This is a genomic window from Marcopretia estuarina LEGE 06307 (assembly GCF_056633115.1).
Window position 1 is genome coordinate 276230 of the sequence record NZ_JBSJOY010000003.1, and the last position, 111025, is coordinate 387254.

At 66.3% G+C, this 111025-nt stretch carries 114 protein-coding genes, 4 tRNA genes and 1 pseudogene (1 of these 119 only partly in view); 71 read left to right on the plus strand and 48 right to left on the minus strand.

The window, feature by feature from the left end; translation table 11 throughout:
- Both ACWJI3_RS08955 and ACWJI3_RS08960 read left to right on the plus strand, forming a co-directional pair.
- A protein-coding gene (locus tag ACWJI3_RS08955; RefSeq protein ID WP_480203485.1) for a glycosyltransferase family 2 protein crosses the window boundary here: on the plus strand, window positions 1-583 show its 3' portion. Its footprint begins 491 nt before the window's first position; only the last 583 of its 1074 coding nucleotides appear in the window; its start codon lies off the left edge, out of view; its stop codon occupies window positions 581-583.
- Entirely contained in the window at window positions 553-1080 is a 528-nt protein-coding gene (locus ACWJI3_RS08960; RefSeq protein WP_094510196.1) for a glycosyl-4,4'-diaponeurosporenoate acyltransferase CrtO family protein, read from the plus strand. The genes ACWJI3_RS08955 and ACWJI3_RS08960 overlap by 31 nt, the downstream gene beginning before the upstream one ends.
- A gap of 462 nt (window positions 1081-1542) precedes the next feature.
- Here the strand turns inward: ACWJI3_RS08960 and ACWJI3_RS08965 are convergent, their stop codons facing one another.
- The gene (locus ACWJI3_RS08965) at window positions 1543-2265 is read right to left on the minus strand and encodes a SpoIIAA family protein (RefSeq protein ID WP_480203486.1); all 723 of its coding nucleotides are present in this window, start codon (window positions 2263-2265) and stop codon (window positions 1543-1545) included.
- Window positions 2266-2531: 266 nt separating this feature from the next.
- Window positions 2532-2942, minus strand: coding sequence for a VOC family protein (locus ACWJI3_RS08970; protein WP_480203487.1), 411 nt, complete (start codon window positions 2940-2942; stop codon window positions 2532-2534).
- Between the two features lie 103 nt (window positions 2943-3045).
- Here ACWJI3_RS08970 and ACWJI3_RS08975 point away from each other — a divergent pair, with 103 nt between their 5' ends.
- From ACWJI3_RS08975 to ACWJI3_RS08985, 3 genes are all read left to right on the plus strand, one after another.
- Window positions 3046-3699: a class I SAM-dependent methyltransferase gene (locus tag ACWJI3_RS08975; protein WP_480203488.1), complete on the plus strand. Its 654-nt coding sequence runs from the start codon at window positions 3046-3048 to the stop codon at window positions 3697-3699.
- 16 nt (window positions 3700-3715) lie between these two features.
- The gene (locus ACWJI3_RS08980) at window positions 3716-4183 is read left to right on the plus strand and encodes a DUF1643 domain-containing protein (protein ID WP_480203489.1); all 468 of its coding nucleotides are present in this window, start codon (window positions 3716-3718) and stop codon (window positions 4181-4183) included.
- 89 nt (window positions 4184-4272) lie between these two features.
- Window positions 4273-4357, plus strand: a tRNA-Ser gene (locus ACWJI3_RS08985).
- 49 nt (window positions 4358-4406) lie between these two features.
- Here ACWJI3_RS08985 and ACWJI3_RS08990 read toward each other — a convergent pair.
- Window positions 4407-4631, minus strand: coding sequence for a hypothetical protein (locus tag ACWJI3_RS08990; RefSeq protein ID WP_094510193.1), 225 nt, complete (start codon window positions 4629-4631; stop codon window positions 4407-4409).
- A 248-nt stretch (window positions 4632-4879) separates the two neighbouring features.
- Here ACWJI3_RS08990 and ACWJI3_RS08995 point away from each other — a divergent pair, with 248 nt between their 5' ends.
- The 3 genes from ACWJI3_RS08995 to ACWJI3_RS09005 all read left to right on the plus strand — a co-directional run bounded on the left by ACWJI3_RS08995 (window position 4880) and on the right by ACWJI3_RS09005 (window position 7574).
- Window positions 4880-5839, plus strand: coding sequence for an orange carotenoid-binding protein (locus tag ACWJI3_RS08995; RefSeq protein ID WP_094510192.1), 960 nt, complete (start codon window positions 4880-4882; stop codon window positions 5837-5839).
- Between the two features lie 441 nt (window positions 5840-6280).
- Entirely contained in the window at window positions 6281-7144 is an 864-nt protein-coding gene (locus ACWJI3_RS09000) for a fatty acid desaturase (protein WP_480203490.1), read from the plus strand.
- Window positions 7145-7253: 109 nt separating this feature from the next.
- Window positions 7254-7574 carry a hypothetical protein gene (locus tag ACWJI3_RS09005; RefSeq protein ID WP_255099888.1) on the plus strand — a complete coding sequence of 107 codons (321 nt, stop codon included), beginning with the start codon at window positions 7254-7256 and terminating at the stop codon, window positions 7572-7574.
- A 40-nt stretch (window positions 7575-7614) separates the two neighbouring features.
- Here ACWJI3_RS09005 and ACWJI3_RS09010 read toward each other — a convergent pair whose 3' ends face one another.
- From ACWJI3_RS09010 to hisF, 9 genes are all read right to left on the minus strand, one after another.
- Window positions 7615-7929: a YciI family protein gene (locus ACWJI3_RS09010; protein ID WP_480203491.1), complete on the minus strand. Its 315-nt coding sequence runs from the start codon at window positions 7927-7929 to the stop codon at window positions 7615-7617.
- 1 nt (window position 7930) lies between these two features.
- Window positions 7931-10204, minus strand: a complete 2274-nt coding sequence (locus ACWJI3_RS09015) for an EAL domain-containing protein (RefSeq protein ID WP_480203492.1) — start codon at window positions 10202-10204, stop codon at window positions 7931-7933.
- A 405-nt stretch (window positions 10205-10609) separates the two neighbouring features.
- Window positions 10610-10694: transfer RNA gene (locus tag ACWJI3_RS09020), tRNA-Ser, on the minus strand.
- Between the two features lie 129 nt (window positions 10695-10823).
- Window positions 10824-12908, minus strand: coding sequence for a ComEC/Rec2 family competence protein (locus ACWJI3_RS09025; protein ID WP_480203589.1), 2085 nt, complete (start codon window positions 12906-12908; stop codon window positions 10824-10826).
- 66 nt (window positions 12909-12974) lie between these two features.
- Entirely contained in the window at window positions 12975-13157 is a 183-nt protein-coding gene (locus ACWJI3_RS09030; protein WP_480203493.1) for a hypothetical protein, read from the minus strand.
- Between the two features lie 3 nt (window positions 13158-13160).
- Window positions 13161-14075 carry a glycine--tRNA ligase subunit alpha gene (gene glyQ / locus ACWJI3_RS09035; RefSeq protein WP_094510417.1) on the minus strand — a complete coding sequence of 305 codons (915 nt, stop codon included), beginning with the start codon at window positions 14073-14075 and terminating at the stop codon, window positions 13161-13163.
- A gap of 89 nt (window positions 14076-14164) precedes the next feature.
- Complete coding sequence (gene ubiE, locus ACWJI3_RS09040) at window positions 14165-14878, minus strand: bifunctional demethylmenaquinone methyltransferase/2-methoxy-6-polyprenyl-1,4-benzoquinol methylase UbiE (RefSeq protein ID WP_094510186.1); 714 nt, start codon at window positions 14876-14878, stop codon at window positions 14165-14167.
- Between the two features lie 24 nt (window positions 14879-14902).
- Window positions 14903-15268, minus strand: a complete 366-nt coding sequence (locus ACWJI3_RS09045; protein ID WP_255140447.1) for a hypothetical protein — start codon at window positions 15266-15268, stop codon at window positions 14903-14905.
- Between the two features lie 71 nt (window positions 15269-15339).
- Entirely contained in the window at window positions 15340-16146 is an 807-nt protein-coding gene (hisF, locus tag ACWJI3_RS09050) for an imidazole glycerol phosphate synthase subunit HisF (protein ID WP_255140449.1), read from the minus strand.
- Window positions 16147-16258: 112 nt separating this feature from the next.
- Here hisF and petP point away from each other — a divergent pair, with 112 nt between their 5' ends.
- From petP to ACWJI3_RS09065, 3 genes are all read left to right on the plus strand, one after another.
- Complete coding sequence (petP, locus tag ACWJI3_RS09055; RefSeq protein ID WP_255099897.1) at window positions 16259-16471, plus strand: cytochrome b6f subunit PetP; 213 nt, start codon at window positions 16259-16261, stop codon at window positions 16469-16471.
- A gap of 94 nt (window positions 16472-16565) precedes the next feature.
- Window positions 16566-17492: a chlorophyll synthase ChlG gene (gene chlG / locus ACWJI3_RS09060; protein ID WP_233132732.1), complete on the plus strand. Its 927-nt coding sequence runs from the start codon at window positions 16566-16568 to the stop codon at window positions 17490-17492.
- A complete protein-coding gene (locus ACWJI3_RS09065; RefSeq protein ID WP_255140450.1) occupies window positions 17489-19636 on the plus strand; it encodes a transglycosylase domain-containing protein in 2148 nt (715 codons plus the stop codon). Before chlG ends, ACWJI3_RS09065 begins: the two co-directional genes overlap by 4 nt.
- On the opposite strand, the gene ACWJI3_RS09070 is transcribed toward ACWJI3_RS09065, so the two are convergent.
- Together ACWJI3_RS09070 and ACWJI3_RS09075 are read right to left on the minus strand one after the other, a co-directional pair.
- Window positions 19633-20970: a 16S rRNA (cytosine(967)-C(5))-methyltransferase gene (locus ACWJI3_RS09070; protein WP_480203494.1), complete on the minus strand. Its 1338-nt coding sequence runs from the start codon at window positions 20968-20970 to the stop codon at window positions 19633-19635. The two genes, ACWJI3_RS09065 and ACWJI3_RS09070, sit on opposite strands and share 4 nt — an antisense overlap.
- Window positions 20967-21296 carry an MGMT family protein gene (locus ACWJI3_RS09075; protein ID WP_094510180.1) on the minus strand — a complete coding sequence of 110 codons (330 nt, stop codon included), beginning with the start codon at window positions 21294-21296 and terminating at the stop codon, window positions 20967-20969. The genes ACWJI3_RS09070 and ACWJI3_RS09075 overlap by 4 nt, the downstream gene beginning before the upstream one ends.
- A gap of 167 nt (window positions 21297-21463) precedes the next feature.
- Between ACWJI3_RS09075 and ACWJI3_RS09080 the strand changes: the two genes are divergently transcribed.
- Window positions 21464-22603 (plus strand): S1C family serine protease, encoded by a 1140-nt coding sequence (locus ACWJI3_RS09080; RefSeq protein ID WP_480203495.1) that lies wholly within the window; start codon window positions 21464-21466, stop codon window positions 22601-22603.
- A gap of 32 nt (window positions 22604-22635) precedes the next feature.
- Window positions 22636-22830 carry a hypothetical protein gene (locus ACWJI3_RS09085; protein WP_480203496.1) on the plus strand — a complete coding sequence of 65 codons (195 nt, stop codon included), beginning with the start codon at window positions 22636-22638 and terminating at the stop codon, window positions 22828-22830.
- 148 nt (window positions 22831-22978) lie between these two features.
- On the opposite strand, the gene ACWJI3_RS09090 is transcribed toward ACWJI3_RS09085, so the two are convergent.
- Window positions 22979-23404 (minus strand): type IV pilin protein, encoded by a 426-nt coding sequence (locus ACWJI3_RS09090; protein ID WP_480203497.1) that lies wholly within the window; start codon window positions 23402-23404, stop codon window positions 22979-22981.
- 254 nt (window positions 23405-23658) lie between these two features.
- On the opposite strand from ACWJI3_RS09090, the gene trmH reads away from it, so the two are divergent.
- Entirely contained in the window at window positions 23659-24348 is a 690-nt protein-coding gene (gene trmH / locus ACWJI3_RS09095; protein ID WP_480203498.1) for a tRNA (guanosine(18)-2'-O)-methyltransferase TrmH, read from the plus strand.
- Window positions 24349-24384: 36 nt separating this feature from the next.
- On the opposite strand, the gene ACWJI3_RS09100 is transcribed toward trmH, so the two are convergent.
- Complete coding sequence (locus ACWJI3_RS09100; protein ID WP_480203499.1) at window positions 24385-24642, minus strand: hypothetical protein; 258 nt, start codon at window positions 24640-24642, stop codon at window positions 24385-24387.
- An 82-nt stretch (window positions 24643-24724) separates the two neighbouring features.
- Window positions 24725-24982 (minus strand): annotated as a pseudogene (locus tag ACWJI3_RS09105) (DUF5672 family protein); the annotation flags it as partial.
- 496 nt (window positions 24983-25478) lie between these two features.
- Between ACWJI3_RS09105 and ACWJI3_RS09110 the strand changes: the two are divergent.
- Window positions 25479-25796 carry a hypothetical protein gene (locus tag ACWJI3_RS09110; RefSeq protein WP_480203500.1) on the plus strand — a complete coding sequence of 106 codons (318 nt, stop codon included), beginning with the start codon at window positions 25479-25481 and terminating at the stop codon, window positions 25794-25796.
- A gap of 1051 nt (window positions 25797-26847) precedes the next feature.
- A complete protein-coding gene (locus tag ACWJI3_RS09115; protein WP_480203501.1) occupies window positions 26848-29028 on the plus strand; it encodes a tetratricopeptide repeat protein in 2181 nt (726 codons plus the stop codon).
- 220 nt (window positions 29029-29248) lie between these two features.
- Here ACWJI3_RS09115 and ACWJI3_RS09120 read toward each other — a convergent pair whose 3' ends face one another.
- Both ACWJI3_RS09120 and ACWJI3_RS09125 read right to left on the minus strand, forming a co-directional pair.
- Window positions 29249-29686, minus strand: a complete 438-nt coding sequence (locus tag ACWJI3_RS09120; RefSeq protein WP_480203502.1) for a type IV pilin protein — start codon at window positions 29684-29686, stop codon at window positions 29249-29251.
- A 255-nt stretch (window positions 29687-29941) separates the two neighbouring features.
- On the minus strand, window positions 29942-30730 hold the full coding sequence (locus ACWJI3_RS09125; RefSeq protein ID WP_480203590.1) for an ABC transporter permease: 789 nt from the start codon (window positions 30728-30730) through the stop codon (window positions 29942-29944).
- A gap of 290 nt (window positions 30731-31020) precedes the next feature.
- Between ACWJI3_RS09125 and ACWJI3_RS09130 the strand changes: the two genes are divergently transcribed.
- Complete coding sequence (locus ACWJI3_RS09130) at window positions 31021-31755, plus strand: response regulator transcription factor (RefSeq protein ID WP_480203503.1); 735 nt, start codon at window positions 31021-31023, stop codon at window positions 31753-31755.
- On the opposite strand, the gene ACWJI3_RS09135 is transcribed toward ACWJI3_RS09130, so the two are convergent.
- Window positions 31718-33187 (minus strand): sensor histidine kinase, encoded by a 1470-nt coding sequence (locus tag ACWJI3_RS09135; protein ID WP_480203504.1) that lies wholly within the window; start codon window positions 33185-33187, stop codon window positions 31718-31720. The genes ACWJI3_RS09130 and ACWJI3_RS09135 overlap by 38 nt on opposite strands.
- A gap of 328 nt (window positions 33188-33515) precedes the next feature.
- Between ACWJI3_RS09135 and ACWJI3_RS09140 the strand changes: the two genes are divergently transcribed.
- Complete coding sequence (locus tag ACWJI3_RS09140; RefSeq protein ID WP_480203505.1) at window positions 33516-34100, plus strand: hypothetical protein; 585 nt, start codon at window positions 33516-33518, stop codon at window positions 34098-34100.
- Between the two features lie 58 nt (window positions 34101-34158).
- On the opposite strand, the gene ACWJI3_RS09145 is transcribed toward ACWJI3_RS09140, so the two are convergent.
- From ACWJI3_RS09145 to ACWJI3_RS09165, 5 genes are read right to left on the minus strand one after another with little or no spacing between them, the layout of a single operon-like run.
- On the minus strand, window positions 34159-34593 hold the full coding sequence (locus tag ACWJI3_RS09145; RefSeq protein WP_480203506.1) for a PilZ domain-containing protein: 435 nt from the start codon (window positions 34591-34593) through the stop codon (window positions 34159-34161).
- A 37-nt stretch (window positions 34594-34630) separates the two neighbouring features.
- Window positions 34631-35323: a hypothetical protein gene (locus ACWJI3_RS09150; protein WP_480203507.1), complete on the minus strand. Its 693-nt coding sequence runs from the start codon at window positions 35321-35323 to the stop codon at window positions 34631-34633.
- A gap of 5 nt (window positions 35324-35328) precedes the next feature.
- Window positions 35329-35850 carry a GspH/FimT family protein gene (locus tag ACWJI3_RS09155; protein WP_480203508.1) on the minus strand — a complete coding sequence of 174 codons (522 nt, stop codon included), beginning with the start codon at window positions 35848-35850 and terminating at the stop codon, window positions 35329-35331.
- Entirely contained in the window at window positions 35847-36284 is a 438-nt protein-coding gene (locus ACWJI3_RS09160) for a hypothetical protein (protein WP_480203509.1), read from the minus strand. Before ACWJI3_RS09160 ends, ACWJI3_RS09155 begins: the two co-directional genes overlap by 4 nt.
- Complete coding sequence (locus ACWJI3_RS09165; RefSeq protein ID WP_480203510.1) at window positions 36281-36721, minus strand: hypothetical protein; 441 nt, start codon at window positions 36719-36721, stop codon at window positions 36281-36283. Before ACWJI3_RS09165 ends, ACWJI3_RS09160 begins: the two co-directional genes overlap by 4 nt.
- 349 nt (window positions 36722-37070) lie before the next feature.
- Here ACWJI3_RS09165 and ACWJI3_RS09170 point away from each other — a divergent pair, with 349 nt between their 5' ends.
- Complete coding sequence (locus tag ACWJI3_RS09170; protein WP_480203511.1) at window positions 37071-37307, plus strand: hypothetical protein; 237 nt, start codon at window positions 37071-37073, stop codon at window positions 37305-37307.
- Between the two features lies 1 nt (window position 37308).
- On the opposite strand, the gene lepA is transcribed toward ACWJI3_RS09170, so the two are convergent.
- On the minus strand, window positions 37309-39117 hold the full coding sequence (gene lepA / locus ACWJI3_RS09175) for a translation elongation factor 4 (RefSeq protein WP_480203512.1): 1809 nt from the start codon (window positions 39115-39117) through the stop codon (window positions 37309-37311).
- A 141-nt stretch (window positions 39118-39258) separates the two neighbouring features.
- Between lepA and ACWJI3_RS09180 the strand changes: the two genes are divergently transcribed.
- The 12 genes from ACWJI3_RS09180 to ACWJI3_RS09235 all read left to right on the plus strand — a co-directional run bounded on the left by ACWJI3_RS09180 (window position 39259) and on the right by ACWJI3_RS09235 (window position 52654).
- A complete protein-coding gene (locus ACWJI3_RS09180; protein WP_094510160.1) occupies window positions 39259-39540 on the plus strand; it encodes a NifU family protein in 282 nt (93 codons plus the stop codon).
- Between the two features lie 48 nt (window positions 39541-39588).
- Entirely contained in the window at window positions 39589-40881 is a 1293-nt protein-coding gene (gene serS, locus ACWJI3_RS09185; protein ID WP_480203513.1) for a serine--tRNA ligase, read from the plus strand.
- A gap of 202 nt (window positions 40882-41083) precedes the next feature.
- On the plus strand, window positions 41084-43891 hold the full coding sequence (locus tag ACWJI3_RS09190) for a type 2 periplasmic-binding domain-containing protein (protein ID WP_480203514.1): 2808 nt from the start codon (window positions 41084-41086) through the stop codon (window positions 43889-43891).
- Between the two features lies 1 nt (window position 43892).
- A complete protein-coding gene (locus ACWJI3_RS09195) occupies window positions 43893-44501 on the plus strand; it encodes a type IV pilus modification PilV family protein (protein WP_480203515.1) in 609 nt (202 codons plus the stop codon).
- 20 nt (window positions 44502-44521) lie between these two features.
- Window positions 44522-45073 carry a prepilin-type N-terminal cleavage/methylation domain-containing protein gene (locus tag ACWJI3_RS09200; protein ID WP_480203591.1) on the plus strand — a complete coding sequence of 184 codons (552 nt, stop codon included), beginning with the start codon at window positions 44522-44524 and terminating at the stop codon, window positions 45071-45073.
- A gap of 1327 nt (window positions 45074-46400) precedes the next feature.
- On the plus strand, window positions 46401-46685 hold the full coding sequence (locus ACWJI3_RS09205; RefSeq protein ID WP_480203516.1) for a hypothetical protein: 285 nt from the start codon (window positions 46401-46403) through the stop codon (window positions 46683-46685).
- Window positions 46686-46979: 294 nt separating this feature from the next.
- Window positions 46980-48068 (plus strand): RIP metalloprotease RseP, encoded by a 1089-nt coding sequence (gene rseP / locus ACWJI3_RS09210; RefSeq protein ID WP_255140486.1) that lies wholly within the window; start codon window positions 46980-46982, stop codon window positions 48066-48068.
- A 1-nt stretch (window position 48069) separates the two neighbouring features.
- Window positions 48070-48753 carry an endonuclease III gene (nth, locus tag ACWJI3_RS09215; RefSeq protein WP_255140488.1) on the plus strand — a complete coding sequence of 228 codons (684 nt, stop codon included), beginning with the start codon at window positions 48070-48072 and terminating at the stop codon, window positions 48751-48753.
- Window positions 48754-48787: 34 nt separating this feature from the next.
- On the plus strand, window positions 48788-49090 hold the full coding sequence (gene rpsN / locus ACWJI3_RS09220) for a 30S ribosomal protein S14 (RefSeq protein ID WP_480203517.1): 303 nt from the start codon (window positions 48788-48790) through the stop codon (window positions 49088-49090).
- A gap of 102 nt (window positions 49091-49192) precedes the next feature.
- Entirely contained in the window at window positions 49193-51313 is a 2121-nt protein-coding gene (locus tag ACWJI3_RS09225) for a polyribonucleotide nucleotidyltransferase (RefSeq protein WP_480203518.1), read from the plus strand.
- 51 nt (window positions 51314-51364) lie between these two features.
- Window positions 51365-52342 carry a 16S rRNA (cytidine(1402)-2'-O)-methyltransferase gene (gene rsmI, locus ACWJI3_RS09230; RefSeq protein WP_480203519.1) on the plus strand — a complete coding sequence of 326 codons (978 nt, stop codon included), beginning with the start codon at window positions 51365-51367 and terminating at the stop codon, window positions 52340-52342.
- Between the two features lie 69 nt (window positions 52343-52411).
- On the plus strand, window positions 52412-52654 hold the full coding sequence (locus tag ACWJI3_RS09235; RefSeq protein WP_480203592.1) for a hypothetical protein: 243 nt from the start codon (window positions 52412-52414) through the stop codon (window positions 52652-52654).
- On the opposite strand, the gene ACWJI3_RS09240 is transcribed toward ACWJI3_RS09235, so the two are convergent.
- Window positions 52633-53586 carry a hypothetical protein gene (locus tag ACWJI3_RS09240; protein WP_480203520.1) on the minus strand — a complete coding sequence of 318 codons (954 nt, stop codon included), beginning with the start codon at window positions 53584-53586 and terminating at the stop codon, window positions 52633-52635. The genes ACWJI3_RS09235 and ACWJI3_RS09240 overlap by 22 nt on opposite strands.
- Window positions 53587-53626: 40 nt before the next feature.
- Here ACWJI3_RS09240 and ACWJI3_RS09245 point away from each other — a divergent pair.
- Window positions 53627-53700 (plus strand) — tRNA-Arg (locus ACWJI3_RS09245).
- Between the two features lie 59 nt (window positions 53701-53759).
- Here ACWJI3_RS09245 and ACWJI3_RS09250 read toward each other — a convergent pair.
- The gene (locus tag ACWJI3_RS09250; protein ID WP_480203521.1) at window positions 53760-54515 is read right to left on the minus strand and encodes an acyl-CoA desaturase; all 756 of its coding nucleotides are present in this window, start codon (window positions 54513-54515) and stop codon (window positions 53760-53762) included.
- A 244-nt stretch (window positions 54516-54759) separates the two neighbouring features.
- Between ACWJI3_RS09250 and ACWJI3_RS09255 the strand changes: the two genes are divergently transcribed.
- From ACWJI3_RS09255 to ACWJI3_RS09285, 7 genes are read left to right on the plus strand one after another with little or no spacing between them, the layout of a single operon-like run.
- Window positions 54760-55284 carry an NAD(P)H-dependent oxidoreductase subunit E gene (locus ACWJI3_RS09255; protein WP_480203522.1) on the plus strand — a complete coding sequence of 175 codons (525 nt, stop codon included), beginning with the start codon at window positions 54760-54762 and terminating at the stop codon, window positions 55282-55284.
- A complete protein-coding gene (locus ACWJI3_RS09260; RefSeq protein WP_480203523.1) occupies window positions 55281-56930 on the plus strand; it encodes a NuoF family protein in 1650 nt (549 codons plus the stop codon). The genes ACWJI3_RS09255 and ACWJI3_RS09260 overlap by 4 nt, the downstream gene beginning before the upstream one ends.
- Window positions 56927-57640, plus strand: a complete 714-nt coding sequence (gene hoxU, locus ACWJI3_RS09265; RefSeq protein ID WP_480203524.1) for a bidirectional hydrogenase complex protein HoxU — start codon at window positions 56927-56929, stop codon at window positions 57638-57640. Before ACWJI3_RS09260 ends, hoxU begins: the two co-directional genes overlap by 4 nt.
- A complete protein-coding gene (locus ACWJI3_RS09270) occupies window positions 57637-58182 on the plus strand; it encodes an NADH-quinone oxidoreductase subunit B family protein (protein WP_480203525.1) in 546 nt (181 codons plus the stop codon). Before hoxU ends, ACWJI3_RS09270 begins: the two co-directional genes overlap by 4 nt.
- Window positions 58183-58185: 3 nt before the next feature.
- Window positions 58186-59700, plus strand: a complete 1515-nt coding sequence (locus ACWJI3_RS09275; protein WP_480203526.1) for a Ni/Fe hydrogenase subunit alpha — start codon at window positions 58186-58188, stop codon at window positions 59698-59700.
- Entirely contained in the window at window positions 59697-60188 is a 492-nt protein-coding gene (locus tag ACWJI3_RS09280; protein ID WP_480203527.1) for a hydrogenase maturation protease, read from the plus strand. Before ACWJI3_RS09275 ends, ACWJI3_RS09280 begins: the two co-directional genes overlap by 4 nt.
- Window positions 60181-60423, plus strand: coding sequence for a hydrogenase maturation nickel metallochaperone HypA (locus tag ACWJI3_RS09285; protein WP_094510120.1), 243 nt, complete (start codon window positions 60181-60183; stop codon window positions 60421-60423). The genes ACWJI3_RS09280 and ACWJI3_RS09285 overlap by 8 nt, the downstream gene beginning before the upstream one ends.
- 4 nt (window positions 60424-60427) lie before the next feature.
- On the opposite strand, the gene ACWJI3_RS09290 is transcribed toward ACWJI3_RS09285, so the two are convergent.
- Window positions 60428-60586, minus strand: coding sequence for a hypothetical protein (locus tag ACWJI3_RS09290; RefSeq protein ID WP_480203528.1), 159 nt, complete (start codon window positions 60584-60586; stop codon window positions 60428-60430).
- A 704-nt stretch (window positions 60587-61290) separates the two neighbouring features.
- Between ACWJI3_RS09290 and ACWJI3_RS09295 the strand changes: the two genes are divergently transcribed.
- The 9 genes from ACWJI3_RS09295 (at window position 61291) to hypE (ending at window position 72708) form a co-directional block, all read left to right on the plus strand.
- Window positions 61291-62298 carry a sodium-dependent bicarbonate transport family permease gene (locus tag ACWJI3_RS09295; RefSeq protein ID WP_480203529.1) on the plus strand — a complete coding sequence of 336 codons (1008 nt, stop codon included), beginning with the start codon at window positions 61291-61293 and terminating at the stop codon, window positions 62296-62298.
- 52 nt (window positions 62299-62350) lie between these two features.
- A complete protein-coding gene (locus tag ACWJI3_RS09300; protein ID WP_255099955.1) occupies window positions 62351-62665 on the plus strand; it encodes a P-II family nitrogen regulator in 315 nt (104 codons plus the stop codon).
- 344 nt (window positions 62666-63009) lie between these two features.
- Window positions 63010-63219 carry a hypothetical protein gene (locus ACWJI3_RS09305; RefSeq protein WP_480203530.1) on the plus strand — a complete coding sequence of 70 codons (210 nt, stop codon included), beginning with the start codon at window positions 63010-63012 and terminating at the stop codon, window positions 63217-63219.
- A gap of 90 nt (window positions 63220-63309) precedes the next feature.
- On the plus strand, window positions 63310-64032 hold the full coding sequence (gene hypB / locus ACWJI3_RS09310; protein WP_480203531.1) for a hydrogenase nickel incorporation protein HypB: 723 nt from the start codon (window positions 63310-63312) through the stop codon (window positions 64030-64032).
- Complete coding sequence (hypF, locus tag ACWJI3_RS09315) at window positions 64029-66548, plus strand: carbamoyltransferase HypF (RefSeq protein WP_480203532.1); 2520 nt, start codon at window positions 64029-64031, stop codon at window positions 66546-66548. Before hypB ends, hypF begins: the two co-directional genes overlap by 4 nt.
- 48 nt (window positions 66549-66596) lie before the next feature.
- Entirely contained in the window at window positions 66597-66836 is a 240-nt protein-coding gene (locus ACWJI3_RS09320) for a HypC/HybG/HupF family hydrogenase formation chaperone (protein ID WP_480203533.1), read from the plus strand.
- Window positions 66833-70453, plus strand: a complete 3621-nt coding sequence (gene nifJ / locus ACWJI3_RS09325) for a pyruvate:ferredoxin (flavodoxin) oxidoreductase (RefSeq protein WP_480203534.1) — start codon at window positions 66833-66835, stop codon at window positions 70451-70453. Before ACWJI3_RS09320 ends, nifJ begins: the two co-directional genes overlap by 4 nt.
- Entirely contained in the window at window positions 70450-71622 is a 1173-nt protein-coding gene (hypD, locus tag ACWJI3_RS09330) for a hydrogenase formation protein HypD (protein WP_480203535.1), read from the plus strand. Before nifJ ends, hypD begins: the two co-directional genes overlap by 4 nt.
- 3 nt (window positions 71623-71625) lie before the next feature.
- Window positions 71626-72708 (plus strand): hydrogenase expression/formation protein HypE, encoded by a 1083-nt coding sequence (gene hypE / locus ACWJI3_RS09335; RefSeq protein WP_480203536.1) that lies wholly within the window; start codon window positions 71626-71628, stop codon window positions 72706-72708.
- Between the two features lie 83 nt (window positions 72709-72791).
- Here the strand turns inward: hypE and ACWJI3_RS09340 are convergent, their stop codons facing one another.
- From ACWJI3_RS09340 to ACWJI3_RS09360, 5 genes are all read right to left on the minus strand, one after another.
- Entirely contained in the window at window positions 72792-73073 is a 282-nt protein-coding gene (locus ACWJI3_RS09340; RefSeq protein ID WP_480203537.1) for a hypothetical protein, read from the minus strand.
- Between the two features lie 149 nt (window positions 73074-73222).
- Window positions 73223-73480 carry a hypothetical protein gene (locus ACWJI3_RS09345; RefSeq protein WP_480203538.1) on the minus strand — a complete coding sequence of 86 codons (258 nt, stop codon included), beginning with the start codon at window positions 73478-73480 and terminating at the stop codon, window positions 73223-73225.
- A 64-nt stretch (window positions 73481-73544) separates the two neighbouring features.
- Window positions 73545-74513, minus strand: coding sequence for a tRNA glutamyl-Q(34) synthetase GluQRS (gluQRS, locus tag ACWJI3_RS09350; RefSeq protein WP_480203593.1), 969 nt, complete (start codon window positions 74511-74513; stop codon window positions 73545-73547).
- On the minus strand, window positions 74513-74788 hold the full coding sequence (locus tag ACWJI3_RS09355) for an HU family DNA-binding protein (protein WP_094510083.1): 276 nt from the start codon (window positions 74786-74788) through the stop codon (window positions 74513-74515). The genes gluQRS and ACWJI3_RS09355 overlap by 1 nt, the downstream gene beginning before the upstream one ends.
- A gap of 228 nt (window positions 74789-75016) precedes the next feature.
- Window positions 75017-75661, minus strand: coding sequence for an MBL fold metallo-hydrolase (locus ACWJI3_RS09360; protein WP_480203539.1), 645 nt, complete (start codon window positions 75659-75661; stop codon window positions 75017-75019).
- A gap of 53 nt (window positions 75662-75714) precedes the next feature.
- On the opposite strand from ACWJI3_RS09360, the gene ACWJI3_RS09365 reads away from it, so the two are divergent.
- Both ACWJI3_RS09365 and ACWJI3_RS09370 read left to right on the plus strand, forming a co-directional pair.
- Window positions 75715-77790 carry a glycogen debranching protein gene (locus ACWJI3_RS09365; protein ID WP_480203540.1) on the plus strand — a complete coding sequence of 692 codons (2076 nt, stop codon included), beginning with the start codon at window positions 75715-75717 and terminating at the stop codon, window positions 77788-77790.
- A 16-nt stretch (window positions 77791-77806) separates the two neighbouring features.
- Window positions 77807-78007 carry a hypothetical protein gene (locus ACWJI3_RS09370; protein ID WP_480203541.1) on the plus strand — a complete coding sequence of 67 codons (201 nt, stop codon included), beginning with the start codon at window positions 77807-77809 and terminating at the stop codon, window positions 78005-78007.
- 69 nt (window positions 78008-78076) lie between these two features.
- Here ACWJI3_RS09370 and ACWJI3_RS09375 read toward each other — a convergent pair whose 3' ends face one another.
- Window positions 78077-79267 carry an FAD/NAD(P)-binding protein gene (locus tag ACWJI3_RS09375; protein ID WP_480203542.1) on the minus strand — a complete coding sequence of 397 codons (1191 nt, stop codon included), beginning with the start codon at window positions 79265-79267 and terminating at the stop codon, window positions 78077-78079.
- A 91-nt stretch (window positions 79268-79358) separates the two neighbouring features.
- Between ACWJI3_RS09375 and ACWJI3_RS09380 the strand changes: the two genes are divergently transcribed.
- Complete coding sequence (locus ACWJI3_RS09380; RefSeq protein WP_480203543.1) at window positions 79359-80342, plus strand: CobW family GTP-binding protein; 984 nt, start codon at window positions 79359-79361, stop codon at window positions 80340-80342.
- A 13-nt stretch (window positions 80343-80355) separates the two neighbouring features.
- Window positions 80356-81456: a WD40 repeat domain-containing protein gene (locus ACWJI3_RS09385; RefSeq protein WP_480203544.1), complete on the plus strand. Its 1101-nt coding sequence runs from the start codon at window positions 80356-80358 to the stop codon at window positions 81454-81456.
- 47 nt (window positions 81457-81503) lie between these two features.
- On the opposite strand, the gene yidD is transcribed toward ACWJI3_RS09385, so the two are convergent.
- The 3 genes from yidD to ACWJI3_RS09400 are packed head-to-tail and all read right to left on the minus strand — an operon-like array spanning window position 81504 to window position 83858.
- Window positions 81504-81770, minus strand: a complete 267-nt coding sequence (yidD, locus tag ACWJI3_RS09390) for a membrane protein insertion efficiency factor YidD (RefSeq protein ID WP_480203545.1) — start codon at window positions 81768-81770, stop codon at window positions 81504-81506.
- The gene (gene cysS, locus ACWJI3_RS09395; protein WP_480203546.1) at window positions 81763-83214 is read right to left on the minus strand and encodes a cysteine--tRNA ligase; all 1452 of its coding nucleotides are present in this window, start codon (window positions 83212-83214) and stop codon (window positions 81763-81765) included. The genes yidD and cysS overlap by 8 nt, the downstream gene beginning before the upstream one ends.
- On the minus strand, window positions 83214-83858 hold the full coding sequence (locus tag ACWJI3_RS09400; RefSeq protein ID WP_255140522.1) for an SgcJ/EcaC family oxidoreductase: 645 nt from the start codon (window positions 83856-83858) through the stop codon (window positions 83214-83216). The genes cysS and ACWJI3_RS09400 overlap by 1 nt, the downstream gene beginning before the upstream one ends.
- 239 nt (window positions 83859-84097) lie before the next feature.
- Here ACWJI3_RS09400 and ACWJI3_RS09405 point away from each other — a divergent pair, with 239 nt between their 5' ends.
- The 3 genes from ACWJI3_RS09405 to ACWJI3_RS09415 all read left to right on the plus strand — a co-directional run bounded on the left by ACWJI3_RS09405 (window position 84098) and on the right by ACWJI3_RS09415 (window position 86097).
- Window positions 84098-84310, plus strand: coding sequence for a hypothetical protein (locus ACWJI3_RS09405; protein ID WP_480203547.1), 213 nt, complete (start codon window positions 84098-84100; stop codon window positions 84308-84310).
- A gap of 5 nt (window positions 84311-84315) precedes the next feature.
- Entirely contained in the window at window positions 84316-84936 is a 621-nt protein-coding gene (hisI, locus tag ACWJI3_RS09410; RefSeq protein WP_480203548.1) for a phosphoribosyl-AMP cyclohydrolase, read from the plus strand.
- A gap of 117 nt (window positions 84937-85053) precedes the next feature.
- Window positions 85054-86097, plus strand: coding sequence for a formamidase (locus tag ACWJI3_RS09415; protein ID WP_480203549.1), 1044 nt, complete (start codon window positions 85054-85056; stop codon window positions 86095-86097).
- A 204-nt stretch (window positions 86098-86301) separates the two neighbouring features.
- On the opposite strand, the gene ACWJI3_RS09420 is transcribed toward ACWJI3_RS09415, so the two are convergent.
- From ACWJI3_RS09420 to ACWJI3_RS09440, 5 genes are read right to left on the minus strand one after another with little or no spacing between them, the layout of a single operon-like run.
- Window positions 86302-87201 carry an alpha/beta hydrolase gene (locus tag ACWJI3_RS09420; RefSeq protein WP_480203550.1) on the minus strand — a complete coding sequence of 300 codons (900 nt, stop codon included), beginning with the start codon at window positions 87199-87201 and terminating at the stop codon, window positions 86302-86304.
- Window positions 87198-87905, minus strand: coding sequence for a phosphoesterase (locus ACWJI3_RS09425; RefSeq protein WP_480203551.1), 708 nt, complete (start codon window positions 87903-87905; stop codon window positions 87198-87200). Before ACWJI3_RS09425 ends, ACWJI3_RS09420 begins: the two co-directional genes overlap by 4 nt.
- Complete coding sequence (locus ACWJI3_RS09430; RefSeq protein ID WP_480203552.1) at window positions 87905-88774, minus strand: metallophosphoesterase family protein; 870 nt, start codon at window positions 88772-88774, stop codon at window positions 87905-87907. Before ACWJI3_RS09430 ends, ACWJI3_RS09425 begins: the two co-directional genes overlap by 1 nt.
- Before the next feature lie 28 nt (window positions 88775-88802).
- The gene (locus tag ACWJI3_RS09435) at window positions 88803-89603 is read right to left on the minus strand and encodes an ATPase (protein WP_480203553.1); all 801 of its coding nucleotides are present in this window, start codon (window positions 89601-89603) and stop codon (window positions 88803-88805) included.
- Window positions 89600-90679, minus strand: coding sequence for a CobW family GTP-binding protein (locus ACWJI3_RS09440; protein WP_480203554.1), 1080 nt, complete (start codon window positions 90677-90679; stop codon window positions 89600-89602). Before ACWJI3_RS09440 ends, ACWJI3_RS09435 begins: the two co-directional genes overlap by 4 nt.
- 126 nt (window positions 90680-90805) lie before the next feature.
- Between ACWJI3_RS09440 and ACWJI3_RS09445 the strand changes: the two genes are divergently transcribed.
- Window positions 90806-91558 carry a polysaccharide deacetylase family protein gene (locus ACWJI3_RS09445; RefSeq protein ID WP_480203555.1) on the plus strand — a complete coding sequence of 251 codons (753 nt, stop codon included), beginning with the start codon at window positions 90806-90808 and terminating at the stop codon, window positions 91556-91558.
- Here the strand turns inward: ACWJI3_RS09445 and ACWJI3_RS09450 are convergent.
- Window positions 91513-92241: an esterase/lipase family protein gene (locus ACWJI3_RS09450; RefSeq protein ID WP_480203594.1), complete on the minus strand. Its 729-nt coding sequence runs from the start codon at window positions 92239-92241 to the stop codon at window positions 91513-91515. The genes ACWJI3_RS09445 and ACWJI3_RS09450 overlap by 46 nt on opposite strands.
- 376 nt (window positions 92242-92617) lie before the next feature.
- On the opposite strand from ACWJI3_RS09450, the gene ACWJI3_RS09455 reads away from it, so the two are divergent.
- From ACWJI3_RS09455 to ACWJI3_RS09485, 7 genes are all read left to right on the plus strand, one after another.
- Window positions 92618-93010 carry a sll1863 family stress response protein gene (locus ACWJI3_RS09455; RefSeq protein WP_480203556.1) on the plus strand — a complete coding sequence of 131 codons (393 nt, stop codon included), beginning with the start codon at window positions 92618-92620 and terminating at the stop codon, window positions 93008-93010.
- Window positions 93011-93074: 64 nt separating this feature from the next.
- Window positions 93075-93875 carry a fructokinase gene (locus tag ACWJI3_RS09460; RefSeq protein WP_480203557.1) on the plus strand — a complete coding sequence of 267 codons (801 nt, stop codon included), beginning with the start codon at window positions 93075-93077 and terminating at the stop codon, window positions 93873-93875.
- Window positions 93876-93992: 117 nt separating this feature from the next.
- Complete coding sequence (gene cax / locus ACWJI3_RS09465) at window positions 93993-95060, plus strand: calcium/proton exchanger (RefSeq protein ID WP_480203558.1); 1068 nt, start codon at window positions 93993-93995, stop codon at window positions 95058-95060.
- Window positions 95061-95064: 4 nt separating this feature from the next.
- Window positions 95065-96258 (plus strand): pentapeptide repeat-containing protein, encoded by a 1194-nt coding sequence (locus ACWJI3_RS09470; protein WP_480203559.1) that lies wholly within the window; start codon window positions 95065-95067, stop codon window positions 96256-96258.
- Window positions 96259-96517: 259 nt separating this feature from the next.
- Window positions 96518-96766: a hypothetical protein gene (locus tag ACWJI3_RS09475; protein ID WP_480203560.1), complete on the plus strand. Its 249-nt coding sequence runs from the start codon at window positions 96518-96520 to the stop codon at window positions 96764-96766.
- A gap of 600 nt (window positions 96767-97366) precedes the next feature.
- The gene (locus ACWJI3_RS09480; RefSeq protein WP_480203561.1) at window positions 97367-97744 is read left to right on the plus strand and encodes a hypothetical protein; all 378 of its coding nucleotides are present in this window, start codon (window positions 97367-97369) and stop codon (window positions 97742-97744) included.
- A 346-nt stretch (window positions 97745-98090) separates the two neighbouring features.
- Window positions 98091-98387 carry a hypothetical protein gene (locus tag ACWJI3_RS09485; protein ID WP_255140537.1) on the plus strand — a complete coding sequence of 99 codons (297 nt, stop codon included), beginning with the start codon at window positions 98091-98093 and terminating at the stop codon, window positions 98385-98387.
- Between the two features lie 6 nt (window positions 98388-98393).
- Here ACWJI3_RS09485 and ACWJI3_RS09490 read toward each other — a convergent pair whose 3' ends face one another.
- A complete protein-coding gene (locus ACWJI3_RS09490) occupies window positions 98394-98609 on the minus strand; it encodes a chlorophyll a/b-binding protein (RefSeq protein WP_094510060.1) in 216 nt (71 codons plus the stop codon).
- 133 nt (window positions 98610-98742) lie between these two features.
- On the opposite strand from ACWJI3_RS09490, the gene ACWJI3_RS09495 reads away from it, so the two are divergent.
- The 3 genes from ACWJI3_RS09495 to ACWJI3_RS09505 are packed head-to-tail and all read left to right on the plus strand — an operon-like array spanning window position 98743 to window position 104813.
- Window positions 98743-99705 carry an ABC transporter substrate-binding protein gene (locus tag ACWJI3_RS09495; protein WP_480203562.1) on the plus strand — a complete coding sequence of 321 codons (963 nt, stop codon included), beginning with the start codon at window positions 98743-98745 and terminating at the stop codon, window positions 99703-99705.
- On the plus strand, window positions 99702-103607 hold the full coding sequence (locus ACWJI3_RS09500) for a response regulator (protein WP_480203563.1): 3906 nt from the start codon (window positions 99702-99704) through the stop codon (window positions 103605-103607). Before ACWJI3_RS09495 ends, ACWJI3_RS09500 begins: the two co-directional genes overlap by 4 nt.
- 3 nt (window positions 103608-103610) lie before the next feature.
- Complete coding sequence (locus tag ACWJI3_RS09505; RefSeq protein WP_480203564.1) at window positions 103611-104813, plus strand: HD-GYP domain-containing protein; 1203 nt, start codon at window positions 103611-103613, stop codon at window positions 104811-104813.
- A gap of 46 nt (window positions 104814-104859) precedes the next feature.
- Here ACWJI3_RS09505 and ACWJI3_RS09510 read toward each other — a convergent pair.
- Window positions 104860-104930: transfer RNA gene (locus ACWJI3_RS09510), tRNA-Gly, on the minus strand.
- Window positions 104931-105077: 147 nt separating this feature from the next.
- On the opposite strand from ACWJI3_RS09510, the gene ACWJI3_RS09515 reads away from it, so the two are divergent.
- The 5 genes from ACWJI3_RS09515 to plsY are packed head-to-tail and all read left to right on the plus strand — an operon-like array spanning window position 105078 to window position 109288.
- Entirely contained in the window at window positions 105078-106469 is a 1392-nt protein-coding gene (locus ACWJI3_RS09515; protein WP_094510053.1) for an MFS transporter, read from the plus strand.
- A complete protein-coding gene (locus tag ACWJI3_RS09520) occupies window positions 106466-107215 on the plus strand; it encodes an MlaE family ABC transporter permease (protein ID WP_094510051.1) in 750 nt (249 codons plus the stop codon). The genes ACWJI3_RS09515 and ACWJI3_RS09520 overlap by 4 nt, the downstream gene beginning before the upstream one ends.
- Before the next feature lie 17 nt (window positions 107216-107232).
- Window positions 107233-107673, plus strand: a complete 441-nt coding sequence (locus ACWJI3_RS09525; protein ID WP_480203565.1) for a DUF3119 family protein — start codon at window positions 107233-107235, stop codon at window positions 107671-107673.
- Window positions 107670-108638, plus strand: coding sequence for a DUF3086 domain-containing protein (locus ACWJI3_RS09530; RefSeq protein ID WP_480203566.1), 969 nt, complete (start codon window positions 107670-107672; stop codon window positions 108636-108638). Before ACWJI3_RS09525 ends, ACWJI3_RS09530 begins: the two co-directional genes overlap by 4 nt.
- A complete protein-coding gene (plsY, locus tag ACWJI3_RS09535; RefSeq protein WP_255140542.1) occupies window positions 108635-109288 on the plus strand; it encodes a glycerol-3-phosphate 1-O-acyltransferase PlsY in 654 nt (217 codons plus the stop codon). Before ACWJI3_RS09530 ends, plsY begins: the two co-directional genes overlap by 4 nt.
- Window positions 109289-109329: 41 nt before the next feature.
- On the opposite strand, the gene ACWJI3_RS09540 is transcribed toward plsY, so the two are convergent.
- Both ACWJI3_RS09540 and ACWJI3_RS09545 read right to left on the minus strand, forming a co-directional pair.
- Window positions 109330-110328, minus strand: coding sequence for a pyrroline-5-carboxylate reductase family protein (locus ACWJI3_RS09540; protein ID WP_255140543.1), 999 nt, complete (start codon window positions 110326-110328; stop codon window positions 109330-109332).
- A gap of 41 nt (window positions 110329-110369) precedes the next feature.
- Window positions 110370-110942, minus strand: a complete 573-nt coding sequence (locus ACWJI3_RS09545; protein ID WP_094510042.1) for a cell division protein SepF — start codon at window positions 110940-110942, stop codon at window positions 110370-110372.
- Between the last annotated feature and the right edge of the window lie 83 nt (window positions 110943-111025).

The following is a 111025-nucleotide window of genomic DNA, read 5'->3' on the forward strand; positions in this document are numbered from 1 at the left end:
GGGGTTGATGGCGGTGCCGATGGGGCCGGGGTGCGGGGTGGCGTTCGGTCCGGCGATGGCCACCAGCCGGGCCGACTACGACCGGGTCGGCGGCCATGAGGCGGTGGCAGGCAAGGTGGTCGAAGACTGGTTCATGGGCCATCTCTACGAAAAGGCCGGGCTGCCGGTGAGCGCCTACATCGGCGATGGGCTGATCGAATACCGCATGTACCCCGGCGGCCTCCACGACATGGTGGTGGGCTTCGCCAAGAACTTCGCCACCGCCGCCGGTGAGGTGCGCTGGCTGTGGATGCTGGCGGTGTTGCTGTGGCTGTCCGGTCTGTTCTGGGCGGCCTGGTGCCTGCCGGCGGCCTTGCTGGGCTGGCCGATGGTGGGGGATGCCTCCCTGGCACCCAACCTGGTGCTCTACCTGGCGTTCGCCCTGCAGCTGCTGGTGATCACCCGGCGGGTGGGTGATTTCGGCTGGATCTGCCTGATCTTTCCGCTGCCGGTGCTGTTCTTCCTGGCGGTGTTCCTTTTGGCCATTCTGAATCTTGAGCGCGGCACGATCGAATGGAAAGGCAGGCGTTTTCCAACGCGCTAGCGGCCCTCGCCTGTGCGTTGGGCTGGTTGCTGTGGTCGCTGCTGATCGGCTGGCTCGCTCAGCGGCTGCCGCTGGCGGCCCTTGAGCGGGACACCTGGCTCACCGCTCGGCGACCCTGGCCGGAAACGACCCAGGGCTACGAGCGCCGGCTGGGAATCCGGCGCTGGAAATCCCTGCTGCCCGATGCCGGCGACGCCTTGCCGGGTGGAGTGCGCAAAAACACCCTGGTACGGCGGGATGCCGCCACCCTGCAACGGCTGGTGGCGGAAACCCGGCGCGCCGAGCTGGTGCACCTGGCGCTCTGGCCCTTCTGGCTGCTCACGGCCCTGTGGTTGCCGCCGCTGGGTGCGTGGATCAGCCTCGGCTTCGCCACCCTGTTCAACCTGCCCTGCCTGTGGCTGCAGCGCTACAACCGCCTGAGGCTGGAGCCCGTGCTGCGGTCCCTGCGGCGGCAGCACACAGCGGACGGCTGCAGGGGCAACGGCGAGGAAGCCTGAAGTGGCACTGGCCTGGGGTGGTGCACAGCCATGAGAAAGCCCGATGGCAAGGCCACCGGGCTTCGCTCCTCTGGGGTGTGACGATCAGGCCAGGGTCAAGGACAGGCGTGATCTCAACACGGGTGAGTGAGATGAACCAAGGGCGAATCAATCGATTCGCAAAAGATGAAGTTGTGGGACGGAGTTGCTGCCGCTGGCACCTGGGGCCATGGTGATCAACGGAATGGCTTCATCCATACCCATGGGCACCTGAAACGATGCATTGGGTGGCTGCAAAGAGCAACCATAAAGCCACAATGTCCTGCGAGACTGTTGGAGCAGGGTCCGAAACGTCAGCGCACTCCTGATTGATGTTCAGGGGGAGTATCTGCCAAATGGTGCCTCCGAATCCCAACAAATGAATCATGGAACGGTGGGCCGAAACCGTCCATCGCTCTGTACATCTGTTCATGCTTGCGCCGGTCACTGCCGGATCCACACCTCCGCCAAGGCGGCATCCGTGGAAGCGAAGAAGCGGGTTTCGGCGGTGATGAAGCGGGAGGTGGCCTTTTCGGCCAGCTTCTGCCACACCTTGTTGCCCACCAGGGCCACACGCCGGATCGCCCGGTGATGGTCGCGGATCAGCCCCAGGTGGCGGCTCAGCGCCGCCAGCCCAGCCCAGCCGTCAAAGGCGCTCAACTCGAGCAGCAGCCGCACGCCGTCGAGGCCGGCGAAAGCCGCCGCGATCTCCTCCTCAGCGTGGGCGTAGGCACCGGCATCCAGCGAGCCGATCAACCGCACCGTCACCACATCGGCGTCACGGGACACCTGAATGAGGCCGAGGGCCTCGCTCAGCCAGCGGCGCGCCTCCTCAGACTCGGCATTGCCGAACACCCGCACGGGGTAGGGCAGGGCCACGGCGATGGCCGGCAGGCCGTGCCGCATCCAGGCCACATCGGTGACCACAGCCAGCCGCTCAAAGCCGTCCCAGTGCCGCAATCCCTCTTTGGTGTCTTCCCAGGCGGCCCCCAGGCTGAAGCCTTGAAAATCGTCTCCGAGGCAGGCCAGCGCCTTGATGCGGTCGTGCTCCTCCAGTGCTCGATCCAACGCCGGAGTGAGCACAAGATTGTAATCATCGGCCGTGATCTTTCCTCTGAACTGAAAACCAAGTGTGCCTTCCGGCAGATCATCGATGGTTTCAATCATGGGGCCTACAGCCAGGAAGATCCATGGCAACCGTAGCCATCGCTCAGCAAACGGCCCACGCACCGAGCCGCAACACACGCCTGCAGCGAAAGCGCTGCAGATTGCAACAACCAAGGGAAGGCGCTGCTCAAGCGGGGATGGCGCTGCTGAGTGATGGCGCACGCGCTTGGGAAGCGCATTTGGTACAACAGCGCCGTGGCCAATCAGGGCACGTTGCAGGAACGGACGTGCTGATTCTCTGTTGCTTCAGAGGCTGAAGATCGAGCTCAGCATGTGCCTCCTTGCACCAGCAGCAGAAACGGGTTGCCCTCTGGATCGACCATCCAGGCTTCCGCTCCGAACGGCTCCAGCCGCGCCGGCTCCAGTTCAGCGGCCCCCCGGGCCAGCAGCTGCAGCCGCCAGTCGTGCAGCACCTGCAGGGCTGGCTGTGCTCCGGCCGCCCGTGTCGCGCAGATCCCCAGCCGGCCGTGCTGCCGCGGCCTGGGCCGCCGTGACGACGGGGCGTAGATCTCCAGCCGGCCGCCGGAGGGCAGCGGCAGGCACCAGTGCCGCGCGCTCAGCCCCGGCTGGGGTGTGCTGTCGAGCAACAGCCCATAGAAACCGGCGAGCTGCTTGGGATCGTCAGCCGCCAGCACCAGCGAATTCTCGATCGGGCCCGCTTGGGAACTGGAAGTCACCGGATTGTGAGCAACACACCGCCGCCAGGATGGCGTGGCCGCTCGCGGCAGGAAGGCGCCGCTGCCAGGCTGCGCCAGCCATTCACAGCAGGCGGACATCGCCATGGTTCAGCAGGTGTTGAGCGCAGCCCAGCGGGCGAAGCTCGATGGCTCCGACGACGCCTTGTTCTATGCGGAGCCCCGTTTCGTTCAGCATCTCGATGCCAGCTTCCGCAGCAGGCTCACGGCGCTCTACCGCGAGCGCATTCCCCCTTGCGCGGTGGTGCTGGATCTGATGAGCAGCTGGGTGAGCCACCTGCCCGAAGGCCTCACCTACGACGAGGTGATCGGCCATGGCCTCAATGCCCGGGAGCTGGAAGCGAATCCCCGGCTGGATCGTCACTGGGTGCAGAACCTCAACCGCGACCAGGTGCTGCCCCTGGCCGATGCCAGCGTGGATGCGGTGCTGATCGTGGCCGGTTGGCAATATCTGCAGCAGCCGGAAGCGATTGCCGCCGAGTTGCTGCGGGTGATGCGTCCGGCCGGGCAGGTGATCGTGGCCTTCTCGAACCGGATGTTCTTCCAGAAGGCCCCCCAGGTGTGGACCGACGGCAGCGACCGGGACCACCTGGAGATCGTGGCCCGGGTGCTGGCCGCCCAGAGCTGGACGGTGGAAGCGGTGATCGCCGAAGACACCCCTGCCCAGGGGCCGCTGGGCTGGCTGGGCGGCAAGGGAGATCCCTTTTTTGCGGTGATCGGCCGCAAGGCCAGCCTCTGAAGGGCGGCCGGCGGTGATGCAGCGCTGGGCCGTGTTCAGTCCGTGCCGGAGCTACCGGTATGCGCTCGGGCGCCGCTGGTCGGCCGCGCCGGTGGTGCTCATCGTGGGCCTCAACCCCAGCAGCGCCGATGGTCACAGCGACGATCCCACGGTGCGGCGCTGTGTGGCCTTCGCGCGCAGCTGGGGCTATGGGGGGCTAAGGCTTGGCAACCTGTTCGCCTTTCGCGCCACCGATCCCCGCAGCATGCTGACGGCCACCGATCCGGTGGGTCCCGCCAACGACCGCTGGCTGCAGCAGCAAGCCGAAGGCGCCGCTCTGGTGGTGGCGGCCTGGGGCGTGAAGGGCCGCTTTGCCAGTCGTGATCAGGCTGTCCGCAGCCTGCTGCCGGCGTTGCACTGCCTCCGGCTCAGCCGCCAGGGCTGCCCCATGCATCCGCTCTATCTGCCCGCCCAGCTGCGGCCACTGCCCTGGCCAGGCCGTTGAGTGGTGCAAGGCAGGTGGTGGACTCAACCGGCCGGCGGGGCGGGGGCAGGGCGGGCATGAGAAAATCTGACCACCCCCGCGGGGCACCTGGAGAGGTGGTCGAGTGGTTGATGGCTCTGGTCTTGAAAACCAGCGAGGCGAAAGCCTCCGTGGGTTCGAATCCCACCCTCTCCGTTTCCAAAAGCTCCTGGCCTGGCGCCGGTCCCCGCCGGTCGTGCCCGGCTCAGCGCCGCCGGCCCGTGGCCATCACGCCCAGCCCCGCCAGGCTGAGCAGCCCGCCAGCGGCCAGAAAGGCGAGCGTCTGCAGAAGCAGCAACAGCACGCCGAGGGCAGAAAAGAAACGGATCTGGATGCGCGCCTTGATCAACAGGGTGAGCAACAGCAGCACCGTGGCCTTGAGGCTCAGCACGGCAGCACCCCTGAGCGGGCAGAAGGGGTTGGGAAGCATCGCCGAACCACGGATTGTTCCAACTCTGGACGAACCCAGCCCACAAACGCGAGCGCAGATCTGCCCAGCGGTGGAGCCTGGGGGTGCGAAGCGGCGTGTCGCGCGCGGGGCCACAGGCGTCGCCAACACGGAGCAGGCCTCAGGCGCGGCGTCGGCTCACACCCCTTGCGCCGCAGCTGTTTGGGAGGAAAAAGGGAGAGCGAGGAAGACTGTTACGATAGTCACAATCCCTGCAGCGAAGGATTCCCATGGCCATCACGCTTGAAGACGCTCGCGGCATTTTTCCAACAACGCTTTCAGCGGATGTCGTGCCAGCCACGATTGCGCGCTTCAACCAACTGAGCGCTGAAGATCAGCTCGCTCTGATCTGGTACGCCTATCTGGAAATGGGAAAAACAATCACCATTGCGGCTCCCGGCGCCGCTCGGATGCAGTTCGCCGAGCCCACCCTCAACCAGATCCGTCAACTCAGCTTCCAGGATCAGTCGCAGGTGATGTGCGATCTGGCCAACCGCGTGGATACTCCGATCTCCCGCACCTATTCGATCTGGTCGCCGAACATCAAGCTTGGCTTCTGGTATCGCCTCGGCGAATGGATGGAGCAGGGCACCGTGGCCCCGATTCCCCAGGGGTATCAGCTGTCGGCGAACGCCGCCGCCATCCTCAATGCCATCAAGGGTCTGGAAGGCGGTCAGCAGATCACCGTGCTGCGCAACGCCGTGGTCGATATGGGCTTCGACCCGAACAAGATCGAAGATGCCGAGCGGATCGCCGAGCCGGTGGTGCCCCCCACCGAGCCCGCCCAGCGCAGCGAAGTGAGCATCAAGGGAGTGAGCAACACCACCGTGCTCTCCTACATGAACCTGCTCAATGCCAACGATTTCGACGCGTTGATTGAGCTGTTCCTTCCCGACGGTGCTCTTCAGCCCCCCTTCCAAAGGCCCATCGTGGGCAAGGCAGCTGTGCTGCGCTTCTTCAAGGAAGATTGCCAGAACCTCAAGCTGCTGCCTGAGCAAGGCGTCACTGAGCCCGCTGCCGATGGTTACACCCAGATCAAGGTGACGGGTCGGGTGCAGACCCCCTGGTTCGGCGCCGGCGTGGGTATGAACGTGGCCTGGCGCTTCCTGATCGATCCTCAGGGGAAAATCTTCTTCGTGGCGATCGATCTGCTGGCCTCCCCCAAAGAGCTGCTCAATTTCATCCGCTGAGCCCGTCGCGGAGCACTCCGCCTGATACCACCGAACAGCCTCCTGGGCCCTGCCCGGAGGCTGTTCATCGGTGCATCGGTCCTTGATCAGGCCAGAAACAGCCTCGGTCCACGCTGCCAAGCCTGCGCTCTCTGAAATGCCCCTGGCTACACCACGGGGGCTGAAGCTTTCAGGCCGGTGCCTTTCCAAGGTGGCCATCACCGCCGCCATGGAACTGCCTCCAAGCAGAGGGGTGGTGGTACAAACGCACGTGCCGTGTTGAACGCGCTGCAGCTTCCATCCGGAAGCACCTGAGAGCAGCTGCTGCTCCAAAGCGGCCGCCGCACCAACGGACAGGCCAACCGGCTTGTCACATCACACCATCAAGCCTCATCGCAACGGCGCGCTGGCCTCACAACAACCAGCGAGGATCCTCAAGTGCGCTTGTTTCGGCCGATCGTCATGGGAACCGATGCCTCGGTTTCGGTCCCGCCGTCCATGGGCGCCGAGCAGCGGTCGTGGGTGGGGCTCGCCCTGGCGGCACTGATCGTGGTCGCCTGGCTGGCCAGCCTCTTGCTGCTGCTGCAGGTAGATCTCACTGCCCTGCTGGCCACGGGCCGCCACACTCCAGCCCAGGAGCTGGCACACTGGCGCCTGCCGCACACCTGGATCGCGGCGGCTGGGGTGGGCACCGAGATTCTGGTGCGCACCTTTCTGCAGACCGGGCTGTTCATCGTCGCCCACGACGCCATGCACGGCAGCCTGATACCGGCGCGCCCACGCTTGAACCACCGCCTGGGCCGTTTGGCGCTGACGCTCTACGCCTGCCTTCCCTACGGCGACTGCCTCAGGAAGCACCGCCAGCATCACCAGGCTCCCGGGAGCCCAGGCGATCCCGACTTCCACGACGGTATCCGTTCCCATCCTGTCAGTTGGTACCTGCACTTCATGCGGGGATACCTTTCAATGCCCCAGATTGTCAGCCTGGCGGCTGCCTGGATCTGTACTGCAGCAGTGATGCCATCAGCAGCTCCAGCAATTCAACTCAATATCGTTGTGTTCTGGGTCGTGCCATTGGTGCTCAGTTCCGTGCAGTTGTTTGTGTTCGGCACCTATCTTCCTCACCGCCACGGCCAGGCGGGTGATGGTCTCACTCACAGGGTGGAAAGCCTGCAGCTGCCTGCATTGATCTCCCTGGTGAGTTGTTATCACTTCGGCTTTCACTGGGAGCATCATCAACATCCAGAGGCTGCCTGGTACGAGCTGCCTCGCCTGCATCGCAGATACTGGTCGCACAACGGTCACCCACGGCTACAGGGTGAGTAATTTTACCTAGCACCTACGAGCAAAGTAGCCTCCGCCGAGTGCCTCTCAGTCGGATTTTTGATGTGTTAGGGTCTCAATAACACAAAGTCAATTCTGAAGAAAGGTGGAAGTGAGCCACTCCGGCTGGACGCCCGAGGAAAAAGAAGCAGCCCAGAAAGCAGTGGAGTTGGCCTATCAACGCGAAGTGGCTGCGTTGATCGCCACTCTCCAGAATCGCGTGGAGCAGGCAGCCAGTCCCAACGACGTGTGGAGCTTGCATGATTTTCTGAGTGCTAAACGTCACGAGATGGATGGCAAGTTTGACCTCAGAGATTCCTCCCTTATCTTCATGTTTGCCACCCTCGTGAAAGATGGGCTTCTCCATGTGGGTGAACTTGAAGGCATCGAGAAAGAAAAGCTCGTGAAGATCTCCGCCTTGGCCCGATTCTGAGCCCCTATGGCGACAGAGCCTGGCCTGGTTCCGGCAGCGGTCAGCTGAATCCGGGATCCCCGGCGGCCCCCAGAGCTCCAGCCACCACATGCCACTCGTGCAGGATCCAGCTCACGCTGCCGGCCTGAATGAGTGGATCGCTTCGCACGATGGCTTCCGCTTCCTCCCAGCTACCCGCCTGGAACAGCAACATGCCTCCTGCCCCAGGTTGGCCTTTGCACTCCTGCCAATAGCCGGTGCTGGGGCAGTGGCCACGGACCTTCAGTTCCCGCACCCAGGCGAGATGCGCCTGAAGGTGCTGGTCGAAATGGCGGCGATCCACCGTGCCCTCTTCCAGCTTCACAAACCAGCGCATGTCAACTCTGTGGTGGTGAGGCGAACAGGTAGCCCTGAAAATGGGTGACACCTTTCTGCCGCCAGTGGCTGAGCTGGCTCTGCGTTTCGATTCCTTCCATGATCACGCGGGTGGGATAGCCCACCTCAAAACTCAGCAGAAACTCCACCATGGCATTCACGCGCCGGTCGCAGGTGAGCCGGGCATAGTGCAGGTCCACCTTGATGAAGTCGGCCGGGTAGCGGAACAGATAGGAGAGGGCGGCATAGCCACAACCGAAGTCGTCGATCGCCACCCGCACCCCCAAGCGGCGGAGGCGGCAGAAGAAATCCAGCCACACAGACTCCTCACCCAACAACGCCGTTTCCGTGATTTCCATCACGATGGTCTGACGGACTGGGGCAGGGGCGGCCTCAAGGATGTCGAGGATTCCGTTGCGGTGCAGCTCCGATTGGATAGTGAGCGCAGAAAGGTTGGTAGCGATCAGCGGCAAAGGCTGAGCCTCCGGCCCTGACATACGCACCAGCCCCACCTCACCACGCTGCCGAGATTCAACGGGCAACTGGCACTCTCCCGTCAGGGGCACATCCTTGACAGCTTCAGCGCTGAAGGAGAGGGCCTTGCGCAACATGGAGCGATCGATCAGATGAATGGCCGACGTTCGCTCCAGCGAACGAATCAAATCCTGGAGCGGCACATCGGGGTGCTGATTCCTGGAGGGCGAGAAAAGCATTTCGCGATAGGCAATGCGCTGCTGATTGCCATCAAAAAGAATCACATTCTCCAACCTGTAATGGTGGTCAATGAAACTCTCTGCCAACTGCACAACTTTAAAATCCTGGCTGCTCTGGTATCGCAGCAAAGCGGGCTGCTCAGCAGCATCCGCATCCAGGAAAGCTGGCGGAAAGTGATGCTTCATCTGTCGATTCATGGAAATGAGATCCAGAATCTGTTCTGCGATGCGATCAGGCTTCAGCCACGTCAGGTTGGAATTCACATCCGCCCGGATGACCGCGTGGACGTTGTCGGTCGCCCGATCGATGATGGCCTGCACCTGCGCCACCAGCTCCTCCCGGGTGGCTGCCAGGTGGCGGTCCAGCGCTTCCGGCAGCGGCACCACCGCCACCAGGGCGAGCTCCTGGCTCCTGCACAGCAGCGCTGCCGGAAATGCGACGCTGAACCCTTCTTCCAGCAGCACCAGGGTGCGGTTCAGTGCCTCCAGACCGCTGGGCACAGAGCCGTCGAAGGCGCGAATCAGAGGGGAGAGCACCACCAGCAGGGGCAGGGGGTGGGCTTTCACCAGCGCGGGCAGCAGGGGCAGGGCATCGGCAAGATCCGAGCTGGGCTGCAGGGCGTGCGGCAGGCCCTTCGGCCGCGCGACACGGAAGGCACGCGGGGCTGTGAGCAGCCCCCGCCGCGTGCCGTGGGAGCTGCGGCGCAGGGATCTCAGACGCAACAGACCCACCACACCGAGCCCGAGGCAGAGGGTGAACCAGGGGACGAGCACATCCAGCCCATAGCCCACCAGCAACTGCCTCCAGGGGACGGTCTGTTGGAGGCGCCACGGCGCGGAGGACGGCTCAAGATCGCTGATCGGAAACACTGGGGCAGAGGAGATACGCAGCCCCTCAACCCCGGAGCCCAGCAGTGGCACCGCGTCGACCGCGACGGAAAGGTTGTCGCGGATCTTGCCGAAGGCGCCGCGAAGGTTCGGGTCGTCATCGTTGACCATCACCTGTCCGAAGTGGAAGAACCAGCCCTTTGGCGAGTTCTGCGCGCCTTGATCGAGCACACCCGCAACTGCTCCGATCGCAAACACGTGAGCATCCAGACAGATCCAGCCATAGGCGGTGGCAGGCTCAAAGCGACGGAGCGCGATCACCCTGCTGAGCTTCTGGGCAACGCACCGCTGCAACTCCTGACGGGCCGCCGGACCCATGGCCTCTCCCCTGGGGCCTGACAACGAATCGAACAGGATCCGGCCATCCGCATCGGCGATCAGCATGTTCTGGCCGCCTTGGAGAATCTCTGAACCGGCCAGCCTTTCCTTCAGGGCATCCGCCGGACCACCAGCAACAGCGGCGTTGATCTGATCGTTTCGGCCCCATTCCTTGGCCATGAGCTTGTGCCATTGCACGCGCAACTGCAACAGATTGCTTTCCGCATGCCAACTGCGTTGCGCCTGCTGTGCCTGGCCATCCATGAAAAGGATGGTGGACACCACCAACACACAGGCGCCGGTGGCAACAAGCCCGAAGGCATCGGTAGTGATCGTGCGCGAATCCTCAACGGACAATCCCGACCAGCCCTTGCTGATGCTGCCCAGGACATTGCCCAGAACGGTGTGCGCTCTGCTCAGGCTTCGAGGCACAGAGAGGAACAAGCGCTCCGCTGTGTGATGGGTTCAATTGTGCCCGAGAAACGTCCCAAAGCAAGCCAGAAGCCGTGGTTCTCCTGAATGAGAAAAAGCTAAACGCGGCACGCAAGCCTGCAGGCTTTCAGGTGCGAGGACGTTCAGGCAGAGGTGCACGTTCTGGGTGCCTCATCACCATGCAGCAGCAGGGAAGATCAGGATTCGACCATGAGGCGAGACAACGCCATCGTGCCATGCACAAGTGAGAATCATTAGTCCCGCGCGCTACGCATTGACCCCGCTTGATGCCGCCGGGGAGGCATGGCAACCCTGAGCCGAGGGATAGAACGGAGAGGGTGGGATTCGAACCCACGGAAGGTTTCCCTTCAAACGATTTCGAGTCGTTCGCTTTCGACCACTCAGCCACCTCTCCAGGTGGTTCCAGGGAACCGATGGCCCTCCCCATGCCAACGAAGGCGCCGGAAGAGGCAGGGATCCAGGGAATGCAGAGCTGCCACTCCGGTGGGAGCCGCGGTCTGCATCGACCCAGCTTACGAAGCGGTCAGCCGGCAGCCCCAGCGAGGAAACCACTGGAACCGCTGGCCCTCCAGCCCGCCGGTGGGGACGGCCAGGCACCGCTCACCCAGCGCCTGGCTGTCCCCACCACCTCCAGGGCCTGTCGTTCAGCGTGCTGTGGCGCAAACCCAAGCCAGAGGCCGGCCAGATGAGGCGGCAGCGCTGGATGGCCCTCCGCCAACTGCTGCTGCCAGGCCCACACCGATTGGCGGTCGGGCAGCAGCAACCAGGGGTGGCGGCCCACCGTGAGCACATGGGCGGCGCTGCTGGCGGTGAGCGGCGCCAGACGCAACCCGCGGCTCTCCAGCCGCTGCCCGGGTTGCAGCGAGGTACTGCCGTCCCCGGCATCCAGCACCAGGGCACTCAGCCCCCGCCAGCAATCCCGATCCGCTGTGGCCACCGGATCCAGCAGCTGGATCCAGTCGAAGCGCTGCACCCCCAGGCCCACCGCCAGCCGGGCGGCGCTGGCGCAGCTCATCCCATCGGCGCGGCTGCTGAGCAGGGCGGCCCGGCCCTGATGGCGCGCGATCAGCAGATCGCCGCCCCATTGGTGCACCACCAGCAGCTGATCCCCCGCCAGCGCCGCCAGGTGCACGCCCATGGTGAGCGCCATGGCGCCCAGGCCCAGCGGGCGGGCCCAGCCCCGCAGCCGCCGCCCCAGTGCTGGCACCAACCAGGGCAGCAGCCCCAGCGTGAACAGGGCCACCAGCAGCGGCTGGGACCGTCCCACCTGCCACTGCGCCATCGGCAGGGCGGCGAAGGCCTGGGCCAGCCAGAGCAGCAGGGCCGTGAGCTGCCCGAGGGGCCAGGCGAACAGCGGCAGCAGCGGCGGCACCGTGACGGCCACCACGGCCGCCGCCATCGACCCGAGCGTGAGCGGGGTGAGCAGCGGCGCCACCGCCAGGTTGGCGGGCACGGCCCAGAGCGGCACCGTGCCGAAATGCAGCAGCTGCAGCGGCAGGGTCCAGAGCGAGGCGGCCAGTGGTACTGCCACCCCTGCAGCGGCCCAGCCCGGCAGGCGATGAGCCAGGGCCTGCTCCAGATCCCGGGCCGTGAGCATCAGGCCGGCGCAGGCGGCCACCGACAGCTGGAAGCCGATATCGAGCAACCAGCCGGGCTGGGCCAGCAGCATCAGCAGCACCGAGGCCAACAGGACACCCAGCGGGCGGCTGCGCTGGCCGCTCTCCAGCACGGCAAAGGCCACGGCCCCCATCAGCACCGCCCGCACCACCGAGGGCTGGGGGCCGGCCAGCAGCAGGAACAGCAGCATGGCGCCGGCCGCCAGCAGGCAACGGGGCAGGCGCGGCAGCCGCCGGCCCACGGCCATCACCGCGCCCAGCAGCACCGTGAGGTGAAAGCCGGAGGCTGCCAGCGCATGCGAAAGCCCCGCCACGCGGAACGACTCCCGCACCGCGGCCGGTAAGGGCACCACGGCGCTGCCCAGCACCAGGGCGGCCTGCACCCCACCCCGTTCCGGGCCGTCCTGCTTCAACAGCGCGGCGGCCATGCGCCGACGCAGATCCGCGGCCGGGGTGGCCGGACGGGCGAGCACCCGCACCGCATCGGGGCTGGCCGCCACCGTGAGCCGGCTCCACACTCCCTGCCGGGCAAGGCGCTCAGCGCCACTGCCCAGCAGGGGGTGGGCCGGTGGGGCGGGGCGGCTGAGCACCCCACGGACGCTCACCCGCCAGCCTTCCTGCAAGGGCAGGCAGGAGGGCAGACGCAGCTCGGTGTTCCCGCCGGCGCTGGCCAGCATGACGCTGCAGCCGCCCCCCTCTCCCCTGGCGCGGGGGTCGGCCAGCAGGCGTCCGCTCAGTTCGGCCGGACGTGACAGCTCAGTCCCCAGCAGCCGCACCGGATCGGCCGGGCCTGGCTGGGGCAGACGCAGCTGCACCCAGAGCATCAGCAGGGGCAGCAGCGCCAGCACCAGCAGCCGGGTGTGCAGCGCGGCGCCCTGCCGCGCCAGCCACCACCAGGCCACCGCGGCCAGAGGGATCGCGCCCAGCCAGCCGTGCGACCAGAAGCCGAGCGCCAGTGCCGCCAGGGCCACGCTCACCACCACGAAGGGCATGCGGGCCACTCCTGATCACCTGTGTGCGCTCAGGGTTCCCCGCTTTGGCCTGGTTGCGGCGGGGCTTCAGAAGCTGGGCAGCCGCTGGATCAGATCGCAGACCTGCTCACTCGGCATCGTCTGGCCCAGCAGGGGCGCCACCAGGGCGGCCACCGGCCGCAGCCGGCAGGGCCAGATCGCCCGTTCGGTGAGCCGGCCGGCCTGGAAGCTGCCGGCCAGCAGCACCACCACCAGCAACGTGCGCTGCAAGGCTCAGCGCGAGGCGGTGCCAGCCGCCGCGGGCAGGGGCGGCGCCGCCGATCCGGCCAGCAAGGGGAAGCCCAGAGCCTCCCGTTCCTCCAGCCAGGCCTGGGCCACCTGGCGAGCCAGGTGGCGGATGCGGCCGATCGTGGCAGTGCGTTCCGTGACCGAGATCACGCCGCGGGCCTCCAGCAGGTTGAAGGTGTGGCTGCACTTGAGCACGAAGTCGAGGGCTGGGGCCGGCAGTTTGCGGGCCACCAGATCCGTGGCTTCAGCCTCGTAGAGCGCGAACAGCTGCTGCAGCCGCTCGGGGTTGGAGGCCTCGAAGTTGTAAGCGCACTGGCCCTTCTCGAACGGCAGCCAGATCTCGCCGTAGGAGCGCTGCTCGTTCCAGCGCAGCTCCCAGATGCTCTCCACATCCTGGAGATACATGGCGAGCCGCTCAAGGCCGTAGGTGATCTCGATCGAGACCGGCCGGCAATCGAGGCCGCCGCACTGCTGGAAGTAGGTGAACTGGGTCACCTCCATGCCGTCGAGCCACACCTCCCAGCCCACGCCCCAGGCGCCGAGGGTGGGCGATTCCCAGTTGTCCTCCACGAAGCGGATGTCGTGGTCAGCGGCGCGGATGCCGAGCGCTTCGAGCGAAGCCAGATAGGTTTCCTGGATGCCGTCCGGTGACGGCTTGATCAGCACCTGGTACTGGAAGTAGTGCTGGGCCCGGTTGGGGTTGTCACCGTAGCGGCCGTCGGTGGGGCGGCGGCAGGGCTCGGGGTAGGCCACGGCCCAGGGCTCCGGCCCGATCGCCCGCAGCACCGTGTGGGGGCTCATCGTGCCGGCGCCCTTCTCGGTGTCATAGGGCTGCAGCAGCAGACATCCCTGCGCCGCCCAGAACTGGTTCAGGGTGGAGATGATGTCCTGAAAAAGCATGGCCGGGTTCTGGGGTGCGGGGCGAAGCGTGAAGAGGCGCGGGCAGAGCACCGGCCACCGATCCTGTCAGAAGGCAGCCGTGCGCTGCCTCACGCCACCAGCTGCAGCAGGCCCATCAGGCCGCCCATCAGCGGCCGGTGGCGCACCTGCGTGAAGCCGGCGCGGCGGGCCATTGCCTCCTGATCCGCCGCCCTGGGGAACTGCTCCAGGCTGGCCTCCAGATAGGCGTACTGCTCGGGCAGGCCGAAGCGGCGGGCCGCAGGAACCACCAGGCGGCGGAGGTAGAGCTGCTGGAAGCTGGCGGCGGCGGCACCGGCCGGGGTGGCGGGATCGGGGCGGTTGAAATCCAGCACGGCAGCGCGGCCACCGGGCCGCAGCAGCCGCCGCAGCTCCTGCAGGCCCGGCCCTGGGGCGTTGAGGTTGCGCAGGCCGTAGGCCATCACCGCCCCGTCGAAGCGGCCGCTGGCCAGGCCAGTGGCGAGGGCATCGCCCTGCTGCCAGCACACGGGCAACCAAGGCTGGCGGGCGCTGCGCCGCTGGGCGATCGCCAGAGGCGTGGCGGCCGCATCGAGGCCGAGCACGCGGCCTCCGGGCCGCAGCTTTGCGGCCAGCAGCAGGGCAAGGTCGCCGGTGCCGCAGCAGAGATCGATCAGCTGTTGGCCCGGAGCCGGCTCCAGCCAGCGCACGGCCTGACGCTTCCAGACGCGATGCAGGCCAAGGCTGAGCAGGTCGTTGAGCTGGTCGTAGCGGGGGGCGATGCTGTCAAAGAGCTCACGCACCGCCTGGGGATCACCGGGCTTCAAAGCGAACCGCGCTGTGTTGGCTGCTCAGGAGGATGGCAGGGGGGCGCAGAAGCGGGCATCCACCAGGCACTCCAGGGAGTCGTCGAAGGGCAGGGCCACGGCGTTGAGGCTGATGCCGGCATCGGCCTCGCTGCGCGCCACTCCGGCAGCGGGGAAACGCTCAGGGCTGGTGAGGGTGATCACCATCACCGTGGCCAGACCAACGGCAGCGGAGCACACCATGCAGCCGGCGAGCATCAACGAAAATTCTCGGCGTGCGTTGGCCGCCTCCATCAGCTGAAGCGCCCAGGCCACGAGGCCGACCACGGCCAGCACCATCACCAGGCAGATCACGGTGGTGAAGGGAGACAGAACGACCGGCACGGCGAAACGCAAACGGGTGACCGGCAAGCGAAGAGGAATCTCCTTAATGTAACGACCCTTTACAGCGCCCCGAGCCCGGTTTTCGCTTCCGGCTCCGGCTAAGCCTCCATCAGTCCGTCCAGCGGCGGAGCGGGCGGGCGCAGCACGAGCCCCCGGCCAAGCAGATCGGCCTTGATCGCCTCCACCGTGAGCACGCCGTCGTGCAGGAGGGAGGCCAGCAGGGCTGCCGCCGCCTTGCCCTCGCTCAGCGCCGCGGCGATGTGGTCGATGCAGCCGGCACCACCGGAGGCGATCACCGGCACCTCCACCGCCTCCACCACCGCACGGGTGAGTGCCAGGTCGTAGCCCGCCTGGGTGCCGTCACCGTCCATGGAGGTGAGCAGGATCTCGCCGGCGCCCAGCGCCACCACCTGGCGGGCCCAGGCCACGGCGTCGAGCCCGGTGTTCTCGCGTCCCCCCTTCACGTACACATCCCAGGCGGGCGTGGCCCCTTCCGGCAGCTGGCGGCGGCGCGCGTCGATCGCCACCACGATGCACTGGGAGCCGAAGCGGCGGGCGCCCGCGGTCACCAGCTCGGGCGTGCGCACGGCCGAAGAGTTGAGGCTCACCTTGTCGGCGCCGGCACGCAGCAGTTCGGTGATGCCCTCCACGGAGCCGATGCCGCCGCCGACGGTGAAGGGAATGGTCACCGCCTCAGCGGTGTGGCGCACCAGGTCCACCAGGGTGGTGCGCCCCTGGTGGCTGGCGGCGATGTCGAGGAAGACCAGCTCGTCGGCGCCGGCGGCGTCGTAACGGCAGGCGAGCTCCACCGGGTCGCCGGCATCCCGCAGGCCCACGAAGTTCACCCCCTTCACCACCCGGCCATCGGCCACGTCGAGGCAGGGAATGATGCGTTTGGCGACCATGGCGGGCGGCGGCGCAGGGCCGTCAGGGAGCGGGGGGTGATGGCTCCAGTTTCAGCCCGCCGCGTGCTGCGAGGGCGCTGGTAATGTTTCAGGGCTTTTTTGGCCCGGCTTCATGTCGCAGAACGCCATCACGATCGGCTCGAAAGTGCGGATTCAGCGGGTGCGTGACCGCATCCCTGCCGAGATGGTGGGCCTGCTGCAGAGCGATGCCTCGGGCGTGGTCAAAGAGTTCAAGATGACGGATGGCAGCGGCATCGGCGTGGTGGTGGAGCTGAGCAACGGCAGCACCGGCTGGTTCTTCGACGACGAAATCACCCCGGCCTGAGCGTCCCCTTCGCCTCTCTCACTTGAGCGACACCCCCGATCCCAACGCCAGCAAGGCCGCCGAGGCGTCCGGCAGCGCCCGCCAGCTGCTTGGCATGAAGGGTGCGAGTGGCACCAGCAGCCTCTGGAAGCTGCGGCTGCAGCTGATGAAGCCGGTCACCTGGATCCCACTGATCTGGGGGGTGATCTGCGGCGCGGCGGCGTCGGGCCGTTTTGAATGGACTCTGCCGAACGTGCTGGCCTCCTTCGCCTGCATGCTGATGAGCGGCCCCCTGCTGGCCGGCTACACCCAGACCATCAACGACTACTACGACCGCGAGATCGACGCGATCAACGAGCCCTACCGGCCGATCCCGTCGGGTGCCATTTCGCTGCCGCAGGTTAAAACGCAGATCTGGGTGTTGCTGCTGGCGGGGCTGGCGGTGGCCTGGGGCCTTGATCGCTGGGCCGGTCACACCACCCCGGTGCTGCTGCTGCTGGCGCTGGGCGGCTCCTTCGTGAGCTTTATCTATTCCGCTCCGCCGCTCAAGCTCAAGCAGAACGGCTGGCTTGGCAACTACGCCCTCGGCGCCAGCTACATCGCCCTGCCCTGGTGGGCCGGTCAGGCCCTGTTCGGCCAGCTCACCTGGCCCACCGCCCTGCTCACCCTGGCCTACAGCCTCGCGGGCCTCGGCATCGCGGTGGTGAATGATTTCAAAAGCGTGGAAGGCGACCGCACCCTGGGCCTGCAATCCCTGCCGGTGGTGTTCGGGATCGAGCGGGCCAGCTGGATCAGTGCCGCGATGATCGATCTCTTCCAACTGGCGATGGTTGGCGTGCTGATCGCCATCGGCCAGCATTTTGCGGCCGTGCTGCTCGTGCTGCTGATCGTGCCGCAGATCACCTTCCAGGACATCTGGCTGCTGCGCGATCCAGTGGCCTTCGATGTGAAGTATCAGGCCAGCGCCCAGCCCTTTCTGGTGCTCGGCATGCTGGTCACCGCCCTTGCGATCGGGCACAGCCCGCTGACGGTGGGAATGTGAGGCGCCGCCAGCGCCAGCTTCTGGTCACGGCGCTGCTTGCTGCCGGTGCCGGCGGGGTTGTGGCCGTGGGTCAGGTGTTCGTGGTGCGCACCCTCGACAAGACCCTGCCTGATGTCAGCCGCATCAGCACCTTCAACCGGCCTGGCACCGTCACGATCCTTTCGGCCGATGGCCAGGTGCTGCAGAAGCTGGGCCCGGCCACGCGCGAAAAGCTGGTGGGCGGCCAGATGCCCGAGCTGGTGCAGCAGGCCTTCATCGCCGCCGAAGACCGCCGCTTCTATGAGCACAACGGCATCGACGCCTGGGGCATCGGCCGGGCCCTGTGGCGCAACGTGCAGCGAGGCGCCGTGGAGGAAGGGGCCAGCACGATCACGCAGCAGCTGGCGCGGCTGGTGTTCCTCAGCCAGGACCCCACGCTGGTGCGCAAGCTGCAGGAAGCGCTGCTGGCGGGAAAGCTGGAGCGTGAGCTCAGCAAGGACCAGATCCTTGAGCAGTATCTCAACTATGTGTATCTGGGCTCCAGCGCCTACGGGGTGGCGGACGCCGCCTGGATCTACTTCTCCAAGACCCCGGAACAGCTGACGCTGCCGGAAGCGGCGCTGATCGCCGGCTTGCCGCCGGCGCCGTCGGTGTATTCGCCGCTGGTGAATCCGGAGCTGGCCCAGCGACGCCGGGCGGTGGTGCTGCGCCGCATGCGTGAGGCCGGTTTCATCGACGCCAGCGAGGAGGCCGAAGCCAACGCGGCGCCGCTGGCACTCAAGCCGGCAGAGCCCAAGTACTGGACCAGCCGAGCGCCTCACTTCACCAGCTGGGTGGCGCAGGAACTGCCGAAGGTGCTGACCCCGGAGCAGCTTGAAGTGGGCGGGCTCACGATCCGCAGCAGCCTCAACCTCGCCTGGCAGAAGGAAGCCGAACAGGTGATCGAGGGCAGCGCCTACGGGGGCATGGAGGGAGCCCTGGTCACGATCGAACCCGGCACTGGACTGGTGCGGGCGATGGTGGGCGGCAAGGACTACAACGAAAGCCAGTTCAACCGCGCCACCCAGGCGCTGCGCTCACCGGGCTCCACCTTCAAGCTGTTCGTGTATCTGGCGGCGCTCAAGGCCGGCATGAAACCGGAAGACACGGTGCTGGATGCGCCGCGCTGCTTTGCCGGCTATTGCCCGAAGAACTTCGGCGACCGCTACATGGGCAGGGTTTCCATCGCCACGGCCCTGCAGAACTCCCTGAATGTGGTGGCAGTGAGCCTGCTGCAGCAGGTGGGCTTCGACAAGGTGATCTCCGTGGCCCAGGGCCTGGGCATCACCCGCCCGCTGGGCCGCTTCTACCCGATGGGCATCGGCGCCTACGAGCAGACCGTGCTTGACATGACCGCCGCCTACGCCGGGGTGGTCAACCGCGGCATCTTCGTGCCGCCCACCCCGTTCGAGGAAATCAGCGGGCCTGAGGGGCAGCTGCTGTGGAGCCGCCGGGTGCAGGGCGATCGCGGCCGTCGCGTGGTGAGCTCCGATGTGGCCGACGCCATGGTGTGGATGCTGCAGCGGGTGGTGACCGGCGGCACCGGCGGCGCGGCGTCCTTGCCGAACCGGCCGGTGGCCGGCAAGACCGGCACCTCCGAGGGTGCCCGGGATCTGTGGTTCGTGGGCTCGATTCCCCAGCTCACCACCGGCGTCTGGCTCGGCTACGACAACAACCGCAAGACCAACAGCGACAGCGGCGCGGCGGCAGCCGCCTGGGGCCGCTACATGGCCGTGATCACGAAGGATCTGCCGGTGCGTCAGTTCCCGCCCAAGCCCACGCTCACCTCCACCTTCAACGTGCGGGGCGTCAAGCCGCAGGCGCCGCCCAGCTCCAGCGATCGGGGCGCGGAATCCAACCGGCCGTGGGAGCCCGCGCCCGCCAGCCCGGAGGAAGGCCTCGGCGACGACAGCCGCTTCCAGGGCGAACCGCCGGGCCCCTCCGCCCCATCCGGCCCCAGCGAAGCGCCTGCACCCTCTATCCCCACGGTGCCGTCACGGCCTAATTCGCCCAGCCAGCCCCCGCCGCCAGCGGCCCCGCCGCCGCCGGTGAGCGCACCACCGGCCCCGCCCCCGCCCGTGGCGCCACCGCCGGCGCCAGCTCCCGTAGCGCCGCCGCCGCCTTAAGCCGCCTCAAGAACGGCGGCATAGAAGCCATCGCCGCCTTGGGGCCGGGGCCAGAGCTGCTGCTCGAAGCGCAGCTGCCAGCCAGGGTGGGCCTCCAGAAAAGCGCCGATCTGCTGCTGGTTCTCGCGGGGATGCACGGTGCAGGTGGCGTACACCAGGCGACCGCCGGGCCGCAGCAACGGTGCCACACCGGCCAGCAGGCTCTGCTGCAGCTCCACCAGCGTGTCGATGGCCTCGGGGGTGAGGCGCCAGCGGGCATCGGCGTGGCGGGCAAGGGTGCCAAGGCCCGAGCAGGGGGCATCCAGCAGCACACGATCGAACGGCGCCTCGCCCAGATCCGCTGCCAACGCCGCCGCATCACCCTGAACCGGCTGGATCGTCCGCAGCCCAAGCCGCTCGGCGTTGTCACGCACGCGCTGCAAGCGGCCGCTGGAGCGATCAACAGCCACCACGGTGCCCACATCGCCGATCAGCTCAGCGATGTGGGTGCTCTTGCCGCCGGGGGCGGCGCAGGCATCAAGGATCCGCTCACCCGGCTGCGCCTCCAGCAGGGGGACGATCGTCTGGGCGGCGCGGTCCTGCACACACCAGTGGCCTTCCGCGTAGCCGGGCAGGGCACGGAGATCGCTGCTGCGGGCGCTGAGCGTGAGGCCGGCGGGCAGATCGGCGAGCGGCTCGGCGGGCACCCCTGCGGCCTCGAAGGCGGCCAGCACGGCAGCGCGGCTGCTGCGCAGCACATTCACACGCAGGTCCAGCGGTGGCGCCTGGTTGGCCGCCAGAGCGAACGCCTCGGCCTGCTCCTCTGGCAGCCAGACCTGCAGATCCGCCGCCAGCCAGTCGGGCAGGGAATGGCGCAACGCAAAGGCGGCGGCGGGATCCGCCGGCAGCGGCAAGGGGGCGCTGCGGCGCAGGAAGGCGCGCAGCAGACCGTTCACCACCGGCGCCAACCGGGAAAGGCCGTCGCGTTTGGCCAGCTCCACCGCCGTGCTCACCGCTGCCGAGGCCGGCACCCGCTGGGCAAACAGCAGTTGGTAGAGGCCAAGGTGCAGCAGCCAGCGCAGCGGCGGTGGCTGCTGCACGGCGGGCACCTTGCCGAGCTGATCCAGCCAGGCGTCGAGCAGGCGGCGCTGGCGGATCGCCCCGTAGGCGAGCTCGGTGGCCAGGCCCCGGTCCTGGGAGGCCAGCGGCAGGCGGCGCAACTCCCGCTCCAGTGCCAGATCGGCATAGGCCCCCGAAGCCACCGCCAGCAGCACCCGCCAGGCCACCCGCCGGGCATCAAGACCCGGTGCCGAAGCGCTGGCGGGCGGGGTGGAAGCGGGAGTGGCGGCGCTCAATCGGCAGGCAGCGGTGGAACCCACAGATAGCGCCGCAACGGCAGGCGTCCGTCGTCCGCCACCGGGATGCCTTCTGCGAGCAGCAGGTCGCGCTGGATCCAGTCGCTGCCTTCCCGGCCCAGGCTCATGCTGATGCGCCCCTGGGCGTTCACCACCCGGTGCCAGGGCACCGCCGACGGCAGCGGCAGCCGCCGCAGCGCCCAGCCGACCTGCCGAGCACAGCCATAGGCACCGATCCGATCGGCGATCTGCCCGTAGGTGGCCAGCCGCCCATGGGGGATGCGCTCCACCTCAGCCCAGACGCGTTGATCGAACGGGTTCGCCATGGCCAGAGATTCTGACCGGCCCAGCCGGGCCGAACAGTGACAGGATCCCCCCGCGGGCCACCATGGAAAGATCCTGTCATCAGGCGTGCGGAGGCCAGTGAGAGACAGGGGAATCAGGCGGCGTAGGACGAAGGCATGACCTGGATCGTCTCCTGACGACAGCCCCGATGACCTTCCCCCACCAACCCTCACCCAACCAGAAGCAGCACCAGCCCCCGACCCCTCGCCGCCGCTCCTGGAGCGCCGCGGCGGCGGGCGCCGCCGGCCTGGCGCTGCTGCTCTCCAGCTGCGCGGCGGTGCGCAGCAATGCCACCGCGCCCACGCCAAAGCTGGCGGCGGCGGCCACGGCCCCAGGCCCGGCGGGCCAGAGCTGCAGCCGCAGCACCCAGAGCGCCGAGCAGGTGTTCAACAGCGCCAAGCAGGGGGTGGCCGTGGTGACGCGCGGCGACGGCATCGGCAGTGCCTTCGTGGTGGCCCATAAAGATGGCCAGACGTTCCTGATCACCAACGCCCACGTGGTGCGCGGCACCGAAACGGTGCGGCTGAAGTGGGTGGATGGCAAGAGCGACGGGGCGCGGGTGGTGGCGCGCGGCCGGGGTGACACGCCCAGCAGCGATCTGGCCCTGCTGGCGGTGCAGGGCACCCGGGGTGAGCCGCTGCGCATCGCCGACCAGCCGTCGGCGGTGGGGCAGGAAGTGTTCGTGATCGGCGCCCCCAAAGGGCTGGAGTTCAGCCTCAGCCGCGGCGTGGTGAGCAGCCTGCGCGACAGCGACGAGATCCTGCAGGTGGATGCCGCCATCAACCCAGGCAACTCCGGTGGTCCGGTGCTGAATGCCGGCAACTGCGTGGCGGGGGTGGCCACCTTCAAGTACAGGGACAGCGAGGGCCTCAACTTCGCGATCTCCGCAGCGGTGGTGCGGGAGTTCCTGGCAGACCTGCCGCCCGCCTCGGCAGCGGAGCCGGCACCTTCAAGGCCGCCGATCGCCCAGGCCCCGGATGACGCTGGCGACGCCACGCTCTGCCTGTTCAAACGGCCCGACGAGGAGGCAGCTGCCTCCATCCCGTGCCAGCTGAGCCGCGGCGAAACCGCCGAAGGGCAAACCTTCTACCAGCTCGCCTGGGCTGATGGCGCCCGCAGCGCCTATGCCTTCTTCGGCGATGGGCGGGTGGCGATCGAAGCACGCAGCGCCGATGGCCGCCGCGTGCAGGACGCCGGCCGCTTCCGCGTGTTGCGAGACGGGGTGGCAGTGCGCAGCAGCAGCGACGCGATCGCCGTGATTCCGGGGCTGGACCCAGTGCTGAACTGAAGCGAGGCCGGGGCACGTTGCTGTTGGAGGTGGTGGACAAACCCCACAACCTCCCGGCGGTGCTGCGCACCTTCAACGACGCCGCCAAGGGCAGCCAGAAGTGGGTGGCGCTGCAGGCGCACAACCGCGGCGCCGCCGGGGTGCATGGAGTGAATGACCGTGATCTCCTCGAGTGTCTTGCGACCACGGATCACTGCATCGCGACCCTGGCCTTGAACTCGGGCTAAGGGTTCGGCGTTTGCACATGGGCGGCAGCCCCTTCTCAGGGGGAGTGCCCCGCCGCAAAGGTTCACGATGGGCCCTGCTTAGGAAACAACCCATACCACCATTCGATGAGTGGCTTGTGCAGATGATAGAGACGCCAAGTGCTATCAATCAGGAGAAGGCGCACGTCATCACGCCTCGCTCGGAAATCGTGATCGTAGCGGTGCCGTGGGTTGCAGCAGAACTGGAGGAAAGGCACTGAATACCGGCAGCGCCCGGTGTGAACATGGCGGTGACAGTGCCTCCAGCTGTGGTGCAAGCCACGGTGACATTCGTTGATCCCGGCGTAATGCCAGTGTCCACATCAGAAGCGGCAGTAGTGGCACATTCTTTGGCGAAGCCGACGGCTTCACCCACTACGGCACCGGCGGCAGTGGCATTTCGGGCATTGATGTAAGTGGGCAGTGTCACACCAGAAAAAACACCCACAATGGCCACAACAATCATCAACTCAGCGAGCGTGAAGGCTGTGGCGATGCCATCCCGGGCCCGGAGAGAGGCTTTCAGCTCAAGCTTGGCTCCAAAGGAAAGGCTCATCAGACCCCATGCCGGCCTACCCAGCACCTTAACGCTAGCAGTTTATCGGGCTCTACACATAGTAAGATAGCAGGCTTATCCCACAAAAGCAATTCTTCACCAAGCTCCACTATCCATCTGAATGTCCATGCCATTAGGAGCGGGCCTGTCGCCCTTCAGGCCTCAACTGGCCAGCACCTTCATGGGAAGCAGCAGTCCACAGAGGCCAGCTGCCTCAATCGGATGCTGAACTGAAGCGGTAACAGCCGTCGCCCATGCCCCTGCTCCCCCGACGTTTCGAGCGGCTCCAGGCCGTGCTGAACCGCCGCATGGCGGACCTCACGGTGCTGCTGGAGGCGGTGGATAAACCCCACAACCTTTCGGCGGTGCTGCGAACCTGTGATGCGGTAGGGGTGCTGGAGGCCCATGCGGTGAGCCTGCCGGGCCGCACCCGCACCTTCAACGACACAGCCCGGGGCAGCCAGAAGTGGGTGGCCCTGCGCCCGCATGCCAGCGGCGCCGAAGCGGTGGCGGTGCTGCAGCAGCAGGGCTTCAAGGTGTACGGCACCCACCTGGGGGTGAATGCGGTGGATTACCGCAGCTGCGATTTCACCGGCCCCACGGCCTTCGTGCTGGGGGCGGAGAAGTGGGGCCTGGGCGAGGCCACGGCGGCGGCGGTCGACCAGGCGCTGTTCGTGCCGATGGGCGGCATGGTGCAGTCGCTGAACGTGTCGGTGGCGGCGGCGGTGCTGCTGTTCGAGGCACTGCGGCAACGGCAGGCGGCTGGGCGGCTGCCCACGGCCGGCGAAGGGGTGCCGGCGGAGCGGCGCAAGGCGTTGCTGTTAGAGTGGGCCTACCCGGAGGTGGCGCGCTGGTGCCGGCAGCAGGGGCGGCCCTATCCCCCGCTCGATGCCGAGGGCACCATCACCGAAGCTTTGCCGCGCACCGTGAAGATGCGCCATTGAGCGGGTTACTTGCTGAGCGATGGGTTCAGCAGGGCATCAGAACGGAATCAGCACATCGTCGCGGTGGGGGATCGGCGGCGGCACCTGGTCGGCACGGGCACGGGGCAGCCAGAAGGCCAGCAGCACACCGGCGATCTCCAAAGGCACCCCACGGCCCACCATCACCACCACCAACAGGGCGGCCACCGAAAGGATCCGCTCCAGCAGACCGATCACGTCGTCGCGGTTGCCGGAACCCGACAGCCAGAGGATGACGGACACGGTGAGCAGAAGCAGGGTGAGCCAGACGGGCACAGGCAGGTGAGTGAGGAAGGGTCAAGATTAGGGCGGGATCTGGGTGAGCAAGAGCCGTTGTCGCTACCGAACCCACACACACCTACGCGCCCTCGCGAGCGGGCCGAAGGAACCTAGGATCATTCACCTTCACCTGTTGCAAAACCCGAAGGCAACTGCTCACCCTGCGCAGCGAGAGGCGACCGACACTCACGAAGGCCTCCGTCACCCAGGGCATTGAGACCGCCAGACAAGCGGAACTGCAGAGGTCGCGACCCTTCGTGCACCATGCCTGCAGATCATTGCGGTACATCAGCCAAATCAGCGGATAGATCAGGATGAAATCGAAGGCTGTGAGCTGCTCATAGAAGACAGGAAAAGCCGATCAATACACGTAAGTATTAGCGGAAACAAACCAGCCATCATCCATGCTGAAATTGATGAACCCATCCATGATGAGCGTCAGTCCTTGGAGCTTCAAGAGGAAGGCGGGAAAGCCTGGCAACAGAGCCTTGAGGCAATCGATCGATAGCCACTCGCTCAGCGTGGGCCGGTGATAAAGCGGGAACCACGATGGCGCAGGCTGACTAAATCATGAGAGCAGGCCGGAAGAGGAGCAGATCAGCATGGCACCAGGGAGGCAAAACAATCCTGCAGCCATATGCATTGGGTACACCATACAGATTCATTTGTGAATAACTATGCAGCCTGATCCAGGAATACAGGCGAAGAATACGAGAGAATTGACGCGACGACTGGATCGGCTGGCCAACACAGGCTTGGCAGAGATTCGACAACCAGCAACAATCAGCCGCATGCTGGCGGGAAGAAGCTGAACCGCTGTAAATACCACAGCGGTGAGCAATCCAACTGAACATCAGCAGATCAAGCAAGCGATGAAGGATCTACCCACACCGACCGCCGCAAACACCAAGGAGCGGTATCTTCATATCGGTGGATCAGCCGCGCATCCAGGCCGGGAAGTTATCAATGCCATTCCTGGCGAACACGTGGATCATATTGACAATGCAAACGATCTTTTACGCTTCAACGACAATCCATTCAGCCTGGCCTACGCCCCACATGCTGGGGAGCATCTTGACTGCGTGGCCGAACTTGCTCTTACGCTGAGCGAGTGGAAAGAGTACTCAACCCCGGCGGATCCGTTTTACTGAGCGTTCCCAATCTCGACATTCTGGCCACACTTATTCTCGACAGACAACGCTTGAGTCTGGACGAGAGATTCATAGTTCTGCACATGATACTTAGCGGTCATAGCCACCTACTTGATGATCACTATACGGCCCTTAGAAGACTTTCTCCCTGCGCTCCTCATAGGCACAGGCTTTGAGGCGATCGAGAGGATTGAGAGTTTCGGGCCCTTCGCGGACACCAGCGCAATGGAGCTATCGACACCAAGGCTAGTCTCAACATGACGACAAGAAAGTCATTCTAAACCACAAGAGCAATGCCAGCGCGACAGGAATGGCAAAGCAAGTATACAATCTTTGGCCACCTCAATATATTTAGCCACTACCTGGAAGCACTTGTAATGTGCTCAGATTAAGATCAGTTGAAGATAGCAAAATGGAACAGCAGGGATTCTGGAATGGGAAGAAGCTCAGTCTCGGGCTCTACCAGAAGCACGCAGCGTCTTAAGCAGCCACATCCGAGGAAGCGCTTTGAAGTTCTTCTAGAGCCAGAGCTTGAACAAGGTTACAGACAGGAACGCCAAAGGACTGATAGTCTAAAGCCAGTTGACTTGATCATCCCCTAAACAGATGCTGGTTTTGCAGGAGATATTCATCTTCTGCGGCGATGAGAGGGAACATCAAGTTACCGACGGGGCTCATGTGAGCCATTCTACGGACTGGAGGTCTTGTTGAGCATTCTCGATGCCACCACCACTGAGTTCATCCGTAAGCGACGGCGCAACGCGGATGTATCTCCCTCCGAACTGTTCAAACATTTTGCAGTGCTCCTCCAAATGGGGGGCTTATGGTGGGCGGATCACTGATAACGCTTTGGTCGCTGTTACGTAGCAGTGGTAAAAGTAAGTTCCAATCAAGTCGCAGGAATGTGGCGCATCTGCCAGCCACTCCATTGAGCAGGGTGGACAATACATTTGCGGTGTCAGTCTTTCGTAGTGTCGACGACATATCGTAAGAGAATGGGGCCACTGCTCGGACTTGCAGATAGACTAAAGACACTGAGTCCCTAGCCGCCTTGGCCCCACTTGATTCGTCATTTGATAGAAGCGTAGAAATCAAAGAGATTGCCTCAGCCAAACAGCATCTAGAAGCCGGGAACCTACTTGAAGCCGAAATGATTTACCGGAGCCTACTGCGAAATGGCTGCATGGATCCAAAGGTACACAACAATCTAGGCATCATCTGCGGACTTACAAAACGGAATTCAGAAAGAATGTCTCTCTTTAAGCGAAGCATTGAGATTGATCCTTCATTCGCAGAAGGACACTTGAACTATGGCATAGCACTCCACGACGAGGGAATGATTGGTGCCGCAATAGCTCAATACAAACAGGCAATTTCATTAAGGATGGACTTCAAAGCTGCATACCTAAATATAAGCAAGTCATTTATACAGGTCGATGAGGACATGTCAGCACTCGAGATGCTCGCATCCCTTTCTTTAGATGCAACAAATACTGAAGCCTTGTTCCAATTTGGCCTAGCCTATATTGAGCTGAACAGGTTCAACCAAGCCATTGAGGCATTTGAAGCAATTCTAAGATACGAGCCCAATCACCTTCAAGCATCTCGGAACATTGGCTTGATCCTTCAGGAACAAGGCAGACATGCAGAAGCTGCCCTAATCTTTTCATACCTTTTGGCTTCGAATCCAGACGAGGCAGGCTTATATCTACATCTAGGAGCTTCGCTTGAGCAGCTTGGTGATTATGAGCAAGCTGAAAAGTATCTCTCAACAGCATTGGCACTTAATCCTCAGGATAGCGTCGCCATGAATTGCATGGGATTATGCTGCACAAATCAACTAAGGCTTGAAGAAGCAATTGATTGGTATCACAGATCTCTTGCAACAAACAGCGACAATCCATCTGCGCTAACCAACCTAGCGCTTGCCATGCGCAATCAAGGCAATATCGAGAACGCAATCTCATTATTCAAGAAGGCGCTTATGCATCGGCCTCACGCGAAAGAGCCTACTCAAGGTCTTTTGTTTAGCTACTCGATTTGCGGAAACAGGTATGAAGCAGAAATGCTAGCTACATCAACTGATTACTGGAATCACATTAGAAGCACATCAATCACAAAAAAGCCAGGTCGTCATATCCCGCTCACACGCACATCATCCGAAAGAATTCGCGTTGGCATTCTTTCTGGCGACATCGGATTTCATTGTGTCAGCAGTTTCATTGATTCCTACCTCAGCTTTTTTGATCGTTCAATGTTTGAAGTTGATCTTTTATTGACATCGGCTCGGAGCGACCTCAGAACAGAGTCAATAACCCGAAAAGCAAGTTTCACCCATTCACTGCATGGCATGTCAATGGATGAAAGTCGGCTCCTACTAGAGAATCAGAATTACGATCTAATTATTGACACATCTGGGCACACGAGTGGAACAGCACTTGAACTGCTCGCACACCAATGTGCGCCGCTTCAATGCCATTACATTGGATATCATGCGACAACGGGACTCGACACGATAAATTTCTTCATCGGCGACGAAGAAACAGCGGACTCTTCTTTTCAGCCTTTCTTCACAGAAGCATTATGGCGCCTCAAGCGCCCTTGGTTGGCCTGCATCCCCTACACGGCACCACCTACGGCAAAATCTACAAACACTATTGAAGGGCCTGTGTTTGGATGCTTCAGTCAACTTGCAAAGATCCGCGAAGAAACATTGACATACTGGGCTTCAGCGATGTTACGTGTAACATCTGCAAGTCTCCTGATTAAAGATAGAAACACCGACATAGCAAATGCAAGAGAAAGAATTCTTAACTCGCTAGGAGAGAAGGGGATTGATCCATCGCGTATACATTTTCTCCCTTGGTCTTGGAAATGGGAAGATCATCTTGAAAGTTATAATCAAATTGATATTGCACTTGATACAACGCCATGGAGCAGTGCCACTACAGCGTTTGATGCTTTATCCATGGGGGTGCCACTGATCGCAATCCGCGGAAAATGTATGGCTGCGAGAATGAGCTCTTCAATCGTCAAAGGTTTGGCCAAACCTGATTGGATCGCCGAGACTCCACACCAGTTTGGCTGCATTGTTGAACAACTTTCAGATGACTGGAAGTTACTCAGAGAAAACAAACAAAACCTTCAAACCGAGGTCTTATCCAGTTGTCTTTTCGACGCACGTGACCTAGCGAATCACCTCGACAATGCAATCATTGAAATGAATTCGTAAAGAATCAAAATCTGAGCGATTAGAATTGTTCAACCGATGAATCGAGACACTCTCAACCGCAAACTTGCAGAAGGACGACAAGATTTAACTAAGCTTCAAATAGTGAACACAAGCAATCAGGAAACTGCGGCAAAAAAATGAGGGATCACTAGGATCCCTCAGCCCTACCTGAGCAATAACTAAATCAATACACTCGAAACAGATCGGGCATATTCATGAATCAGGTAATAGTACAACCCAAGACACCATCAGCTGAGACGGTAACAGTAGCTGTTGTGTTGTCATCTGCAGTTGAGGTAGACGTTAGGCATCGCACGCCCTGAACACCATTGAGAGCGGCAGTACCAGAGCCACCACCGATGCAGCCATCGGCCGGCGTAAAGGTTACTCCCGTGGCGGCTGGAGCAGTTGTTCCGATGGCAACATCCGACGCTGCCGAAGTGGCGCATTCCTTAGCGATACCAATGAGTTCTCCAACTGCCGCACCAGCCCGAGCGGCGTCACGGGCGTTCAGGTAGGTGGGCAGGGCAACAGCGGACAGCACGCCGACGATTGCCACAACGATCATCAACTCGACGAGCGTGAACGCCTTGGCGATACCGCGGCGCGCGTTGAGGGAGCGAATCAACTGGATCTGGGTCTGGGAAGAAAGTTTCATGGGCCTGGATGGGGCGTTGAGCTGGTGAATAACCATGCTTATGGTAGCAAAGGATCGGCCAAAATGGGGGCTTTGTAGAGGGATGGTGGCTTGATGTGGAGATCTTCACACACAGGAACAACCCTGAAATTGCCAGCAAGCCACTCAGCAGGCAGGTCCACGATCTGCCCAGTTTCAGCTGTGCCCTGCCCCTCAAATTTGCCCGGATCAGCTGACACCTTCAGCGCCCCCAAAAGGAGTTGGCAACTGGAGAAATCAGGTGGCTTCGCCGCTCAACCAGCTCTCCAGCCCTTCACCCAGAAACGACAAGCCCAGCACCAGCAGAAACATTGCCAAGCCGGGGTAAAGCGCCGTCCACCAGATCCCTGTGGGCACGGCCGTGAGTGCCTGCTGCAGATCACCGCCCCACTCGGGAATGGATTCGGGCAACCCAAGGCCAAGAAATCCAAGCCCGCCCAGCACCAGCACCGCATCGGCAGCATTGAGGGTGAGCAACACTGGCACCGAGGTGATCACATTGCGCAGCAGATAGTGGCGCAGGATCCATAACGGGCCCGCCCCCAGCGAACGCGCCGCCTCCACATACAGCTCGGCTTTCACCTGGGCCGTTTGGTTGCGCACCACACGGAAATACTGGGGCACATACACCACACACAACGCCGCCGCTGCATTGGGCAGGCCGCGGCCCAGCAGAAAAGCCAGCACCACCGAGAGCAACAGCACCGGCAGGGTGTAGAGCGTGTCCATCAGCAGCACCAGCAGCCGATCGATCGGGCCACCCAGATAGCCGCTCACCATGCCCAGGGGCACACCGATCGTGAGCGCCACCACCAGCGCCAGCAGCACCACCTGCAGGGCCACGCCGCTGCCTGCCAGGGTGCGGCTGCACACATCGCGGCCGAGGCGGTCGGTGCCACACCAATGGGCCAGGGAAGGGCCCGCATAGATCGGGTTCTCCAGGCCGGCGTTTGGATCCGGCAGCATCCCTGCCTGCACCAGCAGCGGCGTGAGCAAGGCCACGAGCGCGTATGCCAGCACCACCATCAGGCCCCAGCGGGCAATGCGCCCCGACAGCCCGGCTGGCCGCCCGTTGAACAGCCGCAGGCTCAAGGGTGGGAAGGAGAGGGGGATCACAACCGGCTCATCGGCAGCAGCAGCACAAGCGCCAGGGCTTCTGACTGAGAAGATGCACTGAGTATAGGGTGAGGAAGGGGTGAGAGCCACCGGTCAGCGGCAAACTGCAGCGGCCGCTACCCATTACGTTTCCGTGGTGGAGCGCCGAGCTCCCGGCCAGGCCTTTGCAGGGCACACTGACCAACACGGGATTGTTTGCGATGACCGACCTGGTGGACCCCCAAAACCATCGTGTCCTGATCGTCGATGACGATCCCGAACTGCGCCGCTTTCTCAGCCAGGAGCTGAAGGTGGAGGGCTATAGCCTCGAGCAGGCCGACAGCGGCCAGAACGCCCTCTCGCTGCTTCGGGACCAGGTGTTCGATCTGGTGATGCTCGACTGGACCCTGCCTGATTTTTCAGGCGTGGAGGTGTGCCGTCGCATCCGCCGCAGCGGCATCAAAACCCCCGTGCTGATGCTCACCGCCCGCGACGACGTGCGCGAGCGGGTGGAGGCGCTCGATTCCGGCGCCGACGACTACGTCACCAAGCCGTTTTCGCTTGAGGAGCTGCTCGCCCGGGTGCGGGCCCTGATCCGCCGTTCCATCCCCAACGAAGAAGCCACCAACGACGACGCCGCGGTGGTGAGCCTCGGCAACCTCAGCGTCGACACCGGCAGCCGCGAGGTGTCCCGCAACGGCATCCCGATCAACCTCACCGTTCGTGAGTACGACCTGCTGCTCTGCCTGCTCTCGGAGCCCAACCGCGTGCTCAAGCGCGAAACGATCCTGCAGACCGTGTGGGGCGACAACCACTACGGCGACGACAACCTGCTCGACGTCTACATCCGTTACCTGCGTCGCAAGCTTGAGCAGGAGGGCCAGCCCACCTTGATTCAGACGGTGCGAGGCGTGGGGTTCATGCTGAAGGAGGGTCCTCCTGCAGGTGCGGGCTGATCCGCCGCAACTTCAGCTGAAAATCGGCGCCGCCGCCCGGGGTTTCCGCCACCCGCGCTGTGCCGTCCATGCGTTCCATCAGCAGCTTCACCACCGAGAGCCCCAGGCCACTGCCGCTGCCCACCAGGTTGGCTGGCACCCCACTCGCCGGTGCCCCCCGCACGAACCGATCGAAGATGCGGCGTCGGTCACCGGGATGCACCCCCGGGCCGTGGTCGCGCACATGCACCACCACCTCGCGCTGGCTGCCGTCGGCGAACAGCTCGATCGGGCACCCCACCGGTGTGTGCTTGAGCGCGTTCTCCACCAGGTTGGTGAGGCACTGCTGCAGCCGATCGGCGTCCCCCCAGGCCCGCAGCGGCTCCCGCTCCTCTGAGGGGATCAGCCGCAGGCGACCGGTGGTGTAGACGGTGAGGCGTTCATAGGCTTCCAGCAGCTCCTGGTCGAGATCCAGTTCCCGCAAGGCCAGATCCAAACGGCCGGCATCGTCTCTGGCGATGTCGAGCAGGTCGGTCACCAGGCGTCCCATGCGGGCGGATTCGCTCTCGATCAAAGCCAGAGGCCGGCTCTCCGGGGCGCTGGTGGGGATCTGGCGCCGCAGACGCTGCGCATACCCACTGATCAGCGTGATCGGCGTGCGCAATTCGTGAGCTACGCCATCTGCAAACGAGGTCTGCCGCTCCCAGGAGGTGGCCAGCCGGTCGAGCAGGTCGTTGAAGGAGGCGGCGATCTGCTGCAGTTCCCGCGGTTGCACGTCCACCTTCAGGCCCTCCGCCGAGAGGCTCTGGTTCGGCAACGTCACGTCTTCCAGCCGGGCGCTGAGCCGGCCCAGCGGGCTGAGGCCCCGATCCAACGCCAACCGCATCAACGCACTGGTGAGTAGAGCCGTGAGCACCGCCACCGCGATCAGCAGGTCCTGGGCATTGATCTGGCGCCTCACATCGGCGGTGAAATCCTCCATGTAACGCACCAGCGCACCGCCTGCAGACAGGCGCACCGGCTGGGTCGAGAGCAGAAAGGTGTTGCCGCTCAGCCGCAACGACATCGCATTGGGCTTCCCCCGAGCGATGAGCGCCAGCTGGGCCGCCAGGGGCCCCAGTGGGCCGAGCCCGAAGGTGTTCTCCCGCTGCGTCACTTTGTAGGGCTTTCCGGCGGCCGTCTCCACCCAGATCAGCAGCCCTGGTGTGAGCAACCGATCCAGCCGCGCCTGGATCTCGGCCGCATTGCGGGGCACCGGGGCGCGCAGCAGCGCCTGATGCACTTCAAACACCGTCTGGCGGTGGCGGTCACGCCGCACCTTGCTGGCGATCAGCCCGTTGGAAAAAACCAACACCGCATAGCCCACAAGGATGGCGAGCAGGCTTGTGATCTGCAGCTGGCGGCGGATCGAGGCCCGCGAGCGCCGCCGCCTTGGTGCTGGGTTCTCAGCCAACGCGCGGACCGGGCGAGGGGCGTCTCATGCCGGACGGGCCTAGCTGCCAAGTGTGAAGAGAGTGTAAGTGTCCCTCTGCGGGCCCTCTACGGCGCTCAGCAAGGAAGACTCCAGGATTCTGATGGCATCCAAGCCGGCCCGGCAACGTCATCAGCGCACGATGGCTTGCGTGTCCGGAACACATCAAGCTGAACACATCACCAAGTTTTCGCGCTTATGCTGAGGAGGGCTTAGCCATTCAATGCCCAACTCTCATCTATTTCCAAACTTCGCCCACTTTCCGCCGCCTTTCTTCCCGATCTTTCAGGTTCATACGTTTCGGCCCGGTATGACCACAGACCTCCTGCGGTTGCGGCTCCTGAGGATGCGGCGCCAGCGGCTCATTGACGCGGCAGGCCATGGAGCGGCCACCGCCAACGAAGGCTTCAGCCTGATGGAGTTCCTGCTGGCGGCCATTCTGATCACCATCGTGGTCAGCGGCACCACCGTCACGTTGATGGCGAACAACCGCTCTGGTCGCCCCATAAACAACGCTGATGAGCTGGAGCGCCTCATCGCTCAGGATCTGGCCTTGATCCGCGAGCTCAACAGTCGCTTCAGCTGCTGTGGCGAGGAGTGTGGCGAGGCGGCCATTCCCGGCGGTACCCCTGGCGCCTGCGGCAGCGCCGCCCTTGCAGCGGCCGAAAACCAGCGCGACGCCTGCCCGGACGGGGGCATGGCGGAACGCATGATTGCTGCCTTCCCGGAGCCGCCCACCGCCCCGCCGGGTGTTTCCCTCACCCGCACGGGCCCCACCGTCTCCGACACCGACCTCAACCGGCTGCAGTGGACCTATACGGTCTCGGTGGACGGCGTCACGATGATGTCAAGGGTGGTGAACCTGATTCCCGATGCAGCCACAGGTTGCCGCTGAAGCGAGTGGCCAATGAACCCAGTGGCATGTGAACCCGGCCGGGGCTCAGGGTGTTTGCTCAGAGAGCTTCGCCGCTGCCCCCTGAGGGCAGGACCGGCAGAGTCAACGGCTGCTCAAAGGCCACACCTGCCACCGAGATCAGCGAATTGATCTCGACCCAGCGCACTGTGAAATTGGAAATGCGCGGTGGGTCTGAACGCCGAAGGATCAGGCTGATAACGCCCTCCTGCCCTTTCTCGAGGTTGAGGCCATGAGGCAGGGCGATCTGAAGGCGCAGGCCACCTTCGCTCAAATCCAGCACATCCACGTTGAAACAGGGCTGGCCCTCCAGGGACGGGAAGCTGATGATGGCGCTCAATGGCTCCGGCAAAACGCGGCGCACACTGGCGCGCTCAGCCGGGAGATACCCCTCTGGCTGGGGAGGTGTCGCCTGGCCAGAAAGCCCCTCGCCAGCAGACTCGCTGTGGAGAGGATTGTTGCTGTCTCCTCCCACACCATTGAACGCAAATAATGCGTCAACATTAGAACAATCAGCCCGCTCCGGCCGCCGCCTCCGTGCTCAGGCGCTGCGCGCTGCGCCCCGCTCCGCCCGGAAAGCTCTGCTCCAGCCGCAGGCCAACCACCTCGCTCTCGCGATCCAGGCAGGCAGAGAACGGCAACCGCGAAGAACCGGCAAGGTCGTGGGGATGGAGCCCCCCGGCTGGCGCCGCCGGTCTCCCCAGCAGGGCGGCGCATCCCTTCCATGGCGTGGCTTCAGCAGCAAGGCGGTCGAGCACCACTCGGCTCTGGAACACGCTGCCGGGGTTCACCTGGCCATGGAGGCCGTAGGCGGGTCCGCAGCGCACCAGCACCCGCCCCTGCCAGATGCCACTCGGCGCGGCTCCCACGCTGTAATCAATCGTGCCCTCGGGCGTGTGCAGGCGCAACACCGCGGTACGTCCAGCCAGGCCACAACGGCTGGTGCCCTTGGCAGGGTCGTCGGCAACCGAGAGGGCCCGCACGAGGTCGCTGCGGATCAACGCCAGCGCCCGCTGCTGGTTGCCGCGTTCGCGCAGGGCACGGGTGAAATGCTGGGCATGGCGACCTTCTCCCACCAGGGCCTGGATCACCACCCCGCAGAAGCCCAGGCCCAGGGTCATCGCCAGCAGCATCTCCACCAGCCCGAACCCCCAGCGCGTCGCGGCAGGGCGGCGGGTGCAGGCGACAGTCAAACGCAGCGTCATTGGGCTCAAAGCGTGGGGTCGGGGCCGCAGGCGGCACTGTCGGGAGGGGCCTGGCCCGGGCCCAGATAACGACCCAGGCGCACGAACCCCAGGGGAAGGGCAATCACCAGGCAGCGACGCAACTCCGTGCCCTCGCTGCTCAGCACCACCGTTCCCCCATCGAGCACCAGCCCGGTGCTGCTGAAGCGCAGGGCGGCGGGCAGGTTGTGGCTCAGCTCCACACCGGCCGCGTGCCCACCGTCATCGAGGCCCGTGATCGGCTGCGCGCAACCGGGCAGCTCGCCGCCCGGGGGCGCCTGCCAGCCCTGCTCGCCCAGCTCCAGAGCACAGGGTTGGCCGCTGGCCTCGGCAGCCGCCCGGCCGTGCTCGATCGCCAGGGCGATCCGCCGGGTCGCCGCCTCCAGCCGCTGGCGGGCCAGCGTTTCGCCGCTGTCGCGCAGGGCCAGCGCCGCCAGCACAGCGAGGATCAGCGCCGTGATCACCCCCTCCAGCACCGTGTACCCGGCCTGCGGCCGTCGCGGGGTCATGCCCCCACCTCCAGATCCGTCATCGCTGGCAGCTCGGGAACCACCGGGCAAAGGCCATGGGCTGCGGCAGTGAACAACCGCCGCCGCTCCAACTGCCCCTCGGCAGCGGTGTAGATCAGCCACACGGCACCGCCATCCGGAACCAGCTCCAGCTGCTTGCGCACGCCCTGCGGCAGGGACGAGGCGCTGCTCGCCAGGCGGGAGACCATCCATGCCGCCGCCACTTCGCAAGAGGCGGGAGCGGGCTGGTCGCGCGCCACGCTCGCCCGCAGGTGGTGGGTGCGTCGCAGCAGATCCGCCTCGATGCCGCTAGCCAAGGCCTCGCGTGCGGCGGCGGCCTGGCTCCAGACGGCACTGGAGCCCCATAGCCGCACCGAGCTGGTGGCAGAAAGGCTGAACACCGCCACAGCCATGATCGCTTCGGTGAGCGTCACAGCCCCATGCCCCGCACGGCGCTGATCGGAGCCGCGCCGGCCTCCTCGGCCAGGCTCACGGCAAAACGACGTTGCAGGCCATCGGCACCCTGCTCGCCGACGAGCTGCAGCAGCAGCTGGGCTGGCTCCGCAGCAGCGGCAGGTTTCCAGGCCACCACCCGGTAGGACAGCCCCGCCACCGATCCGGTCACGAGCGCAGAGGTGGTGACACCTTCAGCGCACACCTGCCCCGACCAGCGCTCCGAGGGCAGGTGGAGCAGGCAGGCAAACGGCCCGCTGAGCTGGGCCACCACCTGCTGGGCGGCGGAAGCCAGGGCATCTTCGGCCCGATCGCGCTTGAGGTCGGCCTCCAGCCTTGCCCGCGCCTGCAGCGCGGCCGTCTGCACCGACAGACCGCTGAGCAGCAACACCAGCGAGGCGGCAAAGCTGAACGGCATCAGAAAGCCCTGCGAGGGCGCGCGCCGCTGGGCCCGTTGCAGCGTCAGTTGCCTTCTGCCGCAGCGTGTTCTCCTCGGCTCCATGGGCATGGATGATCACGACCCTGGGAGTGTTCCCGGCCATGGCTGATTTGCTCCCCGGCAGCGCAGGAAACACCCGATAGGCTTCGCCTGCTACCCAACAATCACGCAACCGGGCGCCACCGAATGGGCTGGGATCAGGGCTACTACTCCAGTGATTACTACACCATCGGCTACTACCGGGAGATGGCGCCCGACTGGCCCGATTTCGCTGCACGGTGAAAGGGCACCGCTCGCCAACCTTGCCAGCCCGCTGCTCGGCAACGCCGTGAGCTTCACCACCATCCAGGGCATGCTGACCCAAGGCCTGGAGCAAGGCATGGAAGGAGAGTTGCTCGCGGTGTGCGTGCAGGCCGGCTTGGCGGCGCTGGGCGCCACCATCAAAGATGCCGAAGGCCAGCCTCTGGAGGATCCAGCCACCCAGCTGGAGGCCTTGCAAACGGTGGCTGTTGATCTGCAGACCAGCGGGCTGACAGCACTGCGCCGCCTTGGAGTGCTGGCCTGAGCTACTGATTGAGTTTGAGCACCGCCATGAAGGCCTCCTGGGGCACATCCACACGGCCCATTGCCTTCATGCGTTTCTTGCCCTTGGCCTGCTTCTTGAGCAGCTTCTTCTTGCGGGAGATGTCACCGCCGTAGCACTTGGCCAGCACATCCTTGCGGATGGCGCTGATGCTTTCGCTGGCGATGATGCGGCTACCGATCGAGGCCTGGATCGGAATCTTGAACTGCTGGCGTGGAATCAGCTCCTTGAGCTTCTCCACCAGCCCCTTGCCCACGTTGTAGGCCTTGTCGCGGTGCACGATCGTGGTGAGCGGATCGGCCTTCTCACTGTTGATCAGCACATCGAGGCGCACCAGCTCGTTCTTGCGGTAGCCGATCAGGCTGTATTCCATCGAGGCGTAGCCCTTGGTGCGGCTCTTCATCACGTCAAAAAAGTCGGTGACCACCTCAGCCAGCGGCATCTCGTAGTGCAGGGTGACCCGATCGGTGGTGATGTATTTCATGTCGATGAACTCACCGCGGCGCTCCTGGCACAGCTCCATCAGGGCGCCATTGAAGCTGTTGGGGGTGTAGATCTCCAGCTTCACATAGGGCTCTTCGATCGATTCCCGTTTCTGCGGATCGGGCAGCGTGGCGGGATTGTCCACCATCTGAACACTGCCGTCGACCATGTTCACCTGATAGATCACCGAGGGCGCCGTCACGATCAGGTCGAGGTCGTATTCGCGCTCGAGGCGCTCCTGCACGATCTCCATGTGCAGCAGCCCCAGAAAGCCGCAGCGGAAACCGAAGCCCATGGCGCTGCTGGTTTCCGGCTCGTATTTCAAGGCCGCGTCGGAGAGCTGCAGCTTGTCGAGCGCTTCCCGCAGATCAGGGTATTGATCGGCATCGGTGGGGAAGAGGCCGCAGAACACCATCGGCTTGGCCTCGGCATAGCCAGGCAGCGGCTCGGCGGCTGGATTGGCCGCCAGGGTGATCGTGTCGCCCACGCGGGCATCGGCCACCGCCTTGATTGAGGCCGCCATGTAGCCCACCTCGCCGGCGTGCAGGCTGTCCACCTGCCGCTGGTCGGGCGCCATCACGCCCACCTCATCGAGCTCCACCGTCTTGCCGCTGGCCATCAGCAGCACCTTGTCTTTGCGGGCCACCTGGCCACTGATCACCCGGAAGTACACGATCACGCCCCGGTAGGGGTCGTAGTATGAGTCGAAGATCAACGCCCGCAGCGGCTCGCTCACCCGGTCGGCCGGCGCCGGCACCCGGTCCACCACGGCCTGCAGGATGTCGGGCACGCCCAGGCCGGTCTTGGCGGAGCAGTCGATCGCCTTGGAGGTGTCGAGGCCGATGATCGCCTCGATCTCCTCCTTGATCCGCGCGGGATCGGCGCCGGGCAGGTCGATCTTGTTGAGCACCGGGATGATCTCGAGATCGTTCTCCAGGGCCAGGTACACGTTGGCCAGGGTCTGGGCCTCCACCCCCTGGCTGGCATCCACGACCAGCAGGGCCCCTTCGCAGGCCTGCAGGCTGCGGCTTACCTCGTAGGAGAAGTCGACGTGCCCCGGCGTGTCGATCAGGTTGAGGATGTAGAGCTCGCCATCGGCCGCACGGAACTCCATCCGCGCCGCCTGCAGCTTGATCGTGATCCCCCGTTCCCGCTCCAGCTCCATGTTGTCGAGGAACTGGGCCTGCATGTCGCGCTCTGCCACCGTTCCGGTTTCCTGCAACAGGCGGTCGGCCAGGGTGGATTTGCCGTGGTCGATGTGGGCAATGATGCAGAAGTTGCGGATCCGCTGAACGGGAACGTCGGTCATCGCAGCGGGTCAGCCCGTTCAGAGGAAGTGTCCGAATCTTAGAAAGCGGTCCCTGCGTCGCCGGAGCAGCAAGCCGGACGTGCCGAACAGCCCTGCCTTCGGCTGCCCTGCCTAAGCTGATCCCATCCGCGAACCCGATCCATGTCCAGCGAAACCACCGCCCCCACGGCTGAGGCACCGGCCGCCGATCCCCGCGCCCTCACGGTCGAGAACGTGGAGCGTGTGCTCGATGAGCTGCGCCCTTATCTGATGGCTGATGGCGGCAACGTGGAAATCGTGGAAATCGACGGGCCGATCGTGAAGGTGCGCCTGCAGGGTGCCTGCGGCTCCTGCCCCAGCAGCACCATGACGCTCAAGATGGGCATCGAGCGCAAGCTGCGCGAATCGATTCCCGAGGTGAGCGAAGTGGTGCAGGTGCTCTGAGCCGGGGACCGCGCAGAACTAACCTGCGCCCCATCTGCATTCCCCTCCGTGCTGGATCAGCGCCTCCTGCGCGACAACCCCGCGCAGATCGCCGAAGGCCTGAACCGCCGGGGCGCGGTGGCTGATCTCGACGGCTGCCACCAGCTCGCCCTTGAGACGCGTGATCTGGAGCAGCAACGCAGTGAGCTGCAAGCGGAAGGCAACCGCATCGGCCGTGAGGTGGGAGAGCTGATCAAGGCCGGCGCCGCCCCCGGCGGCGAGGAGGTGAAGGTGCTGCGCCAGCAGGGCGCGCAGATCAAACAGCGGGTGGGGGAGATCGAGGAGCAGGAGAAGGGCCTCGAAGCGCAGTTGATGCAGCAGCTGATGGTGCTGCCCAACCTGCCCTCGCCCCTCTGCCCCACGGGCCGCAGCGAGGCCGACAACGTGGAGGTGAAGCGCTGGGGCACCCCGCGGCTTGCCGCCGAGGGAGAGCAGCTCGAAGAGCACTGGCAGATTGCCGAACGGCTCGGCATCGTTGACACCGAACGCTCGGTGCGGATTGCCCAGAGCCGCTTCGTGACCCTGATGGGCCAGGGTGCGCGGCTGGAGCGGGCACTGATCAACTTCATGCTGGATCGCCACGCCTCCAGGGGCTACACCGAAGTGTTGCCGCCGATCCTGGTGAACACGGCCAGCCTCACCGGCTCCGGCCAGCTGCCGAAGTTCGCCGAGGAAAGCTTCCGCTGCGCAGACGACGACCTCTGGCTCACTCCCACAGCCGAAGTGCCCATCACCTCCCTGCATCGCAGCGAGGTGATCAACGCCGAGCAATTGCCGCTGAAGTATGCGGCTTACACCCCCTGCTTCCGCCGGGAGGCCGGCTCCTACGGCCGCGACACCCGTGGACTGATCCGCCTGCACCAGTTCAACAAGGTGGAGCTCTACTGGTTTTGCCTGCCCGAGCAATCCGAACAGGCCCACGAGCAGCTCACCCGGGATGCCGAGGCGATTCTGGAAGCCCTGGAGCTGCCTTACCGGCGCCTGGAACTGTGCAGTGGCGATCTGGGCTTTTCGGCCGCCCGCACCTACGACCTGGAAGTATGGCTGGCGGGGGCCGGCACCTACCGCGAAATCTCCAGCTGCAGCACCTGCGGTGATTTCCAGGCCCGCCGCGCCTCGATCCGCTACCGCGAGGGGAAGCACACGCGCCTGCTGCACACCCTCAATGGCAGCGGCCTGGCCGTGGGCCGCACCATGGCTGCACTTCTGGAGGCCGGCCAACAGGCAGATGGATCAGTGCGACTCCCACATGCGCTGGCTCCATTCATTGGCATGAACCAGCTTGTGGCAGGACAGCCGTAACAATGTGTTTACCTGTTTCAGGCAAGGCGTTGCACCACAAAGCTTCAGGAACAAAGCAAAGCCCTTCCACCGCAACAAAAGCTGGGATGCTCCAAAGGGTGCGGTGACCAGTGAAAGCATGGGTTGTTGGTGGGAACAAAACCGGACGCAACCACAAAGTGCTTAAAATGGGGTGAGAAGACTCGGAACGCGTCAGAGCGAGATGGTGGACCTGCCTGCATCTACCCCCAAGCAAATTCCAAGGAGGGCCAAAGCAGCGATTCAGGCTCGCCTGCAGATGGCTCTCATTTTGAACTCCAGGAAGGGACAGCAGGGCTCAGTACTGGTAGGGCTTTTCGTGGCGTTGGGCCTGGTTGTCTCGGCCGCAGGAGCCGTGTGGTTGCTGCAGGGCGGCAAGCTGGCGAGCCAGCTTGGTAGTGATGCCAACAATGCGCAAGCTGTCGCTGAAGCTGGCGCCGACCAGGTCATCGGTGTCTGGAACCAACCGGAAAACCGAAGGCTGCTCGTCTCCGGTGATGCCGCCCCCTCCACATGGACCGCCACCAATCAGACCAGCCCTTGCCTCTCCTCAACCAACACACGTCCTGGCGCAAACAACGGCAACCCATCAGCCGAGGCCAGAAACCTCGTGGATGGAAGCTTCCGTAACATTGATAACATCAGTCAAACGGCTACCGGCGATCGACAATTTCGCTTGAGGGCCATTCGTTACTCCACCGGCACCCCCGGCAGCGCCGATCGCCGCACAATCTCACGCACCTTCAACGTGGCCAACGCCACCTCTACTTCGGCGGGAATCATCCCCAACGGAAGCACCTTCAGAGACTTGATCAATCTTGACGATCCTGATGGAGTAGGGGCTCTCAAAGCTGGTGTCAACACTGGCTACATTGCCGTTGAAGTAGAAAGCCGTGTGTTCCGCAATGGCGTGCAGGTGGCAACCGCCACGGTTACAAAAGAGTTTCAGGTGCTGCCCAAGTGCTGTGGGGCTTCCTTTGGATCCAACAACACCGGCGGGCAGAGCTTCACGGGCAGTGGATCCTTGGGTTCCGACAGCCGCCTTTGCGGTGTCGACTTTGGCATGATCGTGGGTCTCAATGGCGGCAAATTCTGGACTTACTTTAACAACGACATTTATAGAACGATCGACCCTTCAACAGGAAGTGAAGTTAATATGTCAACCATCCTTGGACTCGTTACCAATCCCAGCCATAGATTTGAGCGCAATGCCGCCAGCGCCGACAGCAACAACGGCTGCCGAGTGATTCCCGGGCCGTGCTCCACAGTGAATGATCTATACGTTACCGGTGCCACGACCGGCAGCAATAACGACCTAGACCTCTTCAACAGAATTAACACTACTAATGCTGCTAACACCGGCACGGCAAGCGACAAGGCTGGCAACTCCGCCTCGGGGATACCGATCATCCCTTTGTTTATCAATGGTGGCCTGCCATCGGTGAACTCACGCTTTGGTTACGCTTGGACATCCGGAGGCCGCCCGGCAACAAATTTTGCCAGCGGCGGAACATTTGGTCCAACGTTCACTTCAACTGCACCGACCACGACATTTCGCCTCCGCACCCGCAACGACACCACCCCTCCACGGGTGGAGTTCTGCGATGGCACCTACCCAACGCTCTCAGCAACCTCCATCAACTGCACATCCACCAGCCTTACAAATTCATGGGCGCAGATCTCCTTGCCGCAGGGCACCGCAACCACCACCCTCACGATTGGCGACGACTTTAGAGGCGGAACCTACAGCGGCACCACCAGCAATCTGACCTGCACGGCCTCATCCACCGTGCAATGCAACGAGAACCGTTGGCCCAATATCTGGGTGGAACAAGACCCATCAGGAGCTGCACAGTCAACCAGCGCCGGAAATGTAACCATCAATGGCGTCACGTCCGCTGCTGTCTTGAGGCTATCGGGCCCATCAAATGCAACCAACACGAACGTTAGTCGTGTTGTCAACCTGCATGCCTTAGAAACCCCCCATCTAAGCTTTACCTACACTAGGTCAACCCTCAGTGGCACGAAGGATTTAGTTGTTGAGTACTCAACCAACAACGGAGGAAGCTATACGCAATTGGCGAGTATTCCACGTACGCAAGCATCCGGGACTTCCCTGAGATACCCGCTCCCTACAGCCGCTCAAACTGGTTTCACCACACTACGTTTTCGATTGGCATCGAGCTTTTCGAGCAGCTCCGAATGGGTGGCAATTGACAACGTCAATATCACCAATTCAACTGGTGGTGCCGTATCCATCGACAACTGGTGTGAGTACAGCAGCACGTTCCCCGCTACCGATCAGTTCACGGGAGGATTCCACTGCCTAGGTCCGTTGTTGCAGATGGCCTCTGGTGGCAGATTCATTGTCGATACAAGTGGTGGCAACCTGAGCTTTTACTACAACTCCGCCTTTGATACCAGGGGTCAATCACTCGCCTCACCCTTGATCAACATGGCAGCTGGTGCTGAGTTACTGCACGTCAACTGCCCAACCTCTGGCACCTTGGCAGAGCCCCCAAGGCCCGCTGGTCCCGCAGTCACGCCCAGAGACAATTGCCTCACCGGTGTTCCTAGTAGTGTCTATGCCGCTATAGGCGAGAACGATTTATTGAACATCTTTGGCCGAGATACGAGCCCCTCAGGTACGAACATGCAGTGGGTGCGAATTGGCTCGACCACCACGTCGCCAGGAAAAATCTCTGGTGCCTTCATTTACATGCCTTGGGGATCGGTTTATTTGGTCGCAGATGGATGCACCGGAGGCGGGACGGTTCCTACGACCTTCAACTTTAGCGGCCGGGTCTGGTCACGCACTCTGATCGCTTGTGGCAGAAATTATTTCCTAACACCGCCTTCTTCAACATTGAATCTGGCAGCCCTTGGAATCAACACGAACGTCAATCTCAATACCACGAATTTCGTGGGCTGGACAGGCACAGATTGGCAGGCAAGCACCTCAACATCCACTCTAATCAATTCGAGTCTTTGACATGACGCCAATTCCCGTTCCCCAGACTCGAAAGGATTCCGGATTTTCAATTCTGGAATCGTTAATCGCAGTTGTGCTCGTTGGTCTTGCAACAGCCGCATCATCATCTTTGTTTGCCGTCGGACTCAGGGGACTACAAGACACAAGACAAATTCATTCTGTACAAGCAGCCATCGAGGCCAACAAAACTCAGATTGATGCTCTGGCACGTCGTTACACCTGTTGCAGCGGCATCTGCAGCACCTCACCGCCAACAAGCTTTGGCACAGTCTCTGGGGTGGTTCAACCATGTGCAACCAACAACCCCAACGACGATCGCTATTACTTCCCACTGCTCGACCTAGCTTCCACCACCACCAACTTTCCGAATACCACCACTCCATCCGAGCCTATCGCGGTGGATCAACTATGTGCCACCGCCAACAATACAAACTTCATGACTCCTCTGAAAACAGCCATCGATGGATTAGCCCAACCCAGCCCAGCGGTACGCAGCAACGCGGTCATTCTGGCCTACAAAATGCTCCGCGTTGATTTTACTCAACCAGGTACAGGTGCAGTGATTCGCTCCCTCTACGTGAAACCCCGGATGGCCAATTTTTGCTCATGATTCTGAAGCCATGCCTTTCTATGGATAATGATTGCAGGCGAGCGGTTAAGCCTGGGCATTCCACCGGTTTCACGGCCATCGAATTGATGGTAACCGTTTCAATCATTGGAATTATTTCCAGCATCACGATTATCGAATCAGGCAGAGCTTATAACCGCGACAAGCTAAATGAGGCAAGCCTGCTGTTAAGAAGCTGGCTTCTTGAAATCTCCAACAAGCCCGATACGATTGGCCAATCATGCGCAGTAACCATATCGACCGGGTCAATCGCTACAGGCAGTCAGCTTGCCACCGTTTCACCCGCAGTTTGCTCCAGTTCGCCTACACTACGGATGCCTGGGGGCGTTACCAGCTTGAGCTTCAACGTGGGCGCGACCCAATCCACCTGGTCCTTCACTCGCCGTAACGCTATAAACTCCACAAATGATGTAATCGTTAGGTTGAGCTTGAATGGGTTTACAGCACTCCGGTGCGTGAGAGTTCAGGCGATCTCAGGCCTCCTACGCCTTGGCCGCAACAACGCAATCTCAAATGTCAACACCGGTACTTGCGACAACTGGAACAGGATCTAATCTCAGAAGGAGACGGCCGCAAATCAGCAGAGGATTCACTTTGGCGGAGCTCCTCATTGGCATGGTCTTAGGAATCATCACTCTCGGCATGGCCGCTTTCATTGTGAGCAGCTACATCAGATCCACTGACAAGGCCATCTGGTCAGGCCAGATGGAACAAGACTACGGACGCATTTCCAGGCTGATGAAAGCGGAGATCAACGAAGCCTGCCTTGTGCAAGTCAGCGCTAGTCCAAGCACAACGTCCACCCTTCCAGCAACCCCTTGTACTCCTGCAAGTGCAACCCCCTGCACCACGACAAACGGAACCACTCTCTACCTCCTGGTCCCTGTCACTCTCTCCAATGGCACAGTGACCTACCGTGTCATCTCTTACACGCGCAGTAATGACCAACTACTACGCACAGGCCCTCCAATTACAGCCACAGGCGCGTTGGGTACAACAGCTGATGTATCCAATGTAATATTGATCGATAATCTTGCCAATCTTGCAAGCGGATTCGCCCCAACCGTTAGTCCTGATTGTACATCTGCCACGATCGCTTTCCAGTTCTCAGTTCCCAATCAAAACACTACTTTGGCCCGCACGCTCACAGTATCGGTTGGGTCTCCGGCTGTGCAGAATTAGCAAATAGAAACTAAATCCCAACAGCCCTTCTGCCCAATACTTAAGACCGCGCTTAATCTGCAGCCAACTGTGTAGTTCCACCAGATTGTGACTACTGACAAAATGGGAGTTAGGTCGACAATTCTGTGGTTCAATCCCAACAGCCCCAGACCTCACTACCCATCCATCCATACTGTTCACAATGCTCGCCTGACGCCGATCGTTTGGAAACGCCTTATCCATTCGTATCTCGACGAGAGAGGAGCTTCGCTTCATCTGACCGCAACCAGCGGCGGACGTCCGATCCACAGCAACTGCAACAGGCCGTGGAGCTCAGCAATCAGTGCTGCACCATTCGGAGGATTTCCAACCTGCTGATGGCACCGATCAGCAGCCCGGGTCGGGCTATGTGGCACCTGAGGCTAAACCGGCTGCGGAACCTGGATGCCAAACCGTCGGTGCAGCGGTACCAGTGGGAGCGGCCCTGAGGCATGACCTCGTCGACATCAAACAGCTGGCCCAGTTCCACTATATTGGCCACCGGATCACCGGGGACCCACGCAAAGGAAGCTCGCCCGGCACTGGTTACGAGAAGGTCCATGCGGAAGTGAATGACGCCCGTCCGTCTTTCTGTTGCTTCGATTGGTGCGCTGGTGTAAATCCTCCGAGGTATTGGCGAACGAGTAGGGGCCGACCTCGGTGGGCTTCCTGAGCCGGGCAGTGGTCTGGTTCAACGGCCAGGAGGTGTACCCCTGCGCGGAAGCCAAGGGATATGAGTGCCGGCAGGTGCTCAACGACAACGGCTCTGCCTACAAGTCGCACGGCGGGCGAAAATCCTGCCAGGTCAGGGGATTAAAGGGGAAGAAGACCAGGACCTACATCCCACGGACCAACGACAAGGCCGAGCCATTGATCGAGCCGAAGGATTCTCCGCAGCAATGGACATTGCTTGCTGGCGGGATGAGCCTGCGTGAAGCCCTGCAGCAGCACAGTGGTTCGCAATGAGCGGCGTCCGGCCTAGCTGCAGATCCATAACAGCCTCAGAAAAGGACACCCTCAACGGCAGTGGCCTGGCGGTGGGCAGCGCCATGGCCGCCCTGCTGGAAACCGGCCAGCAGGCAGTTGGCAGTTGGCAGTTGGCAGCTTCCCCCCGCTCACCCCTTACTTCGAGGCACCAATCCTTACTGCCGGCGCCGGAGCGTGATCTGTCTGACACCCACGAATTGACAGGCTTACGGCTTGACACGCATAGGCACCGCCGCAGCCAGCAGAATGAGAGGCCTGCCTGAACGAAACTGAATGGGTGTCCTCGCGGCCCTGGCCATCCTTGCCGGCCTGATCGTCGTCCACGAAGCGGGGCACTTCTTTGCAGCCACCTGGCAAGGGATCAGGGTCAGCGGCTTCTCGATCGGCTTCGGCCCGGTGCTGCTGGAGCGGCGGCGCCGTGGCGTGCAGTTCGCCCTGCGGGCTATCCCCCTGGGCGGCTACGTGGCCTTTCCCGACGACGACGAGGACAGCGACATCCCGGCCGACGATCCGGATCTGCTGCGCAACCGCCCGCTGCCGCAGCGGGCCCTGGTGATCGCCGCCGGCGTGCTGGCCAACCTGCTGCTGGCCTGGGCCGTGCTGGTGGCCCAGGGGGCCGTGGTCGGCATCCCCGCCGGCTTCAGCGCCACCCCCGGTGTGGTGGTGGCGGCGGTGCAACCCGGCCTGCCGGCGGCAGCCTCCGGCCTGCGCCCCGGCGACCGCATCCTCAGCCTGGCGGGCACGTCCCTGGGCGGCGGCCAGAGCGCCGTGGAGGGCCTGGTGGCCGACATCAAGGCCGCTCCACAGCGCTCGCTGCAGCTGGTGGCTGAACGCGCCGGCAGCACCGTGACTCTCACGCTCACGCCCGATGCCCAGAACGGCATCGGCCGCATCGGCGCCCAACTGCAACCCAGCGGCAGCGAGGCCTTCCGGCCTGCCCGCAGCCCGCTGGAGGTGATCGGCCATGCCAACCGCACCTGCCTCAAGCTGATCCGCCGCACCGTGGATGGCTTCGTTTCCCTCGTCACCCACTTCGGCGAGACGGCACCCCAGGTGTCGGGGCCGGTGAAGATCGTGGAGATGGGCGCGTCCCTCGCCCGCGACGGCGGCGGCAGCCTTTTTCTGTTCACGGCGCTGATCTCGATCAACCTGGCCGTGCTCAACGCCCTGCCGCTGCCCCTGCTCGATGGCGGCCAGTTCGTGCTGCTGCTGCTGGAGGGCCTGCGCGGCCGGCCGCTGCCGCAGCGCCTGCAGCTGGCCTTCATGCAGTCGGGCTTCCTGCTGCTGGTAGGCCTCAGCCTGGTGCTGATCGTCAAGGACACCAGCCAGCTCTCCGCGGTGCAGCAGCTGCTGGGCCGCTGACGTGCCCCGCTTCCCCACCGCCCGCCAGCGGGCGCCACTGATCCTGGAGCGCCTGGCCACGCTTTACCCGGAGGCCACCTGCTCGCTCGACTGGCGCACCCCCTGGGAGCTGCTGGTGGCCACCATGCTCTCGGCCCAGTGCACCGACGAGCGGGTCAACAAGGTGACGCCGGCCTTGTTCGAGCGCTTCCCCGACGCGGCCGCCGCTGCAGCCGTGGACAGCGACGCGGTGGAGCCCTACGTGAAATCCACTGGCTTCTTCCGCAACAAGGCCAAGAACATCGTGGCCGCCTCCCGGCTGCTGCTGGAACGCCACGGCGGTCAGGTGCCGGCCTCGATGCCGGAGCTGCTGGAGCTGCCGGGCGTGGCCCGTAAGACGGCCAACGTGGTGCTGGCCCATGCCTTCGGCATTCATGCCGGCGTCACGGTGGACACCCATGTGCGGCGCCTCAGCAACCGGCTCGGCCTCACCCGCCAGAGCGAACCGGTGAAGATCGAGCCCGACTTGATGAAGCTGTTTCCGCAACCGGAGTGGGAAAACCTCTCAATCCGGCTGATCTTCCATGGCCGCGCCGTGTGCCGGGCCCGCAACCCCGGCTGCGGCAGCTGCCCGATGGCTGATCTCTGCCCCAGCCATCCCGACCACGGACCGGGCGGCAGACGCACCGTTCCTGCCGCAGGGTAGGGTTGGTCCCCATCCGCAACAGCAAAGCAGCCGCATGGCGAAGAAGTCGATGATCGCGCGCGACGTGAAGCGCAAAAAAATCGTGGCTCGTTTCGCTGCCAAGCGCGCCGCTCTGAAGGCCGCGTTTGAAGCCGCCGCCGATCCCATGGAACGGCTGGAGATTCACCGCCAGATCCAGGGCCTGCCCCGCAACAGCGCCCCCAACCGGGTGCGCAACCGCTGCTGGGCCACCGGCAAGCCCCGCGGCTACTACCGCGATTTCGGCCTGTGCCGCAACCAGCTGCGCGAGCGCGCCCACAAGGGCCTGCTGCCGGGTGTCACCAAGTCCAGCTGGTGAGCCGCTGAACCTGCGCCGGCTCTCCTGCACCACCGCTCCACGGGGTTAAGGGAGGGCCGGATGCGAGACTGCCTTTCGACAACAAAACGGACATAAGACGACGTGCCAGGAAAAATTCAGTCGGTCTCCTTCGATGGTCGGGAGATCCGGCTGACCACAGGGCTGTATGCCCCCCAAGCTGGGGGATCGGTGTTGATTGAATGCGGTGATACGTCCGTGCTGGTCACGGCCACCCGCGCCAAAGGCCGCGAAGGCATCGATTTCCTGCCCCTCACCTGCGATTACGAAGAACGGCTGTATGCCGCCGGGCGCATCCCCGGCAGCTTCTTTCGCCGGGAAGCACGCCCCCCCGAGCGGGCCATCCTCACCACCCGCCTGATCGACCGCCCGCTGCGGCCCCTGTTCCCCTCCTGGCTGCGCGACGACATTCAGGTGGTGGCCACCACCCTCTCGCTGGATGAGCGGGTGCCGCCCGATGTGCTGGCAGTCACGGGCGCTTCGATCGCCACCCTGCTGGCGCGCATGCCCTTCTACGGCCCGATGGCGGCCGTGCGCGTGGGCCTGCTGGGCGACGATTTCGTGCTCAACCCCAGCTTCCGTGAGATCGAGCGCAGCGACCTGGATCTGGTTGTGGCCGGCACCCCTGCCGGTGTGGTGATGGTGGAAGCGGGCGCCAACCAGCTGCCCGAACAGGATGTGATCGAGGCCATCGACTTCGGCTACGAAGCGGTGGGTGAACTGATCAAGGCCCAGCTCACCCTGCTGAGCGATCTGGGCATCGAGCAGGTGATCCCCGAGCCGAAGGTGGAAGATCCCGCCCTGCCGGACTTCCTCGAGCAGGAATGCGGCAAGGGCATCGGTGAGGTGCTCAAGCAGTTCACGCTCACCAAGGCGGAGCGTGATGCTCAGCTCGATGCCATCAAGGCGGAGGTGGCCGTCAAGATCGGCGCCCTCAGCGACGACGACCCGATCCGCATGGCCGCCGCCGGCAAGGCCCTGGGCAACACCTACAAGGGCATCACCAAGAAGCTGATGCGCGCCCAGATTCTCAGCGAAGGCAAGCGGGTGGATGGCCGCAACCTCGACGAGGTGCGCCCGATCACCGCCGCTGTGGGTGTGTTGCCCAAGCGGGTGCATGGCTCGGGCCTGTTCCAGCGTGGGCTCACCCAGGTGCTCTCCTGCGCCACCCTCGGCACCCCCAGCGATGCCCAGGAGCTCGACGACCTCAACCCGTCGAGCGAGAAGACCTACCTGCACCACTACAACTTCCCCCCCTATTCGGTGGGCGAAACCCGGCCGATGCGCTCCCCCGGTCGCCGCGAGATCGGCCATGGCGCCCTGGCGGAGCGGGCCATCACCCCCGTGCTGCCACCGAAAGAGAAATTCCCGTACGTGCTGCGGGTGGTGTCGGAGTGCCTCAGCTCCAACGGCTCCACCTCGATGGGCTCGGTGTGCGGCAGCACCCTGGCGCTGATGGATGCCGGCGTGCCGCTGCAGGCTCCCGTGAGCGGCGCCGCCATGGGCCTGATCAAGGAAGGCGATGAGGTTCGGATCCTCACCGACATCCAGGGCATCGAGGATTTCCTCGGCGACATGGACTTCAAGGTGGCCGGCACCGAGAAGGGCATCACCGCCCTGCAGATGGACATGAAGATCACCGGTCTGGCGGTGACCACCGTGGCCGACGCCGTGAACCAGGCCCGCCCCGCCCGTCTGCACATCCTCGAGAAGATGCTGGAGGCGATCGAGAAGCCCCGCGACACCATGTCGCCCCATGCGCCCCGCCTGCTCAGCTTCCGCATCGATCCGGAACTGATCGGCACCGTGATCGGTCCTGGCGGCCGCACCATCAAGGGCATCACCGAGCGCACCAACACCAAGATCGACATCGAGGACGGCGGCATCGTCACGATCGCCAGCCATGACGGCGCCGCCGCCGAAGAGGCCCAGCGCATCGTGGAAGGTCTCACCCGCCGCATCAGCGAAGGGGAGCAGTTCAGTGGCACCGTCACCCGCATCATCCCGATCGGCGCCTTCGTGGAGATCCTTCCCGGCAAGGAAGGCATGATCCACATCTCCCAGCTCTCGGAAGCCCGGGTCGAGAAGGTCGAAGACGTGGTGAAGGTGGGTGATCCCGTCACCGTGCGCGTGCGTGAGATCGACAACCGCGGCCGCATCAACCTCACCCTGCGCGGCGTGTCCCAGGAACCGGTGGCGGTCTGAGGTCAACGGGGCTGCCCCTGGCAGCCCACTGCCCCCAACCCACCGCCAGCCATGGCCGCACCATCGGGTGATGAAGCGCTTCCTCTCGTCGCACCTGAGGCAAAGGCGACATCCTCAAGGGGCGCGCTTGGCGCCGAACCGGCGGCCGGCGTGCTCTATCTGGTGGGCACGCCGATCGGTAACCTCGCTGATCTCTCGCCCCGGGCCCGGCTGGTGCTGGAGCAGGTCGATCGCATCGCCTGTGAAGACACCCGCCACAGCGGTCAGTTGCTGGCGCGGCTTGGCATTCGCCGACCGCTGCTGAGCTTTCACCAGCACAACCAGGCCACCCGCCTGCCCGAACTGCTGCAGGCGCTGCAGCGCGGTGAGCGTCTGGCAGTGATCAGCGACGCCGGCCTGCCAGGCATTTCCGATCCCGGCGAACCGCTGGTGGCCGCCGCGCGGCAGGCGGGGCTGGAGGTGGTGTGCATTCCTGGCCCCTGCGCCGTCACCACCGCGCTGGTGAGCAGCGGCCTGCCCAGTGGCCGCTTCTGCTTCGAGGGATTTCTGGCCGCCAAGCCCAGCCAGCGCCGGCGTCAGCTGCAGGAACTGGCGGCCGAGCCGCGCACCCTGGTGCTGTTCGAGGCGCCCCACCGGCTGATCGCCCTGCTGGAGGATCTGCTGGAGCTGCTGGGCGATCGCCCCCTGCGGGTGGCACGGGAGCTCACCAAGCGGCATGAGCAGCAGGTGGGGCCCACGGTGGCCGCCGCCCTGGAGCACTTCCGCCGGGTGCCGCCGCTCGGGGAGTGCACCTTGGTGCTGGGCGGCGCGCCCCCAGCAGCGCAACCCGCCTGGAACGAGGCTGCGCTGCGGGCCGAGCTGGAGAGCCTGCTGGTGGATGGGCTCAGCAAGCGGGAAGCCGCCCGCACCCTGGCGGAACGCACCGGTCACAGCCGCCGCGACCTCTACGCCCTGCTGCACCGCGACGGGCCGGAAGCCGAGGAGCGCGACAGCGCCAGTGGCGACCATGAAGGGAGCTCGCACGCCTGAGCGCTGATGACCCGCAGGCCGCCGGCGCGTCACACTCAGGGGGCGACCCCTTCAACCACCGCCGCCGCCATGCTGGTGCGCCTTCGACTCCTGGCCGGCAGTGTGGCCGGCGGCCTGCTGCTGCTTGTGGTGCTGTGCCTGGGCGGGCAGAACCTCAACGACCGGCCCCAGCTGCGGCTCGGCTTTGGACGCAGCGCCCCGCTACCCAGCGGCTTTCTGGTGGGCCTGGCGCTGGTGGTGGGGGTGATCAGCGGCGGGGCCGCCACGGCGCTGCTGGTGCCGGGCGATGATCAGGATCCGGGCAGGGAGTAAAGCGCCCCTTCAAGCACCACACGGGTGATGCCCTTGCGCAGCAGGTAGGGGGCGGTGCGGCGGATCACCTGGCTGTCAGGCACCTGGATCACCCGCTGGGTGCGGCCGCAGTGGCGTTTGGCCTGGCGTGGGTTGCTGAACACCACCAGGGCGCGGCGCCGGGATTCCTCCTCCGGCAGCAGGCCGAGTTCGGGGAAGTCGCTGAGGGGCCGGTCCTGCAGCTCCACGGTTTTGTCGACCAGCATGTAGAGGCTGTCAGGCAGGGGCGCCGCCTCGAACGGCAGGCAGGTGGCGGCAGGGCGGTCGAGCAGGGTTTCGCCGACCGGCACGGGCGTGAACAGGTCGGGCTCATCGTCAGCGTCTTCGCTGTCGCTGTCGGCATCGTTGTCGTCGGCGTCATCGCCGAAATCATCCGCATCGTCGATCGCCAGCACCTGGGCGTCGTCATCGTCATCGCCGTCGGCGGCCGGATCCTGCCCGGCGGGATCGCCAAGGGTGGCAGGGGCGAATCCGGAGCCGAAGGGAGCAAGGGGCTCACTGCCGGGCTCCGCAGTGTCTGAGGCTTGGGGAAGGACATCCCCGGCGTCCGCAACACCGGCAGTGGCGCCGGCCTGGTCTGCGGCGTCGCCGCTGGCGGCAGGCTCTGCGGCTGGCCCTTCAGCCTGGACCTCGGCCTGCTCGAACAGGGGCCCGGCGGGGATCGCGGTGGCGTCGAGCGGGTGAGCAATGGCGGCCCTGCGCATTGCCGGCCCCTTGCCGCGCTCCAGCTTGATCTGCTCGTAGCGCTCGGCGCCGATGGCGGCCTTCACCACCCGGGTGGCGGTGGCGGCGCTGCAGCCGAAGGCAGCGGCCAGCGCCTGGGCAGTGTCCCCCTGCTGATAGCGGGCGACGAGCTCCTGCCGATGAGCGTCGCTGAGCCGGGTGGACGCCATTGGGAAGGTTTCACAGCAGACCACCTTAGGCTGTGCCGGTGGGCCGTTAGCTCAGTTGGATAGAGCATGCGACTTCTAATCGCACGGTCGCTGGTTCGAATCCAGCACGGCCCGTTTGTCCGCCGTTCGCCGACTCCTGAGCTCAGGGGGGAACGGCGAGCAGTGTGTCGCGCTTAAGTGGCAACGGCCAGCGGAGCGCCGCCGCGGGCCCGCTGCAGCAGGGTGTCGTCGGAGGGCTGGCGCAGCTGGTCGGCGAGGCCGAAGCGTTGCAGCAGCCGGATGAAGCGGAAGGTGGGGTCGGGCCGCAGCCGCAGCTGGCCGTCGCGCACGGTGTAGCCCTGACGCACCGCGAAGGGGAAGGCGTGGTGCAGGTTGTGCCAGCCCTCACCGAGCGTGATCAGTGCCACCAGGGCGTTGTTGCGGCTGTGGTCGTCGGTGCGGAAGGGCTGATCGCCCCACACATGCGCCACCGAGTTCACCGTGGCCACGCCGTGGAACAGCACGGTGGTGCTGAGGAAGAAGGCGCCCAGATACATCCAGCCGCCCACCAGAAAAGACAGCCCGGCAAGGGCCAGCAGGGGCAGGAAATGGAGCCGATCGAGGCCGCGCAGCACCGGATCCGCTTCCACGTCCGCCGGCAGCTCATCGGGGAAGAAGCTCGAGCGCAGCAGCCAGCCAGCCTGGGAGTTCCACAGCCCCCGCCAGCCCTGCAGCGGCATCAGCGGGGTGTGGGGGTCGGCGGCGGTGTCCACATGGCTGTGATGCTGCAGGTGGTGGGCCTTCCACCAGCTCGGGCCCATCTGTCCGGCGGAAGCCGCCACGGCGCAGCCGATCCAGAGCACGGCACGCGGGGCGCGGTAGCTGCGGTGCACCAGCAGGCGGTGATACACCGACGTGATCGCCAGCATGCGCACCAGATACAGCCCCACCGCCCAGAGCAGGGCTCCGAGGCTCAGGCCCGTGACCAGCAGCAGCAGGCAACCGATGTGAAAGGAAACAATGAAGATCGGTCCCAGCAGGTACAGGGAACGGTGCAGGCCGGAGTTCAGAAGGAAAGGTGAGCGCTGGCTTCAAGCTAGTGGGCGCCCTTGCGCGCTGTTCGCGAAGAAATCCCCCAGCCGTGGGCCACCGGGCCGGGGCTGCCTACGTTGAAGCCGGCGGAGCGGTGGTCCCATGAGCCCAGCACCCGGGCCTGAGGGCAACCGGCTCGAACCCGCTTCAGGGCAAGTCGACCAGCCCCCGCAGCCGTTCGCCGCGCTGGAGCCGCTGCTGCGTCGCCATCACCACAGCGCCGGTGGCCTGATCGAGGTGCTGAACGGGGCGCAGGAGATCTATGGCCACCTCAGCGAGCCGCTGCTGCGCCATGTGGCCCACAGCCTGGCGTTGCCGGACAGCCAGGTGTTCGGCACCGCCAGCTTCTACCACCTGTTCCGCTTCCAGCCCCCGGCGCGTCACAGCTGCGTGGTGTGCACCGGTACGGCCTGTGAAGTGAACGGCGCTTCTGAGCTGGTGGCGGCCCTGGAGGGCGCCCTGCGGCTCCGCCTCGGTGGACGCAGCGGCGACGGGCTAGTGAGTCTGGAGGGCGTGCGCTGCCTGGGCACCTGCGGCGCCGCGCCGGTGCTGATGATCGATGGCGTGGCGTTGCCGCACCAGAGCCCGGCCCGCGCCCTTACGGCCCTGCAAGCGCTGACGCCATGAGCGCCATCAGCCCCGGCGGTGAAGCGATGCAGCAGGTGCGCTGCTGCAGCGCTGCCGGCTGTCTGGTGAGCGGGGCGGGCCCCTTGCGCGAGGCCCTGGAAGCGGCCGTGGCCCGCCATGGGCTGGAGCAGCGGCTCGTGATCACCCCTGTGGGCTGCCTGGGCCCGTGCAGCCAGGGCCCGCTGCTGGCGGTGGACCCTGAGGGCGCCCTGTTCAGCGGCGTCGAGGCGGCTGAGGCCGACGGGCTGATCGTCGCCCTGGCCCGGCGCTCGCAGATGGCGGCACCCGAACAGGACGGACCGCTCCAGTGGCAGCCGGCCCGCGGCGCACGGCTCGACACCAGCGCCCCCTTCTTTGCGCGGCAGCGGCGCATCGTGCTGGAGCACTGCGGCCGGATCGACCCGGAGCGGATCGAGGCGGCGATCGCCTGCGGCGCCTACACCCAGCTGCGCCGCGTGGTGCAGACCCTCCGCCCGGCCGAGGTGGTGGAGACGCTGCGGCGCAGCGGCCTGCGCGGGCGCGGCGGCGCCGGCTACCCCACCGGGCTGAAGTGGGCCACGGTGGCTGCCATGCCGGGCGAGCGCAAGGTGGTGGTGTGCAATGCCGATGAAGGCGACCCCGGCGCCTTCATGGACCGCAGCGTGCTGGAAGGCGACCCTCACCGCGTGCTGGAAGGGATGGCGATCGCGGCCCATGCGGTGGGAGCAGGTCAGGGGTTCATCTACGTGCGTGCCGAGTACCAGCTGGCGATTGCCCGTCTGCGCCAGGCGATCGAGCAGGCCCACCAGTGGCAACGGCTCGGCCAGCAGCTCTTTGGCACCCGCTTCAGCTTCACGGTGGAGCTGCGGGTGGGGGCTGGGGCGTATGTGTGCGGCGAGGAGACGGCACTGATCCGCTCGATCGAAGGCGGACGCGGCACGCCCCGCCCCCGCCCCCCCTACCCCGCCGAACGGGGGGTGGGCGGCCTGCCGACACTCATCAACAACGTGGAGACCTTCGCCAACGTGGTGCCGATCCTGCGGGAAGGCGCCGACTGGTTCGCCGCCATCGGCACGGCCGGCAGCGCGGGCACCAAGGTGTTCAGCCTCACGGGCAACGTGCGCCGCGGCGGGCTGGTGGAGGTGCCGATGGGCACCAGCCTGGCCACGATCGTGGCGGAGATGGGCGAGGGCACCCCGGACGGGGCAGGCATCAAGGCGGTGCAGACCGGCGGCCCCTCGGGCGGCTGTGTGCCCGCCGCCCACCTCGACACCCCGGTGGATTACGAGAGCCTGCAGGCACTGGGCACGATCATGGGCTCCGGCGGCATGGTGGTGCTCGATCACGCCACCGACATGGTGGCCCTGGCGGCCTTCTTCATGGCCTTCTGCCGCGAGGAATCCTGCGGCAAGTGCGTGCCCTGCCGCGCCGGCACCGTGCAGCTGCATGGGCTGCTGCAGAAGCACCTGGCCGGCGAGGCCACAGCCGCCGACCTGAGCCAGCTGGAAGCGCTGTGCCACATGGTGCGGGACACCAGCCTGTGCGGGCTGGGCCAGAGCGCCCCCAAGCCGGTGCTCAGCACGCTGCGCTTCTTTCGCAGCGACTACGAGGCGCGCCTGCGGCCGGACCCGACAGCGGCGCCCACCGCCACAGGAGGGGCCCCATGAGCGTCTGCACGCTCACGATCGACGGCCAGGCGGTGGCCGCCGCCGCCGGCACCACCGTGCTGCAGGCGGCGCAGCAGGCGGGGATCACCATCCCCACCCTCTGCCACCTGGAGGGCCTGAGCCCGGTGGCGGCCTGCCGCCTCTGCCTGGTGGAGATCGCCGGCAGCGACAGGCTGCAGCCCGCCTGTGTCACCTCCGTGGCGGAAGGGCAGGTGGTGCACAGCGCCACGCCACGCCTGCGCGATCACCGGCGCACCGTGATCGAGCTGCTGTTCACCGAGGGCAACCACGTGTGTGCCGTGTGCGTGGCCAACGGCCACTGCGAACTGCAGGACCTGGCCGTGGCGGTGGGCATGGACCACACGCGTCTGCCGTACCGCCACCCCCAGCGCTCGGTGGACCTCTCCCACCACCGCTTCGGGCTCGACCACAACCGCTGCATCCTCTGCACCCGCTGCGTGCGTGTGTGCGATGAGGTGGAGGGGGCCCATGTGTGGGACGTGGGCTGGCGGGGTGAGCACTGCCGGATCGTCGCCGGGCTCAATCAGCCCTGGGGCGCGGTGGACGCCTGCACCGACTGCGGCAAATGCGTGATGGCCTGCCCCACCGGCGCCCTGTTCCACAAGGGCGACGGCGCCGAGGAGAAACACGAGGAGGCCTGGCGGCTGGCCGTGATCCTGCGGGCCCATCGTGCGGGGACGGCGCCATGAAACTGCGTCTCGCCACCGTGTGGTTGACGGGCTGCTCGGGCTGCCACATGTCGTTTCTCGATCTGGACGAATGGCTGATCGAGCTGGCCGCGCTGGTGGAGGTGGTGTTCTCGCCGATCGCCTCCGACGTGAAGATCTACCCGGAGCACGTGGATGTGGCCCTGGTGGAGGGGGGTGTGGGGACCAGCGACAACCTGGCGCTGATCCGGCAGGTGCGGCAGCACACGCGCGTGCTGGTGGCGTTCGGCGACTGCGCCATCACCAGCAACGTGCCCGGCCTGCGCAATTCCCATCCCGGCGCTGACACCGTGCTGGAGCGGGCCTACCTGCAGCTGTCAGACAGCAGTGGCTGCCTGCCGCAGGCACCCGGGATCGTGCCGGAGCTGCTGGAGCAAGTGCTGCCGGTGCAGGCGGTGGTGCCGGTGGACGTGTATCTGCCCGGCTGCCCGCCACCAGCCGCGCGCATCCGCGCCGTGCTGGAGGCGCTGCTGCGGGGCGAGACGCCAGTGATGGAGGGGGCGGAGCTGATCCGCTTCGGCTGACCCATGGACCAGAGCCCCACCCCCCCGGCCGGGACACCACGCACGGTCCTGATCGATCCGGTCACCCGCATCGAAGGCCACGCCAAGATCACGATCCACCTCGATGCCAGCGGCAGCGTGGCGGCCGCCCGCTTCCATGTGACCGAATTCCGCGGCTTCGAGGCCTTCTGCGCCGGGCGGCCGTTCACGGAGATGCCGGCGCTCACGGCGCGGATCTGCGGCATCTGTCCGGTGAGCCACCTGCTGGCCTCCGCAAAGGCGGGCGACCAGCTGCTGGCGGTGACGATCCCGCCGGCGGCCGAGCGGTTGCGGCGCTTGATGAACCTGGCCCAGATCATCCAGTCGCACGCGCTGTCGTTCTTTCACCTGAGCAGCCCGGATTTCCTGCTCGGCTGGGACTGCGACCCGGCGCGGCGCAACGTGTTCGGCCTGATCGCCGCCGATCCCGAGCTGGCCCGCGGCGGCATCCGGCTGCGTCAGTTCGGCCAGACGGTGATCGAGCGGCTGGGCGGGCGCAAAATCCATCCGGCCTGGGCGGTGGCCGGTGGGGTGCGCGCCCCCCTCGCCACCACTGACCGCGACGCGATCCGTGCGGGGCTGCCCGAGGCTTTCGCGGCCACCCGCGCGGCCCTGGCGCTGTTCAAACGCCTGCTGGATGGGCCGCTGGCGGCGGAGGCCGCTGTGTTCGGGGATTTTCCCTCTCTGTTCATGGCGCTGGTGGGGGAAGGCGGCGGGTGGGAGCACTACGGCGGCCGCCTGCGCCTGATCGATGGCGACGGCACGCCGCTGGGCGGTGATCTGCCGGCCGATGGCCTGGGTGCCGGGCCGTTCGACGCGCTGCTGGCCGAGGCGGTGGAACCGTGGACCTACCTGAAATTCCCCTACTACAAGCCGCTGGGGCCGGAAGCGGGCAGTTACCGGGTGGGGCCGCTGGCGCGGCTGAACGTGTGCGATCACATCGGCACCGCCAGCGCCGACAGCGAACTGCTGGAGCTGCGCCAGCGCGGCGGGCGGGTGGTGACCAGCTCCTTCCATTACCACCTGGCCCGGCTAATCGAGATCCTCGCGGCGCTGGAGGCGATCGAAGCCCTGCTCGATGATCCGGCCCTCGGCGACTCCCATGTGCGCGCTCGCGCCCACCTCAACGCCTTCGAGGCGGTGGGGGTGAGCGAGGCGCCGCGCGGCACGTTGTTCCACCACTACCGGGTGGATGGCGACGGGCTGATCGAGGCGGTGAACCTGGTCATCGCCACCGGGCAGAACAACCGGGCGATGAACCGCACGATCACCCAGATCGCGCGCCACCACATCCAGGCAGGCCCCAGCGCCGGTGCGGAAGGCGGGGCTGAAACCGCCCTGCCGGAGATCGCCGAGGCCCTGCTCAACCGGGTGGAGGCGGGCATCCGCTGCTTCGATCCCTGCCTGTCGTGCTCCACCCATGCCGCCGGCGAAATGCCGCTGCACGTGCAGCTGCTCGGCCCCGGCGGGGAACTGCTGCGGGAGCGGTGGCGGTCGTGAGCGCCGCCCCGGGCGGGCCGGCACCACAGCGGCGCGATCTGCTGATCGGCTGGGGCAATGAGCTGCGGCAGGACGACGGCGTGGGCCTGGCTATCGCCACTGCGGTGAAGGGCTGGCACCAGCGGCAGCTCACCGTGCTGGCCACCCGGCTGCTCACGCCGGAGCTGGCACCGCTGCTGGCGGAGGCCCGCCGGGTGCTGTTCGTGGATGCCGCTCTGGCGCCGGCCTGTCCGCCGCCGGGCTGGCGGCTGGAGCGCTTGGCGGCTGATGCCGCAGCAACGGCGGCCGGGGGCCCGCCCTTCAGCCATCACGCCAGCCCCGGCGCGCTGCTGCAGCTGGCCGGCCAGCTCTATGGCCGCACCCCCCCGGCCTGGCAACTACTGGTGCGCGCGCACCGCTGCGGGCTGGGCAGCCACCTCACGCAGGCCACCGCCGCCCTGCTGCCCGAGGCCCTGGCGGCGGTGCGGCGCTGGTGCGGCGATGCATGAACTGGCGCTGATGGAGGAGGTGCACCGGATCGCCCTGGCGGCCGCAGCGGCTGAAGGGGCCGCGCGGATTCATGGGCTGCGCCTGCGGGTGGGGCAACGGGCCGGGGTGGATCCCGACGCGCTGCGATTCGCCTTTGAGGTGGTGATGGCCGGTGGCATCGCCGAGGGGGCCAGCCTGGAGCTGGAGCTGTCCGCAGGCCGGGAGCTGGAGTTGATCGGACTGGACGTGTCGTGAGGTTTCATCGCACTGACGGGGCCCGGAGGAATCCCCCCCACTCCCGCACGCTCAGCGCCGGCTCCCGCGGCAGCTCGCCGCTGGCGAGGATCGGCCAGGCCACCCGCCGCTCCGACAACCAGGGCCGCTCAAGATCGAGGAAAGCGGTCACTGACTTGCTCATCAGCTGGTGGAGGTTAAGGAGGGTGATGGTGCCGGCAGTGGCGCGGACTCAGGACTCAGGACTTGCGACTCCGGGATTGGGGATTCGGTATTCGGGATTGGGGAGCGGGGATTGAGGCTGGGAGGTTGTACGGGGGCGCAGCATCCCAGGCATCTTCCGGCGGAGACCCCTTCAGCTCAGCGGCATAGCGACAGCCCCCGATCAGCGACATCGGCAGGCCACAGGCAGGGCCGAGTGCCAGCAGAAAAGCTGATCCGTGCCAACAATTGCTCAGCCTGCGCAGTGACTCTGCAGCATCCATCAAGGAAGAGCCCAGAAAGCGCAACGGCTCAAATCCTCAGAGCCCGAGCCCCTTGCAATCCTGAGAACCTCGCCGGCTCAGAAGAGCTCTGGCCAAGAAATGTAGCGGGATGATGCATTTCTTCCTCTCGCAGGATCTCCTTCGTCGGTCGCGGACTTTCCCCGCCCCGTTGTCGGGAATGGGGCGCGATCCCCACCACGGGCAAGCTGCTCAGGCCACCAAGCCAAGCAGTCGTCCAGGCCATCACGAACCCAGGCTCGAATGGGCCAAGCCACCCGGCCAGCGGATGGCGGCAGAGGGCCAAGAACCCAGTGATTACCGTGGTTTTCGGCAAAGACCCAATCCCCTGTGCCAACTGCTACAGTCCGCCGGACAAATTCTCTGAGATCACCAAAAGCGCCACGTGACATTCCTCTCTGACTTCATTCCGCTCTTCCTGGAGCAGGTTCAGTCCCCGACCCTCGGATTCCTGATCGGCGGGATCATCGTGGCCGCGCTTGGCAGCCAGCTGGCCATTCCGGATTCGATCTACAAGTTCATCAGCTTCTTCCTGCTGATGAAGATCGGCCTGACGGGCGGCATCGCGATTCGGAACTCCAACCCCACCGAAATCTTTCTCCCGGCGCTCGCGGCCGTGGGGATTGGCATCGTGATCGTGTTCATCGCTCGTTACACCCTGGGGAAACTGCCTGGCATCACCGTGCCTGACGCGGTGGCCACCGGTGGCCTGTTCGGCGCGGTGAGTGGCTCCACGCTGGCGGCGGTGCTGCCGCAGCTGGATTCCGCCAAGATCCCCTATGAGGCCTGGACGGCGGCCCTCTATCCCTTCATGGACATCCCGGCGCTGGTGACGGCGATCGTGGTGGCCAGCGTCTACCTCTCCAAGAAGACCGGCAACACCGCCGAGAAAGTGGAGATCTGGCCGATCATCAAGGAAAGCGTTCAGAGCTCGGCCGTCACGTCACTGCTGCTGGGCGTGGCCCTCGGCATCCTCACCAAGCCCGAACCCGTCTATGAGAGCTTCTTCAACCCCCTGTTCCGCGGCTTCCTGGCGGTTCTGATGATCATCATGGGGATGGAAGCGGCCCAGCGCATGAATGAGCTGCGCAAGGTGGCCCAGTGGTTTGCCATCTATGCCTTCATCTCCCCCATCCTGCATGGTTTTATTGCCTTCGGCGTCGGCCTGCTCATCCACAAGATCACCGGCTTCAGCATCGGTGGCGCGGTTGTGCTGGCGGTGATCGCCGCCTCCAGCTCGGACATCTCCGGCCCACCCACACTCCGTGCCGGCATCCCTTCGGCGAACCCCTCGGCCTACATCGGCGCTTCCACCGCCATCGGCACGCCCGTCGCGATCGCCATCTGCATTCCGCTGTTCATCGGGATTGCAGAGGTGCTGCTCGGCAAGTAAATTCGCAACCCACTGATCCAATTCCTGACTACCATCCTTTGAGGTCAAACCCATGAGTCAACAGGTCTGGAAGCTGGTGATCGTTGGGGAGGAAATCCTCTCCAAAAAGCTCGTCAAGCTCATCAAAGCTGCAGGTGCCACGGGTTACACCGTGAATGCAGCCGGTGGCGAAGGGAGCCGCAACGTGCGCTCCACGGGAGAGCCAAGCGTCTCGCACACCCTCTCCAACGTGAAAATCGAGGTGCTCACCGGCACCCGCGAGCTGGCCGACAAGATCACCAACGAGATCGCGGCAAAGTATTACGCCGACTACTCGATCATCACCTACATCTACCCGGTGGAAGCCCTGCGCGATCACAAGTTCTGATCCAGGAATGATGCGGCTGGCTGCCGTGGAATCCGTGTCAGTTCATCCTGTGCCAGTTCAGCGGCGCGATCGGCGAGGCCTTGCCCTTCAAGCCTCCGCATTCGGCACAGGCTTCCTGCTCACTCAAGCGCCCATGGGATTCACGGGGGGTCTTGCCCCTTGATTCCTACGTCTCCCCAGGGTTGCTGAATCCCTGGTTTCACTCAATTCTGGGGGGATGCGTCAACGGCAGGTTCCCTGCATCAGCGAGGCCAGCACGCGTAAGTGCCAGGCCTCGCTTTTTCATGTGTTCGCCCAGCCCCATGTCTCAGTTCAGCAAACTCCCGGCCGTTCTGGTTGGAACCTTGACGCTCTACCTGCTTGGTTATGCCTATGCCAGAGCTGTGGTCTTTCATGCCGTGGAGCGCTATTCAGGCGCTGAAGGCAAAGGCCCGCCGCGCCAGGACGTGATCGCCAAAAAAGATCGGCCGGCTGGAGAAGGGTGGAAGTATGCGTTGTTTCTGCCGGCGATCAAGCTGGAGGAAAGCCTGAGGGCCGCCAGCCTGAACCGCTGACCGGCGCCGGTCCACGGTGAGGAAGGGCTACGCCGGTGGGCCGGGCTGCGGCCGTCTCTCCAGACTGGAACCATCGCCGCCGGCTGCGCCATGTGCTCCCACTGCTCCTGCGGCCAGCCGATGGCCAGCGTGGTGGCAGCCCCCGCGCCGCGAACCCTGCTGCTGCGCCACAACCTGCTGGAGCACAACGACAGCAACGCCGCGCGCAACCGCGAGCGCTTCACGACCGCCGGCCTGCTGGTGGTGAATGTGCTCTCGGCCCCCGGCGCCGGCAAAACAGCCCTGCTCGAAGCTGTCGCGCGCCAGTGGCAGCACGGCCCGGTGGGGGTGATCGTGGGTGATCTCGCCACCGACAACGACGCCCGCCGCCTGCAGGCCGCCGGCGCCCGTGCCTTGCAGATCCAGACCGGCGACCTGTGCCACCTGGAAGCGTCGCTGGTGGCGGGAGCCTTCGATCAGCTCGACTGCGGCGGCATGCAGCTGCTGCTAATCGAGAACGTGGGCAACCTGGTGTGCCCTACCGCCTTCGATCTGGGCGAACAGCTGCGGATCGCCGTGCTCTCGGTGACCGAAGGGGAAGACAAGCCGCTCAAATACCCGGCCCTGTTCCACTCCGCCGATGCGGTGGTGATCAACAAAACCGATCTCGCCGCGGCCGTGGGCTTCGATCGCGCCGCCGCTCTGGCCCACCTGGCAGTGGTGGCGCCCCACGCCCGCCTCTTCGAACTCTCGGCCCGCACCGGTGCCGGCGTTGAGGCGCTGCTGCACTGGCTGGAGCACCAGCGCCAGGGTGCAGTCCGGGCCTGCGCATGAGCGGCGCCCCCCGGCGGCGCCTGAGGCTCGACATTGAGGGGGTCGTGCAAGGCGTGGGCTTCCGGCCGTTCGTGCATCGGCTGGCGTCGCAGCAGCAACTGGCCGGCTGGGTCACCAACACCCCAGGCGGAGTATCCATCGAGGTGGAGGGGAGCGCCGCCGCGCTGGCGGCCTTCCTGCACGCGCTGCAGGCCCGCCGCCCGCCGCACAGCCGCATCGACCGCCTGGCGCGTCGCTGGTTGGCGCCCTTGGCTGCGCCTGCGGGGGCGCCGAGAGAGGAGCAGCGCGAGATGCTGGGGGAGGAGCAGGACGTGTTCAGGATCCTGCCGGCAGCCCCCGCCAGCGGGCCGCACCCGGATTCCGCCTGTGGCTCCGACCCCACCAGCGCGCTCACAGGCCTGGTTCCGGCCGATCTGGCCCCCTGCGGCGCCTGCCGCGCCGAGCTGCGCGATCCACGCAACCGCCGCTACGGGTATGCCTTCAACAGCTGCGCCCATTGCGGGCCGCGCTACAGCCTGCTGCGCGCCCTGCCGTTCGAGCGGGCCCACACCACCCTGGCCGGATTTGCGCTCTGTGCCGCCTGCCGCCGAGAATTCCACGATCCGGGCGACCGCCGCTTTCACGCCCAGACGATCGGCTGCCCCGCCTGCGGACCGCAGCTGAGCTGGCGGCAGCGGGACGCCGGCGGGATCAGCAGCGGCGACGGCGACGGCGGGCCTGGCGCCGCCGCGCTGGCGGCAGCGGCGGCGTTGTTGCAGCGCGACCAGGTGGTGGCCCTGCAGGGGGTGGGGGGCTTTCAGCTGCTGGTGCGGGCTGCTTCAGCGGTGGCTGTCGCTGAGCTGCGGCGGCGCAAGGGGCGCCCTGAGCAACCCTTTGCCGTGCTGGTTCCCCACCTGGCCTGGGTGCGGCGTCACTGCCGGGTATCGGCGGCGGAGGCGCGGCTGCTGGTGGGGCCGGCGGCACCGATCGTGCTGCTGCGGCGGCGCGCCGCCCCCCTCGCCGACGGGGTCGCCCCCCACACCCCCTGGCTGGGGGTGATGCTGCCGGCCTCGCCGTTGCATGCCCTGCTGCTGGAGGCGGTGGGGGAGCCGCTCGTGGCCACCAGCGGCAACCGCTCGGGCGAACCGCTGGGCTTCAGCGAGGCCGATGGGCTGGACCTGCTCACGGACCTCGCCGATGGTCTGCTGAGCCACAACCGGCCGATCGCCAACCCCGTCGACGACGGCGTGGCCCAGGTGGTGGCCGGAGCAGTGATGGTGCTGCGCCAGGCACGTGGCACCGCGCCCACCGCCATCGCGCTGCCGGATCCGCCGCCGCCGGCCGACGTGCTGCTGGCCATGGGCGGCCAGGTGAAGAGCGCCATCGCCATCGGCCAGGGCAGGCAGGCACTGTTGGGGCCCCATCTCGGCGATCTCGGCACGCTGGCCGGCGAACGGCGGCTGACCGGCAGCCTGCTCAGCTGGCTGGACCGCCAGCAGCTGCGCCCGTCGCGGCTCGCCGTCGACCTGCACCCCGGCTACAGCGCGCACCGCCTCGGCCGCGAGCTGGCGGAGTCCTGGGGCGGTCTGCCGGTGCTCGCCGTGCAGCACCATCACGCCCACCTGCTGGCCTGCCTGGCGGAGCACGGTCTACCCCTGCCGGCCACAGGGGTGGCCTGGGATGGCGCCGGCTTCGGCCCCGACGGCCTGCTCTGGGGCGGCGAAGCGCTGCGGCTGGAGCCCCCGCGGGCGGGCGCCGCGCTCGGCTTCACGCACCTGGCCCGGTTGCGGCCCTTCCCCCTGCCCGGCGGCGAACGGGCCCTGCGGGAACCGCGCCGCGCCGCGCTCGGGCTGCTGGTCGCCGCCTTCGGGGCGGACAGCCAGGCCCACACCCCGCCCGCCACCCGGGCCGCCTTCGGCGACGGGGAGCAGCAACTGCTGGAGCGCCTCATGGAGACAGGCCTGAAGGCGCCGCTCTGCACGAGCATGGGCCGCCTGTTCGACGCCCTCGCCTCGTTGCTCGGCCTGGTGCAGCGCTGCAGCTTCGAGGGGCAGGGGGCGCTGCGGCTGCAGGCGGCGGCCCAGGCCGCGCTGGACACGCCGGAGCCGCAGGGCTGGCCGGCCTACCGCCTCCCCATCTGCGCCGCAGCACCTGCTGGCGCTGCCAGCGGCGTGGCCGCACCGTGGCTGCTCGACTGGCACCCCCTGCTGACAGCAGTGCTCGACGATCTGGCCCGCGGCCGCCCCGTGCCGTCGATCGCGCTGGCCTTTCACCGCGCCCTGGCGGCCCTGCTGGTGGAGCTGGCGCAGCGGTTGGAGCTGCGCCGCCTGCTGCTGAGCGGCGGCTGTTTCCAGAACCGCCTGTTGCTGGAGCTGGCCGTGGCGGCGCTGGCGGCGGCCGGCGTTGAAGCGGTGTGGCCCCAGCGGGTGCCCTGCAACGACGGCGGCCTGGCCCTCGGCCAGCTGCTGGCGCTGGCCTGGTCGGCATGTGAGGAAGGCACAGAGCCGGGGGTTCAGGCGCCGCTTCTCGCCCTATAGAGGAGAGGCAGGCCCTGCGGAGGCCGCCGCTGGCGGCGGAGGAGCGTGATGTGTCTGGCTGTGCCGGGTGAGCTGATCCGGATCGAGCACCGCCGCCCGGCCGACCTCGCGCCGGACGCTGGCGGCGACGGCGAAGACAACGACGACGACGCGCTCTGGCGGGTGGGGGTGGTGGAGTTCTCCGGCGTGCAGCGGGAGGTGAGCCTGGCCTGCGTGCCGGAGGCCCGCCCCGGCGATCTGCTGCTGGTGCACGTGGGTTTCGCGCTCAGCGTGGTGGTGGAGTCATGAGCCCCTCCCGCGCCGATGGCCGCATCACCGTCGATGGCAATGAAGCGGTGGCGCGCGTGGCCTACCGGCTGAACGAGGTGATGGCGATCTACCCGATCACCCCGGCCACGCCGATGGGGGAATGGGCCGATGGCTGGGCCGCGGCCGGCCGCCCCAACCTCTGGGGCAGCGTGCCCACCGTGGTGGAGATGCAGAGCGAGGGGGGCGCCGCCGGGGTGCTGCATGGCGCCCTGCAGGCCGGAGCGCTCGCCACCACCTTCACGGCGTCCCAGGGGCTGCTGCTGATGCTGCCCAACCTCTACAAGATCGCCGGTGAACTCACCAGCACGGTGGTGCACGTGGCCGCCCGGGCCCTGGCGGGCCAGGCGCTCTCGATCTTCGGGGACCACAGCGACGTGATGGCCACCCGTGGCAGCGGCTGTGCCCTGCTCTGCTCGGCGTCGGTGCAGGAGGCCGGCGACTTCGCCGCCATCGCCACCCTGGCCAGCCTGAACGCCCGCCTGCCCTTCCTGCATTTCTTCGACGGCTTTCGCACCTCCCACGAGCTGCACACGGTGGCGCCGCTGTCTGACGCCACCCTCGCCGCCCTGATTCCGGCGGGGCTGATCGCCGCCCACCGGGCCCGGGGGCTGAGCCCCGACCATCCCGTGATCCGCGGCACCAGCCATAACCCGGACGTGGCCTTTCAGGCCCGTGAAGCGGCCAATCCCTTTCACGACGCCGCCCCGGCGCTGGTGCAGCAGGCGATGGACCGCTTCGCCGCGCTCACCGGGCGCGCCTACCGGCTGTTCGAGTACCACGGCGATCCGCTGGCGGAGCGGGTGCTGGTGCTGATGGGCTCAGGTTGCGAGACGGCCCAGCTCACGGTCGATGCCCTCATCGCCAGCGGCGAGCGGGTGGGGGTGCTGAAGGTGCGGCTCTACCGGCCGTTCAGCGCCGAGCGGCTGGTGGCGGCGCTGCCGGCCAGCGTGCGCGCGATCGCCGTGCTGGATCGCTGCAAGGAACCGGGCGCCGGCGGCGACCCGCTCTACCTCGATGTGAGCGATGCGGTGCGGCGCTGCTGGGGGCGGACGGCCGCCACCGACGCCAGACCGCAGCCCCGGGTGGTGGGCGGGCGCTACGGCCTGGCCTCGAAGGAGTTCAACCCGGCGATGGTGAAGGCGGTGCTGGAGGCCCTGCGCGGCCACGCGGCGCCCCATTCCTTCAGCGTCGGCATCGAGGACGACCTCACCCACCGCTCCCTGCCGGTGGACACCAGCTTCCGCGCCGAAACGGAGGGGGAGTTCCAGGCCGTGATCTACGGGCTCGGCGCCGACGGCAGCGTGGGCGCCAGCAAGAATACGATCAAGATCATCGGCGCAGGCACGGACCTGCACGCCCAGGGCTACTTCGTCTACGACTCGAAGAAATCCGGTTCGGTCACGGAGTCGCACCTGCGCTTCGGCCCACGGCCGATCCACGCCACCCACCTGGTGGGGCGGGCCGATCTGGTGGCTTGCCACCAGTGGGATTTCCTCAGCCGCTTCGACCTGCTGAGCACGGCGCGCCCCGGCGCCACCCTGCTGCTCAACAGCCCCTGGGAGGCCGGGCAGATCTGGGAGCTGCTGCCGGCGGCGGTGCGCGCCCAGATCCGCGCCAGGCAGCTGCGCGTGTTCGCCATCCATGCCGCCGCGATCGCGCGCGACTTCGAGCTGGGCGGGCGCATCAACACCGTGATGCAGACCTGCTTCTTCTCGCTCGCCGGGGTGATGCCGCTGGAGCAGGCACTGGACGCCATCCGCGTCGCGATCCGCCACAGCTACGGCCACAAGGGAGAGCCGGTGGTGCGGCGCAACCTGCAGGCCGTCGATGCCGCCCTGGCACGGCTGCTGCCGGTGCCGATTCCGGCGGAGGACCCAGCCGGCCCACCAGAGCCGGAGGCCGATCGCTTCGCCGCCGCCCCCACCTTCGTGCGCAGCGTGATCGTGCCCCAGCTGGCCCGTCAGGGCGACCGGCTGCCGGTGAGTGCCCTGCCCGCCGATGGCACCTACCCCTGCGGCACCGCCCGCTGGGAGAAGCGCAACATCGCCGACAGCGTGCCGGTCTGGGAGGAGCAGCTGTGCGTGCAGTGCGGCAAATGCGTGATGGTGTGCCCCCATGCCGTGATCCGCGCCAAGGTGGTGGAGCCAGCCGCGCTGGCGGCAGCACCGCCGGGCTTCCTGAGCGCACCGGCCCGCGAACCGCACGGCAGCGCCAACCGCTTCACCCTGCAGGTGGCGGTGGAAGACTGCACCGGCTGCGCCCTCTGCGTAGAGGTCTGCCCGGCACGCGAGCGGGACACGCCCAGCCACAAGGCCATCAACATGGCGCCGCAGCGCCCCCTGCGCGAGCAGGCCCGCGGCGCCTGGGAGTTCTTCCTGCAACTGCCCGACACCGAGCGCAGCCAGCTGAACCTGCGCCACATCGGCCAGCAGCAGCTGCAGGAGCCGCTGTTCGAGTTTTCCGGCGCCTGCGCCGGCTGCGGCGAAACCCCCTACATCAAGCTCGCCACCCAGCTGTTCGGCGACCGGATGGTGGTGGCCAACGCCACCGGCTGCTCGTCGATCTATGGCGGCAACCTGCCCACCACCCCCTGGAGCTGCAACGGCGACGGCCGCGGGCCGGCCTGGTCCAACTCCCTGTTCGAAGACAACGCCGAGTTCGGGTTGGGCTTCCGCGTGGCCTACGACCAGCGGCACACCACCGCCGTGCGCCTGCTGCGTCGCCTGGCCGAACCCGGCGACGGGGGCAGCGAGGCGCCGGTGCCGCCGGAGCTGGCGGAGGCGCTGATCGAAGCGGATCAGAGCGAGGAGGCGGGGATCTTCGAGCAGCGGCAGCGGGTTGTGGAGCTGCGCGGGCGGCTGGAGCAGGTGCAGCAGGCGCCGGAGCGGCAGGCGGAGATCGAGGCGCTGCTCGCCCTGGCCGACGATCTGACCAAGCGCAGCGTGTGGATGATCGGCGGCGACGGCTGGGCCTACGACATCGACGCAGGCGGCATCGACCAGGTGCTCGCCAGCGGCCAGGACGTGAACCTGCTGGTGCTCGACACCGAGCTCTACTCCAACACCGGCGGGCAGATGTCGAAGGCCACCCCGATCGGTGCCGTCGCCAAGTTCGCCAGTGGCGGCAAGCGCACCGCCAAGAAGGATCTGGGCCTGATGGCGATGAGCTATGGCAACGTCTACGTGGCCAGCGTGGCGATGGGCGCCCGCGACGAGCACACCCTGCGGGCCTTCCTGGAGGCCGAGGCGTTTGCGGGGCCTTCGCTGATCCTGGCCTACTCCCACTGCATCGCCCACGGCATCGACATGGCCAAGGGCATGAGCCAGCAACGACAGGCGGTGGAGTCGGGCCGCTGGCTGCTCTACCGCCACGACCCGCGCCGCAGCGCTGCGGGCCTGAACCCCCTGGTGCTCGATTGCCGCACCCCCTCGCTGCCGGTGGCTGAAGCGATGGCCCGCGAGAACCGCTTTCGCAGCCTCAGCGACAGCGATCCGGAGCAGGCAGAGCGCCTGGCGCTGCTGGCCCAGCAGCAGGTGGACGCCCGCTGGGAGCACTACCGCCAGCTGGCCGCCCTGCCGGCGCCCGGGGCCGGGTGAACCCACTCGCCCCCTACCGCCGGTCGGAGGCGGTGCAGCAGCTGGTGGGGCAGTTGCAGCAGGCCATCAGCCGCCCCTGGACTCTGATGGAGGTCTGCGGCGGGCAGACCCACGCGCTGCTGCGCCATGGCCTCGACCGGCTGCTGCCCGAGGGGTTGGAGCTGATCCACGGCCCCGGCTGCCCGGTGTGCGTCACCCCGGCAGCCACGATCGATCGCGCCCTGGAGCTGGCAGCCCGCCCGGGGGTGATCCTCTGCTCCTACGGGGACATGCTGCGGGTACCCGGTTCCGATGGCCGCAGCCTGCTGGATCTGCGGGCGGCGGGGGCCTGCGTCCGGGTCGTCACCTCGCCCCTCGATGCGCTGGCGATCGCCCGCGATTCCCCAGGGCAGCAGGTGGTGTTCTTCGCGGTGGGCTTTGAAACCACCGCACCGGCCACGGCGCTGCTGGCCCATCAGGCCTGGTGCTGTGGCAGCAGCAACCTGGCGCTGCTGGTGGGCCACGTGCGGATTGCTCCGGCGATGGAGGCCCTGCTGGCCTCCCCGCACAACCGCGTGCAGGGCTTCCTGGCCGCCGGCCATGTCTGCGCGGTGATGGGCAGCGAGGAGCTGGAGCCGCTCAGCGCACGCTTCCACGTTCCGGTGGTGGTCACGGGCTTCGAGCCGGTGGATCTGCTGGAGGGGCTGCTGCGCTGCGTGCGTCAGCTGGAGCGGGGCGAGGGCCGGGTGGAGAACGCCTATGGCCGTGCCTGCCGCCCGCAGGGCAACGCGTCAGCCCGGGCCCTGATCGCCCGGGTGTTCGAGCCGGTGGATCAGTTGTGGCGCGGCCTCGGGGTGTTTCCCGCCAGCGGCCTGCGGCTGCGCCCCCCCTACGCCGCCCTCGACGCCGCCCGGCTGCCCGACCAGGCCACCGAGCATCGGCCTGGGCCCGATGCTGCCGCGGCCTGCATCAGCGGCCAGGTGCTGCAGGGTCTGGCCCGGCCCACCGCCTGCCCGGCCTTCGGCCGCACCTGCACGCCGGAGCGCCCGCTCGGAGCGCCGATGGTGTCATCGGAAGGGGCGTGTGCCGCCTACTGGCACCACGGCGAACGGGCGGAAAGCTCTGCAGCAGCCAGGCCCCTGGCCCGGGCGGCGGAGGCCAGCAGCCTGTCCGACAAGGCGGAGCCCTGACCCATGGCCAGCGCCAGCGCCGGCGACAGCGAGGCCATCGAGCGGGTGCAGCTGGGTCATGGCGGCGGCGGCAGCCTCAGCCAACAGCTGATCGCCGAGCTGCTGGTGCCGGCCTTCGGGCCGGGCGATGGGGTGTTGCATGACGCGGCCACGTTCCAGGCCGGCCCGGGTCCGCTGGCCTTCAGCACCGATGCCTACGTGGTGCGGCCGCTGATCTTCCCCGGCGGCGACATCGGCCGGCTGGCGGTGATCGGCACCGTGAACGATCTGGCCATGGTGGGGGCCCGGCCGCTGGCGCTCAGCCTGGCCCTGATCCTGGAGGAAGGCCTGGCGATGGCCACGCTGCGGCAGGTGGTCGCCTCGATCCGCACGGCCGCCGCCGCCTGCGGTGTGCCGGTGCTGACCGGCGACACCAAGGTGGTGGAACGGGGCAAGGGCGACGGCCTGTACATCACCACCAGCGGTGTGGGCAGCCTGGGGCCGGGTCCGGCCATCGGCCCGCCGGCGGTGCGGCCGGGCGACGCCATCCTGGTGAGCGGCGATCTGGGACGCCATGGGGTGGCGATCCTGGCGGCACGCCACGAACTGGGCTTCCGCACGGAGCTCTGCAGCGACCTGGCCTCGCTGCTGCCATCAGTACAGGCGCTGCTGGGGCAGGGGCTGGAGGTGCACGCTCTGCGGGATCTCACCCGCGGTGGGCTGGCCAGCGCCCTGTTTGAGATCGCCCGCGACACCGGCCTTCTCCTGCAGATCGAGGAGGAGGCGGTGCCGATCGCGCCGGCGGTGACGAGCGCCTGCGAGCTGCTGGGCCTGGATCCGCTGGCGATGGCCAACGAAGGGCGGTTGGTGCTGTTCCTGCCCGCCGCTGAGGCGGCGCAGGCCCTGGCCGTGCTGCAGGGCTTCCAGCCCGAGGCCGCGATCATCGGCGCGGTGGCTGACGCCGGGATGCCTGGAGACAGCGAGTCCGGGGCCGGCAACCGCCTGTTGCCCGCCATCGCCAGGGGGACAGTGCTGCTGCGGAACGCCTATGGCGTGCAGCGGCGCCTGACTCTGGGCCGGGGCGAGCAGCTGCCGCGCATCTGCTGAGCGCCAGGCAAGGGGCGCGGGCCTGGGGGCGGCGCTGGGTTTCAACCCTTGCGTTCTGCCCTTCCCGGAAAACCGGCTGCGGCTCAGGGCCAGTAGCCGTCGCCGAAGCCATCGCCCATACCGCCGTCGCCCGCCGGGTCGAACTCAGGCCAGCCCGGATCGCCGCCGTCAAGCAGACCGAAGCGGGCGGCTTCGTCATCCATCAAGGTGTTGCCCTCCGGCTGGGTGTCGCAGGTGACGCTGCCGTCGCTGCCGGTCACGCAGTCGTCGAAGCGCACATCAGCCCGGACCGCGGCGGGCAGGAGCAGGCCGGCGCCCAGACCCAGCAGCAGCGCCATCCGGCCCAGGCGGCGGGTAGCAGCCATCACAACGGCCTGCGACCGCTGCGTGGCAGGGCGGCTGGAATGATGGATCAACGTTCGTCCTGCAGCGATGTATACCGATTGGACCGCCGTCATCCTGCTCCTGCTCACCGCAGCGCCGTTGGCCGTTGTGGTGGCCACTGCCGCTTTCTTCATCTGGCGCCAGAAGACAGCGGGTCGGCGCTGAGCGCCCGGGCATCCTGACGGCGCAGCCTGTACTCCAGCGAGGGCTCGACGCTGAACTGAGGCAGTCGGCCCTGGCCAAGGCAATCCAGGCAGGTGCGGAATTTCTGGTCGCTGAGGCGCAGCACGCCGCTGCCGCCGCAACGCGGGCATCGCTGCGCCTCCGTCTCTCGCCGCGCTGACGGCAGTACCCCCTGTGGCAGGCCCGCCTGTGTGGGTTCGCCCATCAATCCCCGTTTTGGTGTTGATTTCAGTGTGGTCGGCCAGACCCCCCGGATTGACGCCACTTCCTTAAGCCTTCCCGCATAAACGCCGTTTCAACGCCGCGTTGCTCAGGTTCTGCAGCAACTCCGCGGCACTCAGGCGGCTTCCCGCCGGCACCAGGCCGAGGCTGGCGGCCAGCAGGCCGATCACCGCCGCCGCATCGAGACCCTGCGCGCGCAGCCCCGCCACCCCCTCCGCTCCCGACCGCTTGGCCAGCCGTTCGCCCCGGTCATCGCGCCACAGCGGCACATGCCAGTAGGTCGGTGGCGTGGCACCCAGGCACTGCATCACGGCCACCTGCGGCGCCGTCGCGGCCCAGAGGTCTTCGCCGCGCACCACCGTGGTGATGCCCAGCGCCAGCTCATCGACGGCGGTGGCCAGGTGATACGCCAGGAAGCCATCCGCGCGGCGCAGCACCACATCCCCCACCTGGCGCGCCGCCTCCAGCCGGCCGGGAGCGGCGATCGCCTCCGGCCAACTGAGCGGAGCGTCCTGAAGACGCAGGCGCCAGCTGGGCAGGCGGCCGTTCTCCACGCCCCAGCCGTGGGCGCGCGTGCGGCAGAAGCCCGGATACACCGACACCGCCCCCTGCGGCGCAGACACATCCGCCAGCAAGCGGCGGCTGCAGCGGCAGGGATAGAGCAGACCCCGGCGGCGCAGAGCGGAGAGCACCGTGGCGTAGAGGCCGGTGCGCTCGCTCTGGCGCACCGGCGGGCCATCCCAGTGAAGGCCCAGCCAGCGGAGGTCGGCCAGGATCGCCTCTTCGGCACCGGCGCGGTTGCGCGGGGTGTCGAGATCATCGATGCGGAGCAGGAGCTCACCCCCCTGAAGCCGGGCTTCCAGCCAGGCCACGAGGGCGGTGCGCAGATTGCCGCGGTGCAGGGGGCCCGTGGGAGACGGAGCGAAGCGCCCGCGGTGGTGGCGGCTTCGCTGTTGCTCTCCCGTTGCGATCAGCCCCTGAAGGTGTGAGGGCAGACCGGTGGAGGCGGGAGGAATCAGCCCTGAACCTGATCCTTGAACTGCTTGCCGGCCGTGAAGGCGGGCACGCGCTTGGCGGGGATGGCGATTTTCTCGCCGGTCTTGGGGTTCAGACCCTGACGGGCGGAACGCTCACGGGCTTCAAAGGAACCGAAGCCGAGGATGGATACCTTCTTGCCTTCGACCACCGAATCAATGATGGTTTCGATGGCGGCGTCGACGACCTTCGACACTTCGGTCTTGGTGAGCTCGGTGCGAGCCGCAACGAGGTTGACGAGGTCAGCTTTGTTCATTGGGCGGGAATCTGGGGGCAGAAATCTGGAGAGGGGCGGGAGTGGGGCGGAGCGGAAGAAGCCGTTCCCGCCATGCGGTGAAAACGAACCGACCACGGAGACCAACCAACGGCTGGACGCTCGGCCGGATCACCTGGCGGGCTAATCGTATGGGGGAAGGGCGACCTGGGCAACCGAAACCGCTTGCTTGGCCAAGGTTTTTCCCGATTTTCCGCCCCTGATCACCCCTCATTGTGCCGCTTGAGCGGTGCCGGGCACCAACTTCTCGCCGCGCAGGGCACCCAGGCCGGCACCGGTGGCGATCCAGCGGGGCGACCCCGCCGGCAACCAGTGCTGCAGGCGCTCCAGGCTGCGCTGCTGCCGCGCCCAGTGGAACGTGTGGGCGGTGCGCAGCGGCCCCAGGCGTCCGGGAGCGAGGGGCACCAGCAGCCGTCCGCAGAACAGCAGGTCGTGGGCTCCGGTGGCATGCAGCACGCAGGCCCCGGGCGAGGGGCCCGGGGTCCACAGCAGTCGCAGGTCGTCAGCCAGGTCGTGGGCGGCACCGAAGGGCCGCAGCTCCGGCAGCCCTGGCAGCAGGTAGGCCTCCTGCTCCTGCACCAGCACCGGCCAGCCGATCGCCTCCTGCAGGCGGCGGCAGCGGCCGTGGCCGGCGCGGCCGGTGAGCACGATCACACCCGGCTGCCCCGCCAGCGCGGCCAGGTTCGCCGCCGTCAGCGCCGGACAGTCGATCAGCACGGGCGGGCGCTGCGGCAACGACAGCAGCCAGGCGGTGCCCCCCTGGGTGTCGCGGTTGGGGGGAAACACCCACAGCCCGGGCAGCACCTGCTGCGGCGGCCGCCCCTCCTCCAACGCCGCGGGCAAGAACGCCGACATCCGCACCAGAGGGCCAACACACGACTAGCTTGAACCGCAGCACTTCACAGCCCGTGTCCTCGACCCACCTGGGACACCCCTGGCCCCTCGGCGCCGCCGTCACTGTGCGAGGAGTGAACTTCTCAGTGGTGGCACCGCTGGCCACTCGGGTGGAGCTGCTGCTCTTCGCCGACGGCGACGCGCCCGAACCCTTCCGCATCATTCCGCTCGATGCCCGCCATCGCTCCGGCGATCACTGGCACGTGGAAGTGGTGGGGGTGGGCATCGGCTGCTGCTACGGCTATCGCGTGTACGGGCCGCTGCAGCCGGGGGCACACGGCTTCAACCCCTCCAAGGTGCTGCTGGATCCCTGCGCGCGGGCGATCAGCGGCTGGTCGCGGTACCGCCGCGCCGACGCCACCGGCACCGCGCCCAACACCGCCTCCTGCCTGAAGGGGGTGGTCACAGAACGCGACCTGTTCGACTTCAACGCCGGGCCCCGCCCGCGCCACAGCTGGCAGCGCACCGTTGTTTATGAGCTGCACGTGGCCGGCTTCAGCCAGGGCGAGAGCAGCCCGGTGGCACCGGAGCGGCGCGGCAGCCTGCTGGGCCTGATCGACACCATCCCCTATCTCAAGAGCCTCGGGGTCACCACCCTGGAGCTGCTGCCGGTGATGGCCTTCGACCCGCAGGATGCCCCGCCCGGCCGCCACAACTACTGGGGCTACAGCCCGATCAGCTGGATGGCCCCCCATCACGGCTACCTGCTGGGCGACGACCCGCTGCAGGCCCGCAACCAGGTGCGGGCGCTGGTGATGGCCTGCCACCAGGCCGGCCTGGAGGTGGTGCTCGATGTGGTGCTGAACCACACCAGCGAAGGCAACCAGGATGGCCCCACGCTCAGCTGGCGCGGCTTCGCCGATCGCCTCTACTACCACCAGAACCCTGACGGGGACTACCTCGATGTGACCGGCTGCGGCAACACGGTGGCGGCCAACCGCCCGCTGGTGCGGCAGCTGATGATGGAAGCGCTGCGCTGCTGGGCGCTGGAACTCGGCATCGATGGCTTCCGCTTCGACCTGGGCATTGCCCTGTCACGCGGCGAGAACCTAGCGCCGCTCGACCAGCCGCCCCTGTTCGAGGAACTGGAGGCGGATCCGCGGTTGAGCGATCTGAAGATGGTGAGCGAGCCGTGGGATTGCGGCGGCCTCTACCGCCTCCACGATTTCCCGGCGCGGCGCATGGGCACCTGGAACGGACGCTTCCGCGACGACGTGCGCCGTTTCTGGAAGGGCGACGAGAGCTGCTGCTGGGCGATGGCCCAGCGCCTGTCCGGCAGCCCGGATCTCTATGGCGGCCGCCCGCCAGCGGTGGGGCGCAGCATCACCTTCATCACCGCCCACGACGGCTTCACCCTGGCGGATCTGGTCAGTTACAACGGCAAGCACAACCTCGCCAACGGCGAAGACAACCGCGACGGCGACAACCACAACAACAGCTGGAACCACGGCGTGGAGGGTCCCACCACCGACCACGGGGTGAACGATCTGCGCAACCGCCAGCTGCGCAACCTGCTCGCCACCCTGCTGCTGGCCCCGGGCGTGCCGATGCTGCTGATGGGCGATGAAGTGCGCCGCAGCCAGGGGGGCAACAACAACACCTGGTGCCAGAACAATCCACTCGGCTGGATGAACTGGCGCCCCGATGGCGAAGACCTCGGCCTCAGACTCTTCCTGCAACGGCTGGTGCATCTGCGCACCCATCTGTTCAGCCTGCTGAACCCGGAAACCCCCTACGCCGAAGGGGCCCAGGGGGCCGGCGTGCCCGGCGATCACCTGTGGCGGGACTGGCACGGCGTGGCGCTGCAGCAACCCGACTGGGCCAGCTGGTCGCACACGCTGGCCTGGAGCCTGAACGACCACGCCCACGGCCCCCTGCTCTGGTGCGGGATGAACGCCTACAGCAAGCCCATGCACTTCGAGCTGCCCACGGCGCCGGAAGGCTGGTTGCGGGTGATCGACACGGCCCTGCCGGCCGGTCAGGACATTCCCCATGAGCCCAGCCGCTGGATGCACGACGGCGCGCCGCTGGAGAGCCGCAGCCTGATGCTGATGCTCGCGCCCCACCTGCTGAACGGGAAGGCGCTCTGAGTTGTGCGGCTGGCGGGTGCGCCAAGGTCTCGAGGTCGGCAGCCCCTCGGCGGCGCAACGGGCCCAGGTCTGGTTGCGGGTGATCGACACGGCCCTGCCGGCCGGTCAGGACATTCCCCATGAGCCCAGCCGCTGGATGCACGACGGCGCGCCGCTGGAGAGCCGCAGCCTGATGCTGATGCTCGCGCCCCACCTGCTGAACGGGAAGGCGCTCTGAGTTGTGCGGCTGGCGGGTGCGCCAAGGTCTCGAGGTCGGCAGCCCCTCGGCGGCGCAACGGGCCCAGGTTCAGCGGTCCTGCCGCAGCGCCGCCAAGATCCTGGCCGCGGCTTCTCGGCCGCCGAACAGGTTGCGGGCGCCGGGGCCCAGCTGCAGCGCACTGAGGCCTCCCATCACGTGAATCCGGGTGCCGGGCCAGCGCAGGTCGTGCGGTAACACCGGCCAATCGTCGAGGCAGGCGATCGGGCGTTGCCGCTGCAGGCGCTGCAGCAGTGGATGGGTGCTCACCCCCTGCCGGTGGCCGGTGGCCAGCCAGAGCCGGTCCACCCGGTGGTGCTGACCGCCCTGGCAGCTGACCAGCCAGTGGTGGCCCAGCCAGCGGGCACCGGCCACTTCGCCGTGCTGCTGGAGCTGCAGCTGACCCGCGCGCATGGCCTGGCGCAGCCGCGCCGCCAGCTGGGGCGTCAGTGAGCCCCCGTTGCGAGCCGCCAGGACCTGGCGCTGGCGCTCCCGCCAGCAGGGTTCGGCCCGAAAGGGCGTGAGTCGGTTGGGGCCGAACCAGCCGGGATCGGCGTCGAAGGGCTGCTCCCGCAGCTGGCGCCGGCACAGCAGCAGCACCGAGGCGCCACGGGCCAGGGCCCCCAGCGCCAGGTGGCCGCTGGTGAGGCCGCCGCCCACGATCAGGATCCGCTCCCCCTGCAGTGACGGCAGGGCGGCGAGGTCGATGCCGCTGCTGTGCTGCAAGGCCGCGGCGGGAAAGCCCGGGGGGATCCGCTCCACCCACTCAGGCAGCAGCGCCGGCCCGGGGCCGGTGGCGACCACCAACCGCCGGGCCGGCAGCTGGCGGCCATCGCTGAGCTGCAGCTGCAGCGGCTGGCGGGAGCCCTGCGGCAGCTCGACATCCACCAGGCTGGCCGCCTCCACCTGCCCCTGCAGGTCGAAGGCTTCCACCACCTGCGCGCAGAACGCGGAAAAGAGGTCGGTGGCCGGCAGGCCGTAGGGGCCTTCCAGTTCGTGGCTGCGCCGCTGCTGGTGGGCGAACGCGCGCAGGGCGCCGGGGTTGGGATGGGGGTGGTGCGGGGCGGGGGAGCGCAACGTGGTGATGCCGCAGGCCTGCAGCTGGGTCTGCCAGCGATGCAGCCAGCGGCCGCTGGGATCGAGCACACGCAGATGGCGGCGCCAGCAGGGGCGCTTCTGCAGCAGAAGGGCACAGAGGGTCAGGGCCTGCGGCCCGCCGCCGGCGATCACCAGGTCAGCCATCCCCACCCAGCCGGCAGCACCGCTGCTAGAACGACAACGATTCTCACTCCGATGGGGACTCTGCGGTGCCCGCCCCGCCCCCGCCCTCGCCATGGCCTTCACCAGCGCCGTTCCAGCCGCCGATCGCCTGCCGGTGACCGTGCTCACCGGTTATCTCGGTGCCGGCAAAACCACCCTGCTGAACCGGATCCTCACCCACGAACACGGCCTCAAGGTGGCGGTGATCGTGAACGAATTCGGTGAGGTGGGCATCGACAATCAGCTCGTGATCGATGCCGACGAAGAGATCTTCGAGATGAACAATGGGTGCATCTGCTGCACCGTGCGTGGCGATCTGATCCGCATCATCGGCAATCTGATGAAACGGCGGGATCGCTTCGATCACCTGGTGATCGAAACCACCGGTCTGGCCGATCCCGCCCCCGTCATCCAGACCTTCTTCGTGGATGAAGACCTGCGGGATGAGCTGCGGCTGGATGCGGTGATCACCCTGGTGGATCTGGTGCATGTGCAGCAGCACTGGGAGGCTGAGGAGGTGCAGGAACAGCTGGCCTTCGCTGATGTGCTGCTGCTGAACAAGGCGGATCTGGTGGAGGAGGGCGAACGCCAGGTGATCGAGCAAAGGGTGCGGGCGATCAACCCGATGGCGCGGCTGCTCACCACCCGCAACGCCGATGCCCCGATCGATCAGCTTCTCGGCGTGGGGGCGTTCGAGCTGGAACGGGCCCTGAGCCTCGATCCCGGCTTCCTGGCCGAGGAGCATGCCCATGAGCACGACGACGCCGTGGGCTCGGTGGCGTTCGTGGAGGAGCGGCCGATGGATCTCGACAAGCTGGGCACCTGGCTGTCGGATCTGGTGGCCGAGCGGGGGCCGGATCTGTTCCGGATGAAGGGCATCATCCAGCTGGAAGGCAAGGACGAGCGCTATGTGTTCCAGGCGGTGCACATGCTGCTGGATGGCGATTTCGATCGCCCCTGGAAAGAGGGCGAGCGGCGCTGCACCGAATTCGTGATCATCGGCCGCGATCTCGATGCCGAGGGCCTGCGGGCGGGCTTCACCGCCTGCGTGGCCTGAGCGGTCAAGCGCCATGACCTCAACGCAGCCCCTGGTGCGGGAGCGGCTCTGCGGGGAGCTGCAGCAGGCGATCACGGCGCTGAGCTGGTCGGCGGATGGCGAGTTTCTGGCGATCGCCACGGCCGGCGGTGAACTGCTGTTGCTTGATTTCCGCGCCGGCTGCGAAGAGCTGCTGCAGGGCCTGAGCGACACCAGCCTCGATGCGATCGGCTTCAGCGCCGACGGGCAGTTCCTGATGGCGGTGGGCCAGGCCGGCGAGCTGTTGCTGTGGGAGCTGGGCGGCTCCGGGGTACGGCCAATCGCCTTCGCGCCGCAGCCGCTCGGCGCCGGCTGGCTGGATGCGGCGGCCTGGCAGCCCAGGGGGCTGCTGCTGGCAGTGGCCGCCGGCCGCCGGGTGCGGCTCTGGGATGGGGCGCTGCGCCAGTGGCGCCCCGACAGCCTCGAGCTGCCCGGCACCGCCCAATGCCTGGCCTGGAGCGCCGACGGCAGGCGGCTGGCGGCCAGCGGCCACGGCGAGCTGGCGCTGTGGCAACCGCTCGATCCGGCCGCACCGGCTCCCCGGCGCGCCCCCACCGAATCGGTGGCGCTGTCCCTGGCCTTCTCGCCGGTGGGCGAGCTGCTGGCCTGCGGCCAGATGGACCGCTCCCTGCTGCTCTGGCCCAAGGCAGGCGAAGGGCGGCCGTGGCAGTTCAGCGGCTTCCCGGCCAAGGTGCGCGCACTGGCCTGGAGCGATCAGCCCGGGAAGCTCGCACCTGCCCTGGCGGTGGCCGCCGCCGACCACGTGGTGCTGTGGGAGCAGCGCGACCGCAGCGAACAGGGCTGGCAGCCCGAACCGCTGCTGTGGCATCAGCAACGCGTCACGGCCCTGGCCTTCGCGCCCGGCAGCCGCCTGCTGGCCAGTGCCTCCGCCGATGGCAGCGTGGGCCTCTGGGATGGCCGCGGCCGCCTGCTGCAGGCGCTGGAAGGGGAAGGCCAGGGCTTCCAGGCGCTGGCCTGGCGCCCCGACGGCCGGCACCTGGCGGCCGGCGGCGACCAGGGCCGCTGGTGGCTGTGGCCGGTGACCCTGCCCGACAGGCCACGTCACAGGCGCTCGGGCGGAACCGGATTCGGTTGACCAGCGGCTTGCATGCCCACGAAGGTCTGGAGCGGCTCCAGGCGCCGTTACGAATTTGAGGAGCGCATGGCTGGCTTGTCTCGCTGAACAGGGGGTGGAACGGGGTCGTAGCCGCCTGGGTGAAGGGGATGGCAGCGTCCCAGCTGGCAGAGCGCCAGCCAGCTGCCGCGGATCACCCCATGGATCTGGATCGCCTCGATGGCGTACTGGGAGCAGCTGGGAGTGAAGCGGCAGTTGGGCCCCAGCAATGGGCTGATCAGGGTCTGGTAGCCGCGGATCAGCAGCAGCAGGAGACGCGTGGCGGTCTCAGCCATGGCGTGAGGAGGGATTGGCAGGGGTTGGTGGAGCGCTGGGACGGCAGGCCCTGCCGTCTGCGACAGCCACTCCAGCCTCGATCAGCTGATGCCGCAACCGGTCGGCCAACTGAAAATCACCGTCCTGACGAGCATGGAGGCGGCGCTTCTGGAGCTCGGCGATGGTCTTCTCGTTCAGCTGCGGCTGCAACCGATCGGCCGGCCGAGACGGCGTCTGCAACGCGGCCAGGGCCTGCAGGGGGTCCTGTTGGAGCAAGCCGAGCAGACGGCCTGAAGCGAGCAGGCTGGCCCTGAGCGCGTCCCGCTCAGCAGCGGAGCCGGCGCGTTGCAGCTCCCGGCTCAGACCATGCAGGCGAGCAAGGCTGGCGGAGATGTTGAGATCGTCCGCCAGAGCCTGCAGGACGATCGAATCCGGGTCGCCCTCCTGGCCAGTTGCACGGGCACCTGTCGCAGTGTCGCCATCGCTCAGAGCCCTGTAAAAGGTCGTCAGCGTGCGCTTGGCCTGCACAAGCCGCTCCTGATTCCAGTCCAGAGGTTGGCGGTAGTGGCTGGCCAGCAGGGCCAGGCGTAGGGCTTCGCCGGGAGCCTGCTGCAGCAGATCTCGCACCAGCAGCACGTTGCCAAGGGATTTCGACATCTTCTGCCCAGCCACGGTGATGAAGCTGTTGTGCAGCCAGGTATGGCAATAGGGCAGACCGGTGGCGGCACAGCCCTGCGCGATCTCGTTCTCGTGATGGGGAAAGATCAGATCCTGGCCACCGCCGTGGATGTCGATCGGAAAACCCAGGTGGCGCTGGATCATGGCCGTGCACTCCACATGCCAGCCGGGCCTTCCACGGCCCCAGGGACTCTCCCAGCCCGGCAGGTCGGGGCCGGAGGGTTTCCACAACACGAAATCCATGGGATCGCGCTTGAACGGCGCCACTTCCACACGAGCGCCGGCCTGCATTCCTTCCGTCGAGCGGCCGGAGAGCTTGCCGTAGCGGGCAAAGCTGGCCACCTCAAACAGCACATGGTCCGCCGCCAAATAGGCATGGCCCCGATCGAGCAGTTGCGTGATCAGGAATTGGATGTCGCTGATGTGCTCGGTGACGCGGGGCTCATGGTCCGGTGGCAGCACATCCAGAGCGCGCATGTTGGCCTGATACGCAGCAATCGTGCGCTCAGTGAGCGTGCGAATGGGCACCCCCGCAGAGGCTGCCGCCGCATTGATCTTGTCATCCACATCGGTGAAGTTGCGCACATAGACCACCTGCCGATAGGCGTGGCGCAGCAAGCGCACCAACACATCGAAGACCAAAGCCGGCCGGGCATTCCCAATGTGGGGCCAGTCATAAACTGTGGGGCCGCACACATACAGCGTCACCCGGTCAGGTTGCTCCAGCCGCAGGGGGCGCTTGCGCCGGCTCAGGCTGTCGTGGAGCTGGATCGTGAGGGTGCCCATCAGCGCTGACCGGCCTCTGGAAGCAAGGAAGAGTGATGGTGGGAGATCTTCCACTCACCATCCTCCAGCACATAGATGAAGCTGTAGCGGGCTTGAGCGTGGCTGCCATCAAGGAAGCGGAAGTTGTACAAACCTGCGTCCTGCACCATGTTGCAACCGATCAGGATTTCCCGTTGGCTGATTTCACCGTTGGGTCGCTTCTGCAGAAAGTGGCTGAAATAGTCCACGATGCTTTCATGATCTGTTCGCGGCTCATTCGAGAGCGTGGGCAGCAGCACCGCATCGCGGCTGTACAGCTGCGCGATCCGCTCCGGATCCTGGCTCTGCAACGCCTTGTTCCAGCGGTCAAACAGGGACTGAACCTCGGCCTGGCTGATCAAGGCGCAACCACTGGGCCCATCCCCTGGCAGGGAGGGCCGGCGGGTTTCGAGCAGCTCCAGCTCCAACCAGATCAGCCCGTTGCTGGGCAGGAGGGGATGACCCACCAGGGCCTGGGGCCGCTGGCGAGGCCCAAGACGCCAGCGCCTGGCGGTACCTGGCTGCAGTTCTGCCAACTCCCGCTCCAGCCAGGCCGGAAGCGTGCCCTGACCCACTGCCAGGGAAACAAGTTGCCGTTCGGTTCGCCGCCTGCAGCTGAGGTCCATGGCCTGCAGCGCCACAGTCAGGACAGGCGCAGGCTTCGCAGCTGCGAGCGACGCTGCGGCGATGGGACCCTGCCCCTGGCGTGAAGCTTTTCTGCGCTGCATGGCCCAGGCGGACGACACCTGGGCGCTAGCTTACGAGAATGGTTATCGTTTTTAGCGCGGAGCCTGTGGTGCTGCTCTCCTCCCCCTGGCTCCTTCCCTGGCTCCGAGATCTGCCGATGAGGCCGGAGGCGCGTGAAGTGTCTGGCCATGCCCCGATCGCCACGGCCTCACGGGATCGGACCGCGGCGCTGTGGTCCGAAGCTGGATCCCGGCTGCAGGTGCTCGAACTGAAGGGCCAGGCGCCGAGCGGTGTGGCCTGGCGAGCCGACCGCAAGGCCCTGCCGCCTGGCGGTGAGGAGGGCGGCTGGGCGCTGTGGCCCCTTGATCCGCTCGAGGGGGCCCGGGCATGAGCGCCATGGAGCAATGGCCACACGCTTGCGTCGATCACCTGCGCTTCAACGCGGATGGCCTGATCCCCGCCATCACGCAGGACTGGCTCGACGGCGCGGTGTTGATGCTGGCCTGGATGAACCGCCAGGCGCTGCTGGCCACGTTTGCGACCGGGCAGGTGCACTACTGGAGCCGCTCGCGCCAGGAGCTCTGGCACAAGGGAGCCACCAGCGGTCACATCCAGTTGCTGCGCGGATTTCGCTACGACTGCGACGGCGATGCCCTTCTGCTGACCGTTGAGCAGGTGGGAGACGGGGCCTGCCACACCGGAGCCCGCAGCTGTTTCTTCGAAGCTTCAGCCAAGCCCAGCGGCGGAGGGCCGCAAGCCCTGCTTCCGCCCGTGGATGCCCTCAGTGCCCGAGCCCGCGGCCCACAACCGGACTGCCCCGGCAGCAACACCACCGATCCGGCCGCGACGCTCGAAGCGGCTTGCCAGGCCGTGATCAGGGACTGGCAGCAGGGAGTGGCAGGTGGCGACCTCACCCACTCGCTCGCCCTGGTGGATGCTTTGCAGGCAGGGCTGGCGGCTCAAGGAGTCTCCTGGCGGCAGTTGCTGAAACGCTCTGCCCTGAGTCTGTCGGCCTGAGCCCTGCGCGCCTGGCCGCTCGCATGGAAGAGGCGCATGGGCGAGGCGGAGGGGCGAGGTGCACCAAAACAGTGCCTGAAGCGACAGATTCAGCCTTGCGAGATTTCTAGAATGATAATGACTATCATTCTTGCAAGCATGGGCAGCACCGGCAGCGTCAGCGCCTGGGAGGAGTCTCTTCTCGTCGCGATGATTCAATATCCCGTTCCCGTGATCAAAAGCCCCTCAGACATCCAGACCCAAGTGGATCAGATCTGCAGGGCTGTCGCTTCCACCAAAGCGGGCTACCCAGACCTCGATCTGGTTGTGTTCCCGGAGTATTCAACGCAGGGGCTGAATACGGGGATCTGGACCTATGACGAGATGCTGCTGCGCATCGACTCGCCGGAGATCGACCGCTTCCGCGCAGCCTGCAGAGCGAATGATGTGTGGGGTGTGTTCTCGTTGATGGAACAGAATGATGACCCCAGCCTGCCACCGTTCAATTCAGCCATCATCATCAACTCTCAAGGAGATATTGCCTTGCACTACCGAAAGTTACAGCCATGGGTACCGATCGAGCCATGGTCCCCGGGGAATTACGGCATGCCTGTCTGCGATGGGCCGAAGGGGTCGAAGCTGGCTGTTTGCATCTGCCACGACGGAATGTTTCCGGAACTCGCTCGAGAGGCCGCCTACAAAGGAGCCAATGTTTACATCCGCATTTCTGGCTACTCCACGCAGGTCAACGATCAGTGGATCTGGACCAACAAAACAAATGCGTGGCAGAATCTCATGTATACAATATCCGTGAATCTTGCTGGTTATGATGGGGTCTTCTATTATTTCGGCGAGGGCACAGTTTGCAACTATGATGGTAACGTGATTCAGCAGGGGCAGCGGAATCCGTGGGAGATTGTCACCGCAGAGCTGTTTCCGCGACTGGCCGACAAGGCCAGAGAGAATTGGGCACTTGAAAACAACATCTTCAACCTGGGCTGCCGGGCCTATGTCGGCAAACCCGGTGGGGAAAAAGAAAACTATCTCACCTGGGTCAAGGATCTGGCCGATGGTTGCTACAAGCTTCCCTGGGATGAGAAGGTAAGAATCAGAGATGGCTGGAAGTATTACCCAGAAGGCGTCAAACTGGGGCCCATCAGTCAGGCGAACCTGCCTGGGTGATGTCCATGGCAGATGCTCTCAGCCGATCTGCCCGGCTCATCTGCTGAGGGCATCTGCCTGACTGACCTGCCTGACTGACCTGCCTGGCTGATCTGCGTAGCTGCTCTGCCCAGCTGATCTGGTCCGGGCGGTCGCTGGAATAGACGGTCGCTGGAATAGGCGGTTGTCGGAAGGGAGCTACGACCGGGGCGAAGGCCGACCCGGTCAGTTTCCTGCGTCGTTGTCTTCCAGCAACCGTTGAGCCAGCGCGGCGCCGAATTCCTGGTGAAGCCCCAGCCGCCCCGGGAATGTCGACACCTGATCGGCAGCCTCGGCCAGCTTCTGCATCTCCTCGCTGGAGCGCGGTGGTGCTTCCCCCGCCAGCACCACATGGAGAGGGCACTCCAGCTGGCGGGCCTGGTCCAGCCACCAGTCCCGCTGCTCGGCGGCGTCCAGCCCACCACTCACGAAGGCGGCGCTGGCGAAGCGCGCGCCGCGGCGGCGGGCCAACCGCTGCTGCTCCCGCAGCCGCTCCGGCGTCAGCAGGGCCCGGTTGACCCACACATGGCGCCGCAGCATCAGCTGCAGCACCGCCTGGCTGGTGTTGAGCCGGTAGAGCGTCGGGCCGATCAGCGGGGCGGCCACCAGCTCCCGCAGCCAGCCGAAGCGCTGCGGCGGCCACCCGGTCATGGTGGGCAGAGGGCCTCGCCAGGTGGGCGCCACCAGCACGAGGCGCCGCCACCGATCTGACCATTCGCTGGCGAGACCGAGGGCGATGGAGGCGCTGTGCCCAGCGGCCACCAGCGTGAGGCGCGCGTGGTTCCGGCAGCTCAGGTAGCTGAGGATGGCGCGGAGGCACGAGCGCAGCAGCTCAGCGTCGTAGGTCAGGGCCTGGCGCTCGCTGTCACCGAAACCCGGCCAGTCGAAGCTCACCAGCTGCCGCTGATCCTGCACGGCTTCCGCCAGCGGCTGCCATTCGCTGCGGCTTGACACGGTGCTGAGGGCCGGCAGCAACAGCCAGGCGGGGGCGTCAGCCGGGCCACGGCGCTCGATCACCACGCGCAGACGTCGGCCGGCCAGATCGAGGAACAGCGTTTCCAGCACGCCATCGAAGCTCGGGTTCATGCGAACCCCCTGCTCCCTGAGCGGCTCGAGCTGTCGGCCGTGCGGAAATCGATGTGATCACTGCCGGGGTCGTAAAGGGTGTAGCTCAGCCCCCGTCCGACTCCGATCACCTTGCGGCTGGGCACGGCCTGGCGCTGCTTCCGCTCTCCCTCGTGGTCCCGCAGCCGCGATTCGATCCCGCCACCGCACAGCTCCACGCAGAACTGCTCGCCACTGCGGGCTGTGAACAACCGATTCACCTCCATCCGCGTGAGCCGATCGAGCAACCGCAGAGGTGGGCTATCGGCAGCAAGGCAGTCGCCCACGTCGGCGGAGCTGCCGTGCAGCAGGGCGCAATCCAATTCGATGAACCCGAAACGCAGCGCGGCCAGCCAGCTGAGCTGGCCGGGATCCACAGCCTTGAGCAGCGCTTCCACGGCCCCATTCCCCTCGCGCTGGCGCAGGGCATCGGCGCGGCGCTCGCCGCGATAGCCCCGTTCGGCCAGCAGCTGCTCTTCCCACCACCCATAGAGGCAGTGCGGCTGCAGCTCGCCGCGGCGTGGCCGCTGCAGCCGTTCAAGCAGAGGGTTGCAATCACGGGTGGGGCCGATCAGATCCCCGAGCACAAACAACGTGTCAACGTTGCGGCGGCGCAGATCGGCCTGCACCGCCTCATAGACCTCGAGGTCACCGCACAAGCCGCTGAGAAGTGCCCAACGTGCCATCAGCGCTCACACACGTGGCCGGGATCGTCGGCTCGCTCGGCGTATTCGAAACCGTGGCGCAGGCGCCAGGCGAACAGCGGCGGCAGTCCGGTTGCCAGGATGGCCTGACAGGTGCGCTCCACGTCGTAAGGGACTTCGCGGATCTCCACCAGGTCGGTCTGTTCGTCGTGGATCACATAGGTGGCATTGGTGCCGCCGTGCCGTGGTTCTCCCACGGATCCCGCATTGACGATCCGGCGGACGGGAAGGGCAACCTCCTGCTCGGTGGGCGTCGAAGGCGGCGCTTGTGCCAGCCGTTCCTTCAGTGGCTTCCCTCCTGCGGGGGCGCTGGCCACGGACCTGCGCACCCGCAACCTGATGGAACCCTCGCAAAGGTCTCGCACATAGGGGCGGTGGGTATGGCCGCAGAAGAGCGTGTCGGCCTCCGCCGCTTCCACCCGCTCAAGGGCCGCGAAGGCGTCCATGTCGGGCAGCAGGTATTCGTGCTGGCTGTTGGGGCTGCCGTGCACGAACAGCAGGCGGTCGCGGCGCAGGGAAAACGGCAGGCTGGCGAGGAACTCCTTGTTCTCCTCACTGAGCTGGGCAGCTGTCCAATGGTGAGCTTGCTGTCCCCGCCGCTCAGCCAGCTGGGACGGGTAGCTGCATTCGCAGGCGTTGAGCCCTTCGATGATGTCCTCATCCCAGCAGCCCTGGCAGGTGGGGATCGAGCGGGCGCGGATCAGTTCCACCACCTCATTGGGCTGGGGGCCATAGCCCACCAGATCGCCGAGGCAGGTGATCCTGTCGATGCCGAGCTGCTCGATGTCGCTGAGCACCGCTTCCACGGCGGCGAGGTTGGCGTGCAGACAGGAGATGACGGCGTGGGCCATGGGGCGGCGGTGGGTGGAGAGGAGGCAGTCAGCGGGTGGCGGGGAGCGGAGCGCCACCGGAGCGTTGTGGGGCTTGCTGCAGTTCGAGCACCGCATCGCTCAGCAGGGCATCGGCGATCGTGGCCTCGAGGCCGGCGGCATCCAGGCGTTTGCCCTGCACCACCAGCCGCGAGAGGCGCTGCGGGCGGCCTTCGGGCGGAGCGACCGCCTCCAGCGGCAGGAACTGAGACCCCTCCTGGCTCACGATCCAGTTGCAGTAGAAACTGCGACCATCGGGCAGGTTCATCAGCGCCTTGGCGCGGTAGACGTCGCCGTAGGCGCCATTCACCAGCTCAAACCAGAAGCTGTTCAGGCTGGGGGGATCCCAGACGCTTCGGGTCAGGTCAAGGCTCCAGCACTCCAGGGCGTTGAACTGCAAGGTGTCCTGAGCGGGAAGGTCCGCGTCGCGGCCGAAGTGCAGATGGCGCTGCGGCAGGAGTTGCAGAGCTTCCAGCCGGGGGAGCAGTCGAGGGTCGATCCCCTCCAGGCCGGCCTGGGGAGGGTGCTGCCACTGGGGCAGCTCGATCAACGCCAGCAGATCCTGCGGGCGGCCTGCCGGGTCCTGGCCTGATGGGGCCTGATCTGATCGGGCCAGATCCAGCAGCCCCGGACACTGATCCACCAGGAAAGCCCGATCGATTCCCCCATCCGGGGCCTGCTGGAGCTCCCCGGTGGCGAAACCCTCCAGCCGCAGATAACTGCAGGGCCCCTTGTGGGCTTGCAGCTGGTTGAGGATCCAGCTGGTCTTGCCGCAGCCAGGCGGCCCGGAGATGAGCAGCACCGTGCTCATGGCGCCACCATGCAGGCCTCGAGCTGGGCCTTGAGAATGGCCGGATTCAGTCCTTTACCGATCGCCACCACCTTGGTATGGCGAGGCGTGCCGGCAGGCCAGTCGGAATCATCAATGGTGAAGCGCTTGCCGCAGAGGTGGAAGAGGTGGCGGCGCTCGCTCTCCCGAAACCAGAGCACCCCTTTGGCCCGGAACACCGTGGAAGGGAGCTCGTTATCGAGGAACGACTGAAACCGGCGCAGGTCGAACGGGGTCTCCACCGACAGGGACACCGAAAGGAACCCTTCCAGCTCAGGAGTGTGGGCATGGCCCACTGAGTGGCTGTGGCCGTGATCGTGGCTGTGGTTGTGGTTGTGGCTGTGGCTGTGGCTGTGGCTGTGGCTGTGGCCGTGATCGTGGCTGTGATCCTGGCCTTGGACTGGGTGCCGGGCATCCGCGAGGGCATCCTCGCGGGCCTGCAGCTCGGCCAGACGATCGGTTTCGAACAGGCCCACACTCAGCAGCATGGCCAGGGGGACCGCGCCGTGGTCGGCCCGCAGGATGCGGGCGTCGGTCTTGATCTCGCGCAGGCAGGCCTCCACCGCGAGCAGGCGCTCCTCCTCCACCAGGTCGCACTTGTTGAGCAGCAGGATGTCGCCGTACACCACCTGGGCCCGGGCAATCGGGCTGTCCAGGGCCGTGACGGCAAAGTGTTCAGCATCGATCAGGGTGATGATCGAATCGAGCCGCAGCTGGTCGCGGAACTCACCGGCCATGAAGGTCATGGCCACAGGCAGTGGATCAGCCAGGCCGGTGGTTTCCACCACGATGTAATCGACAGGGTCCGGGCGGTCCAGCACCCGCTCCACGGCCTCCTGCAGCTCGCCGTTGATCGAGCAGCAGATGCAGCCGTTGCTGAGTTCCACCATGGCGTCGCTGGTGGCCACCACCAGCTCGTTGTCGATGCCGACTTCGCCGAACTCATTGACCAGCACGGCAGTGCGCAACCCCTGTTGGTTGGTGAGGATGTGGTTGAGCAGGGTGGTTTTACCGGCTCCGAGGAAGCCAGTGAGGACGGTGACGGGAACCTGTGCCATGAGGCGAGAACAAACGACCGTCCAGCCCTGAAAGCACGGCTGAGAACGGTTCTCATTCTGCCCCCTCCAGCCGCCTGCGGTGGCAGGTTGACGCACACGGCTCTCCTGGACTGAGCGATCGCCGCCATGCCCCCACTCCCACTCCCGCCGGCCCTGATCGCACTGACCGCGCTGGCCGGGCTGCTGCTGGGCCTGATCCTGCTGGCCCTGATCGTGCTGCTGCCGTCGCTGGTGATCCGCACGCTGCTGGCGCCGCTCAACCCGGCGGTGGTGTTCTGTGGCGGGGGCCGGCAGCGGCGGCTGGCGCTCACGATCGATGACGGGCCCAGTGGCGCCGGCTCACAGGCGCTGCTGGAGCTGCTGCGGGAGCTGGAGGTGCCGGCCACCTTTTTCCTGATCGGCTCCCATCTGCCCAACGACCCGCACTTTCCCCGTCGGGCCCTGGAGCAGGGGCATGCCATCGGCAACCACTTCTGGCGCGATGTGCGCTCCGCCGGGCTCGATCAGGCGACGTTCCTGGGCCAGCTGGGTGACACCGAAGCGGCGGTGGAGCGGGCTGCGGCGCCGCAGACGCTGCGCTGGCGCTGGTGCCGCCCGGGGCGGGGTTGGTTCCACGCGGCGATGCTGGGCTGGCTGGCGGAACGCGGCTACCGGCTGGTGCTGGGCTCGATCTTTCCCTGGGACACCTATCAACCACCGCTGTGGTTCGTGCAGGCCTTCGTGCGGCTCAACGTCCACCCCGGCGGCATCCTGGTGCTGCACGACACACCGGAGCTGAGCCCGCGCACCCAGGCCAGCCTGCGCTGGATCGTTCCCGCGCTGCGCCGACGCGGCTACAGCTTCGTGCCGCTGGCGGAGCTGCTGGAGGCGGCGGGCTGAGCCAGCTCCCACCAGCGCTCCACCACCTCCGGGCTGCCGTACCAGCACGGCCCGAAGGCACCGCCGTGGGCCACGCCCGCCAGCACCAGCGGGGTGGAGCCGGCCAGCAGGGCGGAGGCCACCGGCACCAGACCGTCGCCGCGATCGGCGGCATCCCCGGTGCTGTTGCGGTAAGCGGTGGGGGCCAGGCGCTGGGCCAGCGGGCTGGCGGTGGCCAGATCCAGATCTCCCGCCACCGACACGTACTGCACCCGATCGGCGAAGGGCGACCCGGGCAGGCGCTGCTGCACCAGCTCACGCAGCACCGTGGCCTTGAGGGCGGTGTGGGGACTGCCCAGCATCACGAGCGTGTCGGCCAGGGCCTTGCCGTCGTAGGTGCGGCCCTGGAAGGGGGCGTGATCGAGGAAGAGGCGCAGCATGATGCCGCCGGAGCTGTGGCCGATCAGGGTGACCCTGCCGGTGGGGGATTGCTGCGCCAGCTCCGCAGCGGCGGCGGCGACCCGATCGAGGATGCGCGCCCAGGCGAAGGCGAACACGGTGAGCAGCCATTCGGGCTTGCCCACCGCCACCAGCTGCACGGGCTGACCGCTCAGCTGCTGCAGCCGCGCCACCATCGGCGCATAAGCCTCGGCGCTGATCAGAAAGCCGCCGAGCAGCAGGATCGGTTGGCGGGGAAGGGGCATCGGCGGGGCGCGCAGGCGTGGGGTGCGGCTGAACAGCACCACGATGCCAAATGGGCGCAGCAACGCAGCAGCGAGATGTTGACGTCTCAGCCACAACGAATAGGTTGAAGGTAACGAGCGCGCCAAGCGCTTCCGCCGTTTCAAAGGCTTCGTTCCCTTTCATCAGTTCCGTGCTCGCCGAATGGTCTGACAACCATCGCCTGAGCACCTGAACCAACGGCCCCGCCCTGTTGCGCCCCTCATGCGCCGAGCCCCACAGGGGCCGGTGTCACCGAACGGCGGAAAGGATCTCCCCTCCGATTCCGCAAAGCCGCAGCACTTCGGGTGCAGCCAGCGGAGCAGCGCGTTCGATGTTGCCATCACGGAGACATGCACCATGACGACCACCAACGCACCGATGAACAACGCACCGGTGAACAAAGCCCTGCTGAACAACGCACCGTTGAGCAACGACAGCCGCAACGATCAGGAGCGCGCCAATGCTCAACTCAAGGAAGCGGTTCTCAACAAGAAACGCGTGCAGATCGAGGCCTGGTCGGCGCAGATCGAGCAGCTGCAGGAGGGCCTGAGCGGCCTGGCCGACTCCGTGCGCAGCACCACCCGGCAACGCCTCGACGATCTCAGCAATGCCCGCAACCAGGCCACGGCCCAGCTGGAGCAACTGCAGCAGAGCAGCCAGGAGAACTGGGACGCGCTGCTGCAGCAAAGCGATGCCTTCTTTCACGACCTGGCTGATCGCTTCCATCGCTTCGCCAGCGAAAAGGACTGACCCCGGCGCACAGCCAACCGCCAACGCCACGACCACAGTCCCCCCCCTTTACCCACACCCAGCCATGACCCTCACCACACCCCAACGTCCCCACGCCCACACCGACGTGGTGGCCTTCTCCCAGGCGCTCCATGACGCAGAGGAGACCCCCACCGCAGACGCCAAAGCCGCAGCGGCCCACACCCCACAGGCCCGCAACGAAGACGCTGACAACGAAGACACCCGCGACCAGGACGCTCCCGGCGCGGGTGGCCACACGCCGGCTGGCCTCACCGAAGCGATGCTGCCGGAGATCAACGAATCCTTCTGGCTGCTGATCACCAGCGACGCCCTGCTCGGCGCCAGCCAGCACCAGGTGCTGCAGATGGTGCTCAACCGCACGGCACCCAGCAGCGTGCTGGTGGCGCTGGATGTGAACTGGCAGGCGGAGCACTGGGGTCTGCCCCCTGAAGCGGGGCCCACGGCGGAGGTGCTGCGGCGCTTCCAGCCGCTGGCGGAAGCTGCCGCCTTGATCCGCTGCACGTCGCAGGAGGCGGAGGCCTTCTTCTTCAGCCGTGATCCCGAGCGCATCAAGGAGCGGCTGGCGCACCGCCCGGCGGTGCTGGTCACCGATCCGGCAGGTGTGATCCGCTGGAGCATCGGCGGCCACTGCGGGCGCATCGCGGCGGGGCTGGTGCAGAACCCGGACATCTTCCTGGCCGAGATGCTCGAAAACCTCTGCGCCAACCCCCAGCTGCTGGCCACCGCCGGCCGGGGCATCCAGGCCATCGCCGATCCGGATCGGCTCTGCGAGCAATTGCGCAAGGCGGCTGCCGCCTCAGGGGAACGCCGCCAGGAGGCTCGCCCCCTGGTGGCCATGGCCTGAACCGGCGCAGGCGGGAAGCGCATCGCTGCGCAGTGCCTGGGTGAGCGCACCCAGGCCTGGAGTGCGGCAGCACCAACCTCCACCTAACTTCTGTCTGCCCGCTTGAGCGCTGTCCCCATGACCATCCGCCGGGTTGCCTCGATCGGGTTGCTGGCGATGGTGCCGGTCTCGATCGCGGCGGAAGCGCTGCACTGGGGTGACGTGGCGGTGTTCGTCACCTCGGCGGTGGCGATTCTGCCCCTGGCTATCTGGCTGAGCACCGCCACCGAAGAGCTCTCGCTGGTGTTCGGCCCCTCGATCGGGGCCCTGCTCAATGCCGTCTTCGGCAACGCCACCGAGCTGATCATCGCCCTGGTGGCGCTCAAGGCCGGCCTGGTGGACATCGTCAAGGCCAGCATCACCGGCACGGTGATGGCCAACCTGCTGCTGGCGCTGGGCCTCTCGATGCTGGTGGGGGGCATCGGACGGCAGGAGCAGGAGTTCAAGCCGGTGGTGGCCCGGGTGAACGGCTCCGCCATGACCCTGGCGGTGCTGGCAATCCTGATTCCAAGCCTGGCGGTGCTCTCGGGCGGCCAGGAGGCGGAGAGCACCGAACCGTTCGGGGCCTTCGTGGCCTGGGTGCTGCTGGGCGTGTACGCCCTCACCCTGCTGTTCTCGCTGCGCACGCACCGTGGCCTCTATGAGGTGGCGGAGGCAGAGCTGGGCGAAGACCAGCTCCATGCCCCGAATCCGTGGGTGTGGCTGACGGTGCTGGTGGCGGCCACCGTCGCCCTGGCCTACGAATCTGAGCTGTTCGTGGGCGTGATCGAAACCGTCACCGAAGGCTTCGGCCTCTCCGCCCTGTTCACGGGGGTGGTGCTGCTGCCGCTGCTGGGGGGCACGGCCGAATACCTCACGGCCGTTTCGATGGCCCGCAAGAACAAGATGGATCTGTCGGTGTCGGTGGCGCTGGGCTCCACCCTGCTGGTGGCGCTGCTGGTGGTGCCGGCGCTGGTGCTGATCGGACCCCTGCTGGGCCACCCCCTGCCTCTGAGCTTTGATGTCTACGAGTTGGTGGCGGTGATCACGGCGGTGGTGGTGAGCAACCTGGTAACCATCGATGGTCGCTCCGACTGGCTGGAAGGCGTGCTGCTGCTGGCGGCCTACCTGATCCTGGCGGCCGGCTTCTACTTCCAGTCGGCCTGATCCGATGACCCCGCCGGCTGATGAACGCCCAGCGATGCCCTTCCACAGCCATGCCTTCTGGGCGGGCGTGAGAGATCTGCCGGCGTTGCAGCTGCTGATCGCCGCGGGGATCACCCTGCTGGCCCTGGTGCTGGGCTTCTCCTGGCTGGCCCTGGCGGCGGCGCTGGTGAGCCTGGTGTTGGCGCTGGTGCGATTGGCGCCTCCTCTATGGAGCCAGCTGCGCGCACGCCTCGACGACGAGGCCACGGTTCAGACCGTGGCGCTGCTGACGCTGGTGCTGGCGCTGGTGGTGCTGTCGGTGCTGCTTGGCTGGTGGGATCCGTTGGTGCGGGTCTACCGCAGCGGTGACTGGGAGGCGATCGGCGCCATCGGGGAGGGGGTGATCGGCGCCTTCGGGCAGATCCTGGTGGCGTTCGTGGCCCTGGTGATCGCCTGGCGTCAGTTCCAGGTGGATCAACGGCTCACCACCCAGCAGAACCGGATCACCCAGGGGCAGACGATCGACAGCTTCATCCAGGGCATCTCCGAGCTGATCAGTGATGAAGACGGACTCCTGGAGGACTGGCCGTTGGAGCGGATGCTGGCGGAGGGGCGGCTGGCGGCGGTGCTTGGCAGCATCGAAAGCCAGGGCAAGGCCCGCATCCTGCGCTTCCTCTCCCACGCCCGCCTGCTCACGCCCCTGCGCCGCGACCACCGCCTTGGCCGGGCCATCCTCGATGGCGAAGGCAACTACGAGGAAGACCGGCTCGCGGGAGTGCCGGTGATCAACCTGCACCAGGTGCTGCGGAGCGTGGACCTCTCCGACACCGACCTGCGCGGCATTGATTTCAACGGCGCCGACCTGCGCGGCACCAACCTGAGCAACTGCGATCTGAGCGAGGCGAATCTGGCCGGCACCAATCTGTGCGGCGCCAATCTCGACGGCGCAAAGGTGGAGGGCACCCGCTTCTTCTTCGGCCAGCCGGCCAGCGCCACCCCCACCGACGGCCAATGGGCCCTGAACCTGGAGACGGGCGAAGGCTCGGGGGCCCAGGTGATCAATGCCAACTTCTCCGACCTGCGCCAACTGGGCGACGAGGCGCGGATCTACCTCGCCTCCTGGAGCGGCCCCCGTTCCCGCAAAACCCTGCCCGGTGGCGTGAAGGGCATCCCCAACCGGCTGGAGCGTCCGCTGCCGGCGCTGCCATCTGATCGGTGAAAGGATGGACAGTTGCGCCTTTGTGCTGCAACCCACAGAAGGATGGCAGGCGTGGTGTGAGGCGCTACATCCGACAGACAAGAGCTAAATCTTGGCGCCTCAGTGGTACAGCCTGGTCGCTGGCGGGGCAGGTGGCAACTGGAGAATCCAGCCGCCTACTTTGGCAGCCAAAGAGCAGATGCTTTGGGTCGCCTTGGACTCAGCCAGCCTGAACAGAAACCTAAAGCGAGTAACGATCAGCCTAGTCGCGACATCGAGCATGTTGCTGCCACTGCATGTTCACGCCGACATTCGGGACAAGCAAAGTTACTGGTATGGCTTTCTTGTCGGAAGCGGCATCACGGTATGTGCGCTGTTGGATATCGGCTTGCTCTCCCGCAACGACGCCACTGATTGGTTAACCGAGATTTTCAAGCAAAGATCCGATATCCCCAGTGCCGCCATGGAATCAGCCAAGCAGCAACTTGCCGAAGAGTTAGGGCCCAAGGGCTGTCCCGTCCCCCGCTGAACGGGAACGAACGCCCATCTCGGTTGACGGGTTCAATTCATTTCGGCTAGCCGAGGTCAGCTTGATCGCTGCAGTGCCAATCAATGGCTGCCCAGATCAAGCCTGTGCGATGGCGCCTCATGCCCGTTCTCGTCAATCAGGCAGTTGCCTGCTCCGCATCGAGTGCTTTCCTCTTCTGCCTGTGCAACTGCCGCTTGGTTGGACGATTGCTCCTACTTGCTGATCGAATCCATGCAGTGACGTCCAGCTGGCTGCTCGTCCTTTGCAGCAAGCGCCGAATAGATCCCCGGTCGATGGCGAACCTCCCGCCGACCGGCATGATGGAGCGATCAATAATGTCAGCTGGTGCCATCAGTGACAAGCGAAGCCAGTATTGATCTCCCTCTCGACGACTGCTGCAGCCGCTGGGGGATTAGCCGAAAGGCCGTCAAATCCCGTGCTTCCGCCTTGGGGGTCGGTCTGATCAGGGAATCGAGCACACGTACGGTCTGGCCCGGTGATCTCATCCCCCTGGGCGATCAGCTGCACCAGCACTTGCAGAGGAAGGGCTGCAGCCTCTCCAATTTCTTGGCCTCAGCGCAGCCAGCAGCTACCACCAGTGTGAGCATTGAGGCCCTGTCAGTGATGCCATCAACCGGCACCAATGATCAGCGTAAAGCCCTAACGTTGCCGCCAGGAACAGCTGGCAGCGAAAGCATCCTGGCCCTAGCCGCCTTGGTGGCAGCCATACAGCCGGCGCCCAGGTTGAATCCCCTGGCGGTCGCCCGTGGCTTAGCTGAAGCGGCCAAGCTGGGAGCCTGGATCACCAGCGATGAACTGGCTCACCTGCTCGGCCTATCTCGCAGCACTGTTTCCAGCTGGAGCACCAGCCATAGCCCTCGCCCTGGCTTCATGCTGGAGCGCCGCAAAGTAGGCGTATCGGTCTGGTGGAAGGTGATACCTGAGCCAAAGCCGAAGAAAGGAAAGCCGTCGAGTTAGTCGTGCGAGTACCTATTGCCATGAATAGGAGCCCCAGGTCCAGCGAGGCGCTTTCTGCACTGCTCTTCAAAAGCCCTGGCCAGCATCACCAATCCAGCCAACCGATTCAATCAAAGCAACGGATCCCCAGGCATTTCCCCCTATAGCTGGCAACCACAGCAGCAGGATCCAAAGCGAAGTCGCAAAGCAGGGCTTGCGCATCACCAGGAGATCCTTCAGGCTGAAAGTGTCGCAACCCTGTCCGCCAAACCCCGCCCGACTGCACCACTCCCATCACCTCCGCATCACCTCCGCATCCCCACTCCCCTCCACAAGCGCCAGAGTGGGTTCATTCACTTCCCCTCCCATGGCCCCCACCCGCGAGCAGATCCTGGCCGCCTCCGCCGGCTGGGTGGCGGTGGTGCTGAATGTGGTGCCGGGGCTGGGCGCCGGCTACCTCTACCAGCGCCGCTGGAAGGCCTACTGGATCACCTCGGCGCTGGCCACCGCCTGGTTCGTGGCCGGGGCCGTGCTGGGGCAGGACGCCGCAGCGGCCGCAGAAGCCCAGAACCAGCTGGTGGGGCTGCTGGGTCTCGTGCTGCTGGCTGGGGTCACCGCCACCGAGGCGGGCCTGGCCGTGAAGCGGGTGCGCCAGGACGGCTGACGCGCCTCAGCGCAGATACCAGCGCAGCAGCGCCAGCAACTGACCGGCGGGCCCCAGGCCGGTGATCGCCTCCCCGATCAGGGCCGCCGCGAAGCCGAGCATGGCCACGCGGCCATTGAGCAGTTCCACCCCGGCCAGGGCCGCAGTGTTCCAGGGCCGGCGGGTGGTGAGCCCCTCGCCGAAGCGCTCGAGCGGCTCGTACTGGAAGGAGTCGGGAGCCATCGGGGAAGCGCACACTGCGACTGAGCCTATGGGAGCTGGGCGAATGGCTGCCGGCCGTGAACCATTTGCACGGCGGTTGAACAATCTCTGAGGCCGCGACCGCATAGGTTCAATTCATCCTCTGGCTGCACTCATGTTCCAGCGTCGAGCGCTCGCGGCACTGGCAGCCTTTGCGCTCGTTGTGATGGGCTGCCAGAAGCCCGAGGTGGTCACGATTCCAATCGCCAGTTGGCCCGGGTTTGAGTATTTCCACCTTGCCCATGTAAAGCAGCTGGATCAGAAAGCGGGGCTCGAGATCAACACCCTGGGCTTCCCTGACCCTCAGGACATCGTCAAGGCCTTTGAAGAGGGCCGCTTCCCCATCGCGCAGCTCACCACAGTGGAAGCTGTGGACATCTGCAGCCGCCAGCCGAAACGCTGCCCGGTGGTGGTGCTGATCCTCGATGAATCCAACGGCGCTGACAAGGTGGCGGTGCGCCGCTCACTCCGCACGATCCCTGCCCTGCGGGGCAAACGCGTGGCCGTCACCCCCAGCACCCTGGGCCCGTTTGTGCTGAGCAGGGCGTTGGCCCGTCATGGCATGAGCCTGGCGGATGTGCGCATCGTGGCCGTGCCCCTGGCCGACATGGGGCGCCGTCTGGTGAACGGGCAGATCGATGGGGCGGCCTTCTTTCCTCCCTTCAGCGATGCAGTGCTGGCCAGTGGTGAGGCGGTGACGGCCTTCTCCAGTGCGGAGATTCCCGGCGAGATTTTTGATGTGCTGGTGGTGAATCCGCAGTATTACCGCACCAACCGGCACGTGCTGGGGCGCCTGGTGCGGGTGTGGCAGCAGGCCCACGACCTGGCGGCTCGCGATCCAGAAGCGAAGGACATCATGGCCAGTCGGGATAATGTGAGCGTGGAGATGTTCAGGCAAACGGAAAAAGGCCTGCTCTATCGCTCACTGTTGGAGCAGCGGCCCATGCTGTTGCCTGGCGGCAAGCTCGAACGCAACCTCGCCGGCGTCCTCGCCGTGCAGAAGCAGCTGGGTTTGATTCGTGGCCGCGTGCCCCTGCCGAGGGTGAGCACGGAGCCGCTCGATCTCGCCCTGAAATGACACGCCCGGACCCCACCATCCAGACCTGGCGTGAGCGGTTGGGCGCCCTTACGCTCTCCAGCCGGCTCACCGTGCTGCTGCTTGGTGTGGGGCTCACCCCGATGGTGTTCTCCCAGGTGGTAGCGCTCAACGCCTACCGGGAGCGCATCCTCAGCCACCATCTGGATGCCACCGAGCAGATGGCCAACGGCAAGGTGGAGCAGTTGCAGGCCATGCTCACCAGCAAGGGCCTCAAGCTTGATGAGTTGGCCATGGAACTCCATAGGCAGCCTGCCACGTTCCAGCGGAATTTGGCACAGCAGTCTGCACGGCTCGGTTTTGATGAACTGTTGCTGATCGATCGCCGCTCAGGCCAGGTCATCGGCGCAGCGGTGGATCTCGCCCTGATCGGCGAATCCCCAGCGGACCGGCTCCTGCGCGACTGCGGCTTCAACAAGGTGGTGGAAGCAATGGGCACCTGGAGCCACCTGACGGTGCTGCCCTTCAAGCACGATCCCTGCACGGAGGGAACAGCCACCTGGATGGCCGTGCCGCTGAAGGACCGCACCAATCAAAATCTGTTGCTGGTGGGGCGGTTGGAGGCCGCCTCCTTCAGCGAGGTGATCAACAGGCGTTATGAGCGACTGAGTCACGGCGCTGAGGCGCATCTGGTGATCGAACAACGCCGGGGCAACGGGTGGCAGTTCCTCTCCGTGCCGATGGGGCAGGCCACCGAGGACTCCGAGTCCCTGAACTACCGACCGACTTTGAGCGGTGGTCTGACGTTTTCGGAGCGCCAACTGGGCAACGGCGGGGCCGGCTACCTGCGCACCGGCAGCGGCACATTGAAGCTCGGTGCCTGGCGGCAGATCCCGCAGAGCGATGTGGCGGTGCTCGTCACCATCCCCGAGGAAGAACCACGGCTCGACAGCCAGTTGCTCACCCAGCAGTTGCTGATGGTGCTGGCGGCCACCGCCATCCTGGTGACGATGGCCGGCGTGGGGCTCGGCCGGCGCCTGGCGGGCCCGATCCAGAAGCTGCACCAGGCGATTCAGGGGTTCGATCCTGCCGATGAAGCCAGCCTCACCCCGGTGGTGGTGAGCGGCCACGATGAGATCGCCTCCCTGGCCAGCACCATCAATGCGTTGGCCCTGCGCATCAAGGAGCGCACCAGCAACCTGCGCGAAACCAAGGAGCAACTGCACGCTTACATCCAGACGGCGCAAACCACCCTGCTGGCGCTTGATTTCGAGGGCCGCGTCACCCTGCTCAACAGCAGCGGCTGTGCGCTGATCGGCATCGCCTCCGATTCCTGGAGCGGCCTCAACTGGCTCACCGATGTGGTGGATCCCGCGGATCAGCCGTTGCTGCGCCGCTGGCTCAACGAGGCGGCCGCCTCCAGGCTGCCCCCCGAGGGAGCGTTGGAGTACCGCATCTGCACCAACCAACGCGGCACCCGCTTCATGCGTTGGCATCTGAGCCTGCTCGATGGAGCCGACGGCCAACCGATTGCCCTTCTGGGCTCCGGGGAAGACATCACCCGCCTGCGCGCCCAGAAAATCCAGCTGGAGCAGGCGCGCCAGGAGGCGGAGGAGGCGAACAGGGCCAAGAGCGAGTTCCTCTCACGCATGAGCCATGAGTTGCGCATCCCCATGAACGCGATCATCGGCTTGTCGCATCTGGCGCTGCGAACGGGGCTCAACCCGCACCAGCGCGACTACCTGCAGAAAATCAGCAACGCAGGCCAGGGGTTGCTGGGGATCATCAACGACATCCTTGATTTCTCCAAGATCGAGGCCGGCAAACTCACGCTTGAGGCCGTCGATTTCCAGCTCGATGCGGTGCTCTCCGATGTGGCCACCCTGATCGCCGACAGGATCTTCGCCAAGGGTGTCGAACTCCTCTTCCGCGTCGACGACGACGTACCCGCCTGCCTCAACGGCGATCCGCTGCGCCTCACCCAGGTGCTGCTCAACCTGCTCTCGAATGCCGCCAAGTTCACCGAGCAGGGCCAGATCCAGCTGCAGGTGAGCGTCGGCGAGCAGCAACCTCAGCAGGTGGAGGTGGAGCTGGTGTTCCGCGTGCAGGACACCGGCATCGGCATGACCGAAGCCCAGATGGGCAACCTGTTCCAGGCCTTCACCCAGGCAGAGCTGTCCACCACGCGCCGGTACGGCGGCACCGGCCTGGGCCTGAGCATCTGCCAGCGGTTGCTGGAGCTGATGGACGGCTCCATCACGGTGAGCAGCGTGCCTGGTGAGGGGTCCTGTTTCACTGCCCGCTGCCGTTTTCACCTCGGTGCTTGCGCCACCCCGCGGGCGTTGCCGGAGGCCCTGGGACAGGTGCGCGTGCTGGTGGTGGATGACAACCCCGTGGCCCGTGAGGTGATCACGCAACTGCTGCACCAGCTCCCCCTGCGCTGTGATGCCACTGGCAGCGGCGCCGAAGCCCTGGCCATGGTGCATCAAGCCAACGCCCACCAGCAGCCCTATGGCCTGGTCCTGCTGGATTGGCAACTCGGCGATCAGCTGGATGGCCTGCAGGTGGCCGCAGACATCCGCGCCAACCCGGTGATCCAGCAGCCGAGGATCTTGCTGATCACGGCCTACGGCGGCGAAGACGCCTGCCAGCTCACCCCTCCGGGGCTGCTGGATGGAATCCTGTGCAAGCCGGTCCGCTCCTCTGAGCTGATGGACCATCTCACTGCCATGTTCGGCGGCGGCGACAGCGCGGGATCGGCGGCGGCGGCGTCCGCCTCCACACAGGGCCAGGAGCTGGCGTGGGGCCTGCAGGGCCTGAAGATGCTGGTGGTGGAAGACAATCCGATCAATCAGCAGATCGCCGCAGAGTTGCTCACCATCGCCGGCGTGCAGGTGAGCACGGCCCGCAATGGAGTGGAGGCTCTCGCCTGGCTGGAGCAGCAACCGCTGCCCCCCTGCGACCTGGTGCTGATGGATCTGAACATGCCCGAAATGGATGGCTGGGAATGCACCCGTCGCCTCCGTGCCGATGCCCGCTGGCAGCAGCTGCCCGTGCTCGCCATGACCGCCCACGCCATGCAGCCGGAGCGCGACCGTTGCATGCGCATCGGCATGCAGGACCTCATCACCAAACCGATTGATCCGGACCACCTCTACGAACGGCTGCACCACTGGAGCGGCCGCCACTGTCAGGGCCCAGGCGAACCAGCTCCAGCCTCTGCCCAGCCGGCCACCCCCCAGCCCGCGCCAGCCGATGAAGAATCACCGCCGCAGAATCCGGGACTGGATCGCTCGGAGCTGAATGGTGCGGAGCAGGGAGGTTCGGAGCTGAATGGTCTGGCCCTGGAAGGCTTTGATCTGCCCGGAGCGCTCAGGCGGGTGGCTGGCAACCGCGCTCTTTACTGTCAGCTGCTGCAGAGCCTGGTGCACACCCAGGCGGATGCGGCCCAGCGGCTGGAGGCCGCCCTTAAGACCAACAATCTGAAGGAGGCGGCACTGATCGTGCACGCCCTCAGAGGGGTGTCCGCCAATCTGGGGGCCACCTCCCTGGCGGAGGCCGCCACGCGGCTGGAGCTCGAACTCAACCAGCAGCTCTGCCACAGCCACACCAGGCAGAACTTTGAGGTTCAGCTGCAGCTCACCATGGCGTGCATCCGCGCGGCCTTCGCGATGGAGCCGGCGGAGGGCACCGCCCCCTCACCGGAAGGGCCGGGGACAGCAGTGCTGAGCTTGGAGCAGCAGCACCTGCTGGGCAAGCTCGATACTCTGCTGGCCGCCTTTGATGGGGAAGCCCTGGAATTCATCAGCCAGCACCGCGAGGCCCTGATCACGACCCTGGGATCGGCGGGCTTTGAGCGCATGGCCGCTGAGCTGATGCGCTTTGATTTCTCAGAGGCGCGCAGGGCCGTGCAGCTACGCGTTCCTCCCTTGCTGCAGGCCTGATCCATGACCCATCTCGCCGACAGCCTTGGGCAAAGCAAGCCCACCGTGCTGGTGGTGGATGACACGCCGGAAAACCTGCAGGTGATGAACGGCCTGCTGCGTGGGCTGTACAAAGTGCGCCTGGCCACCAGTGGCGGACTTGCCTTGGAGTTGGCCCTGCAGACGCCCCAGCCGGATCTGATTCTGTTGGACATCATGATGCCGGATCTTGATGGCCATGAGGTGTGCATACGGCTCAAGGCCGACCCCGCCACTCAGGACATTCCTGTGATCTTCCTCACAGCGCTGAACCAGGAAGTTGATCAGAAGCGAGGCTTTCTTGATGGCTGCGTGGATTACATCACCAAGCCCTTCTCCCCCGACATCGTGCTGGCCAGAGTGGCCACCCATGTGGCCCTGAAGCGCGCCAGCGACCTCCTCTCTGACCACAACCGTTTCCTGCGCGAGGAAGTGGAGCGCCAGACCCGCGAGGTCCAGAAGGTTCAGGACGTCACGATCCTGGCGATGGCATCACTGGCGGAAACCCGCGACAACGAAACCGGAATGCACCTGCGCCGCACCCAGAACTACATGAAGCTTCTGGCTGAGCACTTACACCAGCACTCCCCTTACGCCAGCCAGCTCGACGCAGAGGCAATCGAGCTGCTCTATAAATCCACGCCGCTTCATGACATCGGCAAAGTGGGCATTCCTGATCACATCCTGCTGAAGCCAGGCAAGCTCACCCCTGAAGAGTTCATGGTGATGAAGAAGCATTCGGAGCTGGGTTCCCACATCATTGCGCAAGCAGAAGGTCTGCTGGATGCCCCCAGCAGCTTTCTGCGCTTTGCCCGCGAGATCGCCCACTACCACCACGAGAACTGGGACGGCAGCGGCTATCCCGAGGGGCTGCAAGGAGAAGCCATCCCCCTGTCCGCCCGTCTGATGGCCGTGGCCGATGTGTATGACGCCCTCATCTCCAAACGCTTCTACAAGCAGGCCTTCTCCCATGAGGAAGCCACCCGCTTCATCGAAAGCCAGGTCGGCCGAAAATTCGATCCTGTGATCGTGGAAGCCTTCCGCCAGGTAGCCGATCGCTTCGCCACCATCGCCGCCAACTTCAAAGACAACAATTCCGCGCCGCCCCTGGCCGCCCTGCCCGCGCCGTCCCTTTCCCCATCGCCGGGCCTGGCAGAGGATGGGGAAAACAGCCCGGCGTTCTGCTGAGCAGCCAGGAAGCCTGCTGAACAGCGAAGAAGCTTGGTGAAAAGAAAGCGGGCGGCGGGAATCGAACCCGCATCATCAGCTTGGAAGGCTGAGGTTTTACCACTAAACTACGCCCGCAGGGATACAGGTGTATCACTCGGTTGCCGTGCTGGTGTGGCCCTCGGTGCCACTGCCTTTGCGGCTGAAGCATTATGGCCTGCGTGAAGCCACCGGCCGTTGACCGTTGTTCCTGATCCGGTCGTCCCTTCCGCCAACCCTGCGGCCATGAGCTCCACCACCGGCGTCAGTGACGCCATCGATGCACCCAGGGGGTTCCAGCGCCGCATGTTGGTGGCCTATGGCCTTGGCGATGCGGGCACCGGCATGGCGGCGTCGCTGATCGGCTTCTACCTGTTCATCTTCTATACCGCCGCCGCCGGCCTGCCCGCCTGGATGGCGGGGCTGGTGCTGATGCTGGCCCGCCTCTGGGATGCCATCAACGATCCGGTGGTGGGCTGGCTCAGCGACAAGACCCGCAGCCCCTGGGGCCCTCGCCTGCCCTGGATCCTCTGGAGCGCCATTCCGCTCGGGATCGCCATGGCGATGATGTGGTGGCTTCCGCCCGGAAGCCTGTGGGTGAAGTTCGGCATCTTCCTGGCCATCTCGGTGGTGGCCAACAGCCTTTACACCTGCGTCAACCTGCCCTACTCCGCCCTGGCGGCCGAGCTCACCACCGACACCGGCCTGCGCACCCGCCTGAACACGGCGCGGTTCACCGGCTCGATCATCGCCGGGCTGGTGGGCATCGTGCTGGGAGGGCTGCTGCTCCAGAACCACCAGGACCCCGGCAGTTACTTCAAGGTGGGCGTGCTGTCGGGCAGCATCATCGCGGTGTTCACCCTGGTCTGCGCCTGGGGCATCGCCCCGGCGGCCCGCAACTGCCAGCGGCCCAACAGCCAGCAAGGCTCCACCCGCCGCATGCTGCGCCGGGTGCGCGAGAACGGTCGCTTCATCAAGGTGCTCGGCCTCTACCTGATGCTCTGGTGCGCGCTGCAGATCATGCAGACCGCCGCCCTCATCTACCTGCCGGTGGTGATGCGGCTGCCGGAGAGCTGGAGCAACTGGATCCTGCTGCCCTTTCAGATCAGCACCCTCGTGGGGCTGCAGATCTGGAACCGCTTCTCCCACCGCTACGGCCGCATCCAGGCGCTGCACCGGGGCACGGCGCTCTGGATCGGCGGCTGCCTGCTCGCCATGTTGCTGATCCCCCTCGATCCCGACCTCTCGCCCGTGGGCTCCTGGATGAACGGGCTGCGGCTGGTGGCGCTGCTGGTGGCCATCCTGGTGGTGGGTCTGGGCGCCTCCACCGCCTACCTGATCCCCTGGGCGCTGCTGCCGGATGCCATCGACGCCGATCCTGAAAAGCCCGCCGGCCTCTACAGCGCCTGGATGGTGTTCACCCAGAAGATCTGCATCAGCCTGGCGTTGTTCTTCTTCGGCAACCTGATGAGCCTGAGTGGCTACGTGGCGGCCAGGGGCATCGTCCAACCCGACACGGCCCTGATCGCGATCCGCCTGTGCATGGGGCTGATCCCCGCCACGCTGGTGGTGCTGGGGCTGATCGTGATGCGGCGCTGGCCTGAGCGTGGCGCCCACCTGCTTCAGGCCCAGCCATGAAGTCACCGCGCTGGCTCAACCGCCTCGGCAGCAGTTGCCTGATCGGCGGCCAGACCGTGGCGGCGATCGGCAGGGGGCGCATCAACGTCAACGACCTGTTCGAGCATCTGCTGGAGGCAGGGCCCGGCAGCTTTCTGATCGTGTTCATCACGGCGCTGGCGGCAGGCACCGTGTTCAACATCCAGGTGGCGGCAGAGCTCACCAAGCAGGGGGCCAGCGTGGCCGTGGGAGGCATCCTTTCGGTGGGGCTGGCGCGCGAGATCGCACCGCTGCTCACCGCCACCCTGCTCACCGGGAAGGTGGCCACCTCTTACGCCGCCCAGATCGGCACCATGAAGGTGACCGAGCAGATCGACGCCATCACCATGCTGCGGACCGATCCGGTGGAGTACCTGGTGGTGCCCCGGGTGCTGGCGATGGTGGTGATGGCCCCGGTGCAGTGCCTGGTGTTCTTCGTGGTGGGGGTCTGGTCGGGCCAGGTGAGCAGCACCTTTCTCTTCTCGATCCCGCCCACCGTGTTCTGGAATTCCGTGCGCAGCTGGATGACCGCCAGCGACCTGCCCTCGATGCTGGTCAAGGCGGTGGTGTTCGGCCTGCAGATCGCCGTGATCGCCTGCGGCTGGGGCCTCACCACCCGCGGCGGCCCCAAGGAGGTGGGCACCAGCACCACCGGCGCCGTGGTGATGATTCTGGTCACGGTCAGCCTGATGGATGTGCTGCTGACCCAGCTGCTGTTCGGCGCTTAGGCCGCCAGCTGCCCAGCATGGAACCTCCGCCTCTCGCCGCCGCCACCATGACCGCCCCCGCCGCCACGCTCGATCCCGCCGCCGGAACGGTGCTCGCACCCCGCTACGGGGTGCCGCTGGGGGTGGTGGTGCTGGGGCTGGCCGGCCTGGCCCTGCTGCCGCTGTGGTCGGGGGTGCTGTGGCTCAGCGGCGTGGTGGTGCTGTTCGGGCTGTTCCTGCTGCTGCAGGCCGTGCTGCTGCGCCTGCAGTTCAGCGGCGATGCCCTGCTGGTGTGGCGTCAGTCGACGCTGCTGCGCCGCTTCCCCTACGACGAATGGATCGCCTGGACCGTGTTCTGGAACCCGGTGCCGGTGCTGTTCTATTTCCGTGAACAGCGCAGCATTCACCTGCTGCCGGTGTTGTTTGATGCCACCACCTTGCGCCAACAACTGGAGCTGCACGTCAGCACCTCGCCATGACCGATCCCAGCGTGCCGCCGGACCAATCCCCGCCGCCCCTGAGCGTGCCTGAACCGCCTGCGGCCGAGCCCTCGCCTGCGGCCGACCCGGCCCCTGCAGCCAAGCCATTCGAGCCCTGGCAGGCGCTCGCCCTCAAGGAGCTGCAGGAGCGGCGCGCGGCACTGGAGGCGGAGATCCAGGAGCTGGAAACCCGCCGCAACCAGCTGCAGAAGAGCCTGGTGAGCAGCTTTGATGGTCAGGCCGATGCGATCGCCCGGCGCCTGAAGGGCTTCCAGGACTACCTGGTGGTGGCGCTGCAGGATCTGGCCGGCCAGGCCGAGCAGATGGAGCTGGTGGTGCAGCCGGTGGTGGTGCAGCCCTCGCCACTGGATCAGCCGGCGGAAGTGGCCGCCGCGGCTGCCCCTACCGCACCGGCGGCGGCGGGTCTGTTCAGCGAGGACGAAGACCTGATCCGCAGCCAGCTGGAGCGCTTCCAGGGCCAGCCCGATTTCTACGCCGATCCCTGGAAGCTGCGCCGCAGCCTGGAAGCCCCTGCCGCGGCTCTGCTGGAGGAGTGGTTCCTCTATCAGGGCGGGCGTGGCGCCCACGCCAGCGCCGGCAGCCGCAGCCGCAATGCGCTCACGGTGGCGGCGGCGGTGGCGATCCTCGGCGAGCTCTACGGCGAGCGCTTCCAGACCCTGGTGCTGGCCGGCCAGCCGGAGCGGCTGGGGGAATGGCGCCGCGGCCTGCAGGATTGCCTCGGGCTCAGCCGTGAAGATTTCGGGCCTAACAGCGGCGTGGTGCTGTTCGAGCGGCCTGATGCCCTGATCGAGCGCGCCGACCGGCTCGAGGAGCGCGGCGAGCTGGCGTTCATCGTGATCGATGCGGCCGAACAGGTGGTCGACGTCCCGGTGCTGCAGTTCCCGCTCTGGCTCGCCTTCGCCGCCACTCCAGCGGAACTGGCCATCGACGAGGAGCTGCTGTGAATCCCCTGCTGATCCTGTCCGTGCTGCTGGCGGGCTACCTGCTCGGCTCGATCCCCAGCGGCTGGCTGGCGGGGCGATGGTGCGCCGGCGTCGATCTGCGCCAGCTGGGCTCCGGCTCCACCGGCGCCACCAACGTGCTGCGCCAGGTGGGCAAGGGCCCGGCGCTGGTGGTGTTCCTGGTGGATGTGCTGAAGGGAACGGCCGCCGTGCTGCTGGCCAAGGCGGTGGTGGAGCCACTCGGCGTCTCCGCCGCTGGCGATGCCTGGGTGGTGGCGGCGGGGCTGGCGGCTCTTGCCGGCCACATCTGGCCGGTGTGGCTGGGCTGGCGGGGTGGCAAGGCCGTGGCCACCGGGCTGGGCGTGCTGCTCGGTCTGGTGCCCGCGGTGGGGCTGGCCAGCTTCGGGCTGTTCCTCGTCACCCTCACCCTCACCCGCATCGTGTCGCTCTCCAGCGTGGTGGCGGCGGTGGGCCTGCCGCTGCTGATGCTGGGCTCCTTCCAGAGCGCCGGCACCGGGCTACGGCCCGCCTATCTGGCCCTTGCCCTGCTCACCACCGTGCTGGTGCTGTGGCGCCATCGCAGCAACCTGGCCCGGATCATGGACGGCACCGAGCCACGCATCGGCGCAGACAAACCCAACACCCCGACCTGAGGCGGGAGCTGAGAGCCTGGATCCGAGAACCGGGCGCTGCTTCAGCCCAGCGCCCGGCTCCTTTCAGCAGCCGCCAGCACCGCCTCGATCAGAGCCGAACGCACGGAGCCCCGCTCCAGCTGACGCAGGGCCGTGATCGTGGTGCCGGCCGGGCTGCTCACCATGTCCTTGAGCTGGCCGGGATGCAGGCCCTTCTGCTGCAGCAGCGCCACGGTGCCACCGGTCATGGCGAGCGCCAGCTCCTGTGCCAGCGCCCGCGGCAGGCCGGCGGCCACGCCGCCATCGGCGAGGGCTTCGATCACCACCGCCATCAGCGCCGGCCCGGAGGAGGCCACCGCCAGCAGCCCATCGAGCTGGGGCTCCGGCAGCTCCAGCACCTGCCCCACCCGGCCGAACAGCTGGCGCACGCAGTGACGTTGCCCATCGCTGAGCTGCTCTCCCCAGGCCAGTCCAGTGATGCCGGCCCGCACCAGGCAGGGAGTGTTCGGCACCGCCCGCACCACGCGCCAGCCGGGAAATGACGCCTGCAGGCGAGCCAGGCTGACCCCCGCCAGCACGGAAATCAGCAGAGGGCTCTCGTCGCTGTGCGCTGAGGACGCCGCTGGGGAGGCGGCTGGGGAGGCGTCGCCGTGCTCAGAGGGCGCTGCTGGCGAGGCGAAGGCTGCTGAACCAGAAGCTGGGGGTGTGGCCGATGCCGCGGCGGACGCCCCTGATCGGCTGTGTGCCGCTCGAACTGCCGCCGCCGCATCTGCAGCCGCCGTGGCTGCCGCCGCGAGCTGTTGCGGCTTGACGGCCAGCAGCACCACCGGCGCCTGCCAGGCCGCAGCCGCCTGCCCATCGGCGGCGGCACAGACAGCCACCTGCAACTGCTGCTGGAGCCGCTCGGCGGAGGCAGGGCTGGCCACCACCGCCCGCACGGCAGCAGGACGAACATCCCCCTGCTCCAGCAGCGGCAGCAGCAAGGCCTGGGCCATCTGCCCCAGGCCAATGATCCCGAGGCCCGACAGGAGGGGCTCAGAGGCCCCGGCGTGCTCGGTCATGGACCGGTGGCGGTGGCGGGAAACGTGCTCAGAAGACGTGCTCAGCCGCCGACGGCGAAGTCGGAGCGGCCCCAGGCCGGACTCGGGGCCGCATCGGCATCGGAGCCGGTGTCGCGGGTGGAGACGATGGTGGGAGAGGAGGGCTCCTCCATCGAGGCTGTGGTGACCGTGACGCAGCTGGGCGCGAACAGGAAGATGCTTTCGCCCACCCGCTCCTGGTGGCCGTCGATGGCGAAAGTGCCGCCTGCCACGAAATCCACGGCCCGCTGGGCCTGATCCGGCTCCATCATCGTGAGGTTGAGGATCACGGTCTTGCGGTCACGCAGGGCCTGGATGGCACGGGGCATCTCATCGAAGCTGCGGGGCTCCATCAGGGTCACCTCCGCGGCCGTTGCCGACAGGCCCGGCATGCCGATCACATTGCTGCCGGGGAAGAGGTCGTCGGAGCCGAAGGGGGAGGACAGGGCCAGGGCACTGCCGCTGCCGACCTGCGTGGCGCGCGACTGGGCGGTCTGGGCCTGGTCGTCACCGGGGTCGTAGTCAAGTTCGTCGTACTCGCCATCGAGATAGTCGTCACCGGAGACGACGGCACGGAGGCGGGAGAACAACGACACCTTTGGTTCCTTCGTGAGGTCAGTACCTGAATAGCGTCCCACGCTCCCAGTTGCAACTGGTCGCAACCCTTGAAATCACTGGA

Bases quoted from the DNA above. Each gene is read 5' to 3' on its own strand.
- ACWJI3_RS09450 (WP_480203594.1), bottom strand. From the start codon at position 92,241: ATGCCCCTTCCCCGCCAACCGATCCTGCTGCTCGGCGGCTTTCTGATC.
- ACWJI3_RS08980 (WP_480203489.1), top strand. From the start codon at position 3,716: ATGCAGCGCTGGGCCGTGTTCAGTCCGTGCCGGAGCTACCGGTATGCG.
- hisF (WP_255140449.1), bottom strand. From the start codon at position 16,146: ATGGTCGCCAAACGCATCATTCCCTGCCTCGACGTGGCCGATGGCCGG.
- ACWJI3_RS09270 (WP_480203525.1), top strand. From the start codon at position 57,637: ATGAAACTGCGTCTCGCCACCGTGTGGTTGACGGGCTGCTCGGGCTGC.
- hypF (WP_480203532.1), top strand. From the start codon at position 64,029: ATGAGCGGCGCCCCCCGGCGGCGCCTGAGGCTCGACATTGAGGGGGTC.
- petP (WP_255099897.1), top strand. From the start codon at position 16,259: ATGTCGCAGAACGCCATCACGATCGGCTCGAAAGTGCGGATTCAGCGG.
- cax (WP_480203558.1), top strand. From the start codon at position 93,993: ATGACCATCCGCCGGGTTGCCTCGATCGGGTTGCTGGCGATGGTGCCG.
- ACWJI3_RS09190 (WP_480203514.1), top strand. From the start codon at position 41,084: ATGGTGGACCTGCCTGCATCTACCCCCAAGCAAATTCCAAGGAGGGCC.
- ACWJI3_RS08960 (WP_094510196.1), top strand. From the start codon at position 553: ATGGAAAGGCAGGCGTTTTCCAACGCGCTAGCGGCCCTCGCCTGTGCG.
- ACWJI3_RS09025 (WP_480203589.1), bottom strand. From the start codon at position 12,908: ATGCCCTTCGTGGTGGTGAGCGTGGCCCTGGCGGCACTGGCGCTCGGC.
- ACWJI3_RS08975 (WP_480203488.1), top strand. From the start codon at position 3,046: ATGGTTCAGCAGGTGTTGAGCGCAGCCCAGCGGGCGAAGCTCGATGGC.
- ACWJI3_RS09530 (WP_480203566.1), top strand. From the start codon at position 107,670: ATGACCGATCCCAGCGTGCCGCCGGACCAATCCCCGCCGCCCCTGAGC.
- ACWJI3_RS09505 (WP_480203564.1), top strand. From the start codon at position 103,611: ATGACCCATCTCGCCGACAGCCTTGGGCAAAGCAAGCCCACCGTGCTG.
- ACWJI3_RS09360 (WP_480203539.1), bottom strand. From the start codon at position 75,661: ATGTCGGCGTTCTTGCCCGCGGCGTTGGAGGAGGGGCGGCCGCCGCAG.
- ACWJI3_RS09355 (WP_094510083.1), bottom strand. From the start codon at position 74,788: ATGAACAAAGCTGACCTCGTCAACCTCGTTGCGGCTCGCACCGAGCTC.
- ACWJI3_RS09260 (WP_480203523.1), top strand. From the start codon at position 55,281: ATGAGCGCCATCAGCCCCGGCGGTGAAGCGATGCAGCAGGTGCGCTGC.
- ACWJI3_RS09475 (WP_480203560.1), top strand. From the start codon at position 96,518: ATGTTGCTGCCACTGCATGTTCACGCCGACATTCGGGACAAGCAAAGT.
- ACWJI3_RS09010 (WP_480203491.1), bottom strand. From the start codon at position 7,929: ATGCGCTGGTTTGTGAAGCTGGAAGAGGGCACGGTGGATCGCCGCCAT.
- ACWJI3_RS09455 (WP_480203556.1), top strand. From the start codon at position 92,618: ATGACGACCACCAACGCACCGATGAACAACGCACCGGTGAACAAAGCC.
- ACWJI3_RS09090 (WP_480203497.1), bottom strand. From the start codon at position 23,404: ATGAGCCTTTCCTTTGGAGCCAAGCTTGAGCTGAAAGCCTCTCTCCGG.
- ACWJI3_RS09130 (WP_480203503.1), top strand. From the start codon at position 31,021: ATGACCGACCTGGTGGACCCCCAAAACCATCGTGTCCTGATCGTCGAT.
- ACWJI3_RS09275 (WP_480203526.1), top strand. From the start codon at position 58,186: ATGGACCAGAGCCCCACCCCCCCGGCCGGGACACCACGCACGGTCCTG.
- glyQ (WP_094510417.1), bottom strand. From the start codon at position 14,075: ATGCTTTTTCAGGACATCATCTCCACCCTGAACCAGTTCTGGGCGGCG.
- ACWJI3_RS09500 (WP_480203563.1), top strand. From the start codon at position 99,702: ATGACACGCCCGGACCCCACCATCCAGACCTGGCGTGAGCGGTTGGGC.
- ACWJI3_RS09200 (WP_480203591.1), top strand. From the start codon at position 44,522: ATGGATAATGATTGCAGGCGAGCGGTTAAGCCTGGGCATTCCACCGGT.
- ACWJI3_RS09445 (WP_480203555.1), top strand. From the start codon at position 90,806: ATGCCCCCACTCCCACTCCCGCCGGCCCTGATCGCACTGACCGCGCTG.
- rseP (WP_255140486.1), top strand. From the start codon at position 46,980: ATGGGTGTCCTCGCGGCCCTGGCCATCCTTGCCGGCCTGATCGTCGTC.
- ACWJI3_RS09290 (WP_480203528.1), bottom strand. From the start codon at position 60,586: ATGAGCAAGTCAGTGACCGCTTTCCTCGATCTTGAGCGGCCCTGGTTG.
- ACWJI3_RS09080 (WP_480203495.1), top strand. From the start codon at position 21,464: ATGACCTTCCCCCACCAACCCTCACCCAACCAGAAGCAGCACCAGCCC.
- ACWJI3_RS09375 (WP_480203542.1), bottom strand. From the start codon at position 79,267: ATGGCTGACCTGGTGATCGCCGGCGGCGGGCCGCAGGCCCTGACCCTC.
- ACWJI3_RS09340 (WP_480203537.1), bottom strand. From the start codon at position 73,073: ATGGCTGCTACCCGCCGCCTGGGCCGGATGGCGCTGCTGCTGGGTCTG.
- ACWJI3_RS09460 (WP_480203557.1), top strand. From the start codon at position 93,075: ATGACCCTCACCACACCCCAACGTCCCCACGCCCACACCGACGTGGTG.
- ACWJI3_RS09075 (WP_094510180.1), bottom strand. From the start codon at position 21,296: ATGGCGAACCCGTTCGATCAACGCGTCTGGGCTGAGGTGGAGCGCATC.
- trmH (WP_480203498.1), top strand. From the start codon at position 23,659: ATGCCCCTGCTCCCCCGACGTTTCGAGCGGCTCCAGGCCGTGCTGAAC.
- ACWJI3_RS09255 (WP_480203522.1), top strand. From the start codon at position 54,760: ATGAGCCCAGCACCCGGGCCTGAGGGCAACCGGCTCGAACCCGCTTCA.
- ACWJI3_RS09125 (WP_480203590.1), bottom strand. From the start codon at position 30,730: ATGGTGGTGCTGGCATACGCGCTCGTGGCCTTGCTCACGCCGCTGCTG.
- ACWJI3_RS09485 (WP_255140537.1), top strand. From the start codon at position 98,091: ATGGCCCCCACCCGCGAGCAGATCCTGGCCGCCTCCGCCGGCTGGGTG.
- yidD (WP_480203545.1), bottom strand. From the start codon at position 81,770: ATGGCTGAGACCGCCACGCGTCTCCTGCTGCTGCTGATCCGCGGCTAC.
- ACWJI3_RS09195 (WP_480203515.1), top strand. From the start codon at position 43,893: ATGACGCCAATTCCCGTTCCCCAGACTCGAAAGGATTCCGGATTTTCA.
- ACWJI3_RS09155 (WP_480203508.1), bottom strand. From the start codon at position 35,850: ATGACCCCGCGACGGCCGCAGGCCGGGTACACGGTGCTGGAGGGGGTG.
- ACWJI3_RS09400 (WP_255140522.1), bottom strand. From the start codon at position 83,858: ATGGACCTCAGCTGCAGGCGGCGAACCGAACGGCAACTTGTTTCCCTG.
- ACWJI3_RS09150 (WP_480203507.1), bottom strand. From the start codon at position 35,323: ATGACGCTGCGTTTGACTGTCGCCTGCACCCGCCGCCCTGCCGCGACG.
- ACWJI3_RS09490 (WP_094510060.1), bottom strand. From the start codon at position 98,609: ATGGCTCCCGACTCCTTCCAGTACGAGCCGCTCGAGCGCTTCGGCGAG.
- hisI (WP_480203548.1), top strand. From the start codon at position 84,316: ATGGAGCAATGGCCACACGCTTGCGTCGATCACCTGCGCTTCAACGCG.
- ACWJI3_RS09380 (WP_480203543.1), top strand. From the start codon at position 79,359: ATGGCCTTCACCAGCGCCGTTCCAGCCGCCGATCGCCTGCCGGTGACC.
- hypE (WP_480203536.1), top strand. From the start codon at position 71,626: ATGGCCAGCGCCAGCGCCGGCGACAGCGAGGCCATCGAGCGGGTGCAG.
- ACWJI3_RS09240 (WP_480203520.1), bottom strand. From the start codon at position 53,586: ATGGCGTCCACCCGGCTCAGCGACGCTCATCGGCAGGAGCTCGTCGCC.
- ACWJI3_RS09520 (WP_094510051.1), top strand. From the start codon at position 106,466: ATGAAGTCACCGCGCTGGCTCAACCGCCTCGGCAGCAGTTGCCTGATC.
- chlG (WP_233132732.1), top strand. From the start codon at position 16,566: ATGAAGGGTGCGAGTGGCACCAGCAGCCTCTGGAAGCTGCGGCTGCAG.
- ACWJI3_RS09525 (WP_480203565.1), top strand. From the start codon at position 107,233: ATGGAACCTCCGCCTCTCGCCGCCGCCACCATGACCGCCCCCGCCGCC.
- ACWJI3_RS09120 (WP_480203502.1), bottom strand. From the start codon at position 29,686: ATGAAACTTTCTTCCCAGACCCAGATCCAGTTGATTCGCTCCCTCAAC.
- rpsN (WP_480203517.1), top strand. From the start codon at position 48,788: ATGGCGAAGAAGTCGATGATCGCGCGCGACGTGAAGCGCAAAAAAATC.
- hoxU (WP_480203524.1), top strand. From the start codon at position 56,927: ATGAGCGTCTGCACGCTCACGATCGACGGCCAGGCGGTGGCCGCCGCC.
- lepA (WP_480203512.1), bottom strand. From the start codon at position 39,117: ATGACCGACGTTCCCGTTCAGCGGATCCGCAACTTCTGCATCATTGCC.
- ACWJI3_RS09440 (WP_480203554.1), bottom strand. From the start codon at position 90,679: ATGGCACAGGTTCCCGTCACCGTCCTCACTGGCTTCCTCGGAGCCGGT.
- ACWJI3_RS09515 (WP_094510053.1), top strand. From the start codon at position 105,078: ATGAGCTCCACCACCGGCGTCAGTGACGCCATCGATGCACCCAGGGGG.
- nifJ (WP_480203534.1), top strand. From the start codon at position 66,833: ATGAGCCCCTCCCGCGCCGATGGCCGCATCACCGTCGATGGCAATGAA.
- ACWJI3_RS09415 (WP_480203549.1), top strand. From the start codon at position 85,054: ATGACTATCATTCTTGCAAGCATGGGCAGCACCGGCAGCGTCAGCGCC.
- ACWJI3_RS09345 (WP_480203538.1), bottom strand. From the start codon at position 73,480: ATGGGCGAACCCACACAGGCGGGCCTGCCACAGGGGGTACTGCCGTCA.
- cysS (WP_480203546.1), bottom strand. From the start codon at position 83,214: ATGGGCACCCTCACGATCCAGCTCCACGACAGCCTGAGCCGGCGCAAG.
- ACWJI3_RS09430 (WP_480203552.1), bottom strand. From the start codon at position 88,774: ATGGCCCACGCCGTCATCTCCTGTCTGCACGCCAACCTCGCCGCCGTG.
- hypB (WP_480203531.1), top strand. From the start codon at position 63,310: ATGTGCTCCCACTGCTCCTGCGGCCAGCCGATGGCCAGCGTGGTGGCA.
- ACWJI3_RS09385 (WP_480203544.1), top strand. From the start codon at position 80,356: ATGACCTCAACGCAGCCCCTGGTGCGGGAGCGGCTCTGCGGGGAGCTG.
- ACWJI3_RS09180 (WP_094510160.1), top strand. From the start codon at position 39,259: ATGTCCAGCGAAACCACCGCCCCCACGGCTGAGGCACCGGCCGCCGAT.
- ACWJI3_RS09000 (WP_480203490.1), top strand. From the start codon at position 6,281: ATGGGAACCGATGCCTCGGTTTCGGTCCCGCCGTCCATGGGCGCCGAG.
- ACWJI3_RS08965 (WP_480203486.1), bottom strand. From the start codon at position 2,265: ATGATTGAAACCATCGATGATCTGCCGGAAGGCACACTTGGTTTTCAG.
- ACWJI3_RS09300 (WP_255099955.1), top strand. From the start codon at position 62,351: ATGAGTCAACAGGTCTGGAAGCTGGTGATCGTTGGGGAGGAAATCCTC.
- rsmI (WP_480203519.1), top strand. From the start codon at position 51,365: ATGGCCGCACCATCGGGTGATGAAGCGCTTCCTCTCGTCGCACCTGAG.
- ACWJI3_RS09435 (WP_480203553.1), bottom strand. From the start codon at position 89,603: ATGAGCACGGTGCTGCTCATCTCCGGGCCGCCTGGCTGCGGCAAGACC.
- ACWJI3_RS09285 (WP_094510120.1), top strand. From the start codon at position 60,181: ATGCATGAACTGGCGCTGATGGAGGAGGTGCACCGGATCGCCCTGGCG.
- ACWJI3_RS09540 (WP_255140543.1), bottom strand. From the start codon at position 110,328: ATGACCGAGCACGCCGGGGCCTCTGAGCCCCTCCTGTCGGGCCTCGGG.
- ACWJI3_RS09235 (WP_480203592.1), top strand. From the start codon at position 52,412: ATGCTGGTGCGCCTTCGACTCCTGGCCGGCAGTGTGGCCGGCGGCCTG.
- ACWJI3_RS09470 (WP_480203559.1), top strand. From the start codon at position 95,065: ATGACCCCGCCGGCTGATGAACGCCCAGCGATGCCCTTCCACAGCCAT.
- ACWJI3_RS08990 (WP_094510193.1), bottom strand. From the start codon at position 4,631: ATGCTTCCCAACCCCTTCTGCCCGCTCAGGGGTGCTGCCGTGCTGAGC.
- ACWJI3_RS09495 (WP_480203562.1), top strand. From the start codon at position 98,743: ATGTTCCAGCGTCGAGCGCTCGCGGCACTGGCAGCCTTTGCGCTCGTT.
- ACWJI3_RS09425 (WP_480203551.1), bottom strand. From the start codon at position 87,905: ATGGCACGTTGGGCACTTCTCAGCGGCTTGTGCGGTGACCTCGAGGTC.
- ACWJI3_RS09420 (WP_480203550.1), bottom strand. From the start codon at position 87,201: ATGAACCCGAGCTTCGATGGCGTGCTGGAAACGCTGTTCCTCGATCTG.
- ACWJI3_RS09320 (WP_480203533.1), top strand. From the start codon at position 66,597: ATGTGTCTGGCTGTGCCGGGTGAGCTGATCCGGATCGAGCACCGCCGC.
- ACWJI3_RS08995 (WP_094510192.1), top strand. From the start codon at position 4,880: ATGGCCATCACGCTTGAAGACGCTCGCGGCATTTTTCCAACAACGCTT.
- ACWJI3_RS09140 (WP_480203505.1), top strand. From the start codon at position 33,516: ATGACCACAGACCTCCTGCGGTTGCGGCTCCTGAGGATGCGGCGCCAG.
- ACWJI3_RS09165 (WP_480203510.1), bottom strand. From the start codon at position 36,721: ATGCCGTTCAGCTTTGCCGCCTCGCTGGTGTTGCTGCTCAGCGGTCTG.